The following is a 111,036-nucleotide window of genomic DNA, read 5'->3' on the forward strand; positions in this document are numbered from 1 at the left end:
CTGATCGAGTCCACCCGCGCCTCCGGCGACGTCCACAGCGAGCTGCGCGCCCTCCAGCACCTCGCGTTCGTGCACTTCAACGCCGGCAACCTGCCGGAGGCCGAGCAGTACTTCCGCGAGGGCATGGCCCGGGCCGAGGCCACGGGCCGCTCCTGGGCGCCGTACGGCTTCGACGGCCGGTTCTTCGCCGCCGTCACGTCGTACGTCCGGGGGCGGTGGGACGACGTCCTCGCCCTGCAGAAGGTCGACGACGGCGTGCCCAAGCTCGTCCGCAACACGCTCGACTCCGTGGCGCTGCTGGTGGCGGCCGGCCGCGGGCAGGAGCCGGCCAAGGGTGAGGTCGCCCGGCTGAGGGGCGAGTGGGCGCACGACCTCGCACTCGCCGTGCACAGCGGCACGGCCATGATCGAGCTGCAGGGCAACGCCGGCGACGCGGTCGCCGCCACCGAGGTCCACGACGCCCTCGCGGACCTGCTCGCCCGCACCTGGCACTCCACCCTGAGCCCGGCTCGCCTCCGCATGACGTCCCTCCTTCTCTCCGCCCACGCCGCCACGGCCGGCCAGCGCAGTGCCGCCGAGAACCAGGCCACGGTCGAGTGGGCCACGGCGCTGGTCGCCGAGGTCGACCACGTCCTCATCGAGTGGCCCACGCTCGGCCCGGAGGGCCACGCGTGGCACCAGCGGATGCACGCCGAGCTCGGCCGCCTGCGCTGGCTCACCGGCGTCGACCCGCTGCCGGTCGCGGAGCTGGAGCGCCTGTGGCGCACCGCGCTCGAGTCGTTCGACCAGCTCGGCGACCCGTACGAGCACGCCCGCTCGGCCACACGGCTCGCCGCGGTGCTGAGTGCGGCCGGGCGCGACGCCGAGGCCGAGGAGCTGCTCGCCGGGGCCCGTCAGGTCGCCCAGGAGATCGGCGCCAAGCCGCTGCTGGCCGAGATCTCGTCGGGCGCCGCACCGGAGCGCTCGGCCGACCTCACCCGCCGCGAGCGCGAGGTGCTCGAGCTGGTCAGCGTCGGCCGCACCAACGGCGAGATCGCCGCCCAGCTGTTCATCAGCACCAAGACGGCGTCGGTGCACGTGTCCAACATCCTGGCCAAGCTCGGGGCGTCCAGTCGCACCGAGGCCGCCGCCATCGCCAACCGTCGCGGACTGCTCTGACCGCCTCACTACGCTGAGCGGGTGAGCTTCTCCCGCTTCGTCGCCCTGGGCGACTCGTTCACCGAGGGCGTGGGCGACGTCGACCCCGACCGGCCCAACGGCGTCCGCGGCTGGGCCGACCGCGTGGCCGAGGTGCTCGCTGCCGGCTCCGACGACTTCCGGTACGCCAACCTCGCCATCCGCGGCCGCAAGCTCCGGCCGATCCTGGCCGAGCAGCTCGAGCCCGCCATCGCCCTCGAGCCCGACCTGGTCACCATCTACGCCGGTGCCAACGACATCATGCGTCCGTCGGTCGACATCGACGGCCTGCTGGTCGACTACGACGCCGCGGTCGGGCGCCTCGCGGCCACCGGCGCTCGGGTGGTGCTGTTCACCGCGTTCGACCCGGGTGGCTTCCCGATCTTCGGCACCATGCGCGGCCGGTTCGCCACCTACAACGAGCTCGTCCGCGAGATCGCCGAGAAGCACGGCACGACGCTCGTCGACTACTGGCGCATGCGCGAGTACCGCGACCCCGGCATGTGGGCCGAGGACCGGATGCACATGTCCAGCGCCGGCCACCAGCGCATGGCGATGGCCGTGCTCGACGCGATCGGCGTCGACCACGAGCTGGTCGAGCTCGACCTCCCGCCGGCGCCCCAGCTCAGCAAGGCCGAGCGACGGGCCGCCAACCTCGACTGGGCCAAGGCGCACGCGGCCCCCTGGGTGAAGCGCCGGCTCACCGGCAAGTCCTCCGGCGACGCGCTCGACCCGCGCTACCCGACGCTGGGCCCGGTCAGCCCTGCAGCCAGTCGCTCACCGGGACGCGCTCGGCGAACGAGCTGAACGACCCCTGGTCGCGGATGTCGGTGGCCGCCTTGGCGAGCGCGCCGACCGCCGCCCACGCGAGCTGACCGCCGACGCTCACCCGCTGCGCCCCGGCCGACACGATCTCCTCGAGCGTGAAGCCGGCGTGTGCGAGCACGCTCTGCGGGACCGACGTCGCCTCGGAGATCGCGCGGATCTGCGCTACGTCGGTGAGTCCGGGTGCGAACACGACGTCCGCGCCGGCCTGCTCGTAGGCCTGCAGCCGCGCGATGGTGTCGTCGAGGTCCGGGTTGCCGCGGATCAGGTTCTCGGCCCGCCCGGTGAGGGTGAACGGGAAGTCGAGTGCCCAGGCCGCCTCCGCGGCGGCCGCCATCCGCTCGGCGGCCAGCGAGGCGTCGTAGATCCCGGTCTCCGGGTCCCAGTCCTCGATGGAGCCGCCGACGGCGCCCGCCTCGGCCACGCGCTGGACCGCGAGGGCCGCGTCCTCGGGCGACGGCCCGAACCCGTTCTCCAGGTCCACCGCGACCGGGATGGTGGTGGCCTCGGCGAGGGACCGGGTGTGGTCGACGACCTCGTCGAGCGTGACGTGGCCGTCGGGACGCCCGAGGGTGAACGCGAAGCCGCTGCTCGTGGTGGCGAGCGCCTGGAAGCCGAGCGCCTGCAGGACCCGGGCGGAACCGGCGTCCCACGGGTTGGGGAACACGAACGGGTCGCCCGCGTGAAGCGCGCGGAACGCCTCGGCCTTCTCCAGCTGCGAGGTCATCGCGGGCTGAGGGCGTCGCGCACGGGGATCAGCTTCGCGTCGGCCTCGGCCAGCTCGTCGGCCGGCACCGAGTCCGCGACGATGCCGCAGCCGGCGAACAGGCGCACCCGGGTGCCCGACTCGTCCTCGACCTGAGCCGACCGCAGCCCGATGCCCCACTCGCCGTCGCCGGAGGCGCCGATCCAGCCGACCGGTCCGGCGTACCGGCCGCGGTCCAGCCGCTCGATCTCGTCGATCAGCTCGACGGCCAGCTTGGTGGGCGTGCCGCCCACGGCCGCCGACGGGTGCAGTGACTCCGCCAGGGCCAGCACGCTCGCGTCGTCGCGGATGACGCCGGTGACGTCCGTGGCGAGGTGCATGACGTTGGGCAGGTGCAGCACGAACGGCGACTCCGGCACGTTCATGCTGGTGCAGTGCGGCGCGAGCGCCTCGGCCACGGAGCGCACGGCGTACTCGTGCTCCTCGAGGTCCTTGCTGGAGCGGGCCAGCGACGCGGCGAGGGTGAGGTCGTGGGTGTCGTCGCCGGTGCGGCGGATGGTGCCGGCGAGCACGCGCGAGGTGATCAGTCCGCGCTCGAGGCGGACCAGCATCTCCGGCGTGGAGCCGAAGAAGCCGTCGACGTGGAACGTCCAGCACTCCGGGTAGTCGTCGGCGAGCCGGGTGAGCGGGGCCCGGACGTCGAGGGGCGCGTCGAGCTCCGCCACCAGGGTGCGGGCGAGCACGACCTTGTCCAGGCCGCCGTCAGCGATGCGCCCGACCGCGTCGGCGACGATCTCCTGCCACGTGGTGGGGCCGACCGGGCCGTCGGAGAACGTGACGCCCGTGGGCTCGAGCGGGGGCTCGGTGGCGGACAGCAGCGGGGGCATCGAGATGCCGGAACCGACGACGGTGACCCACGACCGGCCGTCGCGGCGGCCGACGACCACCTCGGGGACGACGAGGCCGCTGCCGGCCGAGCCGCCGGAGAACGTGAAGGTGCCGAAGGCCACCAGGCCCGTGCCCGGGACGTCGACCTCGTCGCGCACGACCGAGTGGCGGGTGATCTCGCGCCACCAGGACGAGGCGTCGTCGAAGCGCCGCACGCCGGACGTCTCGCAGGACGCTGCCCGGCCCCAGCCGACCAGTCCGTCGCCGTGGTGGATCCACGCGTAGGCCTCGTCGCGGGGAAGGAGCGAGAGGAGCGGACCGGGGTCGTCGATCTCGACCGTCCGGACCAGCAGAGGAACCGCGCCAGGTGCTGAGGCGGGGTCGAGAACGGGGTTGTTCACGCCCTCGACAGTACCCGTGCGAGAGTGATCCCCGTGACTCGAGCCGGTCTGGACAAGCAGCCTCGCGACGTGGCTCGCATGTTCGACGACGTCGCCCGCCGCTACGACCTGACGAACGACGTGCTGTCGATGGGACAGGACCGTCGGTGGCGTCGCCGCGTGGTCTCCGTGCTCGACCCGCGGCCGGGTGAGCGGGTGCTCGATCTCGCTGCCGGCACGGGCACGTCGAGCCAGCCGTTCGCCGACGCGGGGGCCGTCGTCGTCCCGTGCGACTTCTCCCTCGGCATGCTCCAGGTCGGCAAGCGGAACCTTCCGAAGCTCCCCTTCACCGCGGGCGACGGCATGGCGCTGCCGTTCGCGGACGGGTCCTTCGACGCGGTCACGATCTCCTTCGGCCTGCGCAACATCCACGACCCCGTCCAGGGCCTGCGCGAGCTGCGCCGGGTGACGCGCCCCGGCGGGCGCATCGTCGTCTGCGAGTTCAGCACCCCCACCTGGACCCCGTTCGAGACCGTCTACTCCAACTACTTGATGAAGGCTCTCCCGCGCATCGCCGAGAAGGTCTCGTCCAACCCGGAGTCGTACGTCTACCTCGCCGAGTCCATCCGGTCCTGGCCGGACCAGAAGGGCCTGGCGAAGCTGATGGTCGAGGCCGGCTGGGGCAAGGTCGACTGGGTCAACCTCACCGGGGGCGTCGTCGCCCTCCACTGCTCCGTCAATCCCGGCTAGGTAGCCGTGGGACCTCTGTTCCGTCCCGGCGGCGACGGGCGTAAGGTGTCGTGCGACACACGTTGTGAAGTCGTTCACAAGCGCACGAATAACGGCTGGAGGGAGGCGCCATGACGGTCTACACGCCGATCCTGGTGCTGGGAGGCCTGGCCGCCGCGTTCGCGATCTTCAGCGTCGGCATCGCGCCGCTCACCGGCCCCAAGCGCTACAACCGCGCCAAGCTGGACCGCTACGAGTCGGGCATCGAGCCGAGCCCGCTGCCGGAGGGCGGCGGCCGCATCTCGGTCCGCTACTTCATCATCGCGATGCTGTTCATCGTCTTCGACATCGAGATCATCTTCTTGTACCCGTTCGCCGTGGCGTTCGACGCGCTCGGCTGGTTCGGCCTGGTCGAGATGTTCATCTTCATGGCCACGGTGTTCATCGCCTACGCCTACGTCTGGCGCCGCGGAGGTCTGGAATGGGACTGAGCGAAGCGAAGTCCCCGATCAGCACAGCACGGTCGGGATCCCGCGTCGGGCCCTGCTCCGCGGGGATGAAGCGAGGCGCAAAGTTTCACGAAAGGGGCCGACGTGGGAATTGAGGAAAAGCTTCCTAGCGGGATCCTGCTCTCCACCGTCGAGGGTCTCGCCGGCTACATGCGCAAGGCGTCGTTCTGGCCCGCCACGTTCGGCCTCGCCTGCTGCGCGATCGAGATGATGACGTTCGGCGCCCCCCGGTTCGACTCGGCCCGCTTCGGCATGGAGGTCTTCCGGCCGTCGCCGCGCCAGGCCGACCTGATGATCGTCGCCGGCCGCGTCAGCAACAAGATGGCGCCGGTCGTCCGCCAGATCTACGACCAGATGGCGGCCCCCAAGTACGTCCTCGCGATGGGCGTCTGCGCCAGCTCCGGCGGCATGTTCAACAACTACGCGATCGTCCAGGGCGTCGACCACATCGTCCCCGTCGACATGTACCTCCCGGGCTGCCCGCCCCGCCCGGAGATGCTGATCGACGCGGTCCTCAAGCTCCACGACTCCATCCAGCACGAGAAGCTCGGCGCCCACCGCGCGGCGCAGATCGAGGAGCTCGAGCTCGAGGCACTGCAGGCCACGCCCACCTCGGCCATGAAGGGGCTCATGCGCTGATGGCAGAGAAGGACGGCGACGAGAACAAGGTCGCGAAGCAGGACCAGCTCCCGGCCGACAAGACGCAGACGGTCGACTCCACGTCGGGCACCACGCAGGACGCCTCGCACGAGGTCCAGCAGGAGCTCGTCCCGAGCGACGCCCGCGAGCTCGAGGTCGTCGACGTCCGCGAGGGCGCGTTCGGCGTCCGCGGCACCGGCGACACCAGCGGCTACGGCGGCCTCACCCGGCCGGTGATGATGCCGGGCGCGGCGCAGCCCCCGTTCGGCGGCTGGTTCGACGAGGTCCACGACCGCCTGCAGACCCTCACCGACTCGCACGACGACCGGGTGATCGAGAAGGTCGTCGTCGACCGCGGCGAGCTCACGTTCTTCATCCGCCGCCACGCCCTCCTCGAGGTCGTCACGCACCTGCGCAACGACGACGCCCTGCGCTTCGAGTTCTGCTCCAGCATCAGCGGCGTGCACTTCCCGCACGAGTCGGGCCGCGAGCTGCACGTCGTCTACCACCTGTTGTCGATGACGCACCGCCGCCGGATCCGCCTCGAGGTCACCTGCCCCGACGACGACCCGCACGTGCCGAGCGTCGTCAGCATCTACCCCACCGCCGACTGGCACGAGCGCGAGACCTGGGACTTCTTCGGCATCCAGTTCGACGGCCATCCCGCCCTCACCCGCATCCTCATGCCGGACGACTGGCAGGGCCATCCGCAGCGCAAGGACTACCCGCTGGGCGGCATCCCGGTCGAGTACAAGGGCGGCACCATCCCGTCCCCCGAGCACCGCCGGAGCTACTCGTGACCACAGTGAACGACCCGTACGCGGGCACCACCGAGTCCACCGAGGGGCCCGTCTTCACCGTCACCGGCCAGGACTGGGACTCCGTCGACGCCTCGGTCGTCGAGGGCGACCGCATCGTCGTCAACATGGGACCGCAGCACCCGTCCACGCACGGCGTGCTGCGCCTCGTGCTCGAGATCGACGGCGAGACGGTGCGCGACGCGCGGCCGGGCATCGGCTACCTGCACACCGGCATCGAGAAGAACATGGAGTTCCGCACCTGGACCCAGGGCGTGACCTTCTGCACCCGGATGGACTACGTCGCCCCGTTCTCCAACGAGGCCGCCTACGTCGCCGCCGTCGAGAAGCTGCTCGAGATCGAGGACCAGGTCCCCGAGAAGGCCAAGATCATCCGCGTCCTGATGCTCGAGCTCAACCGCATCAGCTCGCACCTCGTCTGCATCGCCACCGGCGGCATGGAGATCGGCGCGCTTACCGTCATGACGTGCGGGTTCCGCGACCGCGAGCTCATCCTCGACTGCTTCGAGATGATCTCGGGCCTGCGCATGAACCACGCGTACTTCCGCCCCGGCGGCGTCGCGCAGGACCTGCCGGCCGGCGCCATCGAGAAGCTGCACTCCACGGTCCGCCTGCTCAAGGAGCGGCTGCCGGAGTACGCGGCGCTCTGCAACGCCAACCCGATCTTCAAGGGCCGCCTCAAGGGCGTCGGTCACCTCGACCTCGCCGGCTGCCTGGCCCTCGGTCTCAGCGGCCCGGTGCTGCGCGCCACCGGCTACGACTGGGACCTGCGCCGCACGCAGCCGTACTGGGGCTACGAGACCTACGACTTCGACGTCGTCACCTGGGACGAGCCCGACGCCTACGGCCGCTTCCGCGTCCGGCTCGAGGAGATGTGGCAGTCGCTGCGCATCGTCGAGCAGGCCACCGAGCGCCTCGCCGTCATGGAGGGCGAGCCGGTGATGGTCGCCGACAAGAAGATCGCCTGGCCCGCGCAGCTCAGCGTCGGCGCCGACGGCCAGGGCAACTCCGCCGAGCACATCCGCCACATCATGGGTGAGTCCATGGAGGCCCTGATCCACCACTTCAAGATCGTCACCGAGGGCTTCCGCGTCCCAGCCGGCCAGGCGTACGCCGCCATCGAGGCGCCCCGTGGCGAGATCGGCTGCCACGCCGTGTCCGACGGCGGCACCCGCCCGTACCGCGTCCACTTCCGCGACCCGAGCTTCGTCAACCTGCAGGGCACCTCGGTGATGAGCGAGGGCGGCATGCTCTCCGACGTCATCGTCGCGATCGCCAGCATCGACCCGGTCATGGGAGGGGTGGACCGTTGAGCCTCCACGACACCACGCGGGACGAGCTCCGCGAGATCGCCGGACGCTACCCCGAGGCCCGCTCGGCGCTGCTGCCGATGCTGCACCTGGTCCAGTCCGTCGAGGGCTGCGTCACCGTCGAGGGCATCGAGACGTGCGCCGAGATCCTCGACCTCAGCGCGGCTGAGGTCTCCGGCGTCGCGACGTTCTACACGATGTACAAGCGCCGGCCGATGGGCGAGCACCACGTCGGCGTCTGCACCAACACGCTCTGCGCGGTGATGGGCGGCGACGCGATCTTCGAGCGCCTGAAGGACCACCTCGAGGTCGGCAACGACGAGACCACGGCCGACGGCAAGATCTCGCTCGAGCACATCGAGTGCAACGCGGCCTGCGACTTCGCTCCGGTCATGACGGTCAACTGGGAGTTCTTCGACCAGCAGACGCCGGAGTCCGCCGTCGAGCTCGTCGACAGCCTGCGCGCCGGCGAGAAGGTCCAGAGCACCCGCGGCGCCACCATCACCAGCTGGCGCGCCGCCGAGCGCGTGCTCGCCGGCTTCGAGGACGGCCTCGTCGACGAGGGCCCGGCCGCTGCCGGCCCGACGCTCGCCGGTCTCGAGATCGCCCGCGAGAAGGGCTGGGAGGCCCCGGCGCCCGGCGGGGGTGCCGGGCCGCGGGCGGCGAATGGTGCAGACGGGGCCGGCGGCACGAAGACCGCGGTCGCCACGGAGTCGCCGGAGCAGGCGGCCGAGGAGGCTGACACGTCGCGGGCCGAGAGCGAGACCAAGGCTGCGGAGTCCCCGGCCGACACGAAGGGCGGCGGTTCTGATGACTGACGTGCTGACCCCCGTCCTCAGCAAGAACTGGGGCGACGACCGCGCGTGGACGCTCCAGGCCTACGAGGACCAGGGCGGCTACCAGGCCCTCACGAAGGCGCTGTCGATGGCGCCCGACGACCTCGTCACCCTGGTCAAGGACTCCGGCCTTCGGGGCCGTGGCGGTGCAGGCTTCCCCACCGGCATGAAGTGGAGCTTCATCCCGCAGGACGACTCGGCCGCCGGCAACAAGCCCAAGTACCTCGTGGTCAACGCCGACGAGTCCGAGCCGGGCACCTGCAAGGACATCCCGCTGATGATGGCCAGCCCGCACACGCTGGTGGAGGGCGTCATCATCGCCGCCCACGCCATCCGGGCGAAGCGCGCGTTCATCTACGTCCGCGGCGAGGTGCTGCACGTGGTCCGTCGCCTCCAGGCCGCGGTCCGCGAGGCCTACGCGGCCGGCCACCTCGGCAGCAACATCCACGGCACGGGCGTCGACGTCGACCTGATGGTCCACGCGGGCGCCGGTGCGTACATCTGCGGCGAGGAGACGGCGCTGCTCGACTCGCTCGAGGGTCGCCGCGGCCAGCCCCGGCTGCGTCCGCCGTTCCCGGCGGTCGAGGGCCTGTACGCCTGTCCCACGGTCATCAACAACGTCGAGTCCATCGCGTCGGTGCCGTCCATCGTCACCGGCGGCATCGACTGGTTCGGCTCCATGGGCACCGAGAAGTCCAAGGGCTACACGCTCTACTCGCTGTCCGGCCACGTGAAGCGGCCCGGTCAGTACGAGGCGCCGCTCGGCATCACCCTGCGCGAGCTGCTCGAGCTCGGCGGCGGCATGCGTGAGGGCGCCGAGCTGAAGTTCTGGACGCCGGGCGGCTCGTCCACGCCGATCCTCACCGCCGAGCACCTCGACGTCCCGCTCGACTACGAGGGCGTCGGCGCGGCCGGCTCGATGCTGGGCACCAAGGCGCTGCAGTGCTTCGACCAGACCACGTCGGTCGTGCGGTGCGTGCTGCGCTGGACCGAGTTCTACAAGCACGAGTCGTGCGGCAAGTGCACGCCGTGCCGCGAGGGCACGTACTGGCTCGTCCAGGTGCTCCAGCGCCTCGACCAGGGCCAGGGTCAGCCGGGCGACATCGAGCTGCTGCTCGACCTGTGCGACAACATCCTGGGCCGCGCGTTCTGCGCGCTCGGCGACGGCGCCACCAGCCCGATCACCTCGGCCATCCAATACTTCCGCGACGAGTTCGAGGCCGGCATGCACACCCCGTCCAGCGAGCTGTTCCCGCCGGTGGCGTCCACCCTGTTCACGCCGGTCGGAGGTGCCGCATGACCATCGAGGCCACGCAGGGGACCGCGGAGGCGGTGGAGCTGATCACCCTGACCATCGACGGCGTCGAGGTCAGCGTCCCCAAGGGCACGCTCGTGATCCGCGCCGCCGAGCTCATCGGCGTCGAGATCCCGCGGTTCTGCGATCACCCGCTGCTCGAGCCGGTCGGCGCGTGCCGCCAGTGCCTCGTCGAGGTGCCCGACGCCGGCAACGGCCGTGGGATGCCCAAGCCGCAGGCGTCGTGCACGCTCGAGGTCGCACCGGGCATGGTCGTCCAGACCCAGGTCACGTCCGAGGTCGCCGACAAGGCGCAGCAGGGCACGATGGAGTTCCTGCTGGTCAACCACCCGCTCGACTGCCCGGTGTGCGACAAGGGCGGTGAGTGCCCGCTGCAGAACCAGGCCATGAGCCACGGCCGCGGCGAGTCCCGCTTCGTCGAGACCAAGCGGACGTTCCCCAAGCCGATCAACGTGTCCGAGCAGATCCTGCTCGACCGCGAGCGCTGCGTCCTCTGCGCGCGGTGCACCCGGTTCAGCGAGCAGATCGCCGGCGACCCGTTCATCGAGCTGCTCGAGCGTGGGCCGCAGCAGCAGGTCGGCATCGCGGACGACCAGCCGTTCCACTCGTACTTCTCCGGCAACACCATCCAGATCTGCCCGGTCGGCGCCCTCACCAGCGCTGACTACCGCTTCCGCTCACGGCCGTTCGACCTCGTGTCCACCCCGTCGGTGGCCGAGCACGACGCCTGCGGCTCGGCCATCCGCGTCGACCACCGTCGCGGCAAGGTCATGCGCCGCCTCGCCGGCGACGACCCCGAGGTCAACGAGGAGTGGATCACCGACAAGGACCGCTTCGGCTTCACCTGGACGGCGCAGGACGACCGACTGCGGACGCCGCTGGTCCGCAACGAGGACGGCGAGCTCGAGCCGGCGTCGTGGCCGGCGGCGCTCGCCGCAGCGGCGCGCGGCCTGGCCGCCGCCGACGGTGTGGGCGTCCTGACCGGTGGCCACCTCACCGCCGAGGACGCGTTCGCGTACAGCAAGCTCGCCCGCGTCGTCCTGGGCACCAACGACATCGACTTCCGCGCCCGTGCCCACTCTGAGGAGGAGGCGGCGTTCCTCGCCGCGCACGTCGCGGCCACGCGCCTGACGGTCACGTACCGCGACCTCGAGAAGGCCGGGTCGGTGCTGCTCGTGGGCCTGGAGCCCGAGGACGAGGCTGGTGCGATCTTCCTGCGGCTGCGCAAGGCGTCGCGGAACGGGCTGACGGTCCGGTCGATCGCCGCCCACGCCTCCCGCGGGCTGACCAAGATGAACGGCGAGCTCGTCGCCACGGTGCCCGGCCAGGAGGCCGCGGCGCTCGACGCGGTGCAGCTCGAGGCCGACTCCGTGATCCTGGTCGGCGAGCGGCTCGCCACCTCTCCCGGTGCCTACAGCGCCGCCCTGCGTCTCGCCGAGCGCTCTGGCGCGCGCCTGGCCTGGGTGCCGCGTCGCGCCGGCGACCGCGGTGCCGTCGAGACCGGCTGCCTCCCGTCGCTGCTGCCCGGTGGCCGTCCGGTCGCCGACGCCGAGGCCCGCGCCGACCTCGCGGCCGCCTGGGGCGTCGAGTCCCTGCCGTCTCGCGTCGGGCGCGACACCACGCAGATCGTCGAGGACGCCGCCAAGAACCGGCTCGGCGCACTGGTCGTCGGCGGCGTCGAGGTCGACGACCTGCCCGACCCGGCCCGGGCCCGCGAGGCGATCGAGGCGGCGTTCGTCGTCAGCCTCGAGGTCCGCGAGAACGAGGTCACCCGCGCGGCCGACGTCGTGCTGCCCGTCGCGCCGCCGGTCGAGAAGGCCGGCACGTTCGTCACCTGGGAGGGCCGCCTGCGGCCGTTCGACGCGGTGCTCAGCCTGCCCGCGTCGCTCCCCGACCTGCGCGTCCTGGCCGGCATCGCCGAGGAGATGGGCCACGACCTCGGGTTCCGCACGGTGGCGGAGGCGCGCGCGGCCATCACCGAGACGGGCCCGTGGGACGGACAGCGGACCGCTGCGCCCGACGCACCCGTCCCGGGCGCCGTGAAGCTCGGCAAGGGCGACGTCGTCCTCGAGACCTGGCGTCAGATGATCGACGACGGACGCGGCCAGGACGGTCAGGACAAGTACCGCGCCACCGCCCGTCCCGCCGTGCTGCGCGCGAACGCCGCGACCCTGCAGGCAGCCGGTATCGAGCCCGGCGGCTCGGCCACCATCAGCAACAAGACCGGCTCCGCCACGTTCCCGGCAGAGGTCGCCGACCTCCCGGACGGCGTCGTCTGGGTGCCCGCCAACTCCGGCACCAACCTGCGCTCGATCAACGCCGGACACGGCACCGTCGTCCAGCTGTCGGGAGGGAACGCATGAGCGACCTCTTCGGCCACGAGCCGTTCTGGGTGGTGGGGCTCAAGGCCCTGCTGATCTTCGTGATCCTGGTGCTCTACACGCTGTTCAACATCTGGTTCGAGCGCCGCGTCGTCGCCCGGATGCAGCACCGCATCGGTCCCAACGTGCACGGCCCGTTCGGCCTCCTGCAGAGCCTCGCCGACGGCGTGAAGCTCGCACTCAAGGAGGACATCGTCGTCAAGGCGGCCGACAAGCTGGTCTACGTCGCCGCGCCGATCCTCGCCACCATCCCCGCGTTCCTGGCCTGGGCGGTCATCCCGTTCGGCCCCGAGGCGAAGATCCCGTTCACCGACACCACGACGCCGCTGCAGCTCACCGACCTCCCTGTCGCGGTCCTGTACATCCTCGCCGTCACCTCGATCGGCGTGTACGGCATCGTGCTGGCCGGCTGGTCGTCCGGCTCCACGTACGCGCTGCTCGGCGGCATGCGCTCCAGCGCGCAGGTCATCTCCTACGAGGTGGCCATGGGCCTGTCGTTCGTCTCGGTCTTCATGTACGCCGGGTCGATGTCGACGTCGGAGATCGTCGCCGCACAGTCCGACACCTGGTACTTCCTGCCGCTGTTCCCGTCGTTCGTGATCTACGTGATCGCGATGGTCGGCGAGACCAACCGCGCACCGTTCGACCTCCCGGAGGCCGAGGGCGAGCTCGTCGGCGGCTTCCACACCGAGTACTCGTCGCTGAAGTTCGCGCTGTTCTTCCTGGCCGAGTACGTCAACATGGTCACCGTCTCCGCCCTCGCCACCACGCTGTTCCTCGGCGGCTGGCGCGCCCCGTTCGGCATCCCGCACGTCTGGGACGGCGCCAACTCCGGCTACTGGCCGGTGCTGTGGTTCCTCGGCAAGACGCTGTGCTTCATCTTCCTGTTCATCTGGCTGCGCGGCACGCTGCCCCGCCTCCGGTACGACCAGTTCATGGCGTTCGGCTGGAAGATCCTCATCCCGGTCTCGCTCGCCTGGATCGTCGCGGTCGCGTTCATCCGCAAGCTGCGCAGCGAGGACATGCTCGACCAGAAGACGCTGATCTGGGCCGCCGTCGTCGCCGGCGTGCTGCTCCTGGCGACGTTCCTCGTCCCGGAGAAGAAGCCGGCCCTTCGACAGGCTCAGGAACCGCAATCGGACTCACCCGAGTTCGACGCGTTCGCCGGCGGCTACCCGGTTCCCCCGATGCCCGAGAAGGTCGACATCCCGAAGGAGGCTCGACGATGACCAACACGGTCCGCGAGACGCTGTGGGACCCGATCGCCGGGTTCGGTGTCACCTTCCGCACGATGTTCAAGAAGGTCGTCACCGAGCAGTACCCGTTCGAGAAGGTGCCCACGGCTCCGCGCTTCCACGGTCGGCACCAGCTCAACCGCTGGCCCGACGGCCTGGAGAAGTGCATCGGCTGCGAGCTGTGCGCCTGGGCCTGCCCGGCCGACGCCATCTACGTCGAGGGTGCCTCCAACACCGAGGACGAGCGGTTCAGCCCCGGTGAGCGCTACGGCCGCGTCTACCAGATCAACTACCTGCGCTGCATCCTCTGCGGCCTGTGCATCGAGGCGTGCCCCACGCGCGCTCTGACGATGACCAACGAGTACGAGCTGGCCGACGACAACCGTGCCGACCTCATCTACGAGAAGTCCGACCTGCTGGCGCCGCTGCTGCCCGGCATGGTCGAGCCGCCGCACGAGATGCTGATCAGTGACGACCACCACGACTACTACAAGGGCAAGACCCTGCCGCTCCTCCCGGCCGACCCGGCCGCGGACGCGAAGGTCAACCCGCCCGGAGCGCCTGGGGAGGACTCATGATCCCAGGGTGTGACGCCGCTTCGACAAGCTCAACGGCCGTGGTCTCGGCTCTCGACGACACGGTCCTTGAGCTTGTCGAAAGGACGTTGACCATCGGAGCGATGACATGACCGCGTTCTGGATCCTGGCGCCGATCATGGTGCTCGCCGCGCTCGGGCTCGTGCTCGCGCGCAAGGCGGTGCACGCGGCGCTGTGCCTGGCGATCGTGATGATCAGCCTGGCCGTGCTGTACGCCGCGCAGGGCGCCCCGTTCCTGTTCGCCGTGCAGATCATCGTCTACACCGGCGCGATCATGATGCTGTTCCTGTTCGTGCTGATGCTGGTCGGCGTCGAGACGTCCGACTCGCTCGTGGAGACCATCAAGGGCCAGCGCCTGATGGCCACGGTCGTCGGCCTCCTGTTCGGCATCGTCGGCGTGCTGGTGATCGGTCAGGCCGTCACCGGCGCGGTCACCGGGCTGGACGAGGCCAACGCCAACGGCAACCCGTACGGCATCGCGAAGCTGCTGTTCGGCCCGTACGTCCTGGCGTTCGAGCTCACCAGCGCGCTCCTCATCACCGCCGCCGTCGGCGCAATGGTGCTGGCGCACCGCGAGCGGCTGGTGCCGCGTCGCAGCCAGGCCGACATCTCCCGCGACCGCATGCGCGAGTACGCCGAGACCGGACGTCACCCGGGCAACCCGCCGACGCCCGGTGTGTTCGCCCGCCACAACGCGGTCGACACCCCGGCCCTGCTGCCCGACGGCCGCCCGATGCCGGAGTCGGTGTCGGCGAGCCTCGTCGCGCGCGGCCAGGTGCGCGACGGCTTCGACGACGACGTCGACGACATCGCGAAGGCCATCGAGCCGCCGCCCCACGCCGGCTGGCCCTTCGACCAGGAGGGTGACGACCAGTGACCGAATACATCACCCTGTCGATGATCCTGTTCACGATCGGCGCGGTCGGCGTGCTCGTCCGCCGCAACGCGATCGTGGTCTTCATGTGCGTCGAGCTGATGCTCAACGCCACCAACTTGGCGCTCGTCGCCTTCTCGCGTCAGCACGGCAACCTCGACGGACAGGTCGCGGCCTTCTTCGTCATGGTCGTTGCCGCCGCCGAGGTCGTCGTCGGCCTCGCCATCATCGTGTCCATCTATCGCACGCGTCGTACGACCACGGTCGACGAGGCGAGCCTGCTGAAGCTCTAGGGGACTGATGCTCGAACTCGCCTGGCTGCTCGTCGCAGTCCCGCTCGTCTCCGGTCTCGGCCTCCTGGTCTGGGGCAAGGAGGGCGACCGCGTCGGCCACCTCATCGGCACGGCCGCGTCCAGCTTCTCGTTCATCGTCGGCCTGATCTGCTTCTTCCAGATCCTCGGCCGGGACGAGGGCGACCGCTCGTACTCCAAGTCGCTGTTCACCTGGATCGAGGCCGGCCCGTTCCACGTCGACATGGCCTACACGTTCGACCAGCTGTCCGGTCTGTTCGTGCTGCTCATCACCGGCGTCGGCACGCTGATCCACGTCTACTCGATCGGGTACATGGAGCACGACGCCCGGCGTCGTCGCTTCTTCGCGTACCTGAACATCTTCATCGCCTCGATGCTGACGCTGGTCCTCGCGTCCGACTACCTGGTGCTGTTCCTCGGCTGGGAGGGCGTCGGCCTCGCGTCGTACCTGCTCATCGGCTTCTGGCAGCACAAGGACTCGGCCGCTGCGGCCGCCACGAAGGCGTTCGTCGTCAACCGCGTCGGCGACGTCGGCATGGCGCTGGCGATCATGCTGATGTTCGCCCAGTTCGGCACCACGGCCATCAGCGAGGTCAACGTCTCGGTGAACGCCGCCTCGACGTCGACGGCCACCGCGCTCGGCCTGCTGCTCCTGCTCGGCGCGTGCGGCAAGTCCGCCCAGGTGCCGCTGCAGAGCTGGCTGCTCGACGCGATGGAGGGCCCGACGCCGGTGTCGGCCCTCATCCACGCGGCGACGATGGTCACCGCCGGCGTCTACCTGGTGGTGCGGTCCAACGGCGTCTTCGACGCGTCGGAGGCCGCCCGCAATGCCGTCATCGCCGTCGGCCTGGTCACGCTGCTCGCCGGTGCCTGGATCGGCTGCGCGAAGGACGACATCAAGAAGGCGCTGGCCGGCTCCACGATGAGCCAGATCGGCTACATGATGCTGGCCGCCGGCCTCGGCCCGGCCGGCTACGCGTTCGCGATCTTCCACCTGATCACACACGGCTTCTTCAAGGCCAACCTCTTCCTCGGAGCCGGATCGATCATGCACGGCATGGACGACGACGTCGAAATGCGCCACTACGGTGCGCTGCGGGCGGCCATGCCGGTCACGTTCATCACGTTCCTGTTCGGCTACCTGGCGATCATCGGCTTCCCCGGGTTCTCGGGCTTCTTCTCGAAGGACAAGATCATCGAGACGGCGTTCGGCCACTCGTTCTGGGTCGGCCTCGGCGCCCTGGTCGGCGCGGGCGTCACGGGCTTCTACATGACGCGCATGATGATGATGACGTTCTTCTCCGAGAAGCGGTGGAAGGAGGACGTCCACCCGCACGAGTCGCCCAAGGTGATGACGTACCCCCTGATCGCGCTCGGTGCGCTGTCGCTGCTCGGCGGCGCGATGATGCTGGGCGGCTGGATCACCGACTTCCTCGAGCCGGTCGTCGGGCACGCCGAGCACGAGGAGCTGGCGATCCCGGCCTGGCTGCTGAGCGTGCTCATCACGCTGGTGGTCGCCGTCGGCGTCGCCCTCTCCTACGTGCTCTACAGCCGCGAGCCGATCGCTGCGGAGACGCCGGCCGACGAGTCGGTCTCGTTCTTCTCCCGCGCCGGCCGGCACGAGCTGTACGGCAACGAGCTGAACGAGGCGGTCGTCGTGCGGCCCACGCGCCACCTGACGCGTTTCCTCGTCTTCCTCGACGGCAAGGGGGTCGACGGCTTCGTCACCGGCCTCGCCGACCGCCTGGGTGACGCGTCCCAGCTCCTGCGGAAGCCGCAGACCGGCTTCGTCCGCAGCTACGCGCTCAGCATCTTCGGCGGCTCGCTCGTCGTCGTCCTGGCACTCCTGGCAGCGAGGTTGGCCTGATGATCCTGACCGTCATGGCCGCGGTGCCCCTGCTGGGCGCCCTCGCCATCACCCTCATGCCGCGCGGGCAGTCGTCCGCGACGGCCGTGAAGGTCGTCGCCGTGGCCGCCAGCGTGCTCACGCTGGTGCTGTCGCTGGCGATGATGGCCGACTACGACGTCGGCCGCGGCGGCTACCAGCTCACCGAGAAGCACGTCTGGATCGAGCAGTTCGGGGTGCACTACGCGCTCGGCGTCAACGGCATCGGCGTCACGCTGATCCTGCTGACCACCGTGCTCACGCCCATCGTGCTGCTCGCCGCGTGGGACGACCGCCTGCCCACGTCGCGCAGCGTCAACTCGTACCTCGCCTGGATGCTCGTGCTCGAGGGTCTGGCCATCGGGGTCTTCTCGGCCACCGACGCCTTCCTGTTCTACGTGCTCTTCGAGGCCACGCTGGTGCCGATCTACTTCCTGATCGGCTCGTACGGCGGACCGCAGCGCACGTACGCCGCGGTGAAGTTCCTCATCTACAACCTCGTCGGCGGCCTGCTCATGCTGGCGTCGATCGTCGGCCTGTACGTCGTCACGTCCCGCCAGGGCGACGCCACGTACCTGATCGGCGACCTGTCGAACCTCGACGTCTCCACCACCACCGAGCGGCTGCTGTTCCTCGGCTTCATGGCGGCGTTCGCGATCAAGGCCCCGCTGTGGCCGTTCCACACCTGGCTGCCGGACGCCGCCGCGTCGTCGACGCCGTCCACGCAGGTGCTGATGGTCAGCGTCATCGACAAGATCGGCACGTTCGGCATGCTCCGCTGGTGCCTCGAGCTGTTCCCGGGCGCGTCCGACTGGGCCAGCCCGGTCGTGATCACGCTCGCGGTCATCAGCATCATCTACGGCGCGCTGCTCGCGATCGGCCAGGACGACCTCCGCCGACTGATCGCGTTCACCTCGGTGTCGCACTTCGGCTTCATCATCCTGGGCATCTTCGCGTTCACGTCGACGTCCACCGCCGGCTCGACGCTCTACATGTTCAACCACGGGCTCTCGACGGCGGCGCTGTTCCTCGTCACCGGCATCATGATCGCCCGGCGGGGCTCGGCGTCCATCCAGGACTTCGGCGGGGTGCAGAAGATCGCACCGATCCTGTCCGGCGTGCTGCTGGTGGCCGGCCTGTCGAGCCTGTCGCTGCCCGGCCTCGCGCCGTTCGTCTCGGAGTTCATGGTGCTCGCCGGAACGTTCAGCCGGTCGATCCCGGCCGCGGCCGTCGCCACCCTGGGCATCGTCCTCGCGGCGCTCTACATCCTGTTGATGTACCAGCGCACGATGACCGGACCGCTGAAGGAGGGCACGGAGGGCGTGCACGACCTCAAGCCGGTCGAGGTGGCGTCGCTCGCCCCCGCACTCGTGCTGATCGTCGGCCTCGGCTTCTACCCGCAGCCGCTGCTCAACGTCATCAACCCGGCGGTCGACGAGATCGTCAGCCACGTCGGCGTCGGTGACCCGGCACCCAAGACGCCCACCGGCCTCGCCCAGCAGACCGAGGGAGGGGAGCACTGATGTTCACGGCCGACCTGCCACCTATCACCGGGCCCGACGTCGAGTACTCGCTCATCGCGCCGATCCTGATCATCACGGCCGCTGCCGTTCTCGGGACGCTCGTCGAGGCGCTCGTGCCGCGCACGCGCCGCTTCGGTGTCCAGGCCGCCGTCGCGGTGGTCGGCGTGCTCGCCGCGATCGGCGACACCATCTGGGTCTACCAGTCCCTCGACGCGGTCAAGGGCGGCGGGCACAGCGGCCGCGGCCAGATCAGCACCGAGGGCGCGCTGTCCGTCGACGGCCCCGGCGTCGTCACCTGGCTGCTCCTGCTCGTGTTCGCGCTGCTCAGCTTCCTGCTGTTCGCCGAGCGCCGGCTCGAGGGCGGACTGAGCGCGTTCACCGGTCGCGCCGCCGACGCCCCGGGCTCGGCGGGAGAGGCTGAGGCCACGGCCGCGCGGATCGAGCACACCGAGGTCTTCCCGCTAGCGTCGTTCGCGCTGCTCGGGATGATGGTGTTCGCCACCGCGAACGACCTGCTGACGATGTTCGTCGCGCTCGAGGTCCTCTCGCTGCCGCTCTACCTGATGTGCGGGCTGGCGCGTCGCCGCCGACTGCTCAGCCAGGAGGCCGCGCTCAAGTACTTCCTGCTGGGCGCGTTCTCGTCGGTGTTCTTCCTCTACGGCGTCGCGCTGGCCTACGGCTACGCGGGCAGCTTCGAGCTGGGCCGCATCGCCGTCGCCGTCTCGAGCCGCACCGGCAGCGACACCCTCCTGCTGGCCTCCATCGCGCTGATGGCGGTGGGTCTGCTGTTCAAGATCAGCGCCGTGCCGTTCCACAGCTGGACCCCGGACGTCTACCAGGGCGCCCCGACGCCGGTCACCGCGTTCATGGCGGCCGGCACCAAGACCGCCGCGTTCGTGGCCCTCCTTCGCGTCTTCTTCGTCGCGTTCGGCGGTGCCACCTGGGACTGGCGGCCGACGATCTGGGTCATCGCCGTCGTGACGATGTTCCTCGGCGCTCTCGTCTCGATCGCGCAGACCGATGTGAAGCGCATGCTCGCGTACTCGTCGATCGCACACGCGGGCTTCCTGCTGGTCGGCTTCGCCGGCGCCTACGTCGGCACCACCGACCGCATCTCGTCGGTGTCGAGCGTGCTGTTCTACCTCACGGTCTACGGCATCGCCACGATCGGCGCGTTCGCCATCGTCACGCTGATCCGCGACGCCGGCGGCGAGGCCACGCACCTGTCGCGCTGGGCCGGGCTGGGCAAGGCGTCGCCGTTCCTGGCCGGGTCGTTCGCGCTGTTCATGCTCTCGTTCGCCGGCATCCCGCTCACGTCGGGCTTCATCGGCAAGTGGGCCGTGTTCAGCGCCGCCTGGTCCGGCGGCTACTGGCCGCTCGTGGTCATCGGCGTGCTGATGAGCGCGGTCGCCGCGTACTTCTACGTCCGGGTCATCGTGCTGATGTTCTTCACCGACCCGGTGGGTGACGGCCCGACGATCGCCGTGCCCAGCGTGCTGACCACGACGGTCATCGCCGCGACCGCGGCCGCCACCGTCTTCCTGGGTCTCGTGCCGGGGCCGATGCTGGACCTGGCGCAGCATGCCGGTACCTTCGTGCGCTAGCACTGTCGCTGAAGGAGTCCGAGTGTCCAGCCTGGGAGTCGCGTTCGAGAACGACGCGCTCGAGTCCCGCGTCGCCGCGGGGGTCGAGGCGGTCGAGGCGCACCTGGCGAGGGTCATCGACACCGACGAGCCGTTCATCACCGAGGCCGCGGCCCACCTGATGAACGCCGGCGGCAAGCGGTTCCGCCCCATGCTGGTGATGGTCTGCGCCGAGTTCGGCGACCCCACGCACCCGGACGTCGTCCCGGCCGGCACCGCGGTCGAGCTGACCCACCTGGCCACGCTGTACCACGACGACGTGATGGACGAGGCGTCCATGCGGCGCGGCGCCGAGAGCGCCAACTCCCGCTGGGACAACTCGCTCGCGATCCTGGTCGGCGACTTCCTGTTCGCCCACGCCTCCGAGGTCGTCTCCACGCTCGGCGCCGACGCGGTGGGGGTGCAGGCGCGCACGTTCGCCCGCCTCGTGAAGGGCCAGATCCGCGAGACCATCGGACCGCGCGACGGCGACGACCCGCTGGAGCACTACCTCGGCGTCGTGGCCGACAAGACCGGCTCGCTGATCGCCACGTCGGCCCGGTTCGGTGCGAGCATGTCGCGGGCCGACGGCGCCACGGTGGAGGCGCTCACCGAGTTCGGCGAACGCGTGGGGGTCGCGTTCCAGCTCAGCGACGACATCATCGACATCGCCAGCGAGTCCGACGACTCCGGCAAGACGCCCGGCACCGACCTCCGCGAGGGCGTGCCGACGCTGCCGGTCATTCTCGCCCGGCGGTCCACGGACCCCGCGGACGCCGAGCTGGTCCGGCTGCTCTCCGCGCCGATCACCGACGACGCCACCGTGACCGACGTCCTGGCCACGCTGCGCTCGCACGCGGCGATGGACGAGGCCCGTGCCGTCGTGCACGAGGAGGCCGAGAAGGCCCGCGCCCTCCTGGCCCCGCTGCCCGACGTGCCCGCCCGCGCCGCGCTCGAGACCATCTGCGACACCGTCGCCACCCGCCTCGGCTGACCAGGGGTGGAGGACCACCCCCTCGGTGATCGAGTGCCTGCGAGCTCTGCGAGCGGGCGTATCGAGATCACGTCTGGTGATCTCGATACACGCCCAGCTCGCTGGCGCTCGCGGGCGCACTCGATCACCGGGAGCGTCGCCTATGCCGGCGCGACCTCCTGGGCCACCTCGACGCACACCTTGCGACGTCCGGTGACGGCGTCGACGGTGAAGATCACCAGCGCGATCCAGACGAGCACGAAGCCCATCCAGCGGGCCGAGCTCATCTCCTCGTCGAACACGAGCAGGCCGAAGATGAACTGCAGGATCGGGCCGAGGTACTGCAGCAGGCCGAGCGTGGTGAGGGAGAGCCGGGTGGCGGCGCCGCCGAACATCAGCAGCGGGATCGCGGTGATCACGCCGGTGCCGGCGAGCAGCAGGCCGTTGGACCAGCCCTCGTGCCCGAAGGCCAGGTCGCCGGAGACCTGCAGCCCGATCAGGTAGGCGAGCGCGACGGGCGTGAGGATCAGCGTCTCCGCGCCGAGCGCCTCGACCGCCCCGAGCTGGGCCTTCTTCTTGAGGAAGCCGTAGGTGGCGAACGAGAACGCGACCGTCAACGAGATGTAGGGGAGCCGGCCGTAGTCGACAGTGAGGATGACGACGGCGAGAGCGCCGATGCCGACGGCCACCCACTGCGCTCGCCGGAGCGTCTCCTTGAGGACGAAGACCCCGAGCAGCACGGTGACGAGCGGGTTGATGAAGTAGCCGAGGGACGTCTCGATGACGTGGTCATGGGTGACGCCGTAGATGAACACTCCCCAGTTGATCGCGATGACCACCGACGCGACGCCGAGGGCGGCCACGCGGCGCTTGTCGGACCAGATCGCGCGGAACGCGCCCCAGCGGTGGGTGACGGTGAGCAGGACGGCGACGAACAGCACCGACCAGACGACGCGGTGCGCGAGCGCCTCCAGGGAGCCGGCGGGGTCGAGCAGCGGCCAGTAGAGCGGGAACAAGCCCCAGCAGAGGTACGCGCCGGCGCCGAGGGCCAGGCCACCGCGCGACTCGTTCACGACAAGAAGATACGCCTGAGCAACCGCCGGTATTCCCTGCCATGCTCCGGCGGCAGGAAGTCGCGCAAGAATGGCGGGATGGCCGAGTCGATCCTGCCGCGCTGGTTCACCGCGACGAAGGACGGCCACTCGCAGTGGTACGTCGAGCGGTTCCGCGCGATGGCGGCGGCGGGCGACGACCTCGGCGGCGAGGCCCGGCTGATCGACGCGATCGTCCCGCCCGGGTCGCGCGTGCTCGACGCCGGCTGCGGACCGGGCCGACTCGGGGCGGTGCTGCACGAGCGTGGCCACACCGTCGTGGGCGTCGACGTCGACCCGGTGCTCATCGAGGCCGCCGAGACCGACCACCCCGGCCCGCGCTGGGTGGTCCAGGACCTCGCCACCCTCGATCTCGACGAAGACCCCTTCGACGTCGCGGTCATGGCCGGCAACGTCATGGTGTTCCTGGGACCCGGCACGGAGGTCGACGTGCTGCGCCGTGTCGCGGCGCACGTCCGACCCGGCGGCCGCATCGTCACCGGCTTCCACCTCGACCGCGAGTACCGCCTGGAGGACTTCGACCGCGACCTCGTCGCCGCCGACCTCATGCTGGAGCAGCGCTTCGCCACCTGGGACCTCGTCCCGTTCGGCCCCGACGCGGACTTCGCGGTGTCGTTCCTCCGCGTGCCACCCGTGCCCGGTCCGTCAACACTTCCCTAGACTGCCGAGCATGGGCGGCTTCCTCGACGACTACGCGGTCGTCGGCGGGATCGTGGTGGCGGCGATCCTCCTCGCGTCAGCGATGCTCGGGGCCAACTCGCTCATGCGGCCCAAGGTCGCGGCGCGCGAGAAGGAGCTCACCTACGAGTCGGGCGTCGACCCGGTCGGTGAGGGCTGGGCCCAGTCGACGATCCGCTACTACGTCTACGCGTTCCTCTACGTGATCTTCGCGGTCGACGCGGTGTTCCTGTTCCCGTGGGCGGTCGTTCTGGAGAAGCTCGGATCGGCGGCTGCCGTCGAGATGGGCATCTTCATCGCGATCGTCGTGGTGGGCCTCGTGTACGCCTGGCGCAAGGGGGTGCTGACGTGGACTCGCTGATGCAACCCGTGCCTCTTCCCATGCCCACGGTCGGGCCGGGCACGCAGCTCGCGCCGAAGCCGGCGCGCTTCCTGCTGAACTGGGGCCGCCGCTACTCCCTGTGGGTGTTCAACTTCGGCCTGGCCTGTTGCGCGATCGAGTTCATCGCCAGCTCCATGTCCCGCCACGACTTCATCCGTCTGGGCGTCATCCCGTTCGCGCCAGGCCCGCGGCAGGCCGACCTGATGGTCGTCTCCGGCACGATCACGGACAAGATGGCGCCGGCCATCAAGCGCCTCTACGACCAGATGCCCGAGCCGAAGTACGTCATCAGCTTCGGATCGTGCGCCAACTCCGGCGGCCCGTACTGGGACTCGTACTGCGTGACCAAGGGCGTCGACCAGATCATCCCCGTCGACGTCTACGTGCCCGGCTGCCCGCCGCGGCCGGAGGCGCTGCTGCACGGCATCGTCACGCTCCAGGAGAAGATCGCGCAGGAGAACCTCGCCGAGCGGTACACGCGGTCGACGTCCTCGCTCCTCACACCGCGACTCGATCCGGCATGACCCTCGAGGAGAACGCCTTCGGCCCTCCGCACCGTGTCGTGGACGTCGGGGCGTGGCACGAGACGGTCGCGGGTCTCCTCGCCGACGGGTACACGTACTTCGACTGGCTGTCGGCCGTCGACGAGCAGCCCGACGGGTTCCGGCTCGTCGCGCACCTGCTGCGCCCGGAGCCCTGGGACCATCTCCTCGTCTCGACGATGCTCGACGCGCACGCGCCCGCCGTCGCGTCCATCACCGACCTCTATGCCGGCGCCTCCTGGCACGAGCGCGAGACGGCAGAGATGTTCGGCGTCGACTTCGGCGCCGAGCTCGAGCCGCTGCTCCTGCCCGACGGCTTCGAGGGGCACCCACTCCGCAAGGACTTCGTGCTCGCCAGCCGCGTTGCCAAGGCGTGGCCCGGTGCCAAGGAACCGGGGGAGTCCGACCACGACGTGAAGAACCCCGGCCGCCGCCGCGTGAAGCCGCCCGGCGTCCCCGACGACTGGCTCCAGGAGGACGAAGCGACACCCGAGGTGACCGATGAGTGAGCTCCTCGAGGTGATCCTGCGCTGCGTCCTGGTGATCGGGGCGTTCATGACGCTGCCGCTGCTGATCGGGCAGATGGAGCACAAGCAGATGGCGCACATGCAGAGCCGGGTCGGGCCGATGTACGCCGGGCGGTTCCACGGCTGGGCGCAGCTGATCGCCGACGGCGTGAAGTTCCTGCAGAAGGAGAGCGTCACGCCGGCCGCGGCCGACAAGCCGGTCTTCGCGCTCGCACCCGCCGTCGCCCTCGTGCCGTACGTCATCGCGATGGTCGCCATCCCGCTCGGCCCGCTGTTCGGCAGCGACGTCCTGATCGGCACCGATCTCGACGCCGGACTGTTCTTCGTGCTCGCGGCGATGAGCATCGGCGTGATCGGGTCCCTGATGGCCGGCGTCGCCAGCGGCAACAAGTACAGCTACGTCGGCGGCCTGCGCGTCGCCGCCCAGCTGATGAGCTACGAGCTGCCGATGGTGCTCGCGGCGGCGAGCGTCGCGATGATGGCCGGCACCCTGTCGCTCGTCGGCATCGCGGACGCGTGGGAGCCGTGGTGGCTGATCGTCCAGCTGCCCGGGCTCGTGGTGTTCTTCGTCGCCGGCCTCGCCGAGATCCAGCGGCCACCGTTCGACGCCCCGCTCGCCGACGCCGAGCTCGTCATGGGACCGTTCACCGAGTACGGCGGCATGCGGTTCGCGATGTTCCTGCTGTCGGAGTACGCGGGCATCGTCGTGCTGGCCGCCCTGACCGCGGTGCTCTACCTCGGCGGCTGGGCCGGGCCGTGGTCCGACCAGCTCGGTGCGGCCTGGATGCTGCTGAAGATCGCGGCGGTCGGCTTCGTGGTCATCTGGGCCCGCGTCGCGTACCCCCGCCTGCGCGAGGACCAGCTCAACGCACTCGCGTGGAAGGTGCTCGTGCCGCTCGCGCTCGTCCAGCTCACGATCTCGACCCTGGTGGTGGTGTCCTGATGTTCGGCAAGGGTCTGGCCCAGGGCCTCAAGGTCACCTGGCACAACCTCACGCACCGCAGCGTCACCGCGCACTACCCGGACGTCGAGCCGAGCCTCCCGCCGCGCAGCCGGGGCGTCATCGCGCTGCAGGAGGAGAACTGCACCTCGTGCATGCTCTGCGCGCGCGAGTGCCCGTCGTGGTGCATCTACATCGACTCGCACAAGGAGACGATCCCGCCGGCCGTCGAGGGCGGCCGCGAGCGCAGCCAGAACGTGCTCGACCGCTTCGACATCGACTACTCGATCTGCATGTACTGCTCCATCTGCATCGAGGTGTGCCCGTTCGACGCCCTGCACTGGTCGCCGGAGTTCGCGTACGCGGAGGGCGACATCGTCGACCTCACGCACGACATGAACCGCCTGCGCGAGTGGATGTGGACCGTCCCGCCGCCCGACGCCCTCGACCCCGGCGCGGAGACGCCCAAGGAGCTGCAGGCCTTTCGACAAGCTCAAGGACCGGTCGTTGAGCCTGTCGAAGCGACGACGCCGGCGGAGCGCGACGCATGAGTCTTCCTGAGGCCGTGTTCCTGATCCTCTCCGCCGTCGCCGTCGCGTCGGCGGTGCTCGCCGTGGGCAGCCACCAGCTCGTGCACGCGGCGCTGTGGCTCGTCGTCACGCTCGGCGCGGTCGCCGGCTGCTTCGTGCTGATGACCGCCGAGCTGCTCGCGTGGGTGCAGGTGCTCGTCTACGTCGGCGCGGTCGTGGTGCTCGTGGTGTTCGCGCTGATGCTCACCCGGTCGCCCACGGGCTCGCAGTCGGCCGAGGTCACCCGCAACCGACCGCTGGCCGCGGTGCTCGGGCTGCTCGCGACGGTCGGCCTCGCCGCCACGGTGATCGCCGGCTTCCGGCACGAGCGCATCACCGGCCGGCTGCCCGGCACGGCGGCGTCGATCGGCGACGCGCTGTTCCGTGAGTGGGTGCTCGCCTTCGAGGTGCTGAGCGTCGTGCTGCTCGCCGCCCTCGTCGCGGCCATCGTGATCTCGCGCTCGGGAAGCGAGAACCGCTGATGCCCTTGCTCTACCCACTGCTGCTGTCGTCGGCGCTGTTCGGCATCGGCCTGTACGGCGTGCTGGCGCGACGCAACGCGGTGATGGTGCTGGTGGGCGTCGAGCTGATGCTCAACGCGGTGAACCTCCAGCTCGTCGCGTATGACGCGTGGTTCGCCGAGACGCTGCACACCGGCCAGGTGCTGACGCTGTTCGTCATCGCCCTCGCGGCTGCCGAGATCGGGCTCGGCCTGGCGATCGTCATGGCGATGTTCCGGGCCACGGGCAGCATCGACGTCGACGAGGCGGACCGCGCATGATCCGTCGTTGGCCCTACGTCGCGCTGACCGCGGTCGTCGCCGTTGCTGTCGCGATCTGGGCGATCCCGGAGCTCGATCAGAGAGCCTTCTTCGGCTACGTGCCGACCAACGCCACGCCGACGATGCTGCCGTCGCTGTCCCTCGACACCCGGGTGCTTCCCGACTCGGCCAAGGTGATGCTGCTCGCCGCCGGCGTGACGCTGCTCGTGCAGGTCTACTCGACCGCCTACATGGGCAAGGACCGTCGCTACCGGTCCTACGCGCTGCTGATCGTGCTGTTCCTGGTGGCGATGATCGCCGTCGTCGCCACCGACAACCTGTTCGTCCTGCTCATCGGCTGGGAGGTCATGGGCGTCTGCTCGTACCTGCTGATCGGGCACTGGTGGGAGCAGCCGCAGTCGCGCGCCGGCGCGATGAAGGCGCTGGTCGTCACGCGGTTCGGCGACCTCGGCCTGCTCGTCGCGATCGTCGTCATCGGCCAGACGTACGGCACGTACAGCATCACCGGCGCCTGGGTCGGCGCCGCCGACCAGGGGCAGCAGCACGGCACCGCGATCGGCCTGCTCGTGCTGCTCGCCGTCGTCGGCAAGTCCGCGCAGGTGCCGCTGCAGACCTGGCTCCCGGACGCGATGCCCGGCCCGACGCCGATCACCGCGCTGATCCACGCCGCCACGATGGTCGCCGCCGGCGTCTACGTGTTCGCCCGGCTGCTGCCGCTCTACGGCAACGACACGACGGTGATGACGGCGCTCGCCGTCGTCTCGGGCGTCACGATGCTGCTCGCGGCGCTGTTCGCGCTCGTGCAGCACGACCTGAAGCGCGCGCTCGCGTGGTCGACGGTCAGCCAGCTCGCCTACATGTTCGCGGCGATCGCCGCCGGTGCTGCTGACGTGGGCATCTCGCACCTCGTCTCGCACGGGGCGTACAAGGCGTTGCTGTTCCTCGGCTGCGGCGTGGTCATGCACGCCGTCGGCACCAGCGCGCTGTCCGCGATGGGCGGGCTCCGCACGACGCTGCCGGCGACGTTCTGGACGATGACGATCGGCTTCGCCGCGCTGGCGGGAATCATCCCGACCGTCGGCTTCTTCACGAAGGACCGGGTGCTGGAGAGCATCCACGTCGCGACGCACGGTGAGACCCCACTGCCCGGCGGAGTGGCGTGGGCGCTGCTCGTGGTGGCGTACGTGACGGTCTTCGTGACGGCGGCGTACGCCATGCGTCTCTGGATGCTGACCTTCCTCGGGCTGCCGTCCAAGCAGCACGTCGAGCCGCCCTCGATGACCTGGCCGCTCGTCGCGCTCGGCGTGGCCTGTCTCGCTCTGTCGATCGGCGAGCCGCTCGACCTCGACACCGCCGCGCTGTCCACCCTCGTGGCCCTCGCCGGCATCGCCTTCGCCTGGTGGCGGCAGGACGCCGACCTGCCCGGCCCGGTGCAGCGGCCGCTCGCCGCCGAGCTGGGCCTCGACCACCCGATCACCCGCCTGATCCCCGCGGGCACCATCGGGGTCGCCCGGGTGGCTGACGCCGCCGACCGCGAGGGCATCGACGTCTACCCGCGTGGCGGCGCGGTGCTGGCCGGTCTCGTCTCGTCGGCCGTCCGCGCCCTGCAGACCGGTCGCGTGCAGGTCTACGCGTCCGTCATCGCGGTGGGCGCCTTCGTCGTCGTGCTCGTCGGGGTGATCGCTCGATGATCGTCGCCGCCCTGCTGGTGCTCCTCGCGGCCACGGTCGCCCTCATGGCCGCACCGGACCGGTTCCGTGGGCGCTCCGCCGCCGGTCTGGGTGCCGCGGCGTCCGCGCTCACGTTCGTGCTCCTCGCCCTGGCGTGGGACGGCAAGGCGAGCACGTCCGGCGAGGTCGACGTCGCGTGGATCGACGTCCTCAACGCCCGGTTCCACCTCGGTCTCGACGGCGTCTCGTGGCCGCTCGCGCTGCTGACCGCGTTCCTCACGGTGCTGTGCTGCTGGTGGCTGGCCCGCTCGGGTGCCGGCCCCGCGCCGTCGGCCCGGTTTGTCGCGCTCCTCCTCGTCGTCGAAGGGTCGTCGATCGGCGTGTTCGCGTCGCTCGACCTGCTGCTGTTCTTCGTCTTCTTCGAGCTCGCCCTGATCCCGATGTGGTTCGTCATCGCGTACTGGGGCGACCCGAAGGACCAGGCCGGTCGTCGGCGCGCGGCCACCCGCTTCCTGCTGTTCACGGTCACCGGCTCGGCGGTGCTGTTGGTCGGCATCGTCGTGGTGGCGATCGAGGCCGGCTCGCTGCAGATCGCCGACGTGCAGGGCACCCACTCGGTGCTCGCGGCGTCGCTGATCGCGATCGGCCTGGCCGTGAAGGTGCCGATCGTGCCGCTGCACACCTGGCTCCCCGACGCGCACGGCAAGGCGCCCACCGTCGGGTCGGTGCTGCTGGCCGGGGTGTTCCTCAAGCTCGGCACCTACGGGCTGATCCGGCTCGACGTGCAGATGCTGCCGAGCGCCACGGCGGAGATCGCGCCCTACCTCGCCGCCGCGGGCGTCGTCGGCATCATCTGGGCCGGTCTCGTGTGCCTGGTGCAGGACGACCTGAAGCGGCTCGTCGCGTACTCGAGCATCGGGCACATGGGCTTCGTCGTGCTGGCCCTGGCGACGATGACCGAGGCCGGGGTCACCGGCGCCGTGTTCGGGTCGGTCGCGCACGGACTGGTCACCGGTCTGCTGTTCTTCCTCGCCGGCGGGCTCAAGGACGTCCACGGCACGGCGTCGCTCACGGCACTGGGGCGCGGACTCTACGAGCGGACTCGCTGGTTCGCGGTCGCGCTCCTCGTCGCGGGCCTCGCGACGATGGGCCTGCCCGGCCTGGCCGGGTTCTGGGGCGAGTACCTGTCCCTGCGCGGCGCGTACGAGGAGGGGGCGCTCGACCGCTCGCTCGCCTGGACGCTCCTCGGCGTCGCCACGATCGGCATCGTCCTCGCCACGGCCTACGTCGCCCGGTTCGTGCGGATGCTCCTGCAGGGCGAGCCGACCCCGATCGACACGGACCGTGATCTCCGGGCGCGTGGGGTCGTCGTGGCTCTCGTCGTGCCGATCCTCGTGCTCGGGCTCTGGCCCACGCTGCTCACCGACCTGCTCGGCTCCGGCGTCATGGGGACCAGCCTGCTGGGGGTGGGTCGATGAGCATCCCCATCGACTGGGCCACCGCCGGGCCCGCGGTCATCGTCGCGACCAGCGCGCTCGTCGCGCTCATGGTCGACGCGTTCTGGCCGCGCCGCAGCTGGTTCGCCTCGTCCCTGCCGCTGCTGGCCGGACTCGTCGGTGGGTTCGTCGAGCTCGGCCGCACCGGCAGCGTCGACGACGTCTCGGCCGCGCTGACGTTCGTCATCCTGGCCGGCACCGTCCTCGTGCTCGTCGGCGCGACGGTGATGAGCGACGAGGACTCGATGCCGCCCGGCGAGCTGCACCTCCTGCTCGGCTCAGCCGCCTCCGGGGCGCTGGTCATGGTGGCCGCGCGCGACCTCGTCACGCTGATCGTCGCGATCGAGCTCTTGGCGCTGCCGTCGATCGCGCTCATCGGCCTGCGGCAGGGCGACCGTCGCGGCATCGCGTCGTCCTGGACGTTCTTCCTGACCTCGGTGGTCTCCACCGCGGTCACGCTGATGGGCGTCGCACTGCTGTACGGCAGCACCGGCACCCTCACGTACGCCGGTCTGAGCCGCGAGCTCGTCGACCCGGCCGTCCCGGACGCGGTCGTCGCCGTCGCGGTGGTGCTGACGCTCGTCGGCCTGCTGTTCAAGCTCGGCGCCGTGCCGTTCCACGCCTGGGTGCCCGACACGTACCGCGGCGCGAGCGTCGTCATCGCCGGGTTCCTCGCGTCGGTGTCCAAGGCCGGTGCGCTCGGCGCGCTGCTGGTGCTGCTCGCCATCGGTCTCTCGCCGGTCGACGACGTGTGGGTGCCCGTGATCGCGGTCGTGGCCACCGCGTCGATGACGCTCGGCAACCTGGCCGCGCTCCGCGAGCGCGACGGCGTCGGCATGCTCGCCTGGTCGTCCGTCGCGCAGGCCGGCTTCCTGGTGGCCCCGGCCACCGCCGTGCTCACCGCCGAGGGATTGTCGGCGCCTCTGCAGTACCTGGCGGTCTACGCGCTCGCCAATCTCGTCGGCTTCACCGCGCTCGCCGTGGTGCTGCGGACGCGGGGGAGCACCTCCTACGACACCCTCACCGGGCTCGCGCGGTCCGAGCCGTGGCTCGGCGTCCCGCTCGCGTTCGTCGCGCTGACCCTCGCCGGCTTCCCGCCCGCGGTCATCGGCCTGGTCACCAAGTACGTCGTGCTGCGTCCGGTCGTCGACGACGGCCTGACCTGGCTCGCCGTCGTGATGGCGGTCAACGTGATGCTCGGCCTGGCGTACTACCTGCGCCTGGTCGTCGTGCTGGTCTCACGCCCCGCGGACGAGCCGGACGGGATCACGTCGCGCCCGGCGGCCCCCACCGGCCTCGCCACGGCCGCCGTCGCCGTCGGCACCGCGGCCCTCGTCGTGCTCAGCGTCCTCCCTGGGCTTCTGATCGACCACCTGCCGTAGCCCCCGGGTCCTCAAGATGTGGCCGCTTGCGCACCATTCATGACGCGAACGCGGCCGATTTGGGTGCGCAACCGGCCAAAATTCGAGGACCGGAAGCTCAGCTCCACTCGCAGGCAATGCCGTCGCCGTCGCGGTCGAGACGGTGCGGGTCGCCCCCGGTGACGGTCACGGGGTGCCCGATGTCCGGGCAGTCGAGGTCCGGCGGGTACGGGGCGACGCAGGGCGTGTAGCCCGGAGCGCAGTTCTTCGGCTTCGTCGGCTTCGGCTTGTCCACGAGCGGTGCGGCCTTCGCCTTGCAGGTGTAGTTCGGGCTCGCCGCGTCGGCCTCGATGTAGCGCGGCTCGCGCGGGTGGAACCCGTAGCCGTCACGCGAGTCGTAGCGGGCGATCGCCAGGCCGGACTTGATCATCTCGAGCCCGGCGTCCTTGCCGTCGACGTCGATGTACCGGAGCAGCCGGCCGTACTTGTCGTGGTCCTCATCCGTTTCCGCGAGCGTCACGGTCTTGTCGAGCACGAGCTGCTGCATCTTCCGTGTGGCCTGGTCGTGTCCGCACTGGCCGACCTCGGGGGAGTCGATGCCGCCCAGCCGGACGGTGTCCCCGGAGTCGAGGTCGACGGTGTCACCGTCGACCACCTTGACGACGACGAAGGTCTCCGTGTCACCCGACGCCTCCGCGGAGTCGGCGTCGTCGGACGACGGGGGTGCGGTCTCGCCGCTGATGTCCGGGGTCGACCCGGTGACCTCGTCAGACCGCGGCGAGGTGTCGTCGGCCGACGACGTGGGCACGCACGCACTCATCGCGAGCATGGCCAGGGCAGCCACTGTCGCGTACCGGAGCGATGTCGTTGCGCGCGTCACCCGGCGAGCGTAGGAGCCGGAATCCCTCCCGGTGGGCGAACGCGGAAATCGGTCCTAGCGGTAGTTGACGAACTGGACGGCGAAGTCGAGGTCGGCGCCCTTGACGAGGGCGATGACGGCCTGGAGGTCGTCGCGCTTCTTGCTCGAGACGCGGAGCTCGTCGCCCTGGATCTGCACCTTGACGCCCTTGGGGCCCTCGTCGCGGATCAGCTTGGAGACCTTCTTGGCCTGCTCGGAGCTGATGCCCTCGCTGAAGGTGCCGTTGATCTTGACCTCCTTGCCGGACTGGCGGGGCTCGCCGGTCTCGAGCGTCTTCAGGGAGATGCCACGCTTGATCAGCTTCTCCTTGAAGACGTCGAGGACGGCGAGGGCCCGCTCGTCGGCGTTCGCCGTGATCTCGATGCCGTCCTCGCCCTTCCACTCGATGGAGGCGCCGGTGTTCTTGAAGTCGTACCGGTTCGCGATCTCCTTGGCCGCCTGGTTCAGCGCGTTGTCCGCTTCCTGGTGGTCGAGCTTGCTCACGATGTCGAAGGAGGAGTCAGCCATGACGTCCACCCTATCGACGGTCGGCACGTCGAGGGCAGGGTGGATTTCAGCACCCGCGCACCGCTCAGATAGGCTGACTCCTCGTTGCCCCCAGAGATGGCACGGCAACAGCCAGGCAGGTTGCCCGAGCGGCCAAAGGGAGCTGACTGTAAATCAGCCGGCATTGCCTTCAGAGGTTCGAATCCTCTACCTGCCACACCGGGAATCCGGAGCACCGGGCCCCGACCATGACTCTCGTCGCGGTCGGGGCCCGAGTCTCTCGCGGGGAGGAATCCGCGTCGGCGCGGTAGCGCCGGACATGAAGGTAGCCTCATGTTTCGCCGAGGCGAAGGGGCGGTCTTGAAGACTGGGCAGTAACGAGCTCAGCTGTCGGGTCGGGCCTCGTGACCGGGCAGGCCGTCGGTTCGGCGCTCCTCCTTCATGCGGGCCTCGTAGAGGTGGCGCGTGCCGCCGGCGAGCTGGTCCCGGGCGGCCGCCTCGAGCTCCTTGAAGAGGGCGAAGTAGCCGTCGTCGTACTCCTCGACGACCTGGAAGCTCCACCGGCCCTGGAGGATGTTGCGGCCGACGAGCTCGCGGTCGATGCGGTCGGCGATCTCGCCGTGACCGGCCTCCCGGAGCAGGTCGACCGCCTCGCCGAGGGTGAGGTCCGCCGTGCCGCACAGGCGGTGGAAGCCGTACAGCTTCCCGCGGGCCTCCTCGGCGGCCTCGAGGGCCTCGGACAGCTTGCCCAGGGCGGTGATGGTGGCGTCGTCGGCGTCGGTGGGCTTCTCGGCAGTGGTCACCCGACCATCCTGCGGAAGCTCATCGGGTCGCGCGAGCCGACGCAGGACGGCCGGTGTGGTCAGACGCGGGTGCCGCGCCGGGCGGCCAGCCGGTGGCCCACGGCCACCAGGCCGAACCCGATCGCGAAGATTCCCGACGCGACGATCCCGTAGGAGATCGGCAGGGTGTCCGGGTCCTTCGGGAAGGCGCTGTGGTCGCCGCCGACCCAGCTGCGGGTCAGGTAGAGCGTCTGGAAGGTAAAGGCCCACAGGTACGCGATCGCGTAGGCGACGCTGGCCACGAGCTGGTTGCGCACGAGGTACCCGAGCGGCAGGGCGAGCAGGACGGTGGTGATGGCGATCATGACGTCACCTCAGTCCGTGACGTGCGCCGGCCGCGCGGCCGGGGACAGCATCAGCACCAGCGACACGATCGTCACGACGACGAACACGGCCGCCAGGACCTTGATCGGCGCGTCGACGTCGACGAAGAAGGCGGGGAGCGCCGACAGCATCGACAGGACACGGGCGCCGGCGGCGATCCGGACGGCCCCGCGGTGCTCGCGGGTCCAGGCGATCACGACCGCCACCAGGGTGACGACGCCGCACACGGAGCCGAGGACGAGGATGCCGTAGGGCGGACCGGTCTCGCCGTCGGGCGTGGGCATCAGGAACTGCGGGACGTCGCTGAGGCCGAGGAGGCCTGCCAGGACGAGTCCGACCTTGTTCTTCGTGCTGAACATGTGGGTCTCCTTGCTCGAAGGTGGTTGATGCCTCCACCGTCGGCGCTCTCGAGCGTCCTGGGATCGGTCTCCGCTCCTGATTGTGCCGGGAGATCTCCCGGGTCGAACAGGTGCACGTTCCCGGGTCCGCCGGCCGTCAGCGGGGCCAGAATGCTGCTATGTCCGACGTCATCCGCGTCGTCCTCGCCGACGACCACCCGGTGGTGCGCGGCGGGCTGCGGGCCCTGCTGGAGTCGCTCGCCGGGTACGAGGTCGTCGCGGAGGCCGTGGACGGGGAGTCGGCCGTGCGCGAGGTGCAGCTGACCAAGCCGGACGTCGTGCTGATGGACGTCAAGATGCCCGGCGTCGACGGGCTGGAGGCGACCCGACGGATCCGCGCCGCCGTACCGGGCACGGCCGTGCTCGTCCTGACCATGTTCGACGACGACGACACCGTGTTCGCCGCGATGAAGGCCGGAGCGCAGGGCTACCTCCTGAAGGGCGCCGAGCAGGGCGAGATCGACCGCGCGATCCGCGCGGTCGTCGCCGGCGAGGCGATCTTCGGGCCGGGCGTCGCGGCCCGGGTGCTGCAGCACTTCGCCGACCCGCCGAAGGTCGAGATCGACGTGCCGTTCCCGGAGCTCACCGAGCGGGAGCGGGAGGTGCTGGACCTCGTGGCCGCCGGTCACCGGAACGCGGCGATCGCGGAGCAGCTGTTCCTCGCGCCGAAGACGGTGGCGAACCACATCTCGTCGATCTTCGCCAAGCTCGCGGTGGCCGACCGGTCCGCCGCGATCGTCAGGGCCCGCGACGAGGGGCTGGGCCGGGCGCGATGACGGTCGCCGTCGCCCTGGCGGTCGCCTCGATCCTCGCCGCGGTGGTCGGGGCGAGCGGACTCATCCTGGTGCTCGCCCGGCAGGCCCGGCTCAGTGGGGTCCTGATGATCGCCGCCGCCGTCGCCGGGGGGCTCGCCGTCGTCGTCCGGGCCGCCGAGGGACCCGTCGACCTCGTGACGGCGCTGGTCGTGGCCGCCACCTTCGTCGCCGTGCCGCTCGCAGTGCTCACCTACCCGACCTGGGAGTGGCGTCGCCCGGTGGACTTCCTGGCGTCGACCACGGTCGCCGGTGCCGGGGCGGTGAGCCTGGGGTGGTTCACGGAGCCGAACGTCCTCGGCACCCTCGGCACGGTCATCGGTCTCGTGCTCGCCGTCTACCTCTGGTGGCGCATCGAAACCGGCCCGCGCGACGTGCGAGCACCCTTGCTGTGGTTCGCCGCCACGGCGGGCGCCGTGGGCCTGATCGTCGGGTTGATCGCGTTCTCGTTCGACGGGTCGAACGAGACGGGCTCGTCCTCGGTGGTCGTCAGCCTGCTGCTGTTCCTGCCGGTCGCGCCCGCGATGGTGGTCGGCGTGATGCGGCCGGACGTGCTCGACGTCCGTGGGCTGGTCACCTGGGGTGTCGTGACGCTGGTGACGGTGATCGCCTATCTGGCGGCGTTCGCCGGCGTGATCTCCGGCATCGACGAGCTGGGCGGCGACCCGTCGCCGGGGGCGTTGGGACTGATCGGCGCCGTGCTGGCCTTCGGGTTCCACCCCACGAGCGTCGTCCTGCGCGGCGTGGTCGACCGGCTGCTGTTCGGCGACCGGCCCGACCCGCTGGAGGCCGCCACCCACGTCGTCGACCAGATCGGCGACGACCCGGTGCTCGCCCTCCGCGCCATCCGCGAGGCCCTGGTGCTGCCGTACGCGACGCTGCGCGCCGAGGGGCGCACGCTGGCCACGTCCGGCACGGAGGTCACCCACACCCGGTCCCTGCCGCTGCAGCTCGGCGCCGACACGGTGGGGGAGATCGTCGTCGGCCTGCGCGCCGGCGATCTGACGCTGGCGCCCGCCGACGCCGACGTGCTCCGCATCGTCGCGCCGCTGCTGGCCCAGACCCTGCGCGCCCAGGCCCTCGCGCGCGACGTCCAGGCGTCGCGGAACGCGGCGATCACGGCGATCGAGGAGGAGCGGCGCCGGCTACGTCGCGACCTGCACGACGGCCTCGGCCCGACGCTCAGCGGCATCGCCTTCGCCACCGACGCGGCCCGTAACCAGCTCGGCGACGACCCCGCGGCCGCGGACGCCCTGCTGGAGCGGCTGCGCGCCGACACGACCGCCGCGATCGGCGAGGTGCGCCGGATCGTCGAGGGGCTGCGCCCGCCCGCACTGGACGAGCTCGGCCTGCTCGGTGCGGTCCGGCAGCACGCCTCGACGCTGCACGCCGACGGGGGAGAACCGCTGCGGGTCACGATCTCCGCGCCGGAGGTTCTCCCGGACCTGCCGGCGATGGCCGAGGTGACGGCCTACCGGATCGTCGTCGAGGCGCTCACCAACGTCGCGCGGCACGCCGCCGCCACCCGGGCCGACGTCGAGATCGGCGTCGCCGGGTCCGACCTGCGCCTCTCGGTGCGCGACGACGGCCGCGGCGGCGACTGGCGACCCGGCGTCGGCATGTCGTCGATGCGGGAGCGCGCCGAGCAGGCGGGCGGGACGTTCGCTGCCGGCGCCGGTCGCGTGGACGCGGTCATTCCGTTGCGCTCGGCCTGAGCAGGAATGAAGAAGCGCCCGCCCGTCCGTTGCACCTAGCGTCGTCCTCATGAAGACGATGACCTGCAAGCAGCTCGGCGGCCCCTGCGACCTCGAGCTGACCGGAGACAACGCCAACGACGTCATCAAGCTGCAGGACCAGCACCTGCGCGACGCGGTGGCGGCCGGCGATCACACGCACCAGGCCGCCCTCGACGAAATGAAGGGCCGCTGGAAGCACCCGATCTCGGGCATGGGCTGGTACCGCCAGGCCAAGCGCGACTTCGCGGCCCTGCCGGTCAGGGACTGATCGACAGGTAGATGAACGTCGCCAGCAGGGCGAGGTGCAGGCCGCCGTGGAGCGGCTTCGCCCGTCCGGGGACGACGGTCAGGGTCCCGACGATCGACGACACCGCCAGCAGCACGATCTGCGTCGACTCCAGGCCGAGGTCGAGCGGACCGTCCAGCCAGATCGAGGCGACCGCGAGCGTCGGGATGGTCAGTCCGATCGAAGCCATCGCCGAGCCGTAGGCCAGGTTCAGGCTGATCTGCACCCGGTCCCGCAGGGCGTTGCGGACCGCGGCGATGCACTCGGGTGCCAGCACGAGCAGGGCGATCGCGACGCCGACGACGGCCTGGGGGAGCCCGGCCGAGTCGACGGCGTCCTCGATGGCCCCGGAGGTGACCTTGGCCAGGCCGACGACGACGACGAGGGACACCAGCATCAGGCCCAGGCTGACCAGAGCCTCCCGGTCGGTGGGCGGGTCCGCCTCGTGCGCCGTGTCGTCGTTGACCGGCAGGTAGAGGTCTCGGTGCCGGACCGTCTGGGTGAAGACGAACAGTCCGTAGAGCGCCAGCGAGGCGATCGCGGCGAACGCGAGCTGGTCCGAGGCGTACTCCGGCCCGTTGGCGCTCGTCGTGAACGTGGGCAGCACGAGGCAGAGGGTCGCGAGGGTGATGACGGTGGCGAGCGCCGCGCCGGCGCCCTCGGAGCTGAACACGGCCAGGTGGTGCTTGAGGGCACCCACGAGCAGCGCGAGCCCCGCGATCCCGTTGACCGTGATCATCGCCGCGGCGAAGACCGTGTCACGCGCCAGCGTGGAGGTCTCGTCGCCGCCGGAGACCATGAGCGTGACGATCAGCCCGACCTCGATCACGGTGACCGCCACCGCGAGGATCAGCGCACCGTACGGCTCACCGACGCGGTGGGCCACCACCTCGGCGTGGTGCACGGCGGCGATGATCGCCGCGACCAGGAAGACCCCCACCACGGCCAGCGCGACTCCGTGCGGATGGCGGCCCCATCCGAGCACCAGGACGACGAGAGAGAGCAGGGGGACGGAGATCGTCCACCGCGCGCGCCGGAGCAGCTCCGCGACGGTGGCCATGCCAGAACCCTACGGACACCCTGTGCGGGAAGTGCAATTCGCGGCGGGTCGCCCGAGCCCGGGTGTACGTTCCACGCGTGGACCTGCTCGAACGCGAGCACTTCGTCACCGCGCTGCACGGCTACGCCGACGAGGCGGTGAGCGGCACCGGACGTCTCGTGATGGTCACCGGCGAGGCCGGCATCGGCAAGACGTCGCTTCTCGAGGTGTTCCGTGACGGCCGTCCCGACCTGCGATGGCTCTGGGGCGCGTGTGACGGCTCGTTCACGCCCCAGCCCCTGGGGCCGCTGCGCGAGATCGCCTTGTCGCTCGGCGGCGACCTGCTCGACCTGTTCGACACCGACGGCGACCGGCGCCTCCTCTTCGAGGCGTTCCTCCGCGAGCTGGAGACGAGTGACCGTCCGACGGCGGTGGTCGTGGAGGACCTGCACTGGGCCGACGAGGCGACGCTGGACTGGTTGATGCACCTCGCGCGCCGGGTCGAGCGCGCGAGCACGCTCATCGTGGTCAGCTACCGCGACGACGAGCTCGGTGGCGACTCGGCCCTGCGCGGGGTGACAGGGGAGATCGCCCGGCACCGGTCCACGAGCCGCATGGCCCTCCCCGCGCTGACCGCCGCCGCCGTCGAGCAGCTCGCCGGTGCCGACGCCGAGCGCGTGCAGGAGCTGACGGGTGGCAACCCGTTCCTCATCCACGAGGCGCTGGACGTCGGTCTCGGCGAGGTCCCCGTGACCGTGAGCGATGTCGTGTCCGCACGCGCCGCTCGCCTGTCGTCCGACGCGCGGGCGCTGCTCGAGGCCGCCGCCGTCCTCGGCGGTCCTGCCGACGCGGAGCTTATCGGTCGGGTCGCCGGCACCGACCCGGTCGCCCTGGACGAGTGCGTGGTGACGGGCGTGCTCGTCGCCGAACCTGCGGGGCTCCGGTTCCGCCACGAGCTCACCCGGCTCGCCGTCGAGCGGCTGGTTCCGTGGCTCCGCCGATCGCAGCTGCACGCCGCGGCGCTCGCGGCGCTCGAGGCGCGCCCAGGGGCCGAGCCCGCGCGGCTCGCCCACCACGCCGAGGCCGCCGGCGACTCCGCCGCCACGTTGCGCCACGCCACGGCGGCGGCTCGCGACGCGGTCGCCCTCCGCTCGCACCGCGAGGCGGTCGTCCAGTATGAGCGTGCCCTCCGCGTGGCCCAGGACCTTCCGCTCGAGCAGCTGGCCGAGCTCGAGGAGGGTCTCGCCGAGGTGCTCGCCCTGCGCGACGAGTGGGAGCGGTCGCTCGTCCACCGCGAGCGGGCTGTCGCTCTGTCCCGCTCGTGCGCCGACGCCGAGTCGCTGGCCCGCAACCTGCGCCGGGAGGTCCAGGCCCTGTGGCGTCTCTGCCGCGGCGAGGCGGCGGAGCGGGCCGCAGACGAGCTCCTCGAGCTGGTTCGCGACGCCCCGGACAGCTACGAGCGCGCGATGGCGCTCTACTTCTGCGGCACCGGCTACGCGGGTGACGCCGAGCAGGCCGAGAAGATGACGGCGGAGGCGGCTCGTATCGCCGAGGACCTCCAGGACGACGTCCTGATCGCGCAGGTGCTGGTCGGCACAGGCTTCCTCCAGCTGAAGCAGGGCGACGGCACCGGCTGCCTGGACGCCCTGACCCGCAGTGCCGAGCTCGCGCGTCGATCGGGGGCCGACGCCCTGGCGGCGAACGCCTACACGAACCTGTACGCGATGGCGGCCGCCCAGATGCGGTTCGACGAGTACGAGCACGTCTACGGGGAGGGCATGGACTTCGCGCTCGACCGCGACATGCCCGTCTACGCGTTCTGCCTCAACGGTGCCCGCGCCCTCGTGCTCGCGCGGCGCGGTCGGCTCACCGAGGCGATCGAGCTTGCGGCGCCGCTGGCCGTCGAGACGAAGTCACCGGTCAACCGCCTGACCATGCTGATCCCGCTGGCGATCTCGCGGTTCCGCCGCGGCGATCCGACCGCGACCACCGACCTCGCCGACCTGCTCGAGCTGGGCCGCGGCAACGGCGAGCCTGACGTGCAGCTGGAGATCGCGGCCGTCGTCGCGCAGGGAGCCTGGCTCACAGGTGACGCATCGTTGCTCGACGACGAGTTCTGGACCTGGGCCGGCCGGGTCGGGCAGGGCGACCCGTGGGAGGACGGCGATCTGCTGTCCTGGCTGCGCCGTCTCGGGCACGCCGTCGACCTCCCGCGGCCCGTGCCCCCGCCGTACTCGCTGGAGCTCGAGGGCCGCCACGCCGAGGCGGCCGACTGGTGGGGCGAGCACGGGTGCCCGTTTGAGGAGGCGCTCTGCTGGCTCGACAGCGGCGACCCGGCCTCGATGCGCAAGGCGCTCGCACGGTTCGACGAGCTGGGTGCGGAGCCGGCTGCCGCCATCACGCGCAGGGCGCTGCGCGACGCCGGCGAGCACGTCGTCCCGCGCGGCCCTCGGCGGTCGACGCGGGAGAACCCGCACGGCCTCACGGCGCGCGAGGCCGAGGTGCTGGTGCTGCTGGAGCAGGGCCTCACCAACCAGGCCATCGCCCAGCGTCTCGTCATCTCGCCGCGGACGGTGGACCACCACGTGTCGTCGGTGCTGGCGAAGCTCGGCGTCGCCTCGCGCACCGAGCTGGTGGCGCAACCTAGGCAGGTCGCGGCCCAACCTGGGTGACGCTCACCGAATCGGCGCACCCTCCCGCGCTGGTGGTCTGAGGTGACGGTCCCGACCGGGACCCCGAACCTCAGGAGGAACCATGCCGCTCTTCATGGACGTCCACTCGCTGGACGGTGGAGTCGCCTTCGACGACGTCGTCAAGGCCCACATGGCGGATCTGCAGACCCAGGACAAGCACGGCGTCAAGTACCTGCGTTACTGGGTGAACGAGGACGACGGCAAGATCTTCTGCCTCGTCGACGCCCCGACCGAGGACGCCGCGCACGCGGTGCACCGAGAGGCGCACGGACTCGTCGCAGACGAGATCCACGCCGTCCGAGAGGGGGCGTGAGATGAGCACCGCGCCGTCTCGTCGCCGAGCCGTCCTGGCGACCGCCGCCCTGATCGTCTCCGCGGTCCTCTCGGCGTCCGCGGCGACCGCACGACCGGACGGGGGTCCGGCCAAGGTCCAGCCCCACGGCGCAGCCTCGGACACGTCCGGCTACCCCTGCTACAGCCACCGAGACGCGGTGGCCGACGGCGAGCTGCACTTCCCGGTGTCGCTCTGCCACCCGCTGCGGTCGACCTCGTCGTCGTAGCCCGGGTCAGCGGGTGCGGCGCTGCTCGAGGAGGCGGACGGCCTCCTCGACCTTCGCGCCGTAGTCGCCGGCGAGGGCCTTCTCGCGGATCTTCTCGAGCTGCGCCTTGCGGTCCTCCGGGTCGGCGTTCACCAACGCGCGGACGTCGTCCTGGAGGTCGTCGGGCAGGAGGGCGAACGCGGGGGTCCGCTCCAGGTCCTTCGTGTCGAACCCCTTGAACCCGAACCCGCGGTCGAAGCCGTGGCCGCGCAGCCCGGGCGGACCGGCACCGTCCGGGCCCCGGCCACGGAAGCCGCGGTCCTTCAATTCCTTCAGGTCCTTGCGCATCTCCTTGCGGAGCTCCTTGCGCACCTTCGTCCGGTCATGGTCGTGGTGACGCACGACCATCGCGACGTCCTTGGTGTGGTCGGACGACGGAGCCGAGGCGATGCCCGCGCCGGCGGCGACCGCCACGGCGAGCGCGAGGGCGCCGAGGGGGATCGCGGGGGCGAACGATCTGGGCACGGTCCCAGCGTACGTCGCGGCCGGGGCGTCGATAGCCTGATCACGTGATTCGCGGACCGGCGTACGACGCGTTCTTCCGCTCCGTGTTCGCCGGCATGGACCCCGAGTCCGCCCACCACAAGGCCTTCGCCGCCATCCGTGCCGCGGCACCCGTCACCCGGCGGGTGGTCCGCGTCCCCGCCTCGCCGCGCACTGTGATGGGCATCGAGTTCCCGCACGCGTTCGGCCTGGCCGCGGGCTTCGACAAGAACGCGCGCGCCGTCCCCGGCCTGCTCGGACTGGGCTTCGGCCACGTCGAGATCGGCACCGTCACGGCGCGACCGCAGCCGGGCAACCCCAAGCCGCGCCTCGTCCGGCTGGTCGACGACCGTGCGGTCGTCAACCGGATGGGCTTCAACAACGACGGCGCCGCGGAGGTCGCCAGCCGCCTGCACCGGCTGCGCCGCCGGGCCGTCGGACGCGACGCCGTCATTGGTGTGAACATCGGCAAGACGAAGATCACGCCGGTGGAGCACGCGGTCGACGACTACGTCGAGAGCGCCCGCCTCCTCGCGCCCTACGCCAGCTACCTCGTCGTGAACGTCTCCAGCCCCAACACCCCGGGCCTGCGCGACCTGCAGTCCGTCGACGCGCTCCGGCCGATCCTCGCCGCGGTGCGCGACGTCGTCGGCACGGTCCCCTTGGTGGTGAAGATCGCCCCGGACCTCGCCGACGAGGACGTCGACGCTGTCGCCGACCTGGCCCTCGAGCTCGAGCTCGCCGGCATCAGCGCCACCAACACCACCGTCGACCGCCCGGACTCGCTCACCACCCCGAGGGCCGAGATCGAGGCCGCTGGACCGGGCGGCCTCTCCGGTCCGGTCCTGGCGCCCCGGGCCACGGAGGTGCTGGTGCGCCTCCGCGACCGCGTGGGGGACCGGCTCGCGCTGATCGGCGTCGGCGGGGTCGCGACGCCCGAGGACGTCCGTGCCCGCCTCGACGCCGGCGCCGACCTCGTGCAGGCCTACACCGGGTTCATCTACGGGGGTCCGGCGTGGCCGGCGCGGATGGCCTGCGCCGCCCACCGCTGAACGCGATCACTGCGGCCACCGCCAGCAGCGCCGCCCCCGCCACTGCCGCGGCGTCGAGACCCTGGATGAACGCGTGCCGTGCCGCCTCGACGACCGGTCCCGCGAGCCGGTCCGGCAGCGAGGCGGCAAGGCCGACCGCCCCGGCCAGCGAGTCCCCGGCGGGTCCGTCCGACGTCCCGCCCGGCAGGTGGGCCGCCGCGTCGCTCCGGTAGGCGACGGCCGCGACGCTGCCCAGGACCGCGATGCCGAGCGCGCCGCCCAGCTCCTGGGCGGCCTCGCCCAGCGCGGCACCCGCGCCGGCCTCGGCGGGGTCGAGCACCGCCAGCACTGCGTCCGAGCAGATCGTCATCGTGACCACGCTGCCGGCGGCCAGCACGCCGGCCCCGACCAGGATCGTGGCGAGTGCGTCGTGCGAGGCGATGACCGCGAAGCCCACCACCCCCGCGGCCAGCCCGACCCCGGCCGCACGCGCCCGGCCCAGCCGCTCGGCGAGGACCGGAGCCAGGGGCGCCACCGCCCCGACGGCGAGCGCCGGCGCGAGGCTCCACAGCGCGGCGACGAACGGGCTGTACCCGAGCACGAGCTGCAGGTAGGCGGTCATGAAGACGGCGTTGCCGATCAGCGCGAACGAGCAGACGAGGTTGCCGCCGATCGCGGCGAGGTACGCGCGGGACCGGAGCAGTCGCGGGTCGATCATCGGGGCCGCGGCGGTGCGCTGCCGATGCACGAACAGCACCGCGAGCACGACGCCGACGACGATCGCACCGAGGCGTGAGGGAGCGAAGCCCTCGGCGGCCCACTGCTTCACGCCGTAGACGGTCGGCAGCACGGCACCGAGCGACAGCGCGGACCCGAGGAGGTCGAAGCGGGTGCCGGGACGGCCGGGAGTCCGCGGCAGGAGGATCGGCCCGGCGATCACGAGGAGCGCCATCGCCGGCAGGTTGACGAGGAACACCGAGCCCCAGGCGAAGTGCTCGAGCAGTACGCCGCTGAGCACCGGCCCGAGGGCGACGCCGGCGGTCATGATCCCGGTCCACGCCGCGACGGCCCGCGAGCGCTCCCGGTCGTCCGGGAACAGGGTGCGGACCATCGAGAGGGTCGACGGCATCAGCGTCGCGCCGCCCAGCCCGAGCACCGCCCGCGCGGCGATGAGCTGCTCCGGCGTCTGTGAGACGGCCGCCCCCACGGACGTCGCGGAGAAGGCGACGGCCCCGATGAGCAGGAGGCGACGCGCGCCGATCCGGTCGGCCACGGCGCCCATCGTCACGAGCAGCCCGGCGAGCACGAAGCCGTAGACGTCGAAGATCCAGAGCTGCTGGGTCGCGGACGCGTGCAGGTCCTCGCTGATCTGGGGGACGGCGAAGTAGAGGATCGACACGTCCATCGACACCAGGAGCAGCGGCAGTGCCAGCACGCCGAACGCGGTCCACGCCCGCCGGCGGTCGAGGTGCCGATCGGTCATTGTGTAGGTCATAAACAGAATGTAGACACAAAATGGTCTATGATACAAACAGTTTCTTCCGAGGAGTGCGCATGGCCGACGAGTCGACGTTGCCGCGGGGCGTCCGCGCGCTGTGGCACGGCCCCGAGACCGGCCGCCGAGGACCGAAGCCCACCACCTCGGTCCAGGAGATCGCCGAGCACGCGATCGCCCTGGCGGACGCCGAGGGCCTGGAGGCGGCGTCGCTCGCCGCGGTCGCCTCGCGGCTCGGCCTCACGACGATGTCCCTGTACCGGTACGTCGACTCCCGCGACGACCTGCGCGCGGTGATGGTCGACGTCGCCATGGGGCCGCTGACCCTCACCCGCCGGAGCTGGCGGCGACGGCTGGAGGAGTGGGCCCACGCCGACTTCGCTCAGCTGATGGCCCACCCGTGGATCCTCGACGTGCATGACCCCGAGCCGCCGGTCGGGCCGAACATGCTCGCCTGGACCGACGCCGGCATGGGCGTCCTGCTCGACGCCGGGCTCGACCCGCAGACCGCGTCGTCGAGCCTGTTGGCGGTCGACGGGCTCGCGCGCCACAGTGCCCAGATCGTGCGTCAGTACTCCGTGTCCGGCGCCGACGCCGCGTGGGCCAACCGCCTCCGCGAGGTCGTCGACGCCGACCGGCTGCCGGCGCTGCACGCCGTGCTCACGGCCGGCGCGCTCGAGGACGAGGACGGTCTGGAGACCGACCTCGACGTCGGCCTGGGGCTGCTGCTGGACGGGATCGCGGCCCGCCTGGAGCGGTGAACCGAGCCGGATTGGGAGTTCGCGCACCGACCCGGTATCTTTGACCGTCGGCGCGCCCCTTTAGCTCAGTCGGCAGAGCGTTTCCATGGTAAGGAAAAGGTCTACGGTTCGATTCCGTAAAGGGGCTCTGGGCTGCGAGTACATGTCGTGGCTCCCTGGCGGGGTAGCTCAGGTGGTTAGAGCACACGGCTCATAATCGTGGTGTCGCGGGTTCGAGTCCCGCCCCCGCTACCAAGTAGCACAGCTACCAGCATGACTTGACCCGAGAAGAAGAGGCTGACCCGTGGCGAGCAAGAGCTCCGACGTTCGACCCAAGATCACCTTGGCTTGCACCGTGTGCAAGGAGCGCAACTACATCACCAAGAAGAACCGTCGCAACGACCCCGATCGTCTCGACCTCAAGAAGTACTGCCCGCGCTGCAAGACGCACACGGAGCACCGCGAGACCCGCTGACGCGCCCTAGGCTGCGTCTCATGGACCTGGCCGAGCTGACGACGCTGCGGCTCGGCGGCCCGGCCCGCCAGGTGGTCGAGGCCACCACCGAGGCCGACCTGATCGACGCCGTCCGTGTCGTCGACGAAGCCGGCGATCCGCTGCTGCTCGTCGCCGGGGGCAGCAACCTCGTCGTGGCCGACGCCGGCTTCGACGGCACCGTCGTGCGCGTGCTGACGCGCGGCGTCGCGGTCGACGCCGACGCCTGCAGCGGCGCGATGGTCACCGTCCAGGCCGGCGAGCCGTGGGACCCGTTCGTCGAGCGCGCGGTCCGCGAGGGCTGGGTCGGGGTCGAGGCCCTGTCCGGCATCCCGGGCTCGGTCGGAGCGACGCCCATCCAGAACGTCGGCGCCTACGGCCAGGAGGTCGCGCAGACGATCGCCTCCGTCCGCGTCTACGACCGCTTCGACCGCGCCGTCCGCACCATCGCCGCCGCCGACTGCGGCTTCACGTACCGCAGCAGCCGCTTCAAGGCCGAGCCGCACCGCTTCGTCGTGCTCACCGTGTCCTTCCAGCTGCCGCTCGGCGACCTCGGTGCCCCGATCGCGTACGCCGAGCTGGCCCGCACCCTGGGCGTCGAGGTGGGGGAGCGCGTCCCGGCCGCCGACGTGCGGGAGGCCGTCCTGTCCCTGCGCCGCGGCAAGGGCATGGTGCTCGACCCCGACGATCACGACACCTGGAGCGCCGGCTCGTTCTTCACCAACCCGGTCCTCTCCGCGGTCGACGCGGAGGCGCTGCCCGAGGGTGCGCCGCGCTTCGCCCAGCCCGACGGCACGGTGAAGACCAGCGCCGCCTGGCTGATCGAGCGGGCCGGCTTCACCCGCGGCCACGGCACCGATCGTGTGGCCCTGTCGAGCAAGCACACGCTCGCCGTCACCAACCGCGGCGGCGCCACCACTGACGCCCTCCTCGCCCTCGCCCGGGAGGTGCGCGACGGCGTCCGCGACGCCTTCGGCGTCACGCTCGTGCCCGAGCCCGTGCTGGTGGGCGTCTCGCTCTAGTACCCGCTGCTGACGTGGGTCACGAGCACCAGGCCGAGGGCGCTGATCCCGAGCGTCAGGGTCAGGATCAGCAGCAGGGACGTGCTGATGATGCCGAGGGTGAGGCCGGCCGTGGCCTGCGACCGGCCGCCCCACCGGCCGGGGTCGGCATCGATCTCACGCCGAGCGGACGCCGCCAGGTAGACGGCCAGCGGACCGAGGGCCGTCGGCAGCACGATGATCACGCCGACCAGCGACACGATGCCTACGGCGAGTGCCGCGGTCGCTCGCGGGTGGTGCCTGAGCGCGACCGGGCGCTGCTCCGGCTGCACCGGATAGCGCGGCAACGGCTCCGTCACGCGTCCTCCTCCGGCCCGGCGAGCCAGTCGTCGACCCCGGCGAGGGCCTTCTGGCGCAGGTCGTCCGGCGCGCACGAGCGCCGCAGCGACATCCGCGCCAGCTCGGCGAGCTCGTCGTCGGTCAACCCCTGGGCGGCGCGCAGCACCGCGTACTGACCGGCCAGCCGGGAGCCGAACAGCAGCGGGTCGTCGGCCCCAAGCGCCACGTCGACGCCGGCGGTGACGAGCTGTCGCACCGGGACCTCCTCCAGGGTCGAGTACACCCCGAGGGCGACGTTCGACGTGGGACAGACCTCGAGCGCCACGCCCGCGTCGGCCACGCGGCGGAGCACGTCGGGGTCCTCCGCCGACCGTACGCCGTGGCCGAGGCGGTTCGGGTGGAGGTTGTCCAGGCACTGCACGACGTGCGCGGGCCCGCGCAGCTCGCCGCCGTGCGGGACGAGGAGCAGCCCGGCGCGCTCGGCGATCGCGAACGCGGGGCCGAACGCGGTGGTGTCGCCCCGCCGCTCGTCGTTCGACAGCCCGAACCCGATGACCCCGCGGCCGGCGTACTGCGCGGCGAGCCGGGCGAGCGTCCGGGCGTCCATCGGGTGGCGCGTGCGGTTGGCCGCCACCACGACCGCCATGCTCAGGCCGGTGCGGTCCGACGCGTCGCGGACGGCGTCGAGCACGAGGTCGGTGAAGGCCGTGATGCCGCCGAACCGGGCGGCGTAGCCGGACGGGTCGACCTGGATCTCGGTCCAGACGCAGCCGTCGGCCGCGTCGTCCTCGGCGGCCTCGAGCACCAGCCGCCGCACGTCCGCCTCCGTCCGCAGGACCGACCGCGCCACGTCGTAGAGCCGCTGGAACCGGAACCAGCCCTTCTCGTCGGTGGCCACGAGCTGCGGCGGCCAGTCCTCCACGAGCGCTGTCGGGAGCCGGATGCCGTCGCGCTCGGCCATCTCGAGCAGCGTCCCGTGCCGCATCGACCCGGTGAAGTGCAGGTGGAGGTGTGCCTTCGGCAGGCCGGCGACGGGCCTCACGGACGCGCAGCCGCCCCGGAGGCTGCACTGCGGACGGCGGCGGCCACGCGCGCGTGGACGTCGGGATGGAAGACGCTCGGCACGATGTAGTTGGCGCTGAGCTCGTCGGGGGCCACGGTGGCGGCGATCGCGTCGGCGGCCGCGAGCAGGACGCTGTCGTCGATCCCGCGGCTCTGCGCGTCGAGCAGCCCGCGGAAGATGCCGGGGAACGCGAGCACGTTGTTGATCTGGTTCGGGTGGTCGGACCGGCCGGTCGCGACGACGGTGGCGTGCCGACGCGCGACGATCGGGTCCACCTCGGGGTCCGGGTTCGCCAGGGCGAAGACGATCGAGCCCTCGGCCATCGCGGCGACGTCATCCGCGTCGAGCACGTTCGGGGCGCTCACGCCGATGAACACGTCGGCGCCGGGCAGCACCTCCCTGAGCGTGCCGGTCAGGCCGCTGCGGTTGGTGTTGGTGGCGATCCACTGCATGGACTCGTCGGTGTCGCCGCGCTCGGCGTGCACCACTCCGGAGACGTCGCACACGACGACGTCGCTGAGCCCGGCCTCGATCAGCAGCCGCAGGATCGCGGTGCCGGCCGCGCCGGCACCGGACATCACCAGCCGGACGTCCTCGATGCGCTTGCCGACGACGAGCAGGGCGTTGCGCAGGGCGGCGAGCACGACGATGGCGGTGCCGTGCTGGTCGTCGTGGAAGACCGGGATGTCCAGCCGCTCGCGGAGCCGGGCCTCCACCTCGAAGCAGCGGGGCGCCGAGATGTCCTCGAGGTTGATGCCCGCGAACCCCGGCGACACCGCCGCCACGGTCTCGACGATCTGGTCGACGTCCTGGGTGTCGAGGCACAGCGGCCAGGCGTCGATGTCGGCGAACCCCTTGAACAGGGCGGCCTTGCCCTCCATGACCGGCAGCGCCGCGTGCGGCCCGATGTTGCCCAGGCCGAGCACGGCCGACCCGTCGGTGACCACCGCGACGCTGTTGCGCTTGATCGTCAGCCGCCGGGCGTCCTCGCGGTCTGCGGCGATCGCCTGGCAGATGCGCGCGACGCCGGGCGTGTAGACCATCGACAGGTCGTCGCGGTTGCGCAACGGGTGCTTGGCGGCGGTCTCGATGACGCCGCCGAGGTGCATCAGGAACGTGCGGTCGGACACCTTCCGCACGTCGACGTCGGCGATCGCCTCCAGCGCGGCGACCACCCGGTCCGCGTGCTCGGTGCCCGACGTCGCGCAGGTGAGGTCGATGCGCAGACCCTCCCGGTCGCCGGAGCTCGGGGGCGAGACGTCGAGCGCCGTGACCACTCCGCCGGACTGCTCCACGGTGGTGGTGAGCTCGCTGACGGCCGAGCCTCCGGACGGCACCTCGAGTCGAACGGTGATCGAGTACGAGATGCTCGGAGCGGGGTCCATGCCTCGGTTTTACCCTGCCGTGTCCTTACCCGTACACTTGACTGACCGGTGAAAACTTCAGGCTAGTTCGTCATGCCCGCACTCGGGTCGGACACCGGAGGTCTTCCCCGTACGGCACTAGCTCAACTGGCAGAGCATCGGTCTCCAAAACCGAAGGTTGGGGGTTCAAGTCCCTCGTGCCGTGCGAAGCACGGTCGGACGACTCCCACCGTGCAAGCACTGACAAGAAGGATGTGAGAACCGTGAGCGAACGCCACGAGTTGTCCGGCACCACCGGGCGCACGTCGCCGATCACGTTCTACCGCCAGGTCGTCGCCGAGCTGCGCAAGGTCGTCTGGCCGACGCGACCCCAGGTGGTCAACTACTTCTTCGTCGTGCTCGTGTTCGTGCTGTTCATGATGGCGATCGTCGCCGGCCTCGACTACGGGTTCGGCAAGGCGATGTTCGCGGTCTTCGCGTGAGGGACTGAAGGATCACCGTGTCGCAAGGATTCAACGAGAAGGACACCACCGTCGAGGTCGACGAGGGTGTCTCCGACGCGCCCGCCGACGACGTGGCTGACGCGCCGGTCGTCGAGGACGACGCCGTCGCCGAGGACGTCGCGCCGGAGGAGGTCGCACCGGTCGAGGACGACGCTCCCGCCGAGCAGGACGCCGCCGAGTCCCAGGCCGAGGCCGACCAGTCCGTCGAGGACGCCCCCGCCGAGACCGACGAGCCGGTCGAGGCCGACGAGCCCGTCGAGGCGGACGACTCGGTCCGCGCCGCCGAGGACGCCCTGGCGGAGTTCCGCGAGCTCCTCCACAACCAGCCCGGCGACTGGTACGTCGTGCACACCTACTCCGGCATGGAGAAGCGGGTCAAGGCGAACCTCGAGAACCGCATGGTCTCCCTGAACGCCGAGGACTACATCTTCGAGGTCGTCGTGCCCACCGAGGAGGTCGCCGAGATCAAGAACGGTCAGCGCAAGCTCGTCAAGCGCACCGTCCTCCCCGGCTACGTCCTCGTCCGCATGGACCTCACCGACGAGTCGTGGGGCGTCGTCCGCCACACCCCGTCGGTCACCGGCTTCGTCGGCAACTCGCACCAGCCGGTGCCGCTGAGCCTCGACGAGGTGGAGCAGATGCTCGCCCCGGCTGTCGAGGCCGAGGTCGCCGCCACCGCCACCGAGGCGGCGGGCGACGCGGCCCAGCCGGCGAAGGCCCCCAAGGTCGAGTTCGCGGACTTCAGCGTCGGCGACTCCGTCATGGTCGTCGACGGGCCGTTCGCCACGCTGCACGCCACGATCACCGAGATCAACGTCGACGCCCAGAGGGTCAAGGCCCTCGTCGAGATCTTCGGCCGGGAGACGCCGGTCGAGCTCTCGTTCACCCAGATCCAGAAGGTCTGACCGCTCGCCGGTCGAGCCTGTCGAGACACCAACCCAACGAAACAAGGACTCAGAGAAATGCCTCCCAAGAAGAAGGTCGCAGCGATCGTCAAGGTGCAGCTGCAGGCCGGCATGGCCAACCCGGCGCCGCCCGTCGGCACCGCGCTCGGCCCGCACGGCGTCAACATCATGGACTTCTGCAAGGCGTACAACGCCGAGACGGAGTCCATGCGCGGCAACGTCGTCCCCGTCGAGATCACCATCTACGAGGACCGCACGTTCGACTTCATCACCAAGACGCCTCCGGCGGCCGAGCTGATCAAGAAGGCCGCGGGCCTGAAGAAGGGCTCCGGCGTCCCCCACAAGGAGAAGGTCGGCTCGATCACCAAGGACCAGATCCGCGAGATCGCCACCACCAAGATGCCCGACCTCAACGCCAACGACATCGATCAGGCGATGAAGATCGTCGAGGGCACCGCCCGCTCCATGGGCGTCACCACCGACTGAAGCACCACCCAAAAGGAACCGTGGGAGAGCCGGCTGGGCTCGCACCACAACTGGTGAAAGGAACCAGGCATGACACAGCACAGCAAGGCGTACCGCGCGGTCGCCGAGAAGATCGACAAGGACGCGCTCTACACGCCGCTCCAGGCCACGAGGCTGGCCAAGGAGAGCGGCAGCACCAAGTACGACTCCACCGTCGACGTCGCCATCCGGCTCGGGGTCGATCCCCGCAAGGCCGACCAGATGGTCCGCGGCACGGTCAACCTGCCGCACGGCACCGGCAAGACCTCCCGAGTCCTGGTCTTCGCCACCGGCGCCAACGCCGACGCCGCTCGTGAGGCCGGCGCCGACCACGTGGGCGCCGACGAGCTCGTCGACAAGGTCAACGAGGGCTGGCTCGACTTCGACGCCGTCGTCGCCACCCCGGACATGATGGGCAAGGTCGGCCGTCTCGGTCGCGTCCTCGGTCCGCGCAACCTGATGCCGAACCCGAAGACCGGCACGGTGACCACCGACGTCGCCAAGGCCGTCTCGGACATCAAGGGCGGCAAGATCGAGTTCCGCATCGACCGTCACGCCAACCTGCAGTTCGTCATCGGCAAGGCGTCCTTCACCGCCGAGCAGCTCGCCGAGAACTACGGCGCCGCGCTCGACGAGGTCCTGCGCCTCAAGCCGTCGAGCTCCAAGGGCCGCTACGTCAAGAAGATCACGATCTCCACGACGAACGGCCCGGGCATCCCCGTCGACCCGGCGCGCACGAAGAACTTCGCCGTCGACGACGAGGCCTGACAGCCAGCACGTCCTAGCCGGTCCCGGTACCCGTCAGGGTGCCGGGACCGCTGCGTTCGCGCGTGACCTGCGATGACCTATGCTCGGCCGCATGCGTTCTCGCCTGAAGCACTGGACCGCCGTCACCACCGTCGTCCTCGTCGCGAGCGTCTCGCTCGCCGCGTGCGGTGACAAGGACGACGACGGCACGAAGGGCAGCGGCGACTCCTCGAGCGTCGGCTCGTCCGCCGACACGACGCTCACCAAGGACAACGTCTTCGCCGAGCTCACCAAGGCGCAGACGAAGGCCGGCACCAGCCACATCGACATGAACGTCGAGGTCGCGGGCCAGGCCATCAAGGCCAAGGGTGACGTGAAGATCGGCCAGAGCGCGGACGACACCGCCATGGGCATGACGATGGACACCGGGCAGGCGGGGGCGGGCACGCTCGAGATGCGGCTCGTCGACAAGATCTTCTACCTCAACTTCGGCCCGATGACGCAGAACAAGTTCGTGAAGATCGACCTCACCGACAAGGACAACCCGATCGGCAAGCAGTACGGCGATCTCCTCGACAACATCGACCCGTCGAAGCAGCTCGACCAGATCAAGGGCGCGGTGAAGAGCTTCGAGAAGAAGGGCGCGGCCAAGGAGCTCGACGGCGTCAAGGCGCAGCCCTACGCGGTCGTGGTGGACACGTCGAAGGTGGAGGCCTTCAAGGCCGCCGGCGCCGACGCGGCGAAGCTGCCCAAGACGCTCACGTACACGATGTACGTCGGCCCCGACAACCTGCTGCGCCGCCTGATCTCCGAGATCCCCAACATCGCCGGCGCGGGCGCCACCACGCTGACGATCGACTACTCCAAGTGGGGCGAGGACGTCTCCATCGAGAAGCCGAAGGCCTCCGACATCTCCGACAAGGACCCCTTCGCCCAGCTCGGCCAGGGATAGGTACCCCTTTCTGGTCGTGTGCTCCCGCGAGTGTCAGGCGGCATCCCGGTGGTCGAGTGCGGCCGCGAGCGCCAGCGAGCTGGCCGTGTATCGAGACCACCCTGGACGACAGCAAGCCTGACTTCTCACCAGGTCTCGTCACCCTGACGCCTTCGGCGTGACGCGCTCGACCTCCTCCAGTGCTCCGCGGATCCTGAGCCTGTCGAAGGGCGCAGAGCTCGCGCCACCTCCGGATTTGGAACCGGGCGCAGCCGTCCCCTAGACTGGACGACGCCGAAGACCGCTGGTCGGGTCCGCACCCGCAGACCCCGAAGAGCCCGCCAGGGCGGCCCGCGCAGGACCCACGAACCGTTCATCACGTCGATGCGCGCCCCGTGCCCTGCGCCGGGGCGTTTCTCATGGGCGGCCATGGAATCCGGCACCACTACCCGTGCTGGAAGGAGACCCGTGGCGAACGCAGAGAAGACTGCCGCCGTTGCCGAGCTCGTGGAGAACTTCCGCGAGTCCAGCGGCGCCGTGCTCACGGACTACCGCGGTCTCACCGTCAAGCAGCTGCAGGACCTGCGGCGCTCGCTCGGTGGGAGCGCGAACTACGCCGTCACGAAGAACACGCTGACGAAGATCGCCGCCAAGGAGGCTGGTGTCGAGCTGGACGAGTCGCTGCTCGTCGGCCCGACCGCCATCGCCTTCATCACCGGCGACGTCGTCGAGGCCGCCAAGGGCCTGCGTGACTTCGCGAAGGACAACAGCCCGCTGATCATCAAGGGAGGCTTCCTCGACGGGAAGATCCTCGCCCCTGACGAGATCAAGAAGCTGGCCGACCTCGAGTCGCGCGAGGTCCTCCTCGCCAAGCTCGCGGGCGGCATGAAGGCGAGCCTCAGCAACGCCGCGTCGCTGTTCAACGCGCCGCTGTCGCAGGCCGCACGCACCATCGCGGCCCTGCAGGCCAAGCTCCCCGCCGAGGAAGCACCTGCTGCGGAGGCACCTGCTGCCGAGGCACCCGCCGACGAAGCACCCGTCGAGGAGGTGGCCGCCCCCGAGGCGACCGCCGACGAGGCACCCGTGGTCGAGGAAGCCGCCGCCGAGTCCGGCGCGGAGTCCACGACCGAGACCGAGGGCTGACGCCCGATCACATCGGGACCCCCTCGGGGTCTCATCCGAAGGAAGGACGCCACCATGGCGAAGCTCAGCACCGACGACCTGTTGGATGCATTCAAGGAAATGACGCTCATCGAGCTCAGCGAGTTCGTGAAGCAGTTCGAGGAGACCTTCGAGGTCACGGCCGCCGCTCCGGTCGCCGTCGCCGCCGCGGGTGCTCCCGCCGCTGCCGGCGGTGACGCCGGTGGCGCCGACAGCGACCAGGACGAGTTCGACGTCGTCCTCGACGCTGCCGGCGACAAGAAGATCCAGGTCATCAAGGAGGTCCGCACGCTCACGAGCCTCGGCCTCAAGGAGGCCAAGGACCTCGTCGAGGGTGCGCCCAAGCCGGTCCTGGAGAAGGTCAACAAGGAGACCGCCGACAAGGCGAAGGAGGCCCTCGAGGCCGCCGGCGCCACCGTCTCGGTCAAGTGACCTCTCGCTGATCGTCAGCGACGGCGCCCACCCCGCTTCCGGGGTGGGCGCCGTTCTGCTGTCCGGGACCCGTCTCACGCCCTGGTGGACGACCTTTGTCACTCCGAGTTACATGGGATACGGTCATCCGGATCCTCCGCGTCATCGGAGGGTCATCGACCCGTGGCGTTCACGTAACCTCCCTGCTCGGAGTTCGTTAGGATGAGTGTCCTGAGTCACAGGTGAACCAGGCGTCCGACCATGGGGTCGGTGCACCGCGGATCAGCAAGGAGGGGCCTCCGTGGGAACAGAGATTGCCATCGAAGGTCTGACCAAGAGCTTCGGCAACCAGCTCATCTGGAAGGACGTCACGCTGACGCTCCCGGCCGGTGAGATCTCGGTGATGCTCGGCCCGTCCGGCACCGGCAAGTCCGTCCTGCTGAAGACGCTCATCGGTCTGCTGAAGCCCGACGAGGGCCACATCTGGATCGAGGGCACGGACATCGCCAACTGCAAGGAGAAGGAGCTCTACGAGATCCGCAAGCTGTTCGGCGTGCTGTTCCAGGACGGCGCGATGTTCGGCTCCATGGACCTCTACGACAACGTCGCCTTCCCGCTGCGCGAGCACACCAAGAAGAGCGAGTCCGAGATCCGCAACATCGTCATGGACAAGATGGAGCTCGTCGGTCTGCTCGGCGCCGAGAACAAGCTCCCCGGCGAGATCTCCGGCGGCATGCGCAAGCGCGCCGGCCTCGCCCGCGCGCTGGTCCTCGAGCCGGAGATCCTGCTCGTCGACGAGCCCGACTCCGGCCTCGACCCCGTCCGCACGGCGTACCTGAACCAGCTCTTCATCGACCTGAACGCCCAGATCGACGCCACGTTCCTCATCGTGACCCACGACATCAACAGCTGCCGCACGGTGCCGGACAACATCGGCCTGCTGTACCACAAGCACCTGGCGATGTTCGGTCCCCGCGAGATGCTCCTCTCCAGCGAGGAGCCCGTCGTCGCGCAGTTCCTGAACGCCCAGCGGGTCGGCCCGATCGGCATGTCCGAGGAGAAGGACGCCGACGAGCTCGAGGCGGAGAAGAACATCAAGATGCCGCCGCTGCCCCCGATCCCGCTGCAGATCACCACGTCGAACGGACGTCCGCGTCGCGCCGCACGCGAGCCCGGAGCCTGGTGCCGCGAGAACGGCGTCACCCCGCCTCCCGGGTCCTTCGGTGAGAACGTGTCGACGGCACCCGGCGCCGGCGCCGAGGTCAGTGCGTGAGCGCAGCCCGTGTTGCCGCACCCGCGAGGGTCGCGGGTGATCTCTTCGCGTTCATGCTGGACGTGGGTGTCGCGCTGTTCAAGCGACCCTTCCAGCTGCGCGAGTTCCTCCAGCAGGCCTGGTTCATCGTCACCGTCACCATCGTCCCGACGGCCCTGGTGTCCATCCCGTTCGGCGCGGTCATCGCCCTGCAGATCGGCGGCCTCCTCAAGCAGTTCGGCGCGCAGTCGTTCAGCGGCTCCGCCTCCGTCCTCGCGGTCGTCCGCGAGGCCGGCCCCATCGCCACCGCGCTGCTGATCGCCGGCGCGGCAGGCTCCGCGATCGCCGCCGACTTCGGCGCCCGCAAGATCCGCGAAGAGCTCGACGCCATGATGGTGCTCGGCATCGACCCCATCCAGCGCCTGGTCGTCCCGCGCGTGCTCGCCTGCATGATGATCGCGGTCTTCCTCAACGGCCTGGTCACGATCGTCGGCGTCGCCGGCGGCTACGTCTTCAACGTCGTCCTCCAGGGCGGCACACCCGGCGCCTACATCGCGTCCTTCACCGCGTTGGCCCAATTGCCTGACATGTACCAAGGCATGATCAAGGCCCTCATCTTCGGCTTCATCGCCGCCATCGTCGCCGCCTACAAGGGCATGAACGCCAAGGGAGGCCCGAAGGGCGTCGGCGACGCCGTGAACGAGGCCGTCGTCATCACGTTCGTCCTGCTGTTCATCGTCAACTTCTTCATCTCCGCCCTCTATCTGCAGCTCGTGCCGCCGAAGGGGATGTGACGATGGCTGACAACCGATTCGCCGGTCTGGCGCAGCGTCCCGCGGAGGCCCTCGACGGCATGGGCCGTCAGATGCTCTTCTACATCCGCGTGCTCGCCGCGGTGCCGTTCACGATCAAGAACTACAGCAAGGAGATCGTGCGGCTGCTCGCCGAGGTCACCCTGGGCTCCGGCGCGCTCGCGGTCATCGGCGGCACCATCGGCGTGGTCGTCTCGCTCTGCTTCTTCACCGGCACCGAGGTCGGCATCCAGGGCTACGCGGCTCTCGACCAGCTCGGCACCGCGGCGCTCACCGGCTTCGTCTCGGCGTACTTCAACACCCGCGAGATCTCGCCGATCGTCGCCGGCATCGCCCTCGCGGCCACCGTCGGCTGCGGCTTCACCGCGCAGCTCGGCGCCATGCGCATCTCCGAGGAGGTCGACGCCCTCGAGGTGATGGCCATCCCGTCGATGCAGTTCCTGGTCACCACCCGCGTGCTGGCCGGCCTCATCGCCGTCATCCCGCTGTACATCGTGGGCCTGCTGTCCTCGTACTTCGCGACGCGCCTCACGATCACGCAGATCAACGGGCAGTCCAGCGGCACTTACGACCACTACTTCACGACGTTCCTACCACCGGGCGACGTCCTGTGGTCGTTCGGCAAGGTGCTGATCTTCGCCGTCGTCGTGATCCTCATCCACTGCTACTACGGCTACTACGCCAGCGGCGGCCCCGCCGGCGTGGGCGTGGCCGTGGGCCGTGCCGTCCGAACCTCGATCGTGGCCATCAACGTGGTCGACCTCCTCGCCTCCATGGCGATCTGGGGCACCACCGTCACCGTCAGACTGGCGGGCTGAGACATGGCCCGGACCGCATTCGCCGAACGCCCCACCTCCCTCAAGGTGCTGGGCGTCGCGTTCGTCGCGCTGATGGCGTTCTTCATCTGGCTGACGTTCGCGTTCTTCAACAAGACGTTCGTCAACTACGACAACGTGACCCTCACCGGTGACAAGGCCGGCCTGAACATCCCCGACAACGCCGACATCAAGCTGCGCGGCATGATCGTCGGCGAGGTGCGCAAGATCGAGTCCACGCCGGACGGTGCCAAGATCACGCTCGGCATGAACCCCGACATGATCGACCAGGTCCCGGCCAACGTCACGGCGGAGATCATCCCCAAGACGCTGTTCGGCGAGAAGTACGTCTCCCTGGTCGCCCCGGACGAGCCGAGCAAGCAGCACCTCAAGGCCGGCGACACCATCACGCGCGCCAAGGTGCCGATCGAGGTCGAGACCCTGCTCAACGACCTCTACCCGCTGCTCGAGTCCATCGACCCGGCCAAGCTGTCGTACACGCTGTCCGCCGTCTCGCAGGCGCTCGACGGTCGCGGCGAGAAGCTCGGCAAGACGCTGGTCAAGCTGAACGACTACCTCACGACGCTGAACCCGGACGTCCCGCAGCTCGTCACCGACCTCGTCCAGCTGGGCGACGTCTCCGACAGCTATGCCGACGCGATGCCGCAGATCGGCCGCACGCTGGAGAACACGGTCACCACCGGCAACACGATCGTCTCCAAGCGGGCCCAGCTCGCCGCGTTCTTCGACGAGGGCACGTCGCTGGCCGACACCCTCACCACGTTCTTCAAGGCCAACGGCGCCAACATGGAGGCGCTGGCCAAGCAGAGCCGCTCCATCCTCGACGTCGAGGCGCGCTACTCCTCCACGTTCCCGTGCTTCTTCAACGGCCTGCGCTACCTCACGCCGCGCGCCAGCAGCGTGCTGCGCAACCGCACGGTCCACATCGACCTCGAGGTCGTCCCGGACCAGCCCACCGCGTACAAGGCCGACGAGAACGCCAAGATCCCCACCAAGGCGCAGATCGCGGCCACGCCGGCGGCCGACGTCAACAACCACGCGCGCCTTCCCTCCGGTGGCCCCGCCGGCCTCGGCGCCGTGTGCGACGACCTGAAGAAGTACCAGGGCGACCTGAAGACGGACCCCTGGAGCCAGGCCAAGCCGTTCCCGACCTTCCCCGCGCAGGTGTACCAGCTGATCGGCATCAACAACGACCACAACGGCAAGTTCGGGAAGTTCAAGGGCAACCCGTACTACGACCGCGCCGCCGTGGCGAGCAACGGCCTCGTCGACCCGAGCCTCGACTCCGTCGACTCCGACGAGCAGCGCGCCATGCTCGCCGAGCTGGCCGGCGCCGTCGCCGGCAAGCCGGGCAGCGCGATGCCTGACGTCGCCTCCATCATGCTCAGCCCCGTGATCCGTGGGTCGGAGGTGAGCATCCGATGAAGCTGCTCGACCGCGACTCCTGGTCCGCCCTGATCAAGCTGGTCATCTTCTGCGTCTTCACCGGCCTGATGACGCTGATCCTCATGCTCACGCTGAGCAACGGCTCGTTCGGCGCCCACGACACGTACAAGGCCGTCTTCACCGACACCACCGGCATGGCCAAGGGCGACGACGTCCGCATCGCCGGCGTCTCGGTCGGCTCGGTCGACAAGATCGAGGTCTACCAGCGCGACAAGGCCCTCGTGACGTTCCGCGTCGACAAGGACACGCCGCTCACCAAGAACACCACCGTGACGGCGCGGTTCCGCAACCTCGTCGGCCAGCGGTACCTCGCCCTGGAGCAGGGGGCCGAGGGCTCCACCGCGCGCCTCAAGTCCGGCGACACCATCCCGCTGGACCGCACGCAGGAGGCGCTCGACCTCAACGTCCTGTTCAACGGCTTCAAGCCGGTGTTCCAGGCGCTCTCGCCGGACGACACCAACAAGTTCGCGTACGAGATCGTGCAGACCCTGCAGGGCGAGGCTGGCAACGTCCAGACGCTGCTCGCCCGCACCTCGTCGCTCACCAACACGCTGGCCGGCCGCGACCAGCTCATCGGCGACGTCATCACGAACCTCTCCGACGTCCTCGACACGGTGGGCAGCCGCGACCAGGAGCTCTCCGACACCATCGGCACGCTCCAGCAGTTCGTCACCGGGCTGAAGAAGGACCGCAACGCGATCCTCGACTCGATCGACTCGATCTCCGACCTCACCAACGAGACGTCGAACCTGCTCGTGCAGGGCCGGCCGGACATCGCCGAGGACGTCAAGCAGCTCAACCGCCTGACGAAGAACCTGAGCAAGAAGAAGAACCTGAACCAGTTCTCCAAGTCTCTGCAGATCCTGCCGATCAAGCTGACGAAGGTGAGCAACCTGGCGTCGAACGGCAGCCTCTTCAACTTCTACGTCTGCGAGCTCGAGGTGCACCTCGACGGCGTGCCGCCGAACCTGGCGAAGCTGCTGGTGCCGCTGCTCAACGTCCCCACGGGCGGCGAGCGGTGCAAGACCGAGCCTGAGGAGTACCCCGGACCGGGAGCGGGGAACAAGCCATGAAACCGTTCCGCGAGCGCAACCCCGTCGTCATCGGGCTGATCGGCTTCGCCGTCATCCTGCTCCTGATGCTGGGCGCCTTCCGTGCCGACAAGCTCCCGATCATCGGTGCTGGCGACGTCTACCACGCCGACTTCGCCGAGATCGGCGCCCTGAAGAAGGGCAACGAGGTCCGCATCGCCGGCGTGCCGGTCGGCAAGGTCCAGGGCGTCTCGCTCGACGGCGACAAGGTCGACGTGAAGTTCAAGCTCGACAAGGGCGTGAAGCTCGGCCGCGACACCGGTGCGTCGGTCGGCATCCGCACGCTGCTGGGCGCCACCTACCTGGCGGTCGAGCCGTCCGGCAGCGGCACCCTCAAGAAGGGCAGCACGATCCCCCTCTCGCGGACCACGCCGCCGTACGACGTCGTCGACGCGTTCTCCGACCTCAGCGTCACCACCGACGCCCTGGACGTCGACCAGATCTCCAAGGCGCTGAACACGCTGTCCGACGTCGCCGCCAAGACGCCGCGCGAGTTCAAGGGCGCCATCAAGGGCGTCTCCGACCTCTCCCGCAACCTGGCCGACCGCGACGAGCAGATCGACACGCTGCTGCAGAACCTCAAGAAGGTCACCGGCGTGCTGAACGCCCGCAACGACCAGCTCGAGGCGCTGTTCAAGGACTCGGCGGTGCTGTTCCAGGCCGTCAGCTCGCGGCGTGACGCCATCCACCAGCTGCTGGTCTCCACGCAGCAGATCTCCACGGAGCTGAGCGCCCTGGTCAAGGACACGCGCGCCGACCTCAAGCCGGCGCTCACCCAGCTCGACACGGTCACCACGATGCTGCGCAAGAACGAGGCCAGCCTCGACGAGTCGCTGCGCGTGCTTCCCGGCTTCTTCCGGGTGTTCTCCAACGCCCTCGGTGTCGGACCCTGGTTCGAGACCTACGTGAAGATCGGGGGTGGCGGATGACCACCGTGATGAACCGGTTCTCCGGCCTGACCAAGGTGATCGGGGCGTTCGTCGTCCTGGCGCTCCTGCTCGCGATGCTCGTCGTGTTCGCCGGCGGCAACGACACCCGCAAGCTCACCGTCGACTTCGAGTCCACCAACTCGCTGTACGTCGGCTCCGACGTCAAGATCCTCGGCGTCGCCGTGGGCAAGGTCGACAAGCTGAAGGCGCGCGGGGACTCGGTGCGCGCCACCCTGTCGTACAAGAGCGACGTCAAGCTGCCCGACGACGTGAAGGCGGTCATCGTCTCGCCCGCGATCGTCGGCGACCGATTCGTCCAGCTGACCCCGGCCTACTCCGGCGGGCCCGTGCTGGCCGACGGCGCCCGGCTCAGCATCGACCGCACGGCCGTGCCGGTCGAGCTCGACAAGATCTTCCAGTCCATCGACGACCTCTCCGTGGCCCTCGGCCCGAAGGGCGCCAACAAGGACGGCGCGCTGAGCAACATCATCGAGGACTCCGCCGACCAGCTGAACGGCCAGGGCGCCCAGCTCAACCAGACGCTGAAGAACTTCGGCCGGCTCAGCAAGACGCTGTCCGACAACAAGGACAACCTGTTCGGCAGCGTGCGCGAGGTGAACCAGTTCGTCGACCTGCTCCAGCGCAACGACCAGTCGGTGCGCGCGTTCTTCGACAGCACCGCGCAGGTCTCCCAGGTGCTCGAGGGCGAGCGCGAGGACCTCAAGGGCACGCTCGAGGCGCTCAGCAAGGCCCTGATCGACGTCCGCACGCTGGTCAAGGAGAACCGCAGCGAGCTGCGCGGCAACGTCGACAACCTGCAGCGAATCGCCCGCGTCCTGGCCAACCACCAGGACGACCTGGAGAAGATCGCGGTCGGCGGCCCCACGGCGCTGTCGAACGTCGCCGTCACCTACAACGGCAACCCCGGCGTCGGCACGCTCGACAACCGGTCGAACCTGATCAACCTGGTCGGCGGCCTGCTCGGCGACCCGGTCAGCGTCTTCTGCAACATCCTCGCCGAGCCGGTGCCCGCCTCCGGCCAGCTGTGCGACGGTCTCGCGGACATCGTGGACGGCCTGCTGCCCACGCTGCCGCGCTCGCCGGCCGCCTCCGCTCCCGTCGAACGCCCCGACCGCATGAACGACTCGGTCGCCGACATGCTGGCGGTGAACTGATGAGGATCCGACACAGCACTCGGCTGAGCGCGCTCATGGTGACGCTGGCCTCGGGTCTCGTGCTCTCCGGCTGTGGCTTCTCGCCGTACAACGTGCCGCTGCCCGGCGGTGCCGACGTCGGCGACCACCCCTACACGGTGAAGGTCGAGTTCCGCGACGTCCTCGACCTGGTCCCGCAGAGCGCGGTCCGCGTCGACGACATCGCGGTCGGCAAGATCACCGACGTCAAGCGCAAGGGCTGGAACGCCGAGGTCACCCTGGAGATCAACGGGAAGGTCGAGCTCCCGGACAACGCCCAGGCCACCATCCGCCAGACCAGCCTCCTCGGCGAGAAGTTCGTGTCGCTCGCCCCGCCGGCCAACGGCGGCACCGGCCGGCTGAGCAACGGCGACGTCATCCCGCTCGACCGCTCGGGCGCCAACCCGGACATCGAGCAGGTCTTCGGCGCGGCTTCCCTGCTGTTCAACGGCGGCGGCCTCGACAAGGTCAACACCATCGTCCGCGAGCTCAACGCCTCGCTCGACGGCAACGAGCCCGAGGTCAAGCAGCTGCTCCAGAGCACCTCGACGTTCCTCGGCCAGCTCGACGACAACAAGCAGGCCCTGCTCACGTCGCTGGAGAAGGTGAACCGCCTCGCGATCACTACGAACCAGCAGAAGGCCGCCATCACGCACGCGCTCGACGACCTCCCGGAGGCCCTCCGGGTCGTCAACGGCCAGCGCGACGACCTCGTCGGACTGCTGCAGTCGCTCGACAAGCTCGGCGACGTCGCCACCGGCGTCATCCGCCGCTCGAAGGCCGACACCCTGGCCGATCTCAAGAACCTGGCCCCGGTGCTGCGCGAGCTCGCCAACGCCGGCGACAACCTGGCCAAGGTCTCCGAGATCATCCTGTCGTTCCCGTTCAGCGACGCGATCGTCGGCGACTCCCTGTCGCGCGCGCTGGTCAGCTGTGGTGACGGCACCAAGAAGACGCCGGCCGACAAGATCGCCAGCACCGTGCACAACGGCGCCTGCTACGGCGACTACGCGAACCTCGACATCAACCTGAACCTCAACACCGACCAGGTGAAGTCGCTGATCGCCATGATCGTCTCGCTCGTGAAGGCCGGCGCCCCGACGCTCCCGGCGCCCAAGACCGCGCAGCCGAAGAGCCCCACCGACGCCACGAAGGGTCTCACCGGGCTGGTCGACGGGCTCGGCAAGGCGTCGTCACCGAAGTCCAGCAAGGACCCCAAGGCGGCTCCCGTGTTCTGCTCCCTGCTCGGCCTGTGCCGCACGCCGGCGACCAGCATCGCCAAGGCGGACCGGCTCGATGTCGGGCGCCTCCTCGTCGGACCGGCGGTGGCACGATGATCACTCGATTCACCAAGATCCAGCTGATCGCGTTCGCGATCATCACGCTGCTCGGCGGCGCCTTCGTCGGCGGCAAGTACGCGCAGGTCGACCGTCTCGTCGTCGACCGCACCTTCCCGGTCACGGCCACGTTCGCCGACTCCGGCGGCATCTTCGCCGGCGCCCAGGTCACGTACCGCGGCATCGCGGTGGGCAAGGTCGGCAAGCTGACGTTCGTCAAGGAAGGCGTCAAGATCCGGCTCGACATCGAGAAGTCGGCGCCGAAGATCCCCGACGACCTCCTCGTCGCCGTGGCCAACAAGTCGGCCGTCGGCGAGCAGTTCGTCGACCTGCAGCCGCGGCGCGACACCGGCCCGTACCTGAAGGCCGGCTCCACCGTCCCGACGAAGGACACCCGGGTCCCGATCGACGCCTCCACGCTGCTGATCGACGTCAACGACCTGGTGAAGTCCGTCGACACCGAGAGCCTGCAGACGCTGATCGACGAGCTCGGCCGCGCCTTCGAGGGCACCGGGCGCGACCTCGGCCGCATCATCGACACGAGCACCGAGTTCGTGACGGCCGCCGAGGAGAACATCGGCGTCACCCAGCAGCTGATCCGCAGCTCCTCGAGCGTGCTCCGCACGCAGATGGACAAGCAGAGCGAGCTGGCCACCTTCTCGTCGAACCTGGCGAAGTTCTCCGACACGCTCGTCGACGCCGACCCCGACCTCCGGCGCCTGCTCGACCAGGGCACCTCCGGCGCGAAGGAGATCCGTGAGGTCGTCGACGAGAACCAGAAGGACCTCACGTCGGTCTTCAACGACCTGCGCATCGCCACGGTGCCGCTCGACAAGTACCACAAGGGCCTCGAGGCGATCGCGATCCTGTACCCGTACCTCGTCGACGGCGGCTTCAGCGTCATCGCCCCGAGCAAGCGCACCGGCAGCAAGGGCGAGTTCGACGCGACCTTCGGCCTGATCGCCACCGGCGAGCCGCCGCAGCCCGGCGGCTCCGGCCCGGTCTGCCGCGAGAACCAGAACGACGGCGGCTACCGTCCGATCCGCACGCCCGACCAGCTGGGCGACATCCCGTTCGATGTTGATACCGACTGCAAGAATGGCAAGAAGGTCCCCCGCACCCCGTCGAAGTCGGACATCAACCTTGATCGCGCAGGGGTGGCCTCCACCTCTGGAAAGGACTCGTGGACGTGGCTTCTGCTCGGTCCGGCGACGAGCTGAGATCCGCCTCTTCCCTGGTACGTCTGCTGATCGTCCTCACGGTCGTCGGGGTGCTGGTGGGCGCGGCCGGCTTGATCATCCCTCGCCTCAGCGACGGTGACGACGGCGGCGGCGCCCGGGGCGCGGTGGAGCAGCGGGCGCGCGACTTCGCCGTCACCTACAACACGTACTCCGTCACGGAGAAGGCCGACTACCAGAAGCGGATGCGACCGCTGCTGACGCCGTCGTACTTCAAGGAGTTCACCACCGTCACGAACGCGGTCTTCGACGCCATCAAGGGCAAGGACCAGAAGAGCGGCAGCGCCAAGGTCCTGCAGGTGGCGGTCGACTCCATCGACGGCGACTCCGCCGTGGCGCTGGTCGCGGTCAACGCGAAGATCACCACCGACGCGGACGAGGCCGCCGTCGAGCGCCGCTTCCGCTGGAAGGTGACGTTCGCCCGCCAGAAGGGCCTGTGGCGGGTGAGCCAGTTCGAGTCGGTCGCGCCGCTGCAGGCCTCGGTCGGCACGCCGACCCCGACGCCCAGCCCGACGCCGACCGAGGGGGGAGACCAGTGAGCTCGTCACAGCCCCCGCAGCCGCCGCGCCGCCGCCGCATCGCCGGCGAGAGCAAGCCGGCCCCACCCGCGCCGGCCAAGCCGGCCGCCAAGCGCAAGCCGGCCAAGGCCGCCAAGCCCGCGCCCGCAGCGAAGGCCCCGAAGCCGGCACCGGTCGCGAAGCCGGCGAAGGTCGCCAAGCCCGTCGCCAAGCCGGCGCGTCCCAAGACCAAGCCGGCTCCGGCGGTTGAGCCCGAGACCGTCGACGCGAGCACGATCCCGGCCGAACCGGGGGAGTCGTCGCGCCGTCTCCCGTCCCTGCCGTTCCTCGGGCTGGTCGCCGTCGCCGTGGCCGCCGTCGTGTTCGGCGTGGTCTTCGGCATCCGCGGGTGGAACGACTGGCAGGACTCGCACGGCATCGTGGAGGCGCACGACAAGGCGGCCTCCACCGCGTCCAGCGCCGCGGAGACGATCTTCTCCTACGAGTACGACAAGCTCGACGACCACATGGACGACGCCAAGGCCACCATGACGTCGTCGTTCGCGAAGAAGTTCGAGTCGATCTCGCCGGCGCTCAACGACCTCGCCCCGCAGCGCAAGATCCAGGTGAAGGCCAGCACGCGCGACGCCGCCGCCGTCGACTGCGGCACCACCTGCGACCCCGACCGCGCCGAGGTGCTGGTGTTCATCGACCAGGCCCGCCTGGCCGACGGCTCGAAGGAGCCCACGGTCTTCGCGAACCGGATCACGATGTCGATGGTCAAGCACGACGGCACCTGGCTCGTGGACGACATCAAGGCGCTCTAGCAGCAGCAAGACCCTCTGGCAACAGGGAAAACCGAAAAGCGTTCCGCACGAATCGGGATTTGTCAAGGACCACCCTTGCATTCGTTCGGTACGGCGCGTTAGACTGAACTTTCGCGCCCACCTCGCCTGCTTGTCATGCCCTTGACTGGGGTGTCGTGGCGTGCGCCGAAGTCCATATCAGTGCGCCACTGACCGTGGCCACATTGCGAGCCCTCGGAAGGATCCCTCTTGGCCGCCTCGCGCTCCGCCGCCGCTACCGCTCAGAACGCCCAGAACAGCCCCCGCCGCATCTCCTTCGCCAAGATCTCCGAACCCCTCGAGGTTCCTGAGCTCCTGGCTCTCCAGACCGACAGCTTCGACTGGCTGATCGGCTCCGACGCCTGGAAGGCGGAGGTCGAGAAGGCCGTCGCCGCCGGGCGTACCGACGTCTCCACCAAGTCCGGTCTCGAGGAGATCTTCGAGGAGATCTCCCCGATCGAAGACTTCTCCGAGACGATGAGCCTGTCGTTCCGCGACCACCGCTTCGAGCCTCCGAAGTACTCGGTCGAGGACTGCAAGGACCGCGACGTCACGTACGCCGCGCCGCTGTTCGTCACCGCCGAGTTCATGAACAACGAGACCGGCGAGATCAAGTCCCAGACCGTCTTCATGGGCGAGTTCCCGCTGATGACGGACAAGGGCACGTTCATCATCAACGGCACCGAGCGTGTCGTCGTCTCGCAGCTCGTCCGTTCCCCGGGCGTCTACTTCGAGCGCACGCCGGACAAGACGTCCGACAAGGACATCTACACCGCCAAGGTCATCCCGTCGCGCGGTGCGTGGCTGGAGTTCGAGATCGACAAGCGCGACCTCGTCGGCGTCCGTCTCGACCGCAAGCGCAAGCAGAGCGTCACGATCCTGCTCAAGGCGCTCGGCTGGAGCGACGAGAAGATCCTCAAGGAGTTCGAGGGCTACGAGTCCATCGCGCTCACGCTGGAGAAGGACTCCATCAAGTCCGCCGCCGTCCGTGAGGACCTCGAGAAGCGCGCCAAGGGCGAGCCGGTCACCGAGGAGCAGGTGAACGCGGAGGTCCAGAAGCAGGCGCTGCTGGACATCTACCGCAAGCTGCGTCCGGGCGAGCCGCCGTCGCAGGAGGCCGCGCAGACGCTGCTGGACAACTACTACTTCAACGGCAAGCGCTACGACCTTGCCAAGGTCGGCCGGTACAAGATCAACAAGAAGCTCGGTGTCGAGGAGCCGTTCGACCAGCAGACGCTGCAGCTCGACGACATCGTGGCCGCGATCAAGTACATCGTGTCGCTGCACGCCGGCGAGACCGAGATCGACGCCCCGGCCGGACCCACCGTGGTCGAGGCCGACGACATCGACCACTTCGGCAACCGCCGCATGCGCACGGTCGGCGAGCTGATCCAGAACCAGCTCCGCACCGGCCTGGCCCGCATGGAGCGCGTCGTCCGCGAGCGCATGACCACGCAGGACGTCGAGGCCATCACGCCGCAGACGCTGATCAACATCCGGCCGGTCGTCGCCGCGCTGAAGGAGTTCTTCGGCACGTCGCAGCTCAGCCAGTTCATGGACCAGAACAACCCGCTGGCCGGCCTGACGCACAAGCGGCGCCTGAACGCCCTCGGCCCGGGTGGTCTGTCGCGTGAGCGCGCGGGCTACGAGGTCCGTGACGTCCACCCGTCGCACTACGGCCGCATGTGCCCGATCGAGACGCCGGAAGGCCCGAACATCGGCCTGATCGGCTCGCTGGCCTCGTACGGCCGGATCAACTCGTTCGGCTTCATCGAGACGCCGTACCGCCGGGTCGTCAAGGGCAAGGTCACCGACGACATCGACTACCTCACGGCCACCGACGAGGACCGCTACATCATCGCCCAGGCCAACTCGCCGCTGAAGGACAACGGCGCGTTCGTCGACGACTCCGTGCTGGTGCGCCAGCGCGGCGGCGAGGCCGAGCTCCGGCCGGCCGGCGAGATCGACTACATGGACGTCTCGCCCCGCCAGATGGTGTCGGTCGCCACGGCGCTGATCCCGTTCCTGGAGCACGACGACGCCAACCGCGCGCTCATGGGCTCCAACATGCAGCGCCAGGCCGTCCCGCTGATCCGCAACGACGCGCCGCTGGTCGGCACCGGCATGGAGTTCCGTGCCGCGGTCGACGCCGGTGACGTGACCGTCGCCAAGAAGCCGGGCGTCGTCAAGGAGGTCTCGGCCGACGCGATCGAGATCGCCGAGGACGAGGGCACCTACACCACGTACCGGCTGGCGAAGTTCCGCCGCTCGAACCAGGGCACCTGCACGAACCAGCGTCCGCTGGTCACCGAGGGTGACCGGGTCGAGGTCGGCACGCCGCTGGCCGACGGTCCCTGCACCGACCAGGGCGAGATGGCGCTGGGCACCAACCTGCTCGTCGCCTTCATGCCCTGGCAGGGCCACAACTACGAGGACGCGATCATCCTCAGCCAGCGCGTCGTGCAGGACGACCTCCTCACCTCGATCCACATCGAGGAGCACGAGGTCGACGCGCGCGACACCAAGCTGGGTCCGGAGGAGATCACCCGGGACATCCCGAACGTCTCCGAGGAGGTCCTGGCCAACCTCGACGAGCGCGGCATCATCCGCATCGGCGCCGAGGTCGGCAACGGCGACGTCCTGGTCGGCAAGGTCACGCCCAAGGGCGAGACCGAGCTCACCCCGGAGGAGCGCCTGCTCCGCGCGATCTTCGGTGAGAAGGCGCGCGAGGTGCGCGACACCTCGCTGAAGGTCCCGCACGGCGAGTCCGGCACCGTCATCGGCGTCCGCGTGTTCGACGCCGAGGAGGGCGACGAGCTCAGCCCCGGCGTGAACCAGCTCGTCCGCGTCTACGTCGCGCAGAAGCGCAAGATCAGCGACGGCGACAAGCTCGCGGGCCGCCACGGCAACAAGGGCGTCATCTCCAAGATCCTTCCGGTCGAGGACATGCCGTTCCTGGAGGACGGCACGCCCGTCGACATCGTGCTCAACCCGCTCGGTGTCCCCGGCCGCATGAACGTCGGCCAGGTCCTCGAGACCCACCTCGGGTGGGTCGCGAAGGCCGGCTGGAAGGTCGAGGGCGCCACCGAGGACTGGCAGAAGCGACTGAAGAAGATCGGTGCCTCCGAGGCGCCGGCCGACTCCAACATCGCCACCCCGGTCTTCGACGGTGCGCGCGAGGACGAGATCACCGGCCTGCTGGCCTCCACGCTCCCGAACCGCGACGGCGACCGTCTCGTCGGCCCGGAGGGCAAGGCGCGGCTGTTCGACGGCCGCTCCGGCGAGCCGTTCCCGGACCCGGTCTCGGTCGGCTACATGTACATGCTCAAGCTGCACCACCTGGTCGACGACAAGATCCACGCCCGTTCGACCGGCCCCTACTCGATGATCACCCAGCAGCCGCTCGGCGGTAAGGCCCAGTTCGGCGGCCAGCGCTTCGGTGAGATGGAGGTCTGGGCCCTCGAGGCCTACGGTGCCGCCTACGCCCTGCAGGAGCTCCTCACGATCAAGTCCGACGACATCCTCGGCCGCGTCAAGGTCTACGAGGCCATCGTCAAGGGCGAGAACGTGCCCGAGCCCGGCATCCCGGAGTCGTTCAAGGTGCTGGTCAAGGAGATGCAGTCCCTGTGCCTCAACGTCGAGGTGCTGAACTCCGACGGCGCCGCCGTCGAGATGCGCGACGCGGAGGAAGACCTCTTCCGTGCCGCCGAGGAGCTCGGCATCGACCTGTCCCGCCGTGAGCCCAGCTCCGTCGAAGAAGTCTGAGAAAGAAGGAACTGAACTAGATGCTTGACGTCAACTTCTTCGATCAGCTCAAGATCGGCCTCGCCACCGCCGACGACATCCGTCAGTGGTCGTTCGGCGAGGTCAAGAAGCCTGAGACGATCAACTACCGCACGCTCAAGCCCGAGCGTGACGGCCTCTTCTGCGAGAAGATCTTCGGTCCCACGCGCGACTGGGAGTGCTACTGCGGCAAGTACAAGCGGGTGCGCTTCAAGGGCATCATCTGCGAGCGCTGCGGTGTCGAGGTCACGCGGTCCAAGGTGCGCCGCGAGCGCATGGGCCACATCGAGCTCGCCGCCCCGGTCACGCACATCTGGTACTTCAAGGGTGTGCCGAGCCGGCTCGGCTACCTGCTCGACCTCGCTCCGAAGGACCTCGAGAAGGTCATCTACTTCGCCGCGTACATGATCACGCACGTCGACGAGGAGGCGCGTCACCGCGACCTCTCCTCGCTCGAGTCGAAGATCGAGCTGGAGATCAAGCAGCTCAAGGACCGTCGCGACGACGAGAAGAACAAGCGCTCGGTGAAGTACGAGGAGGACCTCGCGGTCCTCGAGGCCGAGGAGGCCAAGGCCGACGCGAAGCGCAAGATCCGCGACGCCGCCGAGCGTGAGCTCCGCCAGATCGAGGACCGCCACAACCGCGAGATCCACCGTCTGGAAGAGGTCTGGGACCGTTTCAAGAACCTCAAGGTCCAGGACCTCGAGGGCGACGAGCTCCTGTACCGCGAGATGACGTACCGCTTCGGCAAGTACTTCGAGGGCTACATGGGCGCCACGGCGATCCAGAAGCGCCTGCAGAGCTTCGACCTCGACGCCGAGGCCGAGTCGCTGCGCGAGATCATCGCCACCGGCAAGGGCCAGAAGAAGACCCGTGCGCTCAAGCGCCTCAAGGTCGTCTCCGCGTTCCTGGGCAGCAGCAACAAGCCCGAGGGCATGGTCCTCGACGCCGTCCCGGTGATCCCGCCGGAGCTGCGCCCGATGGTCCAGCTCGACGGTGGCCGCTTCGCCACGTCGGACCTGAACGACCTCTATCGCCGCGTGATCAACCGCAACAACCGGCTCAAGCGCCTGCTCGACCTCGGTGCGCCGGAGATCATCGTCAACAACGAGAAGCGGATGCTCCAGGAGGCCGTCGACTCGCTGTTCGACAACGGCCGCCGCGGCCGTCCGGTCACCGGACCGGGCAACCGTCCGCTGAAGTCGATCTCCGACATGCTCAAGGGCAAGCAGGGTCGCTTCCGCCAGAACCTGCTCGGCAAGCGCGTCGACTACTCCGGCCGTTCGGTCATCGTCGTCGGCCCGCAGCTCAAGCTGCACCAGTGCGGCCTGCCGAAGCAGATGGCGATCGAGCTGTTCAAGCCGTTCGTCATGAAGCGGCTCGTCGACCTCAACCACGCGCAGAACATCAAGAGTGCGAAGCGCATGGTCGAGCGCGGCGTGCGCGCCGAGGTGTGGGACGTCCTCGAAGAGGTCATCACCGAGCACCCGGTGCTGCTGAACCGTGCGCCCACGCTGCACCGTCTGGGCATCCAGGCGTTCGAGCCGCAGCTGATCGAGGGCAAGGCCATCCAGATCCACCCGCTCGTCTGCTCGGCGTTCAACGCCGACTTCGACGGCGACCAGATGGCCGTGCACCTGCCGCTCAGCGCGGAGGCGCAGGCCGAGGCCCGCATCCTCATGCTGTCGACGAACAACATCCTGAAGCCGGCCGACGGTCGCCCCGTCACCATGCCGACGCAGGACATGATCATCGGCCTGTACTTCTTGACGCTCGACCGTGACGGCGAGCCGGGGGAGGGCCGGGCGTTCAGCTCGGTGGCCGAGGCGATCATGGCGTTCGACCGCCGCGAGATCACGCTGCAGAGCAAGGTCACGATCCGCATCCCGTCGCACGACGGCACGGTGGAGTCGAAGAAGACCACGCTCGGTCGCGCGATCTTCAACCAGGCGCTGCCCGAGGACTACCCGTACGTCGACTGGCAGGTCGGCAAGAAGGAGCTCGGCGTCATCGTCAACGACCTCGCCGAGCGGTACTCCAAGGTCGACGTGGGCGTCGCCCTCGACAACCTGAAGGACACCGGCTTCCACTGGGCCACCCGTTCCGGCGTCACGATCTCCATCGACGACGTCGTCACGGCGCCGAGCAAGCCGGAGATCCTGGCCAAGTTCGAGGGTCAGGCGGCCAAGGTCCAGCAGCAGTTCGACCGCGGTCTGATCACCGAGGACGAGCGGCGTCAGGAGCTCATCGAGATCTGGACGCAGGCCACGGCCGAGGTGTCGGCGGAGATGGAGACCGTCTTCAAGAACGACGACAACAACCCGATCTGGATGATGGTCAACTCCGGCGCCCGCGGCAACATGATGCAGGTGCGTCAGATCGCCGCGATGCGAGGCCTGGTGGCCAACCCGAAGGGCGAGATCATCCCGCGTCCGATCAAGGCGAACTTCCGCGAGGGCCTGTCGGTGGTCGAGTACTTCATCGCCACCCACGGTGCTCGCAAGGGTCTCGCCGACACGGCGCTCCGCACGGCCGACTCCGGCTACCTGACGCGTCGACTCGTCGACGTGAGCCAGGACGTCATCATCCGTGAGGACGACTGCGGCACCGAGCGTGGTCTGCCCAAGACCATCGCGACGCGTCTGGACGACGGCACCCTGGTGGCGGCCGAGAACGTCGAGACCTCGGCGTACTCGCGCAGCGCGGCCACGGCGATCACCCACCCGACGTCGGGCGAGGTGCTCGTGGAGGCCGGCGGCGATCTCGGCGACGTCGAGATCGGCGAGCTCATCGCGGCCGGCGTCGAGGAGGTCAAGGTCCGCACGGTCCTGACCTGCGAGGCGAAGGCCGGTACGTGCGCCAAGTGCTACGGCCGCTCGCTGGCCACCGGCAAGCTCGTCGACATCGGCGAGGCCGTCGGCACCATCGCGGCCCAGTCCATCGGTGAGCCCGGCACGCAGCTGACGATGCGCACCTTCCACACCGGTGGTGTGGCCGGTGACGACATCACGCACGGTCTGCCGCGCGTGGTCGAGCTGTTCGAGGCCCGCCAGCCCAAGGGCAAGGCGCCGATCACCGAGGTCGCCGGTCGCGTCACGATCGACGACACGGACAAGGCCCGCAAGGTGGTCGTGACCCCGGACGACGGCGGCGAGCCGCTGGAGTTCCCGGTCACCAAGCGTGCGCGTCTGATGGTCCAGGACGGCGATCGCGTCGAGGTGGGCGACCAGCTCACGCACGGCACGCCCGACCCCCAGGAGGTCCTGCGCATCCTGGGTGTCCGCCGGGCGCAGGAGCACCTCGTGGACGAGGTCCAGGAGGTCTACCGGAGCCAGGGCGTGGCCATCCACGACAAGCACATCGAGATCATCGTGCGCCAGATGCTCCGTCGCGTGACGGTCATCGAGCAGGGCGACTCCGACCTCATCCCCGGTGACCTGGCCGATCGTGCCCGGTTCGAGGAGGAGAACCGTCGGGTCGTCGCCGAGGGTGGCACCCCCGCCTCCGGCCGTCCGGTCCTGATGGGCATCACGAAGGCCTCGCTGGCCGTCGAGTCGTGGCTGTCGGCCGCCTCCTTCCAGGAGACGACCCGCGTCCTCACCGACGCGGCGATCCACGGCAAGTCCGACTCGCTGCGTGGCCTGAAGGAGAACATCATCATCGGCAAGCTGATCCCGGCCGGCACCGGCCTGGAGCGGTACCGGAACATCCGGGTCGAGCCCACCGAGGAGGCCCGCCAGGCCGCGTACGCGGTCACCGGCTACGACTCCTACGACTACGGGTTCGGCAACGCCGACGGCACGCCGGTCCAGCTCGACGACTTCGACTTCACGTCGTACGAGTAACCAGCACGCACGCACCACACGAAGGCCCCCGCCCCGGCGGGGGCCTTCGCCTTCTGGTCTCGATACACCCGGCTCGCTGGCGCTCGCCGGGCACTCGACCAGCGAGTGGCAGCGCGCGCTCGCTCGGTGATCGAGTGCCTGCGAGCTCTGCGAGCAGGTGTATCGAGATCACATCGTCAGACGCCGGCTGTTGCCTGCTTCTTCTCAGCAGGCTTGTCGGGCTTCGGGATCTCCCGGAACAGCCAGGTCAGCCTGGGCTCGAACACCGGGCGGAAGACCTTCGCGACGATCGGCGTCATCAGCAGGTTGGCCAGGACGACGGCGCCGAGGATGACCAGCACGGCCGCGCCGGCGCCGTACTCGGTGAGGTCCTCGAACACGTCGTACTTCAGGTTGAGGATCAGGATCACGTAGCCGTGCAGCAGGTAGCAGTAGAACGTGCGGCCGCCGAGGGCCGTCGTCCACGACTTGCTCTTCGGCACGAGCGAGAGGGCCGCGAACGTCAGCACGAAGCCCACGACGAGCAGCTCGGCGCGCTGGGTGATCCCCTCTACCGGGGTGGCCCCGAGCGGGGACTCGTCGTAGCGCTGCTTCCAGAGCAGCCAGTCGGTGGTCCAGCCGGAGGAGTACACGTAGCAGATCACGAAGGCGGTCAGGAGCACGATCGCCGACACCACGCGCACCCGCACCTCGGTGAGCCGTTCGAAGACCTGCCGGTTCATGTGCAGCCCGACCACCCAGAACGGCAGGAAGCCGAGGATCTTCGGCAGCGCCAGCACGTTCGGGATCTCGAACAGGCCCACGGTCAGCGAGATGATGATCGACGTCGTGATCGGGTACTTCAGGGCCCGCCAGATCGGCGTCGTGAGGCGCCAGACGAACAGTGCGGCCATGAACCAGGCCAGCCACTGCGGCGACAGGATCATCATCGGGTCCGGGTCGCCGGTGTAGTGCCGCGTGATCAGCTGCATCGACGTCTCGACGATGAGGTAGGGCACCACGAGGGTGCTGACGATGCGCCGCACCTGCCGGGCGTCGCCCATGTAGCGGCGCGCCGTGTAGCCGGAGATCAGGACGAAGAACGGCATGTGGAACGCGTAGATCCACACGTACACGCCGCGGGCCGAGTCCATGTCGGTGAACTGGGTGAGCGAGTGGCCGATGACCACGAGCAGCATCACCCAGTAGCGAGCGTTGTCGAGGTACGCGACGCGCTCCTTCACCGGAGCGGTCGAGACGGGCAGCGGTTCGAGCGCGCTCATGATGGTTGACTCTAGTTGTGGAGCCTGAGAACCGCCCGTCGCAGACGCAGCGCCTGGGAGCGTATGCCGTCGTCGTGCGGGACGACGCGTTGCTGCTCACCCGCATCTCCGCGATCGGCTACCCGGCCGGGTGGTGGGCGCTGCCCGGTGGCGGCGTCGATCACGGTGAGTCGCCGCACGACGCGGTGGGACGCGAGCTGTACGAGGAGACCGGGCTCCGGGTCGCGAGCCAGCGGCTGGTCGACGTCCACCACGTGCACGTCGTGGAGGTCGGCCGTGGCGACATGTACGAGGACTACCACGGCGTGCACCTGCTCTACGCCGTCGAGATCGAGCCCGGGGGAGAGCCCCGCGTGACCGAGACGGACGGCACCACGGACCTCGCGCGCTGGGTGCCGCTCGACGAGCTGCCGCCGCGAGCACCGGACAAGGCGCCGGGCCGGCTGCTACCGGTGGTCGAGCACGTGCTCGAGAACCTGGATCACTTCTTCTTGGCCGGCGGGTCGTAGAAGAGCATCGCGTAGTTGCCTCGCGCCGACAGGACGTAGGTGGCGGTGGCCCGCTCGCCGTTCTTGCGCTCGGCCGTGTAGGTGGTGCTGACCTCGTTCAGGTCCTCGACGACGTCCTTCGTGGGGGTGCCGACGGTCGAGACGAAGTCCGACGCGATCTGGTCGGCCTGCACGGCGGTCTCCGTGGCGAGCGCGACGAACCGCGGCCGGTAGCCGCTGAGCAGGATCGACGCGCCGAGCGGGGCCTTCCAGCCGTTCAGCAGGCTCGTGGTGGGCGGGGAGTCGACGTCCATCTTCGGCCAGATGAAGTCGGAGGTGTCCTTGCCCGGGGCGTTCTGCGGCACGTCGACGTCGCCGTCCTTCTGGCGGTCGACCTGGCCGCGGCGCGGGTCGCCGATGTAGGCGACCTTCAGCACCATGATCGGGTTCTCGTGGGCCGACGGTGGCGACGTGCGCGTGACGACGTCACCCGGGTCGACCGAGAGGGTGATCCGCAGCTGGCGCTTGTTCTTGGTCTCGCCCTCGGCGCTGACGTCGCAGTGCTGGATGCGACGGTCCTTGGCCTTGCAGTACTCGTCGAGGTCGTCGAGCACCAGGTGCGCGTCCGGGAGCACGGTGGCGATCTGCGCGACCATCCGGCGCAGCACCTCGGTGGGCGACCCGTCGATCCGCATGAGGGAGACCGTGGTGTCCGGCTTGGGCGGGTTCTCGATCGGCTTGAACGTGTCGTCGCCCGGCCGGCTCCCGTTCGTGGGCGTGGGGGTGGGCGACGGCAGCGGGGTGCCCTGGGCCTCGGCCTCCGCACGCTTGCGCTGGTCCTCCGCCTCCTTCTGGGCGAGCGCGGCGTCGAGCTCCGGCTGGTAGGCGGCGATCAGGGCGGCGCTGCGGTAGCGGACGAGCGGCCCCAGCTGTGTGGCGCCGCGCGGGACCTGCAGGCCGTACGCAATGGGGCTGTCCGGTCCGGACTCGTGCTCGGAGACGTCGGCCGGCGTCGGGGTGGGACTGATCGACGACGAGCTGAGCGGCGGCTGGTCGCCGTCGGAGTCGCACGCGGTGAGTCCGACGAGCACCGTGAGCGCAGCCACGACCACGGCGGCTCGTTTCCTCATCTGTTCCCTTCCGCGTAGGTGGTGCCGGTCGACCCGCGTCGGGGTCGTATTCTCGGCATCACGTCGTCGTCATTCTTCCATCCTGAGGAGAACCCCGTGACAGGCCCGACCGGGTTCCGGCCCGACCGACCCGAGAGCGTCTTCACCTATGGTGCTCCCGGACTCAAGTTCGGGGTCGGCGCACGGCACGAGCTCGGGCACGACGTCCGGGAGCTGGGCGCCCGCCGCGTGCTCGTCGTCACCGATCCCGGCGTGGCCGCCACGGGCACGCCGCAGGAGATCGCGGACGCCATGCGGGCCGACGGCGTCGAGTCGGTCGTCTTCGACCGAGCCCGCGTCGAGCCCACGGACGGCAGCATGGTCGAGGCAATCGAGTTCGCCCGCTCGGAGGGACCGTTCGACGCGATCGTCGCGGTGGGCGGGGGCAGCAGCATCGACACCGCGAAGGCGGTCAACCTGCTGGTCACCAACGACGGCGACCTCATGGACTACGTCAACGCGCCGGTCGGCCGCGCTCAGGCGCCCACCAACCCGCTCCTGCCGCTGGTCGCTGTCCCCACCACCACCGGCACGGGCAGCGAGAGCACCACGATCTGCGTGCTCGACGTCGTCAGCCAGCAGGTGAAGACCGGCATCTCGCACCCCCGGCTGCGCCCGACGCTCGCCGTCGTCGATCCCGAGCTCACGGTCACGCAGCCGGCCGGCGTCACCGCGGCCGCCGGCCTCGACATCCTGTGCCACGCCCTGGAGAGCTACACGGCGCGGCCGTTCACGTCGTACGAGCACAAGGCGGCGGGCGAGCGCGTCCCGTACTGCGGCTCCAACCCGATCTCGGACCTGTGGTCCGAGCAGGCGCTGACCTTGATGGCCGGCGCCTTCCGCACGGCCGTCCAGCGCGGCTCGGACCTCGAGGCGCGCATCCAGGTGGCCATGGCAGCCACGTTCGCCGGCCTCGGCTTCGGCAACGCCGGTGTGCACATCCCGCACGCGAACGCCTACCCGATCGCCGGTCAGGTCCGCGACTTCCGGCCCGACGGCTACGACGCCGACCACGCGATGGTGCCGCACGGGATGGCCGTCTCGCTCACGGCGCCGGCGGCCTTCGGCTTCACGTTCGACGCCGCGCCCGACCGGCACGTCCGGGCGGCCCAGCTCCTCGCGCCCGACGCCGACCGCCCCGACGACGCGTCGCAGTTCCTGCCCGACGTCCTCACCGGGATCATGCGCGACGTCGGCATCCCGTCCGGGCTCGCCGAGATCGGCTACGGCTCCTCCGACGTCGACGCCCTGGTGGAGGGCACGATGAAGCAGCAACGCCTGCTCGCCACGGCGCCGCGGGAGGTCACCGAGGACGACGTCGCCGGGATCCTCACCGAGTCGATCGAGCTTTGGTGAGCCGCGAGGTCGTCAGCGCGCTGCGGAAGCGTGGCGTCGCAGACGTGGACGACTCGTCGCTGACGCGGGCCCTGTACAGCAGCGACGCGTCGCTCTACCGCGTCGTGCCGCAGGTCGTGGTCCGGCCGCGCGACGTCGACGAGGTGCTCGCGGTGGTCGACGCGGCCGCGGAGACCGGCGTGCCGCTCACCTCGCGCGGAGCCGGCACGTCCATCGCCGGCAACGCCGTGGGCACCGGGATCGTCCTCGACTTCTCCAAGCACCTGAATGGGGTGCACGACGTCGACGTGGACGCACGCACCGCGGTCGTGGATCCGGGCGTCGTCCACGCCGCCCTGCAGCGGGTCGTCACGCCGCTCGGCCTGCGGTTCGGCCCGGACCCGTCCACGCACACGCGCTGCACGATCGGCGGGATGATCGGCAACAACGCCTGCGGCTCGCGCGCGCTCGGCTACGGCCGCACCGCCGACAACGTGGCCGCGCTCGACGTCGTCACCATGGCGGGGGAGCGGCTGAGCCTGGGCACCGGGCCGGTGGAGTCCGCGACCCTCGACGACCTCCAGCGCGTCGTCGGCTCGGGCCTGGAGACCGTCCGCACCGAGCTCGGCCGGTTCGGGCGCCAGGTGTCCGGCTACTCGCTGGAGCACCTGCTGCCGGAGCACGGCTTCGACGTCTCGACGTTCATGGCCGGCACGGAGGGCACGCTCGTCACCATGACCCGGGCGACCGTCCGGCTCGTCCAGGACCCGCTGCACCGCCAGCTGCTCGTCCTCGGCTACCCGTCGATGTTCGAGGCCGCCGACGACGTCCCCGCGCTCCTGCCCCTGGGTCCCACCGCCTGCGAGGGGCTCGACTCGCGCATCGTCGACGTCGTCCGTGCCGCCGGCAAGGCCGTGCCGCCGCTGCCGTCCGGACAGGGCTGGTTGTTCCTGGAGATCGCCGGCGACGACGCCGACGACGTCGCCGAGCGGGTCATGAAGGCGCGCGCCGCCACCTCCGCCGTCGACGCGCGGCTCGTCGAGTCCGCCGCCGAGCAGGCTGTCCTGTGGCGCATCCGCGAGGAGGGCGCCGGCCTGGCCACGCGCACGTTGCCCGGCAAGGCGCTGTCCGGCTGGGAGGACGCCGCGGTGCCGCCGGAGCGGCTCGGCACGTACCTGCGGAAGTTCGACGGCCTGCTGCGCCAGTACGGGCTCGACGGCGTCCCCTACGGCCACTTCGGTGACGGCTGCGTGCACGTGCGCATCGACTTCCCGCTCGACGAGCCGGACGGGCACGGCGTCTTCCGGCGGTTCCTGTTCGACGCCGCCGACCTCGTCGCCGGCCACGGCGGCTCGCTCTCGGGGGAGCACGGCGACGGACGTGCCCGCTCCGAGCTGCTGCCGCGCATGTACTCGCCTGAGGCGATCGCGCTGTTCGCCCAGGTCAAGCGCGTCTTCGACCCGCGCAACCTGCTCAACCCCGGCGTCCTCGTCGACCCGGCACCGGTCGACGCCGACCTCCGCGGTCCGGAGTCGTCCGTCGGCCGTCTCGAGCGGCGCGGCGGGCTGCGGCTCCTGCACGACGGCGGCGACCTCGGCCGCGCGGTCCACCGCTGCACCGGTGTCGGCAAATGCCTGGCGGCCAACCAGACGTCCGGCGGCGTGATGTGCCCCTCGTACCAGGCCACCCGCAACGAGAAGGACTCCACCCGCGGCCGCGCCCGGGTGCTGCAGGAGATGGTCGCCGGCGGGGGTGCCGGGCCGTGGACGGCTGATGGGGACGGCCGCCTGGTCACGGGCGGGTTCGCGGCGCCGGAGGTTCACGAGGCGCTCGACCTGTGCCTGTCCTGCAAGGGCTGCCTCGGCGACTGCCCCACGGGCGTCGACATGGCCACGTACAAGTCCGAGGTGCTGCACCAGACGTACCAAGGCCGTCGTCGCCCGCGCAGCCACTACGTCCTCGGCCGTCTGCCGTTCTGGGCCCGCCTCGTCTCCCCGGTCGCCCGCCTGGTGAACCTCTCGCTGCGCGTCTGGGGCCTCCAGCACGTCGCCCGCTGGGTGGCCGGCGTCGACCAGCGCCGCAGCCTCCCCACCTTCGCCACCAGGCGCTTCTGGAGGCTTTCGACCACGGTCCTCGAGCCCGTCGACAGGACGGGGCCACGAGTCCTCCTCTGGGCCGACTCGTTCACCGAGTACTTCTCGACGGCGAGCGGCGTCGCGGCGGTGAAGGTCCTCGAGGACGCCGGCTACCAGGTCGAGACGCTCGAGCGGCCGCAGTGCTGCGGGCTCACCTGGATCACCACGGGTCAGCTCGACGCCGCCCGCGAGCTCGTCGCGAAGGCCGTCGCACAGCTCCACCCGTACGTCGCGGCGGGCGTGCCCGTCGTCGGGCTCGAGCCGTCCTGCCTCTCGGTGCTGCGCTCCGACGCGGTCGAGCTGGTCGACGACCCGCGTGCCGCGGAGGTCGCGACCGGCGTCTTCACGCTGGCCGAGCTGCTCGCGCGGACCGACGGCTGGACCCCGCCCGACCTGTCGGGCACCGAGGTCGTGGTGCAGCCGCACTGCCACCAGGCGTCGGTGATGGGCTTCGAGGCCGATCTCGCCGTCCTCGAGCGCGGCGGCGCGACCGTCACGCGGCTCGGCGGCTGCTGCGGCCTGGCCGGCAACTTCGGCGTCGAGAAGGGCCACTACGAGGTCTCCGTGGCCGTCGCGGAGACCCAGCTCCTCCCCGCCGTGCGCGCCGCCGGGCCCGACGCGGTGATCCTGGCCGACGGCTTCTCCTGCCGCACCCAGCTCGACGACCTCGCCCACGTGCAGGCCGTCCACCTCGCACAGCTCCTGGCCCACCCCCCGGTGGTCGAGTAGCCGCGAGGAACGAGCGGCATATCGAGACCACGGTCGGTGGTCTCGATACACCTGCTCGCTGGCGCTCGCAGGCACTCGACCACCGGAGGCACCTCGGTTTGGAATCTCCCGCCTCGATTCGGTAGTCTTGAGCGCTGTGCCTGATGTTTGTCAGGCCGACGGTCGTGCCCCCTGATTCCAGAGGCGGCGGTGATCGTCGCCCAGTACGTCAGCAACGCATCCCCGCCCGTCCAGGACAACGAAAGAAGTTGTGTAGTGCCCACGATCAACCAGCTGGTCCGCAAGGGCCGCCAGACCAAGGTGGTCAAGACCAGCACGCCCGCCCTCAAGGGTTCGCCTCAGCGCCGTGGCGTGTGCACCCGCGTGTACACGACGACGCCGAAGAAGCCGAACTCCGCGCTGCGCAAGGTTGCCCGTGTGAAGCTCTCCAGCGGTACCGAGGTCTCGGCCTACATCCCCGGTGAGGGGCACAACCTGCAGGAGCACTCCATCGTGCTCGTGCGCGGTGGCCGAGTGAAGGACCTCCCGGGTGTGCGTTACAAGATCGTTCGCGGCTCCCTCGACACGCAGGGCGTGAAGGGCCGCAAGCAGGGGCGCAGCAAGTACGGCGCGAAGAAGGAGAAGTAATGCCTCGCAAGGGTCCCGCCCCGAAGCGGTCCATCGAGACCGATCCGGTGTACTCCAGCCAGCTCGTGACGCAGCTGATCAACAAGATCCTCGTCGACGGCAAGAAGCAGACCGCTCAGCGCATCGTCTACAACGCGCTCGAAGGCACCCGCGAGAAGACCGGCACCGATCCCGTCGTCACCCTCAAGCGCGCGCTCGACAACGTCAAGCCCAGCCTCGAGGTCAAGAGCCGTCGCGTCGGTGGCGCCACGTACCAGGTGCCGATCGAGGTCCGTCCCACGCGACAGACCACGCTGGCCCTCCGCTGGCTCGTCAAGTACTCCGGCGAGCGCCGCGAGAAGACCATGTCCGAGCGCCTGATGAACGAGCTGCTCGACGCCTCCAACGGTCTCGGCGGCAGCGTCAAGAAGCGCGAGGACACCCACAAGATGGCCGAGGCCAACCGCGCCTTCGCCCACTACCGCTGGTAATCCAGCACCACTTTCGACGTAAGGAACTGGTAGCTCACCGTGGCAACCGACATCACCACTGACCTCACCCGTGTTCGCAACATCGGCATCATGGCGCACATCGATGCCGGCAAGACGACCACGACCGAGCGCATCCTCTTCTACACCGGCATCAACTACAAGATCGGTGAGGTCCACGAGGGCGGCGCCACGATGGACTGGATGGAGCAGGAGCAGGAGCGCGGCATCACCATCACGTCCGCCGCGACGACCTGCTGGTGGAAGAACCACCAGATCAACATCATCGACACCCCCGGTCACGTCGACTTCACCGTCGAGGTCGAGCGCTCGCTGCGCGTCCTCGACGGCGCCGTCGCCGTCTTCGACGGCGTGGCCGGCGTCGAGCCCCAGTCCGAGACCGTCTGGCGCCAGGCCGACAAGTACGGCGTCCCGCGCATGTGCTTCATCAACAAGCTCGATCGCACCGGCGCCTCGTTCGACTTCTGCGTGAAGACCATCCGTGAGCGTCTCGGCGCCACCCCGCTGGTCCTGCAGCTCCCGATCGGCGCCGAGGCCGACTTCATCGGCGTCGTCGACCTGGTCGGCATGCGCGCCCTCGTCTGGCGCGGCGAGACCGCGATCGGCGAGGACTACGAGGTCGAGGAGATCCCGGCCGAGCTCGCCGACGCCGCGGCCGAGGCCCGCGAGGCCCTGCTCGAGACGCTGGCCGACGCCGACGACGAGATCGCCGAGCTGTACCTCGAGGGCGGCGACATCTCCGTCGAGGACCTCAAGGCCGGCATCCGCCGCGCCACGCTGTCCGCGTCGCTCAACCCGGTGCTCTGCGGCACCGCGTTCAAGAACAAGGGCGTCCAGCCCCTGCTCGACGCCGTCATCGACTTCCTGCCCTCGCCGATCGACGTCGGCGCGGTCAAGGGCCACGACGCCAAGGACGAGAGCCAGGACGACTTCCGCGAGCCCTCCGAGGACGCGCCGTTCGCCGGCCTGGCGTTCAAGATCGCGGCCGACCCGCACCTGGGCAAGCTGACGTTCGTCCGCGTGTACTCCGGTCGTCTCGAGGCCGGCACGATGGTCCTCAACGTCACGAAGGGCCGCAAGGAGCGGATCGGCAAGATCTACCAGATGCACGCGAACAAGCGTGAGGAGATCGCGTCGGTCGGCGCCGGCCAGATCGTCGCCGTCATGGGCCTGAAGGACACCACCACCGGTGAGACCCTGGCCGACTCGAACAAGCCGATCGTCCTGGAGTCCATGACGTTCCCGGCTCCGGTCATCCAGGTCGCCATCGAGCCCAAGACCAAGAGCGACCAGGAGAAGCTGGGCACCGCGATCCAGCGCCTCGCCGAGGAGGACCCGACGTTCCAGGTCCACACCGACGAGGAGACCGGTCAGACGATCATCGCCGGCATGGGCGAGCTGCACCTCGACATCCTGGTCGACCGCATGAAGCGGGAGTTCAAGGTCGAGGCCAACGTCGGCAAGCCGCAGGTCGCGTACCGCGAGACCATCAAGCGCGAGGTCACGGGCCACAGCTACACGCACAAGAAGCAGACCGGTGGCTCCGGCCAGTTCGCGAAGGTCATCATCGGCATCGCCCCCACGGGCGTGCAGTTCGGTGGCGAGGGCGGCTACGAGTTTGTCAACGAGGTCACCGGTGGCCGCGTCCCGAAGGAGTACATCCCCTCGGTCGACGCCGGTGCGCAGGAGGCCATGGAGTTCGGCGTCCTCGCCGGCTACCCGATGGTCGACGTCAAGGTCACCCTCGAGGACGGCGCGTACCACGACGTCGACTCCTCCGAGCTCGCGTTCAAGCTCGCCGGATCGATGGCGTTCAAGGAGGCTGCGCGCAAGGCCGACCCGGCCCTGCTGGAGCCGATGTTCGCCGTCGAGGTCACCACGCCCGAGGACTACATGGGCGACGTGATCGGCGACCTCAACTCGCGCCGTGGCCAGGTCCAGTCGATGGACGAGGGCTACGGAGGCGCCAAGCTGATCAAGGCTCTGGTGCCGCTGTCCGAGATGTTCGGGTACGTCGGCGACCTGAGGTCGAAGACCTCGGGCCGTGCGTCATACTCGATGCAGTTCGACTCTTACGCCGAGGTTCCCAAGGCCGTCGCGGAGGAGATCATCAAGAAGGCCCGCGGCGAGTAGCAACGGGACCATCCCTATAAGGTGGCCTGAGGTTCTCCACGGACCCGACGGCGTTTTTTCACGACAATCACTAATCAGAAGGAGCCCCAGTGGCTAAGGCGAAGTTCGAGCGGACCAAGCCGCACATGAACATCGGCACCATCGGTCACATCGACCACGGCAAGACCACCTTGACCGCGGCGATCACCAAGGTGCTGCACGACAAGTACCCCGATCTGAACGAGGACTACGCCTTCGACCAGATCGACAAGGCGCCCGAGGAGAAGCAGCGCGGCATCACGATCTCGATCGCGCACGTGGAGTACCAGACGGAGAACCGTCACTACGCCCACGTCGACTGCCCCGGCCACGCCGACTACGTCAAGAACATGATCACCGGCGCGGCTCAGATGGACGGTGCGATCCTCGTGGTCGCCGCCACCGACGGCCCGATGCCGCAGACGCGTGAGCACGTGCTGCTCGCCCGCCAGGTCGGCGTGCCGGCCATGGTCGTGGCGCTCAACAAGTGCGACATGGTCGACGACGAGGAGATCCTGGAGCTCGTCGAGCTCGAGGTCCGCGAGCTGCTCAACGAGCAGGAGTTCGACGGCGACAACGTCCCCGTCGTGAAGGTCGCGGCGCACCCCGCCCTCCAGGGCGACGCCAAGTGGGGCGAGTCGATCCTCGAGCTCATGGCCGCGGTCGACGAGTACATCCCGCTGCCCCCGCGTGAGACGGACAAGCCGTTCCTCATGCCGGTCGAGGACGTCTTCACGATCACCGGTCGTGGCACCGTCATCACCGGCCGCATCGAGCGCGGTGTCGTCAAGGTCAACGAGACCGTCGACATCGTCGGCATCCGCGAGGAGAAGCAGACCACCACGGTCACGGGCATCGAGATGTTCCGCAAGCTCCTCGACGAGGGCCAGGCCGGCGAGAACGTGGGTCTGCTCCTCCGCGGCACCAAGCGCGAGGACGTGGAGCGCGGCATGGTCGTCATCGCCCCCGGCTCGACGACCCCGCACACCGAGTTCGAGGGCCAGGTCTACATCCTGTCCAAGGACGAGGGTGGCCGTCACACGCCGTTCTTCAACAACTACCGTCCGCAGTTCTACTTCCGCACCACGGACGTCACCGGCGTCGTCACGCTGCCCGAGGGCACCGAGATGGTCATGCCGGGCGACAACACCGAGATGAGCGTTCAGCTGATCCAGCCGATCGCCATGGAGGAGGGCCTGCGCTTCGCCATCCGCGAGGGCGGCCGCACCGTCGGCGCTGGTCGCGTGACGAAGATCAACAAGTGAGCTGACGCTCGCTGACAGCGAGGCCCCCGGACCATCGGTCCGGGGGCCTCGTGCATGCCAGTCGCCGTGGGGTGGATGGTTTACCAGGTTCAGTAGGCAAGCTGACACATCACACGGCAGATCTGCCCGGTGATGTGTGAGGTTGCCTTGTGACGTCGGGAGACGACGTCGAATTGCCTACTGAACCTGGTAAACCGACAACCGGGCGCCACGACGAACCGATCAGATGCGGACTAGCCTCGAGGTATGGGGCACGACCACGCGCACGGCAGCGGCGTCCGGCACCGCGGACGCCTGATCGTCGCGCTCGCGCTGTCGCTGACGGTGCTGGTGGTCGAGGCGATCGCGGCCTGGCTCACCGACAGCCTCGCCCTGCTGGCCGACGCTGGTCACGTGCTCGGCGACTCGGCCGGCATCGTCATGGCCCTGGCGGCCGTCACCGTCGCCCAGATGGGGCGGCCCGGTTCCCGCCGCACCTTCGGGTATCACCGCACCGAGGTGCTCGCGGCGGGCTTGAACGGTCTCGTGCTGGTCGGCCTGGCGGCGTGGGTCGTCGTGTCCGCCGTGCGCCGATTCGGCGACGGTCCGGAGATCGACGCCGTCCCGGTGCTGATCGCAGCCGGCGTGGGCCTCGTGGCCAACGTCGTCGCCCTGCTGGTGCTGCGTGACGGCGCGCAGGAGAGCCTCAACGTCCGCGGCGCGTACCTGGAGGTCCTCGGCGACGCGCTGGGGTCCGTCGCCGTCATCGCGTCCGCCGTGGTGGTCCTTACCACGGGATGGGACGCCGCCGACGCCGTGGCTTCGTTGCTGATCGCCGCGATGATCGTCCCGCGGGCGATCTCGCTGCTCCGGGAGGTCGCCGAGGTGCTCCTGGAGGGCACGCCCCGCGACGTCGACCTCGACGAGCTGCGCAGCCACCTCCTCGGCTGCACGGGCGTCGTGGACGTCCACGACCTGCACGTCTGGACCATCACGTCGGGGATGCCGGTGATGAGCGCCCACGTCGTGGTCGACGACTCGGTCACCCGGATGGGCCAGGCCCACGAGGTGCTCGACCAGCTGTCCGCCTGCCTGTCCGACCACTTCGACGTCGAGCACTCCACGTTCCAGATCGAGCCCGCCGGGCACGTCGACAGCGAGCCACACATCCACCACTGACGCGATCCGGGACGTTCCCGTAACGGCCGGACGGTGCCATGGCGTCATGACCGATGCCAGCACCGTCGTCCGGGTCCGTCTCCTCGCCGTCGTCCTCGCGGTCACCGCGATCGCCACGGTGCCCGGCGGAGTCCTGTGGCCGGACACGTCCACCGGCGAGGAGAGCTACGCGTTCTCCGACGTCGAGCCGATCCGCCAGACCTGGTTCGCCGTGCTCCTGGCCATCGCCGTGGTGGCGGCGGTCAACGTGCCTGCGCAGGCCCTGGTCACGGTGCTGCTGGTGCGGGCTCGGGGCGCCGCCTGGGCCACGTGGGGAGCGGCCCTGATGTGGGTCGGCATCGCGCTGCAGGCCGCGGGCGCCGCGTTCCTTGCCGGTGCGTACTACTTCCCGACCGACCCGTCCGTGCCGCGGTCGGCCGGCGAGGCGGTGTTCAGCGCCGCGGCGGACGACCAGGGGCACCTGTACGGCGTCCTGGTCGCGGGAGCACTGACGGTCGTGGTCGGCACGGTCTTGCAGGTCGTGGGGCTGTTCAGGGCCCGGGTCGTGCGGGTGTGGGTGCCGCTCGCGCTGCTGTTCTCCGTGCTCACGTTCCTGGTGCCCGGCAACGGTGTGGTGGGCCTCGTGACGAGCCTTCCCATGGCCGCCGGGTCCGTCGCGCTGGCGTGGTGCGCCTGGCGCATGGTGGACTGACCTGCCAGGCCGAAATCGAGGCCCACCCCGATTTGTCTTTCACCGCGGGCGTCTGTCAGACTAGTGCGGTTGCTCCGGCCTGGTCGCTGGGGCGTTCTCCCCGGTACTCACGACCGGATCAGAGAGAGCGTCACGTGCGTCGGGCCTGATCGGCGGAGCCCCCTGGGAGCCCCGGTCCAACCACCCAACTCGAGAAGTGTGACGTCGACGTGCGCGGTCATGTCCGCGACACGCCCGACCTCGGGGGTCGGCGGGGAGCATCCCCGTTGGGGCAACCGAATGCAGACCAAGAGAAGGACGAAAGAGCATGGCGGGACAGAAGATCCGTATCCGGCTCAAGGCCTATGACCACGAGGTCATCGACACCTCGGCGCGCAAGATCGTCGACACCGTCACCCGGACCGGCGCCAAGGTCGCCGGCCCCGTGCCGCTCCCGACCGAGAAGAACGTCTTCTGCGTCATCCGGTCGCCGCACAAGTACAAGGACAGCCGCGAGCACTTCGAGATGCGCACCCACAAGCGGCTCATCGACATCATCGACCCCACGCCGAAGACCGTCGACTCGCTCATGCGACTCGACCTGCCGGCCGGTGTCGACATCGAGATCAAGCTCTGAGAGGGGACCGAGCATGACTAGCACGCACGTCACGTCGCGCGGCCTCCTCGGTCGCAAGCTGGGCATGACCCAGGTGTGGGACGCCGACAACCAGATCGTCCCGGTCACGGTCGTCGCCGCCGACACCAACGTCGTCACGCAGATCCGCACGCGCGAGACCGACGGCTACAGCGCCGTCCAGCTCGGCTTCGGCGAGATCGACGGCCGCAAGGTCAACAAGCCGGCCGCCGGACACTTCGCGAAGGCCGGCGTCACGCCGCGCCGCCACGTCGTCGAGATCCGCACCGAGGCCGTCGCCGACTACACGCTGGGCCAGGAGATCTCCCCGGAGATCTTCGCCGCCGGCGACCTGGTCGACGTCACCGCCACCAGCAAGGGCAAGGGCTTCGCCGGCGTCATGAAGCGTCACGGCTTCGCCGGCGTCAGCGCCTCGCACGGCGCCCACCGCAACCACCGCAAGCCGGGCTCGATCGGTGGCTGCGCCACCCCGGGCCGCGTCTTCAAGGGTCTGCGCATGGCCGGTCACATGGGTACCGACACCGTGACCACCCAGAACCTCACCGTCCACGCCGTCGACACGGACAAGGGCGTCATCCTCGTGAAGGGTGCCGTTCCGGGTCCGAAGGGCGGCCTCGTGGTCATCCGTTCCGCTGCGAAGGGTGCATGAACATGGCGAAGACGCTTGACGTCGATCTGCCCGTCGACATCTTCGACGTGCAGGTCAACATCCCGCTGATCCACCAGGTCGTCACGGCCCAGCTCGCCGCGGCGCGCCAGGGCACGCACGACGTGAAGTCCCGCGGCGAGGTCCGCGGCGGCGGCAAGAAGCCGTACCGCCAGAAGGGCACCGGCCGCGCCCGCCAGGGCTCGATCCGTGCGCCGCAGTACGCCGGCGGCGGCATCGTCCACGGCCCCACGCCGCGCTCGTACGACCAGCGCACGCCCAAGAAGATGAAGGCCGCCGCCCTCCGCGGTGCCCTCTCCGACCGGGCGCGCAGCGGTCGCGTGCACGTCGTCGAGTCGCTCGTCAGCGGTGACACCCCGTCCACCAAGGCCGCCGTCGCCGCGGTGCGCGAGCTCACCAGCCGCCCGCGCGTCCTCGTCGTCGTCGACTCCAGCGACACGCTGACGGTCAAGAGCCTGCGGAACGTCCAGGACCTGGTCCTGCTGCCGTTCGACCAGCTCAACACGTACGACGTCCTGAAGAGCGACGATCTCGTCTTCACCAAGGCCGCCTACGACGCGTTCGTGGCCGCCCGGTCCGCCGAGGGCGTGGCCACGCTCAAGCTGAGCAAGGCCGCCGTCGACGCCGACCCGGCGCCTGCCAAGAAGGCACCGGCCAAGAAGGCTCCGGCCAAGAAGGCTGCCCCGGCCGCCGACGAGGCGAAGGCCGAGACCGAGGCCCCGGCCAAGAAGACGACCGCCAAGAAGGCCCCGGCCAAGAAGGCTGCGGACGAGGCTCCGGCCAAGAAGACCGCCGCCAAGAAGACGGCCGCCAAGAAGGCCCCGGCGAAGAAGACCGCAGCCAAGAAGGCGCCGGCCGCCAAGAAGGCCCCCGCCAAGAAGGCCACGAAGAAGGAAGGTGACGACGCGTGAGCACCCTCCACAAGGATCACCGCGACGTGCTGATCGCCCCGGTCGTGAGCGAGAAGAGCTACGGCCTGCTCGACGACAACAAGTACACGTTCGTGGTGCACCCCGACGCCAACAAGACCGAGATCAAGATCGCCGTGGAGAAGATCTTCGGCGTCAAGGTCACCGCGGTGAACACGATGAACCGCAAGGGCAAGGTGCGTCGCACCCGCAACGGCGTCGGCAAGCGCAAGGACGTCAAGCGCGCGATCGTCAGCGTCGCCGCCGGACAGAGCATCGACATCTTCTCGAGCCCGAGCTGAGGACTGAGCAGACATGGCAATCCGCAAGTACAAGCCGACCACCCCGGGCCGTCGTGGCTCGAGTGTCGCCGACTTCGCCGAGGTCACCCGGTCGACGCCGGAGAAGTCCCTGGTCGAGCCGCTGCCCAAGAAGGGCGGTCGCAACAACCAGGGCCGGATCACCACGCGTCACCAGGGTGGCGGTCACAAGCGCGCCTACCGCGTCATCGACTTCCGTCGCCACGACAAGGACGGCGTGCCCGCGAAGGTCGCGCACATCGAGTACGACCCCAACCGCACCGCGCGCATCGCGCTGCTGCACTACGCCGACGGTGAGAAGCGCTACATCATCTGCCCCGAGGGCCTGAAGCAGGGCATGACGGTCGAGGCCGGTGTCGGCGCCGACATCAAGCCCGGCAACAACCTGCCGCTGCGCAACATCCCCGTGGGCACCGTGATCCACTGCATCGAGCTCCGCCCCGGCGGCGGCGCGAAGATGGGCCGCTCCGCCGGCGCTCGCGTCCAGCTCGTCGCCAAGGAGGGCAGCCGCGCGCAGCTGCGTCTGCCGTCCGGCGAGATGCGCTACGTCGACGTCCGCTGCCGCGCCAGCATCGGCGAGGTCGGCAACGCCGAGCAGTCCAACATCAACTGGGGCAAGGCCGGCCGCAACCGCTGGAAGGGCAAGCGCCCGACCGTCCGCGGCGTCGCCATGAACCCGATCGACCACCCGCACGGCGGTGGCGAGGGCAAGACCTCCGGTGGTCGCCACCCGGTCTCGCCGTGGGGCAAGCCCGAGGGCCGCACCCGCAAGAGCAAGCCCAGTGACCAGATGATCGTCCGCCGTCGCAAGTCCGGACGCTGAGGAAGGCCTGACGAATGCCACGCAGTTTGAAGAAGGGTCCGTTCGTGGACGACCACCTCGCCAAGAAGGTGGACGCCCAGAACGAGGCCGGCACGCACACCGTGATCAAGACCTGGTCGCGTCGCTCGATGATCCTGCCGTCCTTCATCGGGCACACGATCGCCGTGCACGACGGCCGCAAGCACGTCCCGGTCTTCATCACCGACGCGATGGTGGGTCACAAGCTGGGCGAGTTCGCCCCGACCCGCACCTTCCGTGGTCACGAGAAGGACGACCGAAAGGCGAAGAGGCGATGAGCGCAGCAACCCGCGAGAACGTCAGCGCGCGGCGCGAGCGTCTGCTGGGCGATCAGCCTGGCGCGTTCGCCGTGGCCCGCTTCGTGCGCGTCACGCCGCAGAAGGCCCGCCGCATCGGCGACCTCATCCGCGGCATGGAGGTCGAGGAGGCCCTGGCGATGCTGAAGTTCGCGCCGCAGGCCGTGGCCGAGAACTTCTACAAGCTCGTCGAGTCCGCCGCCGCGAACGCCGAGAGCACCGAGAACCTCAACCGCGAGACCCTCGTCATCAGCACCGTGCACGTCGACGAGGGCCCGACCATGAAGCGCTGGCGCCCGCGCGCCAAGGGTGCGGCCAACCGCATCCTCAAGCGCAGCAGCCACCTGACCGTCGTCGTGACGCCGAACAACCAGAAGGGAGCCTGAGCCGTGGGCCAGAAGATCAACCCGCACGGGTTCCGACTCGGCATCTCCACCGACCACAAGAGCCGCTGGTACGCCGACAAGCTGTACTCCAGCTACGTCGGTGAGGACGTCAAGATCCGCAAGATGCTCACCAAGGGCATGGACCGCGCCGGCATCAGCCGCGTGGAGATCGAGCGCACACGCGACCGCGTCCGCGTCGACATCCACACCGCGCGCCCGGGCATCGTCATCGGCCGCCGTGGCGCCGAGGCCGACCGCATCCGCGGCGACCTGGAGAAGCTCACCGGCAAGCAGGTGCAGCTGAACATCCTCGAGGTCAAGGCTCCGGAGCTCGACGCCCAGCTCGTCGCGCAGGGCGTGGCCGAGCAGCTGTCCGGTCGTGTGCAGTTCCGCCGCGCCATGCGCAAGGCGATGCAGACCACGATGCGCAGCGGCGCCAAGGGCATCCGCATCCAGTGCTCGGGCCGCCTCGGTGGCGCCGAGATGAGCCGCTCGGAGTTCTACCGCGAGGGCCGCGTGCCCCTGCACACGCTCCGCGCGGACGTCGACTACGGGTTCTACGAGGCCCGCACGACCTTCGGCCGCATCGGCGTGAAGGTCTGGATCTACAAGGGCGAGGTCGCCGGCACCCGTGCCGAGCGCGAGGCCGAGGCCGCCAAGCGTGCCGCCGCCCCGGGCCGCCGTCCGCAGCGCGGACGTCGTCCGGGCCGCGAGGGCGGTCCGGCCCAGGCCGAGCAGGCCGCGCCGGCCGAGGCAGCGGCTGCTCCGGCAGCCGCCGCTCCGAGCAGCGAGGGAGGGCAGTCCTGATGTTGATGCCCCGACGGGTCAAGTACCGCAAGCAGCACCACCCCACGCGCCGTGGCATGGCCAAGGGCGGCACCGAGCTCGCCTTCGGCGACTTCGGCATCCAGGCGCTCGAGGGCTCGTACGTCACCAACCGGCAGATCGAGTCCGCTCGTATCGCCATGACGCGTCACATCAAGCGTGGCGGCAAGGTCTGGATCAACATCTACCCGGACCGTCCGCTCACCAAGAAGCCGGCCGAGACCCGCATGGGTTCCGGCAAGGGCTCGCCCGAGTGGTGGGTCGCCAACGTCAAGCCCGGCCGCGTCATGTTCGAGCTGTCCGGCGTCGACGAGACCACCGCTCGCGAGGCCATGCGCCGCGCGATCCACAAGCTGCCGCTGAAGGCACGCTTCATCACCCGAGAGACAGGTGAGCTCTGATGGCGAACGACACCACCGCCGCCGAGCTGCGGGCCCTCGACGCCGAGACGCTCGAGGAGAAGCTGAAGGAGGCCAAGGAGGAGCTGTTCAACCTGCGCTTCCAGAACGCCACCGGCCAGCTCGACAACACCGCGCGACTCAAGACCGTGCGTCGCGAGATCGCCCGCATCTACACCGTCATCCGCGAGCGCGAGCTCGGGATCATCGAGGCGGTCTGACCATGGCTGAGAACACGAAGGACAACGCAGTGACCGAAGGACGGACCGCACGCAAGGTGCGCGAGGGCCTCGTCGTGAGCGACAAGATGGACAAGACCGTCGTCGTGAACGTCGAGGACCACGTGAAGCACCACCTGTACGGCAAGGTGCTCCGCCGCAACATCAAGCTCAAGGCTCACGACGAGGCCAACGAGGCCGGCGTCGGCGACCGGGTGCTCCTGATGGAGACCCGGCCGCTGTCGGCGACCAAGCGCTGGCGCGTCGTCGAGATCCTCGAGAAGGCCAAGTAGGAGATCGGCGATGATTCAGCAGGAGTCGCGACTCAAGGTCGCCGACAACACCGGTGCGAAGGAGATCCTCTGCATCCGGGTGCTCGGTGGCTCCGGTCGTCGTTACGCGGGCATCGGCGACACCATCGTCGCCACCGTCAAGGACGCGATCCCGGGCGGCAACGTCAAGAAGGGCGAGGTCGTCAAGGCGGTCGTCGTGCGCACCGTCAAGGAGCGTCGTCGTCCGGACGGCTCGTACATCAAGTTCGACGAGAACGCCGCCGTCATCCTCAAGGCCGACGGCGACCCGCGCGGAACCCGCATCTTCGGCCCCGTAGGCCGCGAGCTGCGCGACAAGAAGTTCATGCGCATCATCTCGCTCGCCCCGGAGGTGCTCTGACATGGCGAAGGCGAAGTCCGTATCGATCAAGAAGGGTGATCACGTCAAGGTGATCGCCGGCAACGACAAGGGCGTCGAGGGCAAGGTCATCGAGGTCCTCACCGACGTCGACCGCGTCGTCGTCGAGGGCGTGAACCGCGTCAAGCGGCACACCCGCGCCGGCCAGACCGGTGGCTCGAGCACCGGCGGCATCATCACCAGCGAGGCCCCGATCCACATCTCGAACGTGATGCTGGTCGTCGACGGCGACGGTGGCAAGACCACCTCCCGCGTCGGCTACCGCCGTGACGAGGTCACCAAGAGCCGTCCCGACGGCTCCACGTACACGGCGCAGCGCAGCGTGCGCATCGCCAGCAAGACCGGAAAGGAGATCTGAGATGGCAGACACCATCGAGGCCCCGCGCCTCAAGACGCGCTACCGCGAGGAGATCCTCCCGGCGCTGCGCGAGGAGTTCAGCTACGCCAACGTCATGCAGGTGCCCGGCCTGACCAAGATCGTGGTCAACATGGGCGTCGGCGAGGCGGCCCGTGACGGCAAGCTGATCGAGGGCGCCCTGCGCGACCTCACCGCGATCACCGGCCAGAAGCCGCAGGTCACCAAGGCCCGCAAGTCCATCGCGCAGTTCAAGCTGCGTGAGGGCATGCCGATCGGCGCGCACGTCACGCTGCGCGGCGACCGCATGTGGGAGTTCCTGGACCGCCTGCTCACGCTGGCCCTGCCCCGCATCCGCGACTTCCGTGGGCTCAGCCCGCGCCAGTTCGACGGCCGCGGCAACTACACGTTCGGCCTGACCGAGCAGGTCATGTTCCACGAGATCAACCAGGACCAGGTCGATCGCTCGCGGGGCATGGACATCACGGTCGTCACCTCGGCCACGAACGACGACGAGGGACGCGCGCTGCTCAAGCAGCTCGGCTTCCCGTTCAAGGAGAACTGACATGGCGAAGACCGGACTCAGGAACAAGGCGGCCCGCAAGCCCAAGTTCGCGGTCCGCGGCTACACGCGCTGCCAGCGCTGCGGCCGTCCGCGCTCCGTGTACAAGAAGTTCGGCCTCTGCCGCATCTGCCTTCGCGAGATGGCGCACCGCGGCGAGCTCCCCGGCATCACCAAGAGCAGCTGGTAACCACCCCACCACCGCTGAAGGTCCCCCAGCACTGCGGGAAACCACAGCGAGAAGGAAACAACACACCATGACGATGACCGACCCGATCGCCGACATGCTGACGCGTGTCCGCAACGGCAACCAGGCGTACCACGACTCCGTGAGCATGCCCTACTCCAAGCTGAAGGCCGGCGTGGCCGAGATCCTGCAGCAGGAGGGCTACATCACCGGGTTCTCGGTGGCCGAGCCGGCCGAGGGCGAGGTGGGCAAGACGCTCACCATCACCCTCAAGTACGGCCCGCACCGCGAGCGCTCGATCGCCGGCATCCGGCGCATCAGCAAGCCCGGTCTGCGCGTGTACGCGAAGTCGACCCACCTGCCCAAGGTGCTCGGCGGCCTCGGCGTGGCGATCATCTCCACGAGCCAGGGCCTCCTCACCGATCGACAGGCCAACAACAAGGGCGTAGGCGGAGAAGTTCTCGCCTACGTCTGGTGAGAACGGAAAGGACGAGACACATGTCGCGAATCGGCAAGATGCCCGTCGCCGTTCCCATGGGCGTCGAGGTCACCATCGAAGGCCAGGACGTGCGCGTCAAGGGCCCCAAGGGCGAGCTCGCGCACCGCGTGGCCGAGCCCATCACCGTCGCCAAGGGCGATGACGGCACCCTCGAGGTCGCCCGTCCCGACGACGAGCGCAGGAGCAAGGCGCTGCACGGCCTCTCCCGCACGCTGATCAACAACATGGTGGTCGGCGTGACCGAGGGCTACGAGAAGAAGCTCGAGATCGTCGGCGTCGGCTACCGCGTGCTCTCCAAGGGCCCCGCGGCGCTGGAGCTGCAGCTCGGCTTCAGCCACCCCGTGCCGTTCGAGGCTCCCGAGGGCATCACCTTCCAGGTGGAGTCCCCGGTGAAGTTCTCGGTGCACGGCATCGACAAGCAGCTCGTCGGCGAGGTCGCCGCGAACATCCGCAAGATCCGCAAGCCCGAGCCGTACAAGGGCAAGGGCGTGCGCTACGCCGGCGAGCGCGTGCTGCGCAAGGCCGGAAAGGCTGGTAAGTGACCATGGCCATCTCGATCAAGCACCGCAAGCACACCGCCGACCGTGTGGCGTCGCGTCAGCGTCGTCAGGTCCGCGGCCGCAAGCACATCCAGGGCTCGGCCGAGCGGCCGCGCCTGGTGGTCACGCGCTCGAGCAAGCACATCGTCGCGCAGGTCGTCAACGACCTCGAGGGCCGCACGCTCGCGTCGGCCTCGACGATGGAGGCCGATCTGCGCGCGTCCAGCGACGACAAGACGGCCAAGGCACGCAAGGTCGGCGAGCTCGTCGCCGATCGCGCCAAGGCCGCCGGCATCGAGACCGTGGTCTTCGACCGCGCCGGCAACAAGTACGCAGGACGCGTCGCGGCACTCGCCGACGGCGCCCGTGAAGCAGGTCTGGAGTTCTGATGACTGTGCAGCAGCCCAACACCTCCCGCAGGGGAGGCGGCGACCGCCGCGGTGGCCGCGGCGACCGTGGCGGCGACAAGTCCAACTACATCGAGAAGGTCGTCACGATCAACCGTGTCGCCAAGGTGGTCAAGGGTGGACGTCGGTTCAGCTTCACCGCCCTGGTGATCGTCGGTGACGGCGACGGCCAGGTCGGTGTCGGCTACGGCAAGGCCAAGGAGGTGCCCACCGCGATCGCGAAGGGTGTCGAGGAGGCGAAGAAGAACTTCTTCCGCGTCCCCCGCATCCAGGGCACCATCCCGCACCCGGTCCAGGGTGAGAAGGCCGCCGGCGTCGTGTTCCTGCGCCCGGCCTCGCCCGGTACCGGTGTCATCGCCGGTGGTCCGGTGCGTGCCGTGCTGGAGGCCGCCGGCATCCACGACGTGCTCAGCAAGTCGCTCGGCTCCTCGAACGCCATCAACATCGTCCACGCGACGGTGGAGGCGCTCCGCAGCCTCGAGTCGCCCGAGGACGTGGCCCAGCGCCGCGGCCTGACGGTCGAGGAGGTCGCCCCGGCGGCCCTCCTGCGTGCCGGTGAGCAGGGTGTCGCCGAGGCCGCCAAGGCCGAGGCCGAGGTGGGTGCGTGATGACGAAGCTCCAGATCACCCAGGTTCGTTCGGCGATCGGTCGCCAGCAGAACCAGCGGCACACCTTGCGGTCGCTGGGTCTCAAGCGCATCGGCGACGTCGTCGTCAAGGAGGATCGTCCCGAGATCCGCGGCATGGCCGAGTCCATCCCGCACCTCGTGGACCTCAAGGAGGTTGACTGACATGGCGCTCAAGCTGCATCACCTGCGCCCGGCCCCCGGGGCCAAGACCGCCAAGACCCGCGTGGGTCGTGGTGAGGGCTCGAAGGGCAAGACCGCCGGTCGTGGCACCAAGGGCACCAAGGCTCGCTACCAGGTCTCTGAGGCGTTCGAGGGCGGCCAGACGCCGCTGCACATGCGCCTGCCGAAGCTGAAGGGGTTCACGAACCCGTTCCGCGTCGAGTACCAGGTCGTGAACGTGGGCCGCATCGCCTCGCTGTTCCCGGAGGGTGGCGCCGTCGACCTCGACGCGCTGGTCTCCAAGGGCGCGGTCCGCAAGGGCCAGCCCGTCAAGGTGCTCGGCAACGGCGACATCGACGTCGCCGTGCAGGTCTCGGCACACCAGTTCTCCGGCTCGGCCAAGACCAAGATCGAGGCCGCCGGGGGCAGCGTCACCGAGCTCTGACGTCTTGCAGCCGGCCCCCAGGGGCCGGCTGTTAGAGTCACCACGCCCGTCTCAGGAGGATCTCGCTCGTGCTCAGCGCCTTTGCCAACGCGTTCCGGACACCGGACCTGCGTCGCAAGCTTCTGTTCGTGCTGGGCATCGTGGTGCTGTTCCGCCTCGGCTCGACCCTGCCGGCGCCCGGCATCGACGTCGGCAACGTCCAGAAGTGCGTCGACCTCGCGTCCCAGGGTGAGAACAGCAGCCTGTTCGCCCTGATCAACGTGTTCTCCGGCGGCGCGCTCCTGCAGCTCACCGTGTTCGCGCTGGGCATCATGCCCTACATCACCGCGAGCATCATCCTGCAGCTGCTCGTCGTCGTGATCCCGCGGCTGGAGGCCCTCAAGAAGGAGGGCCAGGCCGGCCAGGCGAAGATCACGCAGTACACGCGCTACCTCACGCTGGGCCTGGCGATCCTGCAGGCCACCGGCATCGTGGCGCTCGCCCGCAGCGGCCAGCTCTTCGGCGGCGCCGACTGCGGCGACCTCCTCTACAAGCCCGACTCGATCCCGGCGTTCCTCCTCATCGTCCTGACGATGGTGGCGGGCACGGCCGTGATCATGTGGCTCGGCGAGCTCATCACCGACCGCGGTATCGGCAACGGCATGTCGATCCTGATCTTCACCCAGGTCGTCGCCACCTTCCCCGGCGCCCTGTGGCTCATCAAGACCCAGAAGGGCTGGACCACCTTCATCATGGTGATGCTGGTCGGCCTGGTCGTGGTCGCGGCCGTCATCTTCATGGAGCAGGCGCAGCGCCGCATCCCGGTGCAGTACGCCAAGCGCATGGTCGGCCGCCGCATGTTCGGCGGCTCGTCCACCTACATCCCGCTGAAGGTCAACCAGGCCGGCATCATCCCGGTCATCTTCTCCTCGAGCCTGCTGTACCTGCCGGCGCTGTACGCCCAGTTCCAGCCCGAGGGCACCGGCTCGGCATGGATCACCAGCCACCTCGTGCGGGGCGACCACCCGTACTACATGATCACGTACTTCGCGTTGACCGTGTTCTTCACGTACTTCTACGTGGCGATCACCTTCAACCCGGAGGAAGTCGCCGACAACATGAAGAAGTACGGCGGCTTCATCCCCGGCATCCGTGCCGGCCGTCCGACCCAGGACTACCTCGCCTACGTCCTCAGCCGCATCACGGCCCCGGGCGCTGCGTACCTCGGCCTCATCGCGTTGATCCCGATGATCGCCATCGCGTTGCTGAACGCGAGCCAGAACTTCCCCTTCGGCGGCACGACGATCCTGATCATCGTCGGCGTCGGGCTCGACACCGTGAAGCAGATCGAGAGCCAGCTCCAGCAGCGAAACTACGAAGGGTTCTTGCGCTGATGCGCCTGATCATCATGGGCCCGCCGGGCGCGGGCAAGGGGACGCAGGCGGAGGCCCTGGCCGACCGCATCGGGGGCGCCCACATCTCCACCGGCGACATCTTCCGTGCCAACGTCGCCGACCGCACCGAGCTCGGGCTCACCGCCCAGCGCTACATGGACGCCGGCGAGTACGTGCCCGACGAGGTCACGAACGCCATGGTGAAGGACCGGCTGTCGCAGGACGACGCCCGCGAGTCGTTCATCCTCGACGGCTACCCGCGGACGCTCGACCAGGTCTCCACGCTCGACGGCATCCTCGACGAGCTCGACCGACCGCTCGACGTCGTGCTGGCGCTGACGGTCGACTCCGAGGAGCTCATCGGCCGGCTGCTGAAGCGCGCGCAGACGAGCGGTCGCGCCGACGACACCGAAGAGGTCATCCGGCACCGCCAGGAGGTCTACACGGCCGAGACCTCGCCGCTGCTCGAGGTGTACCGCGACCGCGGCATCCTCCGGGAGGTCGACGGCATGGGCGACATCGACGAGGTCGCGCGGCGCATCGACGAGGCCCTCGAGGCCGACTCAGTCGACGCCTGACCGCCTCTTCCTCATGGGCTTGTTCGGCCGGCGGGGCGTCGAGATCAAGACGCCCGAGCAGATCGCGGTCATGCGCGAGGCCGGGCTGGTCGTCGCCCGCACGCTGCAGGCCGTGCGTGAGGCCGTGGCTCCAGGCGTGAGCACCGCAGAGCTCGACTCGCTCGCCCACGACACCATCCGCGCGCACGGCGCCACCTCCAACTTCCTCGGCTACGGCGCCGGCTCCGGGGTCCAGGGGTTCCCGGGCGTGATCTGCACGTCGGTGAACGACGAGGTCGTGCACGGCATCCCGGGTCCGCGCGTGCTGCGCGACGGCGACGTCGTGTCCATCGACTGCGGCGCGATCGTCGACGGCTGGCACGGCGATTCCGCCATCACCGTCGCGGTGGGCGAGGCGGCACCGGAGCTCACCGAGCTGATCCGCGTCACGGAGCAGGCGATGCTCCAGGGGATCGCGGCGGCCCGGCCCGGCGGTCGCGTCACGGACATCGGCCACGCCGTGCAGACGTACGTGGAGTCGCAGGGCTCCTACGGCATCGTCGAGGGCTACACCGGCCACGGCATCGGCACGGCCATGCACCAGGCGCCGGACGTCCCGAACGTCGGCCCCGCCGGCCGCGGGCCCAAGCTCGTACCGGGCATCGCGCTCGCCGTCGAGCCGATGATCACGCTGGGCGGCGCCGCCACCCGCACGTTGGACGACGACTGGACGGTCGTCACCACCGACGGCTCCTGGGCCGCGCACTTCGAGCACACCTTCGCCCTCACAGAAGACGGTCCGGTGGTGCTCACAGCGCTAGGCTGACCGCTCATGGACGTCGTGCGCGCGCCGGACGAGCGCTTCGCGAACCTGCCGGGCTATCCGTTCGAGCCGCACTGGGTCGACGTCCCGGCCCCCGACGGCCTGATGCTGCGCATGCACTACGTCGACGAGGGGCCGCGCGACGGCCAGGTCGTCGTGCTGCTGCACGGCGAGCCGACGTGGAGCTACCTGTACCGCACGATGATCCCGCCGCTCGTCGAGGCCGGGCACCGCGTGCTCGCGCCGGACCTCATCGGGTTCGGCCGCTCCGACCAGCCGGTCGAGCGCTCGGCGTACACCTACCAGCGCCACGTCACCTGGGTCGTCGCCTGGATGGACGCGCTCGAGCTGCAGGACGTCACTCCTTTCGTGCAGGACTGGGGCTCGCTCATCGGCCTGCGCATCGTGGGGGAGCAGCCGGAGCGCTTCGCCCGTGTCATGGTCGGCAACGGCTTCCTGCCCACCGCCGACCGCAAGGCGGGCCGGGCGTTCGGCATCTGGCGCGCGTTCGCGCGCTGGTCGCCGGTCTTCCCGGTCGGCCGCATCGTGAAGACCGGCACCGTCACCGACGTCCCCAAGGACGTCCTGGCCGGCTACGACGCCCCGTTCCCGTCGCGACGCCACCTCGCCGGCGCCCGGGCCTTCCCGAACCTGGTGCCCACCGAGCCCGACGACGTCGCCGTGCCCGCGAACCGCGCGGCCTGGGAGGCGCTGGGTCGGTTCGAGAAGCCGTTCCTGTGCGTCTTCGGGGAGAACGACCCGATCCTCGGCCGCGGAGACCGGCCGCTGATCGCCCACGTGCCCGGCGCCCAGGGACAGCCCCACGACCGCATCCGCGGCGGCCACTTCATCCAGGAGGACGCCGGACCCGAGCTGGCCCGCCGACTGGTCGACTGGATGGCCCGCACGCGCTGACAGTGACGTTTTCGCCCGGTTTTCGTCGAAAACCGGGCGAAAACGTCACTCCCAGCGGGGACGCATCCGTCAGGCGTGCAGCTCCATCGTGCAGCACTTCACGCTGCCGCCGGACTTGAGCAGCTCGCCCAGGTCCACGGGCACCGGGGCGTAGCCGCGGTCGCGCAGCGCGCCGGCCAGCTCGATCGCGGCGGACGGCAGGACGACGTGCAGGCCGTCGCTGACCGCGTTGAGGCCGAGCACGAGAGCATCGAGCTCGCTCACGATCAGCGCGTCCGGGAACAGGTCGCGCAGCGTGCGGCGGCTGTGCGGGCTGAAGGCGCCGGGGAAGTAGGCGATGTCGGCCGGAGCGTCGCCCGTGCCGTCGTCGAGCACCGCGAGCGCGGTGTCGAGGTGGTAGAAGCGCGGGTCGACGAGCTCGAGCGAGACGACGGGCCGGTCGAGCACCTCGGCGGCCTCGACATGGGCCTCCAGGGACGTGCGGAAGCCGGTGCCGGCCAGGATCATCGAGCCGAGCACGAGAAAGTCGCCCTCGCCCTCGTTGGTGTGCGCGGGGTCGACGACGTCATGGCCCGCGTCCCGGAGGAACGCGGTGAACGCGGCGGCCTCGGCCTGTCGCTCGGGGTGGCGGAACTTCGCCCCGTAGGTGCGGCCGCCGACGGTGAGGCCGCCGTTCGCGGCGAAGACCATGTCGGGCTGGCCGGGGGCGGGGCTCACGAGGTCGACCCGGTGGCCGAGGGCGAGGTAGGCGTGCCGCAGGACGTCCCACTGCACGGTCGCGCGCTCGGCGTCGACCGGGACGCTGGCGTCCATCCAGGGGTTGATCGCGTACTCGACGGCGAAGTGCGTGGGCGGGCACATGACGTAGTGACGGGTGCGGGCCTGGCGAGCCGGCCTGGGTGACAGGCGGGTGTCGAGCACGGTCATGGGCGTCCCTCCCTCGGACTGCGGATGCAACAGATCAATGCTAGAGGGCCGTCGTGGCACAGCACGAACCCGAAATCGACCGTATCAGTGGTGAATTCTTGCGTCGATTGAGGATCGGCGGCGATTTCTTGCAAGACTGACCTCATGGATGCCGTGGACCGCAAGATCATCGACTGCCTCGTCGCCGACGGGCGCTCCGGATACGCCGCGATCGGCGACCAGGTCGGCCTCTCCGCCCCGGCGGTGAAGCGCCGCGTGGACCGACTCGTCGACGACGGCGTGATCAGGGGCTTCACGGCCGTGCTCGACGCCGCTCACCTGGGCTGGACCACCGAGGCGTACGTCGAGGTGCACTGCAATGGCACCATCGCCCCCGACGAGCTGCGGGCGTCGTTCTCGCGGGTGCCCGAGGTGCACGCCGCGGCCACGGTCTCCGGGCCGGCCGACGCGATCCTGCACATCGTCGCCCGCGACGTCCGCGACCTCGAGCGCGCCCTGGAACGTGTGCGTGTGGAGACCGCCAACGTCGACCACACCAACACCTCGATCGTCCTGTCCCGCCTGATCGGGGGAGCGGGAAGCAACCCGGTGGTCGAGTGACCTGACGGGGTCTCGTCACCCTGACGCCTTCGGCGTGACGCGCTCGACCTCCTCCGGCGCTCGCTCGCAGAGCTCGCGCCGCCTGCGGATTTGAATACCGCCTGGTGACCGGCGTAGACTTACCTGTCGGCCTAGTCAGGCACGTCCTCCCTGCTCCGGGTCCGCGAAAGCGGATGGGGCAGACACGTGTCAGGCGCCGGCCGACCGACGAAGCGAACGAAGAAGGGTTGCATGGCGAAGAAGGAAGGCGTCATCGAGATGGAGGGCGCCGTGGTCGAGGCGCTGCCCAACGCGATGTTCCGCGTGGAGCTGGCCAACGGTCACAAGGTCCTCGCGCACATCAGCGGCAAGATGCGCCAGCACTACATCCGGATCCTCCCCGAGGACCGGGTCGTGGTGGAGCTCTCGCCGTACGACCTCTCCCGCGGTCGCATCGTCTACCGATACAAGTGAACGTCCGTACACGTTCAGAGACCCGAAAGCAGTTCTGACATGAAGGTCAACCCGAGCGTGAAGAGGATCTGTGACAAGTGCAAGGTGATTCGTCGCCACGGCCGCGTCATGGTGATCTGCGAGAACCCCCGGCACAAGCAGCGCCAGGGCTGACCGACTCTCTTCACCAGCACCACTGAACATCTGACGGCTCACGCAGCACCCGCTGCGTGTCACCCCCGACGCAGAGGTCGGGGCCCGGCCCCGCCATCGAGTGGGGAGACAGCCGGGGCGCCCCAGATGCCGACACCTCTGCTGAACAGAAGGAAACGCCACTCATGGCACGTCTCATCGGAGTCGATCTCCCGCGCGAGAAGCGCGTCGAGGTCGCCCTCACGTACATCTTCGGCATCGGCCGGACGCGCGCCCAGCAGACGCTGGCCGCCACCGGCGTCAGCCCGGACCTCCGCGTCCACGAGCTGACCGACGACCAGCTCGTCGCGCTGCGCGATCACATCGAGGCCGAGTACCAGGTCGAGGGCGACCTGCGTCGCGAGGTCCAGGCGGACATCCGCCGCAAGATGGAGATCGGCAGCTACCAGGGCCGCCGCCACCGTGCGCACCTGCCGGTCCGCGGCCAGCGCACCAAGACCAACGCGCGCACCCGCAAGGGTCCGAAGCGCACCGTCGCCGGAAAGAAGAAGTGATCTAGCGCATGCCTCCCAAGACCACTGGCGCCAAGAAGACGCGCCGCAAGGTGAAGAAGAACGTCGCTCAGGGCGAGGCCCACATCAAGAGCACGTTCAACAACACGCACGTCACGATCACGGACCCGTCGGGTGCCGTCATCGCGTGGGCCTCCGGCGGAACCGTCGGCTTCAAGGGCTCGCGCAAGTCCACGCCGTTCGCCGCCGGCATGGCCGCCGAGGCCGCCGGTCGCCAGGCGATGGACCACGGGATGAAGAAGGTCGACGTCTTCGTCAAGGGCCCGGGCTCGGGCCGTGAGACGGCGATCCGCTCGCTGAGCGCCGTCGGCCTCGAGGTCGGCACCATCTCCGACGTCACCCCCAGCCCGCACAACGGCTGCCGTCCCCCGAAGCACCGGAGGCTCTGACCCATGGCTCGCTACACCGGCCCCCTCACCAAGAAGTCGCGTCGTCTCGGCGTCGACCTCGTGGGCGACGACAAGGCGTTCGAGAAGCGCCCGTACCCGCCCGGCCAGCACGGACGGACCCGCATCAAGGAGTCCGAGTACCGCACCCAGCTGCAGGAGAAGCAGAAGGCGCGCTACACGTACGGCGTCCTCGAGAAGCAGTTCCGTCGCTACTACGAGACCGCGCACCGCAAGCCCGGCAAGACCGGCGACAACCTGCTCTCGCTGCTGGAGAGCCGTCTCGACAACGTGGTCTACCGCGCCGGCCTCGCCCGCACGCGCCGCCACGCCCGCCAGCTGGTGACGCACGGTCACTTCCTGGTCAACGGCGTCAAGACGAACATCCCGTCGTTCCAGGTCAGCAAGCACGACATCATCGACGTCAAGCCGAAGTCGCTGGAGACCACGCCGTTCATCGTGGCCCGCGAGACGCATGACGCCGACACCGTGCCCGGCTGGCTCGACGTGTCGCCCGACCGTGGCCGCATCCTCGTCCACCAAAACCCCGTTCGCGAGCAGATCACCGTTCCGATCCAGGAGCAGCTGATCGTGGAGTTCTACTCCAAGATCTGATCTGTCCATCTACCCGGCCCTCATATAGCGGTGGGTCGGAAAGGAAGTAAGACATGCTGATCGCCCAGCGCCCCATCCTGACCGAAGAGGTCATCGACGACTACCGCTCGCGGTTCGTCATCGAGCCCCTCGAGCCCGGCTTCGGCTACACCCTCGGCAACTCGCTGCGTCGCACGCTGCTGTCGTCGATCCCGGGTGCGGCCGTCACGTCGATCAAGATCGACGGCGTCCTGCACGAGTTCTCCACGATCCCCGGTGTCGTCGAGGACGTCACCGAGATCATCCTGAACCTCAAGGACCTCGTCGTCTCCTCCGAGCACGACGAGCCGGTCGTCATGTACCTGCGCAAGAGCGGCGCCGGTGCGGCCACCGCGGCTGACATCGAGACGTCCGCGGGCGTCGAGGTGCACAACCCGGACCTGCACATCGCCACCCTCAACGACAAGGGCAAGCTCGAGATCGAGCTCGTCGCCGAGCGCGGCCGCGGCTACGTCTCCGCCACGCAGAACAAGACCGGCGAGGAGGAGATCGGCCGCATGCCCGTCGACTCCATCTACTCGCCGGTGCTGAAGGTGACGTACAAGGTCGAGGCCACCCGCGTCGAGCAGCGCACCGACTTCGACAAGCTCGTCATCGACGTCGAGACCAAGAAGTCGATCCTTCCGCGCGACGCCATCGCGTCGGCCGGCTCCACGCTGGTCGAGCTGTTCGGCCTGGCCCGTGAGCTGAACGTCGAGGCCGAGGGCATCGACATCGGCCCGTCGCCGGTCGACGAGCAGCTCGCTGCCGACCTGGCCCTGCCGATCGAGGACCTGGACTTCACCGTCCGCTCGTACAACTGCCTCAAGCGCGAGGGCATCCACACCGTGGGTGAGCTCATCACGCGCTCGGAGCAGGACCTGCTCGACATCCGGAACTTCGGCTCGAAGTCCATCGATGAGGTCAAGCAGAAGCTCACCGAGATGGGCCTCGCGCTCAAGGACAGCCCCGCCGGCTTCGACCCGGCCGCCGTGATCGACGCCTTCGACGACGACTCCTCGTTCGCCGAGGACGAGCAGTACTGAGTCGTCGCGACTGAACTGGAGAGAGTGACATGCCTACGCCCACCAAGGGAGCCCGCCTCGGCGGCAGCCCCTCGCACCAGCGCCTGATCCTGTCGAACCTGGCTCAGGCCCTGTTCGAGCACGGCCGCATCACCACCACGGAGGCCAAGGCTCGTCGCCTGCGTCCGTACGCCGAGCAGCTGATCACGAAGGCCAAGACCGACACGGTGGCGAACCGCCGCCAGGTCGTGAAGGTCATCCGTGACAAGAGCGTGCTGCACACGCTGTTCACCGAGATCGGCCCGGCCATGGCCACCCGTCCGGGCGGCTACACGCGCATCACGAAGATCGGTCCGCGCAAGGGCGACAACGCCCCGATGGCCGTCATCGAGATCGTGGAGTCCAAGGAGTTCGCGGCGCAGAACCAGACGCCGAAGAAGCCGAAGGCCGAGAAGAAGCCGGCCCCGGCTCCGGTGGAGGACGTCGTCGAGGACGAGACCCCCGAGGTCAACGCCGCTGACGACGCCGCCGAGGTCGAGACCGACGTCGTCCCGGGCGCGCCCGCCGACGACGCCGAGAACGAGCCCGTCTCCGAGGACGAGGTCGAGGTCGCGGCGGAGAAGGTCGCCGACGCCACCGAGGCTGAGGCTGAGGCCGACGAGCCCACCGAGACGGACGAGTCCGCCGAGGGCGACGACTCCAAGTAGCACTGAGATCAGCGACCCCGGTCCCCGTGTGGGGCCGGGGTCGCTGTCTGTCGAAACGATGACGAGGCACTTCCGACGCTGATAGCGTCCCAGCGGGTGTGTGATCCCTCCACGCGCCCGTGACAAGGGGAAACTGCTATGCCCGCCCGTCGCCTCGCCATCGTCGTCACCGCGGTCGTCGCCGCCGTGCTGACCGGGGCGCTGGCCAGTCCCTCGTCGGCCGATCTTCCGACGTCGGAGCAGGGCACCAGTCACGTGGGGCCGGACGTCTCTCGGCATCCTTCACGGGCTGTCGGACTGATCGTCAAGACCAAGGCGAAACAGGCTACGGGCGACCTCGTGGCCCGCACCCAAGCGGCGATCGGCAGACGGGCGAAGGTGGCCTCGGCGCGGAATCTCACCGGGCGGATCTCTGCGGTGCGTTTCAGGGCGAGCCTCGACGGAAGCTCCGTGCTGGCCGCAGCCAAGGAGGTGGAGAAGCGTTCTGACGTGGAATGGGCCATCCCAGACATGGTGCGGCGCCCGTTCGTGACCCAACCTCCGAAGGACACGAACGATCAATATTTTTCGACGTTGAAGCACTTGTGGGACAACCGCAGTGCTTCGACATCACTGCCCTCCCCCTGGCCCAACGGAGGTTTCAGCACCAGGGCGCCCTACATCTGGAGAGCTCCACAGGGGATGGGTTCTGGCGACGTGGCTGTGGCCGTGATTGACACGGGTATCACCTCGCACCCGGATCTGGACGATCAGCGGCTGCCCGGATACGACTTCGCCTCAGCGTGGTCCGACCCGGACTACGGCAGTGAACCACCGGACTCTCAGGATCCCGACGGGAACCCGGGTTGGGACTCAGACCCATCCGATCCCGGTGATTGGATCCCAAGTAACAAGTGCGGTTTTGTGCACTCGTTGATCGAGAGTAGCTGGCACGGTACTCACGTAGCCGGCATCGTAGCCGCGGAGGGCGACAACGTCGTAGGCGTCGTGGGCGTAGCGCCGAAGGTCAAGATCATCCCGATTCGGGTCGTCGGACGCTGCGGGGCTATCGACTCAGACATTCTCACTGCGATCGAGTGGGCAACTGGGGGTCACATCACTGGCGTGCCGGACAACCCTCATCCCGCCAAGGTGGTCAATCTTTCGCTCGGAGCGGAGGACACGGCCTCGCGGGTCGACAAAGCCTGTATCGGGTATTCGGACGCTGCAACGGCTGCTCGAACCCGCGGGGCGGTGATTGTCGCCGCTGCGGGGAACGCCGGCGTTGACGTGAGGTACAGCGTCCCGGGTGCTTGCTCAGGGATCATCGCGGTCGGAGCTTCGAGCTCGCGTGGTCTACGAGCATCGTATTCCAACTGGGGGGAGAGGCTCTCCTTCTCTGCGATCGGCGGCGACTACCGAGTCGATGGCGACACGTACACCGTCATGTCGACCTACAACACCGGCACGATCGGACCGGTAGGACCGACCTATCTACGTCTTGAGGGGACGAGCATGGCGGCGCCGATGGCGTCGGCAGCAGCGGCGATCCTCTCCTCGCTTGGACTCGACACTGCAGCAAAGGTCGAGGCAGGACTGCGCGCGGCTTTGCGCACGTTTCCCGCGTACAACGCGAAGTACAGGGACTTCTTCAGCAACGGCAAGCCGTGGAGCGAGCTCAATTGCCGGTGGCCTAATCGCTCAGTGACCTACGCGTGCGGCGACGGGATCCTCGACCTCGCCCAGGTGCAGGCGAACATCTCGCCCCCGACCGTGTCGGGCTACTACCGGGTGGGGCAGACGCTGAAGGCGTCGACCGGCTCCTGGAACGCCTCAGGCCGCGGCCTGTCGTACCAGTGGCTGAGCGACAACCAGCCGATCGACGGCGCCACGTCGTCGACGTACAAGGCGCGTGGGTGGGATCTCAACCACCATCTCTCCGTCCGCATCACGCCCAAGGTGAGCGCGTTCAAGCCGCTTGCGAAGACGTCGGCGCAGACGCCGGCGCTCATCCAGGCGAAGTCGACGACGTCGATCTCGCTGCCGACGACGATCTCGCACACCAAGCGGGCCTACGTGTCCGTGACGGTGAAGGCGACGGGCTACTGGCCCACGGGCGAGCTGACTGTGTACGACCGCGACAAGAAGCTGCTCTCGGTCCACCTGACGTCGACGTCGCAGCACGGCACGCGCACGATCAAGCTGCCGGCGCTGGCGAAGGGTTATCACAAGATCACCGTTCAGTACGGCGGCACGAAGTACATCCTGCCGTCGACGTCACCCATGAAGCAGATCAAGTCGAAGTAGCGGTCAGCCGCGTCGCGTCCTGAGCACCCGGAAGCCCCGCTCGGACGCGACGCGGTCGGTAGGCCAGCCCTGGTCGGCGAGCCACCGCTGCAGCGAGTCCGCCCCGAGGTTCTTGCCGACGACCAGGCGCGCCTCGCCGTCGTCGGTGAGGCGGGGGAGCCAGGTCAACAGCAGCTCGTGCAGGGCGTCCTTGCCGACGCGGATCGGCGGGTTCGACCAGATGGCGTCGAACCGGACGTCGTCCGGGACCTCCTCCGGCCGGCCGGCGGTGACGGCGAGACCAGCGCGCTCGGCGTTCAGGCGGGTGAGCTCAAGGGCGCGCTCGTTGACGTCGACGGCCCAGACCGTGGCGCCGGTGGCGGCGACGGCGCAGGCGATCGCGCCCCAGCCGCTGCCGAGGTCGAGCACGGTGCCGGAGGGCGGCTCGTCGTGCCGCAGCAGCACGTCGGTGGCCCTGTCCAGGCCGTCGCGAGCGAAGACGCCCGTGGCCGTCGTCATGGTGAGCTCGTGACCCCACGCCGTCATGACGACGTCCTGGCGACGGTCCTCGACGCCGGGGTCGTCCTCGAAGTAGTGGCCGCTCACTCCGGGGCCGTCCGGACGTTGCGGGCCTCCGCGGCGCGGGCAGCGAGCTGGTCGTCCGGCGGGTAGACGACTTCCTCGAGCACCAGGCCGTGGGCCGGCATCACCGTGACCCGCGGGTCGCGCTCGGTGGCCGCCAGGATCTGCCCGGCCCACGCGGCCTCGTAGCGGCCCTCGCCGACCGCGACGAGCGCACCCATCAGGGACCGGACCATCGAGTGGCAGAACGCGTCGGCGCGGACCGTGGTGGCCACGAGGCCGTCGGGGAGCCGCTCGGGCCGCAGCTCGAGCAGCGTGCGGATCGTCGTGGCGCCCTCCCGCTGCTTGCAGAAGGAGGCGAAGTCGTGCTCACCGACCAGGTGCTCCGCCGCGGCCGCCATCGCCGCGACGTCGAGCGAGGATCGGTGGGCGACGACGAAACCCCTGGTCAGCGGGTCTCCGCCGGGGGTGTCACGGAGCCGGTAGACGTAGCGCCGCTCGGTCGCGGAGAACCGGGCGTCGAACCCGGGTGGCGCGGGCGAGCAGGCCACGAGCGTGACGTCGTCGGGGAGGAACCGCTGCAGCCGCCGGGCGAGTGTCTCCGGATCGACGCCGTCGAGGTCGACGTGTGCCACCTGACCGCGGGCGTGCACCCCGGCGTCGGTGCGGCCGGCGCAGGTCAGCGGCGCGGGGGAGTCGAGGCGCAGGACCGTCGCGATCGCGGCCTCCACCTCGCCCTGCACGGTGCGCAGGCCGGGCTGTGCGGCCCAGCCGTGGAACGCGCTGCCGTCGTAGGCGAGGTCGAGACGAATGCGCACGTCGGTCAGGCTATGGCACGCGCGTCCGGTCAGAGCGCGGTCGCCACCAGGACGGTGGTCACCACGACGACGACGGCGCCGAGCAGCTGACGCGGCCAGGTCCAGCGGGGCTCGCCACGGTCGCCGCCGACGATGCCGAGGACCTCCAGCGCCGCGCCGGGGATCGCCAGCAGGACGAACCCGGCCCGCAGGGCGTCGCGCTCCGAGCCGTCGAAGCGCGAGTCGATGAGGTTGGCCATCGCCAGGCCCACAAGGACCATCACGAGGACGGCCACCACCCCGCGCGGCAGCACGGAGGCCAGGCGCTTGACGTCGGGGACGGCGTCGCCGACGAGGGCGAGCAGCTGCGGGACGGCGAAGATCGCCACCCCCACCCAGAGCTGCCAGCAGGATCCGATGACCGCGCCGGCGAAGAACGCCACGAGCGCGGCGCGGATCACGATGCCGCGCAGCTGGTGCACCAGCGTCGGCTCGTGCATCGAGGTCGCCTCGACGGCGTCGAGGCGCAGCGGATAGCCGTGCGCGATCAGCTCCTCGACCAGGTAGCGACCCACGACCGCAGCCATGGCCACCCAGGCCAGCGCGCCGGCGTGATCGGTGATCGCGAGGTCCTGGCGGGTGAGGTCGCCCAGGCCGCCGACGATGCCGTAGACCGCCCACCCGCTGACCAGCGCGGCGATGACCACGTCGCCCAATCGATCCCAGCCGTAGACGTGACCGGGCTCGGACTTCCGCCGGAGCGGTCGAGCGGCCGCGGCCACGAGCGGGGTGACGAACCAGAGCGCCGCGAGGCCGAGCAGCCCGCGCA

122 protein-coding genes and 4 tRNA genes (2 of these 126 running past the window's edge) are annotated in these 111,036 nt (G+C 69.7%); 106 read left to right on the forward strand and 20 right to left on the reverse strand.

Annotated features, from left to right (window positions below):
* Together FHP06_RS16305 and FHP06_RS11615 are read left to right on the forward strand one after the other, a co-directional pair.
* Positions 1-1,158: the end of a helix-turn-helix transcriptional regulator gene (locus FHP06_RS16305; RefSeq protein WP_187271911.1), read on the forward strand. The gene continues 1,683 nt to the left of window position 1, outside the view; 1,158 of the gene's 2,841 nt are visible here — the last part of the coding sequence; the start codon falls outside the window, past its left edge; its stop codon occupies positions 1,156-1,158.
* A gap of 21 nt (positions 1,159-1,179) precedes the next feature.
* Entirely contained in the window at positions 1,180-1,983 is an 804-nt protein-coding gene (locus tag FHP06_RS11615; protein ID WP_147686914.1) for an SGNH/GDSL hydrolase family protein, read from the forward strand.
* On the opposite strand, the gene FHP06_RS11620 is transcribed toward FHP06_RS11615, so the two are convergent.
* Together FHP06_RS11620 and FHP06_RS11625 are read right to left on the reverse strand one after the other, a co-directional pair.
* Positions 1,934-2,728, reverse strand: a complete 795-nt coding sequence (locus FHP06_RS11620; protein ID WP_147686916.1) for an isocitrate lyase/PEP mutase family protein — start codon at positions 2,726-2,728, stop codon at positions 1,934-1,936. The genes FHP06_RS11615 and FHP06_RS11620 overlap by 50 nt on opposite strands.
* A complete protein-coding gene (locus FHP06_RS11625; protein WP_147686918.1) occupies positions 2,725-3,996 on the reverse strand; it encodes an isochorismate synthase in 1,272 nt (423 codons plus the stop codon). Before FHP06_RS11625 ends, FHP06_RS11620 begins: the two co-directional genes overlap by 4 nt.
* 27 nt (positions 3,997-4,023) lie before the next feature.
* Here FHP06_RS11625 and FHP06_RS11630 point away from each other — a divergent pair, with 27 nt between their 5' ends.
* From FHP06_RS11630 to FHP06_RS11705, 16 genes are all read left to right on the forward strand, one after another.
* Positions 4,024-4,725 (forward strand): demethylmenaquinone methyltransferase, encoded by a 702-nt coding sequence (locus FHP06_RS11630; RefSeq protein ID WP_269140143.1) that lies wholly within the window; start codon positions 4,024-4,026, stop codon positions 4,723-4,725.
* A gap of 110 nt (positions 4,726-4,835) precedes the next feature.
* Entirely contained in the window at positions 4,836-5,195 is a 360-nt protein-coding gene (locus FHP06_RS11635; protein WP_147686922.1) for an NADH-quinone oxidoreductase subunit A, read from the forward strand.
* A 102-nt stretch (positions 5,196-5,297) separates the two neighbouring features.
* Entirely contained in the window at positions 5,298-5,852 is a 555-nt protein-coding gene (locus FHP06_RS11640) for a NuoB/complex I 20 kDa subunit family protein (protein ID WP_147686923.1), read from the forward strand.
* A complete protein-coding gene (locus FHP06_RS11645; RefSeq protein ID WP_147686925.1) occupies positions 5,852-6,652 on the forward strand; it encodes an NADH-quinone oxidoreductase subunit C in 801 nt (266 codons plus the stop codon). The genes FHP06_RS11640 and FHP06_RS11645 overlap by 1 nt, the downstream gene beginning before the upstream one ends.
* Positions 6,653-6,657: 5 nt before the next feature.
* Positions 6,658-7,983 (forward strand): NADH-quinone oxidoreductase subunit D, encoded by a 1,326-nt coding sequence (locus FHP06_RS11650; RefSeq protein ID WP_222706470.1) that lies wholly within the window; start codon positions 6,658-6,660, stop codon positions 7,981-7,983.
* Positions 7,980-8,798: an NADH-quinone oxidoreductase subunit NuoE gene (gene nuoE, locus FHP06_RS11655; RefSeq protein WP_147686929.1), complete on the forward strand. Its 819-nt coding sequence runs from the start codon at positions 7,980-7,982 to the stop codon at positions 8,796-8,798. Before FHP06_RS11650 ends, nuoE begins: the two co-directional genes overlap by 4 nt.
* Entirely contained in the window at positions 8,791-10,116 is a 1,326-nt protein-coding gene (gene nuoF / locus FHP06_RS11660) for an NADH-quinone oxidoreductase subunit NuoF (RefSeq protein ID WP_147686931.1), read from the forward strand. The genes nuoE and nuoF overlap by 8 nt, the downstream gene beginning before the upstream one ends.
* A complete protein-coding gene (locus tag FHP06_RS11665) occupies positions 10,113-12,494 on the forward strand; it encodes an NADH-quinone oxidoreductase subunit G (protein WP_147686933.1) in 2,382 nt (793 codons plus the stop codon). Before nuoF ends, FHP06_RS11665 begins: the two co-directional genes overlap by 4 nt.
* Complete coding sequence (nuoH, locus tag FHP06_RS11670) at positions 12,491-13,741, forward strand: NADH-quinone oxidoreductase subunit NuoH (RefSeq protein WP_147686935.1); 1,251 nt, start codon at positions 12,491-12,493, stop codon at positions 13,739-13,741. The genes FHP06_RS11665 and nuoH overlap by 4 nt, the downstream gene beginning before the upstream one ends.
* Positions 13,738-14,325 (forward strand): NADH-quinone oxidoreductase subunit NuoI, encoded by a 588-nt coding sequence (gene nuoI, locus FHP06_RS11675; RefSeq protein ID WP_147686937.1) that lies wholly within the window; start codon positions 13,738-13,740, stop codon positions 14,323-14,325. Before nuoH ends, nuoI begins: the two co-directional genes overlap by 4 nt.
* A 106-nt stretch (positions 14,326-14,431) precedes the next feature.
* Positions 14,432-15,220, forward strand: a complete 789-nt coding sequence (locus FHP06_RS11680) for an NADH-quinone oxidoreductase subunit J (protein WP_147686939.1) — start codon at positions 14,432-14,434, stop codon at positions 15,218-15,220.
* The gene (nuoK, locus tag FHP06_RS11685) at positions 15,217-15,510 is read left to right on the forward strand and encodes an NADH-quinone oxidoreductase subunit NuoK (protein ID WP_147686940.1); all 294 of its coding nucleotides are present in this window, start codon (positions 15,217-15,219) and stop codon (positions 15,508-15,510) included. Before FHP06_RS11680 ends, nuoK (FHP06_RS11685) begins: the two co-directional genes overlap by 4 nt.
* Before the next feature lie 7 nt (positions 15,511-15,517).
* On the forward strand, positions 15,518-17,395 hold the full coding sequence (gene nuoL, locus FHP06_RS11690) for an NADH-quinone oxidoreductase subunit L (protein ID WP_147686942.1): 1,878 nt from the start codon (positions 15,518-15,520) through the stop codon (positions 17,393-17,395).
* Positions 17,395-18,936 (forward strand): NADH-quinone oxidoreductase subunit M, encoded by a 1,542-nt coding sequence (locus tag FHP06_RS11695; RefSeq protein WP_147686944.1) that lies wholly within the window; start codon positions 17,395-17,397, stop codon positions 18,934-18,936. Before nuoL ends, FHP06_RS11695 begins: the two co-directional genes overlap by 1 nt.
* A complete protein-coding gene (gene nuoN, locus FHP06_RS11700) occupies positions 18,936-20,540 on the forward strand; it encodes an NADH-quinone oxidoreductase subunit NuoN (protein WP_147686946.1) in 1,605 nt (534 codons plus the stop codon). Before FHP06_RS11695 ends, nuoN begins: the two co-directional genes overlap by 1 nt.
* 22 nt (positions 20,541-20,562) lie before the next feature.
* Complete coding sequence (locus FHP06_RS11705) at positions 20,563-21,552, forward strand: polyprenyl synthetase family protein (RefSeq protein WP_230973496.1); 990 nt, start codon at positions 20,563-20,565, stop codon at positions 21,550-21,552.
* Positions 21,553-21,692: 140 nt separating this feature from the next.
* Here FHP06_RS11705 and rarD read toward each other — a convergent pair whose 3' ends face one another.
* Complete coding sequence (gene rarD, locus FHP06_RS11710; protein ID WP_147686950.1) at positions 21,693-22,604, reverse strand: EamA family transporter RarD; 912 nt, start codon at positions 22,602-22,604, stop codon at positions 21,693-21,695.
* Positions 22,605-22,682: 78 nt separating this feature from the next.
* Here rarD and FHP06_RS11715 point away from each other — a divergent pair, with 78 nt between their 5' ends.
* Genes FHP06_RS11715 through FHP06_RS11765 form a run of 11 tightly spaced genes read left to right on the forward strand, consistent with a single transcriptional unit; the run spans position 22,683 to position 31,610 of the window.
* Positions 22,683-23,303 carry a class I SAM-dependent methyltransferase gene (locus tag FHP06_RS11715; RefSeq protein ID WP_147686952.1) on the forward strand — a complete coding sequence of 207 codons (621 nt, stop codon included), beginning with the start codon at positions 22,683-22,685 and terminating at the stop codon, positions 23,301-23,303.
* 10 nt (positions 23,304-23,313) lie between these two features.
* On the forward strand, positions 23,314-23,682 hold the full coding sequence (locus tag FHP06_RS11720) for an NADH-quinone oxidoreductase subunit A (protein ID WP_147686954.1): 369 nt from the start codon (positions 23,314-23,316) through the stop codon (positions 23,680-23,682).
* 20 nt (positions 23,683-23,702) lie between these two features.
* Positions 23,703-24,227 (forward strand): NADH-quinone oxidoreductase subunit B, encoded by a 525-nt coding sequence (locus FHP06_RS11725; protein WP_222706461.1) that lies wholly within the window; start codon positions 23,703-23,705, stop codon positions 24,225-24,227.
* Entirely contained in the window at positions 24,224-24,754 is a 531-nt protein-coding gene (locus tag FHP06_RS11730; RefSeq protein WP_147686957.1) for an NADH-quinone oxidoreductase subunit C, read from the forward strand. The genes FHP06_RS11725 and FHP06_RS11730 overlap by 4 nt, the downstream gene beginning before the upstream one ends.
* Entirely contained in the window at positions 24,747-25,715 is a 969-nt protein-coding gene (locus FHP06_RS11735; RefSeq protein WP_147686959.1) for a complex I subunit 1/NuoH family protein, read from the forward strand. The genes FHP06_RS11730 and FHP06_RS11735 overlap by 8 nt, the downstream gene beginning before the upstream one ends.
* Complete coding sequence (locus FHP06_RS11740; RefSeq protein ID WP_147686961.1) at positions 25,715-26,263, forward strand: NuoI/complex I 23 kDa subunit family protein; 549 nt, start codon at positions 25,715-25,717, stop codon at positions 26,261-26,263. Before FHP06_RS11735 ends, FHP06_RS11740 begins: the two co-directional genes overlap by 1 nt.
* Complete coding sequence (locus tag FHP06_RS11745) at positions 26,260-26,763, forward strand: NADH-quinone oxidoreductase subunit J family protein (protein ID WP_147686963.1); 504 nt, start codon at positions 26,260-26,262, stop codon at positions 26,761-26,763. Before FHP06_RS11740 ends, FHP06_RS11745 begins: the two co-directional genes overlap by 4 nt.
* Positions 26,763-27,062: an NADH-quinone oxidoreductase subunit NuoK gene (nuoK, locus tag FHP06_RS11750; RefSeq protein ID WP_147686965.1), complete on the forward strand. Its 300-nt coding sequence runs from the start codon at positions 26,763-26,765 to the stop codon at positions 27,060-27,062. The genes FHP06_RS11745 and nuoK (FHP06_RS11750) overlap by 1 nt, the downstream gene beginning before the upstream one ends.
* On the forward strand, positions 27,059-28,753 hold the full coding sequence (locus FHP06_RS11755) for an NADH-quinone oxidoreductase subunit 5 family protein (RefSeq protein ID WP_147686967.1): 1,695 nt from the start codon (positions 27,059-27,061) through the stop codon (positions 28,751-28,753). Before nuoK (FHP06_RS11750) ends, FHP06_RS11755 begins: the two co-directional genes overlap by 4 nt.
* Entirely contained in the window at positions 28,750-30,210 is a 1,461-nt protein-coding gene (locus tag FHP06_RS11760) for a complex I subunit 4 family protein (protein ID WP_147686969.1), read from the forward strand. Before FHP06_RS11755 ends, FHP06_RS11760 begins: the two co-directional genes overlap by 4 nt.
* On the forward strand, positions 30,207-31,610 hold the full coding sequence (locus tag FHP06_RS11765; protein ID WP_147686971.1) for an NADH-quinone oxidoreductase subunit N: 1,404 nt from the start codon (positions 30,207-30,209) through the stop codon (positions 31,608-31,610). The genes FHP06_RS11760 and FHP06_RS11765 overlap by 4 nt, the downstream gene beginning before the upstream one ends.
* 97 nt (positions 31,611-31,707) lie before the next feature.
* Here the strand turns inward: FHP06_RS11765 and FHP06_RS11770 are convergent, their stop codons facing one another.
* On the reverse strand, positions 31,708-32,469 hold the full coding sequence (locus FHP06_RS11770) for a thermonuclease family protein (protein WP_147686973.1): 762 nt from the start codon (positions 32,467-32,469) through the stop codon (positions 31,708-31,710).
* A gap of 54 nt (positions 32,470-32,523) precedes the next feature.
* On the reverse strand, positions 32,524-33,015 hold the full coding sequence (locus FHP06_RS11775; RefSeq protein ID WP_147686975.1) for a YajQ family cyclic di-GMP-binding protein: 492 nt from the start codon (positions 33,013-33,015) through the stop codon (positions 32,524-32,526).
* A gap of 114 nt (positions 33,016-33,129) precedes the next feature.
* Between FHP06_RS11775 and FHP06_RS11780 the strand changes: the two genes are divergently transcribed.
* Positions 33,130-33,211 (forward strand) — tRNA-Tyr (locus tag FHP06_RS11780).
* 166 nt (positions 33,212-33,377) lie between these two features.
* Here FHP06_RS11780 and FHP06_RS11785 read toward each other — a convergent pair.
* The 3 genes from FHP06_RS11785 to FHP06_RS11795 are packed head-to-tail and all read right to left on the reverse strand — an operon-like array spanning position 33,378 to position 34,519.
* Complete coding sequence (locus FHP06_RS11785) at positions 33,378-33,797, reverse strand: hypothetical protein (protein ID WP_147686977.1); 420 nt, start codon at positions 33,795-33,797, stop codon at positions 33,378-33,380.
* A gap of 59 nt (positions 33,798-33,856) precedes the next feature.
* Positions 33,857-34,141, reverse strand: coding sequence for a hypothetical protein (locus tag FHP06_RS11790; RefSeq protein WP_147686979.1), 285 nt, complete (start codon positions 34,139-34,141; stop codon positions 33,857-33,859).
* 9 nt (positions 34,142-34,150) lie between these two features.
* On the reverse strand, positions 34,151-34,519 hold the full coding sequence (locus FHP06_RS11795) for a hypothetical protein (RefSeq protein ID WP_147686981.1): 369 nt from the start codon (positions 34,517-34,519) through the stop codon (positions 34,151-34,153).
* Positions 34,520-34,677: 158 nt separating this feature from the next.
* Between FHP06_RS11795 and FHP06_RS11800 the strand changes: the two genes are divergently transcribed.
* Genes FHP06_RS11800 through FHP06_RS11810 form a run of 3 tightly spaced genes read left to right on the forward strand, consistent with a single transcriptional unit; the run spans position 34,678 to position 37,374 of the window.
* The gene (locus tag FHP06_RS11800; RefSeq protein WP_147686983.1) at positions 34,678-35,334 is read left to right on the forward strand and encodes a response regulator; all 657 of its coding nucleotides are present in this window, start codon (positions 34,678-34,680) and stop codon (positions 35,332-35,334) included.
* Positions 35,331-37,085, forward strand: coding sequence for a sensor histidine kinase (locus tag FHP06_RS11805; RefSeq protein WP_147686984.1), 1,755 nt, complete (start codon positions 35,331-35,333; stop codon positions 37,083-37,085). Before FHP06_RS11800 ends, FHP06_RS11805 begins: the two co-directional genes overlap by 4 nt.
* A gap of 49 nt (positions 37,086-37,134) precedes the next feature.
* Positions 37,135-37,374: a hypothetical protein gene (locus FHP06_RS11810; protein WP_147686985.1), complete on the forward strand. Its 240-nt coding sequence runs from the start codon at positions 37,135-37,137 to the stop codon at positions 37,372-37,374.
* Here the strand turns inward: FHP06_RS11810 and FHP06_RS11815 are convergent.
* Positions 37,364-38,452: a calcium:proton antiporter gene (locus FHP06_RS11815; RefSeq protein ID WP_147686986.1), complete on the reverse strand. Its 1,089-nt coding sequence runs from the start codon at positions 38,450-38,452 to the stop codon at positions 37,364-37,366. The genes FHP06_RS11810 and FHP06_RS11815 overlap by 11 nt on opposite strands.
* Before the next feature lie 77 nt (positions 38,453-38,529).
* On the opposite strand from FHP06_RS11815, the gene FHP06_RS11820 reads away from it, so the two are divergent.
* The 3 genes from FHP06_RS11820 (at position 38,530) to FHP06_RS11830 (ending at position 41,684) form a co-directional block, all read left to right on the forward strand.
* A complete protein-coding gene (locus FHP06_RS11820; RefSeq protein ID WP_147686987.1) occupies positions 38,530-41,103 on the forward strand; it encodes an ATP-binding protein in 2,574 nt (857 codons plus the stop codon).
* Positions 41,104-41,185: 82 nt separating this feature from the next.
* Entirely contained in the window at positions 41,186-41,437 is a 252-nt protein-coding gene (locus tag FHP06_RS11825) for a DUF4242 domain-containing protein (protein WP_147686988.1), read from the forward strand.
* Between the two features lies 1 nt (position 41,438).
* Complete coding sequence (locus FHP06_RS11830) at positions 41,439-41,684, forward strand: hypothetical protein (RefSeq protein WP_147686989.1); 246 nt, start codon at positions 41,439-41,441, stop codon at positions 41,682-41,684.
* A gap of 6 nt (positions 41,685-41,690) precedes the next feature.
* Here the strand turns inward: FHP06_RS11830 and FHP06_RS11835 are convergent, their stop codons facing one another.
* Complete coding sequence (locus FHP06_RS11835; protein ID WP_147686990.1) at positions 41,691-42,188, reverse strand: hypothetical protein; 498 nt, start codon at positions 42,186-42,188, stop codon at positions 41,691-41,693.
* 44 nt (positions 42,189-42,232) lie between these two features.
* Between FHP06_RS11835 and FHP06_RS11840 the strand changes: the two genes are divergently transcribed.
* Positions 42,233-43,258, forward strand: a complete 1,026-nt coding sequence (locus FHP06_RS11840; RefSeq protein WP_230973497.1) for a quinone-dependent dihydroorotate dehydrogenase — start codon at positions 42,233-42,235, stop codon at positions 43,256-43,258.
* Here the strand turns inward: FHP06_RS11840 and FHP06_RS11845 are convergent.
* Positions 43,203-44,732: an MFS transporter gene (locus FHP06_RS11845; protein ID WP_222706462.1), complete on the reverse strand. Its 1,530-nt coding sequence runs from the start codon at positions 44,730-44,732 to the stop codon at positions 43,203-43,205. The two genes, FHP06_RS11840 and FHP06_RS11845, sit on opposite strands and share 56 nt — an antisense overlap.
* Positions 44,733-44,791: 59 nt before the next feature.
* Between FHP06_RS11845 and FHP06_RS11850 the strand changes: the two genes are divergently transcribed.
* From FHP06_RS11850 to FHP06_RS11870, 5 genes are all read left to right on the forward strand, one after another.
* Positions 44,792-45,493 (forward strand): TetR/AcrR family transcriptional regulator, encoded by a 702-nt coding sequence (locus FHP06_RS11850; RefSeq protein ID WP_187271912.1) that lies wholly within the window; start codon positions 44,792-44,794, stop codon positions 45,491-45,493.
* 54 nt (positions 45,494-45,547) lie between these two features.
* Positions 45,548-45,620: transfer RNA gene (locus FHP06_RS11855), tRNA-Thr, on the forward strand.
* Between the two features lie 30 nt (positions 45,621-45,650).
* Positions 45,651-45,727 (forward strand) — tRNA-Met (locus FHP06_RS11860).
* A gap of 49 nt (positions 45,728-45,776) precedes the next feature.
* On the forward strand, positions 45,777-45,947 hold the full coding sequence (rpmG, locus tag FHP06_RS11865; protein WP_147686992.1) for a 50S ribosomal protein L33: 171 nt from the start codon (positions 45,777-45,779) through the stop codon (positions 45,945-45,947).
* Between the two features lie 20 nt (positions 45,948-45,967).
* Positions 45,968-46,987, forward strand: a complete 1,020-nt coding sequence (locus FHP06_RS11870; protein WP_147686993.1) for a UDP-N-acetylmuramate dehydrogenase — start codon at positions 45,968-45,970, stop codon at positions 46,985-46,987.
* On the opposite strand, the gene FHP06_RS11875 is transcribed toward FHP06_RS11870, so the two are convergent.
* From FHP06_RS11875 to FHP06_RS11885, 3 genes are read right to left on the reverse strand one after another with little or no spacing between them, the layout of a single operon-like run.
* Positions 46,984-47,325 carry a DUF4190 domain-containing protein gene (locus FHP06_RS11875; protein ID WP_147686994.1) on the reverse strand — a complete coding sequence of 114 codons (342 nt, stop codon included), beginning with the start codon at positions 47,323-47,325 and terminating at the stop codon, positions 46,984-46,986. The genes FHP06_RS11870 and FHP06_RS11875 overlap by 4 nt on opposite strands.
* Complete coding sequence (locus FHP06_RS11880) at positions 47,322-48,347, reverse strand: adenosine deaminase (RefSeq protein ID WP_147686995.1); 1,026 nt, start codon at positions 48,345-48,347, stop codon at positions 47,322-47,324. Before FHP06_RS11880 ends, FHP06_RS11875 begins: the two co-directional genes overlap by 4 nt.
* Entirely contained in the window at positions 48,344-49,753 is a 1,410-nt protein-coding gene (locus tag FHP06_RS11885) for an NAD-dependent malic enzyme (protein WP_147686996.1), read from the reverse strand. The genes FHP06_RS11880 and FHP06_RS11885 overlap by 4 nt, the downstream gene beginning before the upstream one ends.
* Positions 49,754-49,864: 111 nt before the next feature.
* On the opposite strand from FHP06_RS11885, the gene FHP06_RS11890 reads away from it, so the two are divergent.
* The 21 genes from FHP06_RS11890 to FHP06_RS11990 all read left to right on the forward strand — a co-directional run bounded on the left by FHP06_RS11890 (position 49,865) and on the right by FHP06_RS11990 (position 73,998).
* Positions 49,865-49,937, forward strand: a tRNA-Trp gene (locus FHP06_RS11890).
* A gap of 58 nt (positions 49,938-49,995) precedes the next feature.
* Positions 49,996-50,214, forward strand: coding sequence for a preprotein translocase subunit SecE (gene secE / locus FHP06_RS11895; RefSeq protein ID WP_192609231.1), 219 nt, complete (start codon positions 49,996-49,998; stop codon positions 50,212-50,214).
* A gap of 17 nt (positions 50,215-50,231) precedes the next feature.
* Complete coding sequence (gene nusG / locus FHP06_RS11900; RefSeq protein ID WP_407921293.1) at positions 50,232-51,140, forward strand: transcription termination/antitermination protein NusG; 909 nt, start codon at positions 50,232-50,234, stop codon at positions 51,138-51,140.
* 57 nt (positions 51,141-51,197) lie between these two features.
* Positions 51,198-51,626 carry a 50S ribosomal protein L11 gene (gene rplK / locus FHP06_RS11905; protein ID WP_147686998.1) on the forward strand — a complete coding sequence of 143 codons (429 nt, stop codon included), beginning with the start codon at positions 51,198-51,200 and terminating at the stop codon, positions 51,624-51,626.
* A 69-nt stretch (positions 51,627-51,695) separates the two neighbouring features.
* Positions 51,696-52,412, forward strand: coding sequence for a 50S ribosomal protein L1 (gene rplA, locus FHP06_RS11910; RefSeq protein ID WP_147686999.1), 717 nt, complete (start codon positions 51,696-51,698; stop codon positions 52,410-52,412).
* 91 nt (positions 52,413-52,503) lie between these two features.
* Entirely contained in the window at positions 52,504-53,343 is an 840-nt protein-coding gene (locus FHP06_RS11915) for a hypothetical protein (protein ID WP_147687000.1), read from the forward strand.
* Positions 53,344-53,790: 447 nt separating this feature from the next.
* On the forward strand, positions 53,791-54,465 hold the full coding sequence (rplJ, locus tag FHP06_RS11920) for a 50S ribosomal protein L10 (protein WP_147687001.1): 675 nt from the start codon (positions 53,791-53,793) through the stop codon (positions 54,463-54,465).
* Between the two features lie 54 nt (positions 54,466-54,519).
* Positions 54,520-54,915 carry a 50S ribosomal protein L7/L12 gene (rplL, locus tag FHP06_RS11925; protein WP_147687002.1) on the forward strand — a complete coding sequence of 132 codons (396 nt, stop codon included), beginning with the start codon at positions 54,520-54,522 and terminating at the stop codon, positions 54,913-54,915.
* 280 nt (positions 54,916-55,195) lie between these two features.
* Positions 55,196-56,167, forward strand: coding sequence for an ABC transporter ATP-binding protein (locus FHP06_RS11930; protein WP_147687003.1), 972 nt, complete (start codon positions 55,196-55,198; stop codon positions 56,165-56,167).
* Between the two features lie 53 nt (positions 56,168-56,220).
* Positions 56,221-56,940, forward strand: coding sequence for an MlaE family ABC transporter permease (locus FHP06_RS11935; RefSeq protein WP_147687090.1), 720 nt, complete (start codon positions 56,221-56,223; stop codon positions 56,938-56,940).
* A gap of 2 nt (positions 56,941-56,942) precedes the next feature.
* Positions 56,943-57,776: an MlaE family ABC transporter permease gene (locus FHP06_RS11940; protein ID WP_147687004.1), complete on the forward strand. Its 834-nt coding sequence runs from the start codon at positions 56,943-56,945 to the stop codon at positions 57,774-57,776.
* Between the two features lie 3 nt (positions 57,777-57,779).
* Positions 57,780-59,219 (forward strand): MCE family protein, encoded by a 1,440-nt coding sequence (locus FHP06_RS11945; protein ID WP_147687005.1) that lies wholly within the window; start codon positions 57,780-57,782, stop codon positions 59,217-59,219.
* Positions 59,216-60,313 carry an MCE family protein gene (locus FHP06_RS11950; RefSeq protein ID WP_147687006.1) on the forward strand — a complete coding sequence of 366 codons (1,098 nt, stop codon included), beginning with the start codon at positions 59,216-59,218 and terminating at the stop codon, positions 60,311-60,313. The genes FHP06_RS11945 and FHP06_RS11950 overlap by 4 nt, the downstream gene beginning before the upstream one ends.
* Positions 60,310-61,260: an MCE family protein gene (locus FHP06_RS11955; protein ID WP_147687007.1), complete on the forward strand. Its 951-nt coding sequence runs from the start codon at positions 60,310-60,312 to the stop codon at positions 61,258-61,260. Before FHP06_RS11950 ends, FHP06_RS11955 begins: the two co-directional genes overlap by 4 nt.
* Entirely contained in the window at positions 61,257-62,435 is a 1,179-nt protein-coding gene (locus tag FHP06_RS11960) for an MCE family protein (protein ID WP_147687008.1), read from the forward strand. The genes FHP06_RS11955 and FHP06_RS11960 overlap by 4 nt, the downstream gene beginning before the upstream one ends.
* Positions 62,435-63,790 carry an MCE family protein gene (locus FHP06_RS11965; RefSeq protein ID WP_147687009.1) on the forward strand — a complete coding sequence of 452 codons (1,356 nt, stop codon included), beginning with the start codon at positions 62,435-62,437 and terminating at the stop codon, positions 63,788-63,790. The genes FHP06_RS11960 and FHP06_RS11965 overlap by 1 nt, the downstream gene beginning before the upstream one ends.
* Complete coding sequence (locus FHP06_RS11970; protein WP_147687010.1) at positions 63,787-65,010, forward strand: MCE family protein; 1,224 nt, start codon at positions 63,787-63,789, stop codon at positions 65,008-65,010. Before FHP06_RS11965 ends, FHP06_RS11970 begins: the two co-directional genes overlap by 4 nt.
* Positions 64,980-65,567, forward strand: coding sequence for a hypothetical protein (locus FHP06_RS11975; protein WP_147687011.1), 588 nt, complete (start codon positions 64,980-64,982; stop codon positions 65,565-65,567). The genes FHP06_RS11970 and FHP06_RS11975 overlap by 31 nt, the downstream gene beginning before the upstream one ends.
* Positions 65,564-66,352: a hypothetical protein gene (locus FHP06_RS11980; RefSeq protein WP_147687012.1), complete on the forward strand. Its 789-nt coding sequence runs from the start codon at positions 65,564-65,566 to the stop codon at positions 66,350-66,352. Before FHP06_RS11975 ends, FHP06_RS11980 begins: the two co-directional genes overlap by 4 nt.
* 228 nt (positions 66,353-66,580) lie before the next feature.
* Entirely contained in the window at positions 66,581-70,135 is a 3,555-nt protein-coding gene (gene rpoB / locus FHP06_RS11985; RefSeq protein ID WP_147687013.1) for a DNA-directed RNA polymerase subunit beta, read from the forward strand.
* 20 nt (positions 70,136-70,155) lie between these two features.
* Complete coding sequence (locus FHP06_RS11990; protein ID WP_147687014.1) at positions 70,156-73,998, forward strand: DNA-directed RNA polymerase subunit beta'; 3,843 nt, start codon at positions 70,156-70,158, stop codon at positions 73,996-73,998.
* A gap of 176 nt (positions 73,999-74,174) precedes the next feature.
* Here the strand turns inward: FHP06_RS11990 and FHP06_RS11995 are convergent, their stop codons facing one another.
* A complete protein-coding gene (locus FHP06_RS11995) occupies positions 74,175-75,260 on the reverse strand; it encodes an acyltransferase family protein (protein WP_147687015.1) in 1,086 nt (361 codons plus the stop codon).
* 17 nt (positions 75,261-75,277) lie between these two features.
* On the opposite strand from FHP06_RS11995, the gene FHP06_RS12000 reads away from it, so the two are divergent.
* Positions 75,278-75,769 carry an NUDIX domain-containing protein gene (locus FHP06_RS12000; RefSeq protein WP_187271914.1) on the forward strand — a complete coding sequence of 164 codons (492 nt, stop codon included), beginning with the start codon at positions 75,278-75,280 and terminating at the stop codon, positions 75,767-75,769.
* Here FHP06_RS12000 and FHP06_RS12005 read toward each other — a convergent pair.
* Complete coding sequence (locus tag FHP06_RS12005) at positions 75,742-76,878, reverse strand: hypothetical protein (protein WP_147687017.1); 1,137 nt, start codon at positions 76,876-76,878, stop codon at positions 75,742-75,744. The two genes, FHP06_RS12000 and FHP06_RS12005, sit on opposite strands and share 28 nt — an antisense overlap.
* Before the next feature lie 96 nt (positions 76,879-76,974).
* On the opposite strand from FHP06_RS12005, the gene FHP06_RS12010 reads away from it, so the two are divergent.
* The 33 genes from FHP06_RS12010 to FHP06_RS12170 all read left to right on the forward strand — a co-directional run bounded on the left by FHP06_RS12010 (position 76,975) and on the right by FHP06_RS12170 (position 101,128).
* Positions 76,975-78,273 (forward strand): hydroxyacid-oxoacid transhydrogenase, encoded by a 1,299-nt coding sequence (locus tag FHP06_RS12010; RefSeq protein ID WP_147687018.1) that lies wholly within the window; start codon positions 76,975-76,977, stop codon positions 78,271-78,273.
* The gene (locus FHP06_RS12015) at positions 78,270-81,116 is read left to right on the forward strand and encodes an FAD-binding and (Fe-S)-binding domain-containing protein (protein ID WP_230973498.1); all 2,847 of its coding nucleotides are present in this window, start codon (positions 78,270-78,272) and stop codon (positions 81,114-81,116) included. Before FHP06_RS12010 ends, FHP06_RS12015 begins: the two co-directional genes overlap by 4 nt.
* Before the next feature lie 255 nt (positions 81,117-81,371).
* On the forward strand, positions 81,372-81,743 hold the full coding sequence (gene rpsL / locus FHP06_RS12020) for a 30S ribosomal protein S12 (RefSeq protein WP_147687091.1): 372 nt from the start codon (positions 81,372-81,374) through the stop codon (positions 81,741-81,743).
* Entirely contained in the window at positions 81,743-82,213 is a 471-nt protein-coding gene (gene rpsG, locus FHP06_RS12025; RefSeq protein WP_147687020.1) for a 30S ribosomal protein S7, read from the forward strand. Before rpsL ends, rpsG begins: the two co-directional genes overlap by 1 nt.
* Positions 82,214-82,252: 39 nt before the next feature.
* Complete coding sequence (gene fusA / locus FHP06_RS12030) at positions 82,253-84,364, forward strand: elongation factor G (protein WP_147687021.1); 2,112 nt, start codon at positions 82,253-82,255, stop codon at positions 84,362-84,364.
* Positions 84,365-84,453: 89 nt separating this feature from the next.
* Positions 84,454-85,647 carry an elongation factor Tu gene (gene tuf / locus FHP06_RS12035; RefSeq protein ID WP_147687022.1) on the forward strand — a complete coding sequence of 398 codons (1,194 nt, stop codon included), beginning with the start codon at positions 84,454-84,456 and terminating at the stop codon, positions 85,645-85,647.
* A gap of 246 nt (positions 85,648-85,893) precedes the next feature.
* Positions 85,894-86,805 carry a cation diffusion facilitator family transporter gene (locus FHP06_RS12040; protein WP_147687023.1) on the forward strand — a complete coding sequence of 304 codons (912 nt, stop codon included), beginning with the start codon at positions 85,894-85,896 and terminating at the stop codon, positions 86,803-86,805.
* A gap of 46 nt (positions 86,806-86,851) precedes the next feature.
* Positions 86,852-87,496: a hypothetical protein gene (locus tag FHP06_RS12045; RefSeq protein WP_147687024.1), complete on the forward strand. Its 645-nt coding sequence runs from the start codon at positions 86,852-86,854 to the stop codon at positions 87,494-87,496.
* A gap of 307 nt (positions 87,497-87,803) precedes the next feature.
* Positions 87,804-88,112 (forward strand): 30S ribosomal protein S10, encoded by a 309-nt coding sequence (rpsJ, locus tag FHP06_RS12050; protein WP_007078637.1) that lies wholly within the window; start codon positions 87,804-87,806, stop codon positions 88,110-88,112.
* Between the two features lie 13 nt (positions 88,113-88,125).
* Positions 88,126-88,779: a 50S ribosomal protein L3 gene (gene rplC / locus FHP06_RS12055; protein ID WP_147687025.1), complete on the forward strand. Its 654-nt coding sequence runs from the start codon at positions 88,126-88,128 to the stop codon at positions 88,777-88,779.
* Positions 88,780-88,781: 2 nt separating this feature from the next.
* Positions 88,782-89,708: a 50S ribosomal protein L4 gene (rplD, locus tag FHP06_RS16355; protein ID WP_147687026.1), complete on the forward strand. Its 927-nt coding sequence runs from the start codon at positions 88,782-88,784 to the stop codon at positions 89,706-89,708.
* Positions 89,705-90,007 carry a 50S ribosomal protein L23 gene (gene rplW, locus FHP06_RS12065; RefSeq protein WP_147687027.1) on the forward strand — a complete coding sequence of 101 codons (303 nt, stop codon included), beginning with the start codon at positions 89,705-89,707 and terminating at the stop codon, positions 90,005-90,007. Before rplD ends, rplW begins: the two co-directional genes overlap by 4 nt.
* Positions 90,008-90,020: 13 nt before the next feature.
* On the forward strand, positions 90,021-90,848 hold the full coding sequence (gene rplB / locus FHP06_RS12070) for a 50S ribosomal protein L2 (RefSeq protein ID WP_147687028.1): 828 nt from the start codon (positions 90,021-90,023) through the stop codon (positions 90,846-90,848).
* A 14-nt stretch (positions 90,849-90,862) separates the two neighbouring features.
* Entirely contained in the window at positions 90,863-91,144 is a 282-nt protein-coding gene (gene rpsS, locus FHP06_RS12075; protein WP_147687029.1) for a 30S ribosomal protein S19, read from the forward strand.
* Positions 91,141-91,548 (forward strand): 50S ribosomal protein L22, encoded by a 408-nt coding sequence (rplV, locus tag FHP06_RS12080; protein WP_147687030.1) that lies wholly within the window; start codon positions 91,141-91,143, stop codon positions 91,546-91,548. Before rpsS ends, rplV begins: the two co-directional genes overlap by 4 nt.
* A 3-nt stretch (positions 91,549-91,551) precedes the next feature.
* Positions 91,552-92,355, forward strand: a complete 804-nt coding sequence (gene rpsC, locus FHP06_RS12085) for a 30S ribosomal protein S3 (protein ID WP_147687031.1) — start codon at positions 91,552-91,554, stop codon at positions 92,353-92,355.
* Positions 92,355-92,774 (forward strand): 50S ribosomal protein L16, encoded by a 420-nt coding sequence (gene rplP, locus FHP06_RS12090; protein WP_147687032.1) that lies wholly within the window; start codon positions 92,355-92,357, stop codon positions 92,772-92,774. The genes rpsC and rplP overlap by 1 nt, the downstream gene beginning before the upstream one ends.
* Positions 92,774-92,992, forward strand: a complete 219-nt coding sequence (gene rpmC / locus FHP06_RS12095) for a 50S ribosomal protein L29 (RefSeq protein WP_147687033.1) — start codon at positions 92,774-92,776, stop codon at positions 92,990-92,992. Before rplP ends, rpmC begins: the two co-directional genes overlap by 1 nt.
* Before the next feature lie 2 nt (positions 92,993-92,994).
* Positions 92,995-93,282, forward strand: a complete 288-nt coding sequence (gene rpsQ, locus FHP06_RS12100) for a 30S ribosomal protein S17 (protein ID WP_147687034.1) — start codon at positions 92,995-92,997, stop codon at positions 93,280-93,282.
* A 10-nt stretch (positions 93,283-93,292) separates the two neighbouring features.
* Positions 93,293-93,661 (forward strand): 50S ribosomal protein L14, encoded by a 369-nt coding sequence (gene rplN, locus FHP06_RS12105; RefSeq protein ID WP_007078626.1) that lies wholly within the window; start codon positions 93,293-93,295, stop codon positions 93,659-93,661.
* A 1-nt stretch (position 93,662) separates the two neighbouring features.
* Positions 93,663-94,037, forward strand: a complete 375-nt coding sequence (rplX, locus tag FHP06_RS12110; RefSeq protein WP_147687035.1) for a 50S ribosomal protein L24 — start codon at positions 93,663-93,665, stop codon at positions 94,035-94,037.
* Between the two features lies 1 nt (position 94,038).
* Positions 94,039-94,599: a 50S ribosomal protein L5 gene (rplE, locus tag FHP06_RS12115; protein ID WP_147687036.1), complete on the forward strand. Its 561-nt coding sequence runs from the start codon at positions 94,039-94,041 to the stop codon at positions 94,597-94,599.
* A gap of 1 nt (position 94,600) precedes the next feature.
* Complete coding sequence (locus FHP06_RS12120) at positions 94,601-94,786, forward strand: type Z 30S ribosomal protein S14 (RefSeq protein ID WP_147687037.1); 186 nt, start codon at positions 94,601-94,603, stop codon at positions 94,784-94,786.
* Between the two features lie 67 nt (positions 94,787-94,853).
* The gene (rpsH, locus tag FHP06_RS12125) at positions 94,854-95,261 is read left to right on the forward strand and encodes a 30S ribosomal protein S8 (RefSeq protein ID WP_147687038.1); all 408 of its coding nucleotides are present in this window, start codon (positions 94,854-94,856) and stop codon (positions 95,259-95,261) included.
* 20 nt (positions 95,262-95,281) lie between these two features.
* The gene (gene rplF / locus FHP06_RS12130) at positions 95,282-95,824 is read left to right on the forward strand and encodes a 50S ribosomal protein L6 (protein WP_147687039.1); all 543 of its coding nucleotides are present in this window, start codon (positions 95,282-95,284) and stop codon (positions 95,822-95,824) included.
* 2 nt (positions 95,825-95,826) lie between these two features.
* Positions 95,827-96,210, forward strand: coding sequence for a 50S ribosomal protein L18 (gene rplR, locus FHP06_RS12135; RefSeq protein WP_147687092.1), 384 nt, complete (start codon positions 95,827-95,829; stop codon positions 96,208-96,210).
* On the forward strand, positions 96,210-96,836 hold the full coding sequence (gene rpsE / locus FHP06_RS12140; RefSeq protein WP_147687040.1) for a 30S ribosomal protein S5: 627 nt from the start codon (positions 96,210-96,212) through the stop codon (positions 96,834-96,836). The genes rplR and rpsE overlap by 1 nt, the downstream gene beginning before the upstream one ends.
* Positions 96,836-97,018, forward strand: a complete 183-nt coding sequence (gene rpmD, locus FHP06_RS12145; RefSeq protein WP_147687041.1) for a 50S ribosomal protein L30 — start codon at positions 96,836-96,838, stop codon at positions 97,016-97,018. Before rpsE ends, rpmD begins: the two co-directional genes overlap by 1 nt.
* Before the next feature lies 1 nt (position 97,019).
* Entirely contained in the window at positions 97,020-97,460 is a 441-nt protein-coding gene (gene rplO / locus FHP06_RS12150) for a 50S ribosomal protein L15 (RefSeq protein WP_147687042.1), read from the forward strand.
* Positions 97,461-97,528: 68 nt separating this feature from the next.
* Positions 97,529-98,833 (forward strand): preprotein translocase subunit SecY, encoded by a 1,305-nt coding sequence (gene secY / locus FHP06_RS12155; protein ID WP_147687043.1) that lies wholly within the window; start codon positions 97,529-97,531, stop codon positions 98,831-98,833.
* Entirely contained in the window at positions 98,833-99,411 is a 579-nt protein-coding gene (locus FHP06_RS12160; protein ID WP_147687044.1) for an adenylate kinase, read from the forward strand. Before secY ends, FHP06_RS12160 begins: the two co-directional genes overlap by 1 nt.
* Before the next feature lie 13 nt (positions 99,412-99,424).
* Positions 99,425-100,216, forward strand: a complete 792-nt coding sequence (gene map / locus FHP06_RS12165) for a type I methionyl aminopeptidase (protein ID WP_147687045.1) — start codon at positions 99,425-99,427, stop codon at positions 100,214-100,216.
* A gap of 6 nt (positions 100,217-100,222) precedes the next feature.
* Positions 100,223-101,128, forward strand: coding sequence for a haloalkane dehalogenase (locus FHP06_RS12170; RefSeq protein WP_147687046.1), 906 nt, complete (start codon positions 100,223-100,225; stop codon positions 101,126-101,128).
* Between the two features lie 69 nt (positions 101,129-101,197).
* On the opposite strand, the gene ddaH is transcribed toward FHP06_RS12170, so the two are convergent.
* The gene (gene ddaH / locus FHP06_RS12175) at positions 101,198-102,055 is read right to left on the reverse strand and encodes a dimethylargininase (RefSeq protein ID WP_147687047.1); all 858 of its coding nucleotides are present in this window, start codon (positions 102,053-102,055) and stop codon (positions 101,198-101,200) included.
* A gap of 144 nt (positions 102,056-102,199) precedes the next feature.
* Here ddaH and FHP06_RS12180 point away from each other — a divergent pair, with 144 nt between their 5' ends.
* The 9 genes from FHP06_RS12180 (at position 102,200) to FHP06_RS12220 (ending at position 108,849) form a co-directional block, all read left to right on the forward strand.
* Positions 102,200-102,655 carry an Lrp/AsnC family transcriptional regulator gene (locus tag FHP06_RS12180; protein WP_147687048.1) on the forward strand — a complete coding sequence of 152 codons (456 nt, stop codon included), beginning with the start codon at positions 102,200-102,202 and terminating at the stop codon, positions 102,653-102,655.
* Positions 102,656-102,886: 231 nt separating this feature from the next.
* Positions 102,887-103,108, forward strand: a complete 222-nt coding sequence (infA, locus tag FHP06_RS12185; RefSeq protein ID WP_007078610.1) for a translation initiation factor IF-1 — start codon at positions 102,887-102,889, stop codon at positions 103,106-103,108.
* A gap of 39 nt (positions 103,109-103,147) precedes the next feature.
* Entirely contained in the window at positions 103,148-103,261 is a 114-nt protein-coding gene (gene rpmJ / locus FHP06_RS12190; RefSeq protein ID WP_056734976.1) for a 50S ribosomal protein L36, read from the forward strand.
* A gap of 164 nt (positions 103,262-103,425) precedes the next feature.
* Positions 103,426-103,794 (forward strand): 30S ribosomal protein S13, encoded by a 369-nt coding sequence (rpsM, locus tag FHP06_RS12195; RefSeq protein WP_147687049.1) that lies wholly within the window; start codon positions 103,426-103,428, stop codon positions 103,792-103,794.
* An 8-nt stretch (positions 103,795-103,802) separates the two neighbouring features.
* A complete protein-coding gene (gene rpsK, locus FHP06_RS12200) occupies positions 103,803-104,201 on the forward strand; it encodes a 30S ribosomal protein S11 (RefSeq protein ID WP_147687050.1) in 399 nt (132 codons plus the stop codon).
* Positions 104,202-104,204: 3 nt separating this feature from the next.
* Entirely contained in the window at positions 104,205-104,813 is a 609-nt protein-coding gene (rpsD, locus tag FHP06_RS12205; RefSeq protein ID WP_147687051.1) for a 30S ribosomal protein S4, read from the forward strand.
* A 53-nt stretch (positions 104,814-104,866) separates the two neighbouring features.
* Positions 104,867-105,877, forward strand: a complete 1,011-nt coding sequence (locus FHP06_RS12210; protein ID WP_147687052.1) for a DNA-directed RNA polymerase subunit alpha — start codon at positions 104,867-104,869, stop codon at positions 105,875-105,877.
* Positions 105,878-105,906: 29 nt separating this feature from the next.
* Entirely contained in the window at positions 105,907-106,563 is a 657-nt protein-coding gene (rplQ, locus tag FHP06_RS12215; protein ID WP_147687053.1) for a 50S ribosomal protein L17, read from the forward strand.
* A gap of 138 nt (positions 106,564-106,701) precedes the next feature.
* Positions 106,702-108,849: a S8 family serine peptidase gene (locus tag FHP06_RS12220; RefSeq protein WP_147687054.1), complete on the forward strand. Its 2,148-nt coding sequence runs from the start codon at positions 106,702-106,704 to the stop codon at positions 108,847-108,849.
* A 3-nt stretch (positions 108,850-108,852) separates the two neighbouring features.
* Here FHP06_RS12220 and FHP06_RS12225 read toward each other — a convergent pair whose 3' ends face one another.
* The 3 genes in view from FHP06_RS12225 to FHP06_RS12235 are tightly spaced (at most 29 nt apart) and all read right to left on the reverse strand, a layout consistent with a single transcriptional unit that may run on beyond the window.
* Positions 108,853-109,434, reverse strand: a complete 582-nt coding sequence (locus FHP06_RS12225; RefSeq protein WP_407921294.1) for a class I SAM-dependent methyltransferase — start codon at positions 109,432-109,434, stop codon at positions 108,853-108,855.
* Entirely contained in the window at positions 109,431-110,228 is a 798-nt protein-coding gene (truA, locus tag FHP06_RS12230) for a tRNA pseudouridine(38-40) synthase TruA (protein ID WP_222706463.1), read from the reverse strand. Before truA ends, FHP06_RS12225 begins: the two co-directional genes overlap by 4 nt.
* A 29-nt stretch (positions 110,229-110,257) precedes the next feature.
* Positions 110,258-111,036 carry the final stretch of a hypothetical protein gene (locus tag FHP06_RS12235; RefSeq protein WP_147687055.1) on the reverse strand. The gene runs 1,576 nt beyond the window's last position, so only the last 779 of its 2,355 coding nucleotides appear in the window; its start codon lies off the right edge, out of view; its stop codon occupies positions 110,258-110,260.

The sequence above is a fragment of the Aeromicrobium terrae genome, assembly GCF_008039565.1.
GTDB classification, from domain to species: domain Bacteria; phylum Actinomycetota; class Actinomycetes; order Propionibacteriales; family Nocardioidaceae; genus Aeromicrobium; species Aeromicrobium terrae.

What these genes read in the sequence shown, in the direction of transcription:
- FHP06_RS11620 (WP_147686916.1), bottom strand. Translation starts at nt 2,728, where the DNA reads ATGACCTCGCAGCTGGAGAAGGCCGAGGCGTTCCGCGCGCTTCACGCG.
- FHP06_RS11635 (WP_147686922.1), top strand. Translation starts at nt 4,836, where the DNA reads ATGACGGTCTACACGCCGATCCTGGTGCTGGGAGGCCTGGCCGCCGCG.
- FHP06_RS11645 (WP_147686925.1), top strand. Translation starts at nt 5,852, where the DNA reads ATGGCAGAGAAGGACGGCGACGAGAACAAGGTCGCGAAGCAGGACCAG.
- nuoF (WP_147686931.1), top strand. Translation starts at nt 8,791, where the DNA reads ATGACTGACGTGCTGACCCCCGTCCTCAGCAAGAACTGGGGCGACGAC.
- FHP06_RS11665 (WP_147686933.1), top strand. Translation starts at nt 10,113, where the DNA reads ATGACCATCGAGGCCACGCAGGGGACCGCGGAGGCGGTGGAGCTGATC.
- nuoH (WP_147686935.1), top strand. Translation starts at nt 12,491, where the DNA reads ATGAGCGACCTCTTCGGCCACGAGCCGTTCTGGGTGGTGGGGCTCAAG.
- nuoI (WP_147686937.1), top strand. Translation starts at nt 13,738, where the DNA reads ATGACCAACACGGTCCGCGAGACGCTGTGGGACCCGATCGCCGGGTTC.
- FHP06_RS11680 (WP_147686939.1), top strand. Translation starts at nt 14,432, where the DNA reads ATGACCGCGTTCTGGATCCTGGCGCCGATCATGGTGCTCGCCGCGCTC.
- nuoL (WP_147686942.1), top strand. Translation starts at nt 15,518, where the DNA reads ATGCTCGAACTCGCCTGGCTGCTCGTCGCAGTCCCGCTCGTCTCCGGT.
- FHP06_RS11695 (WP_147686944.1), top strand. Translation starts at nt 17,395, where the DNA reads ATGATCCTGACCGTCATGGCCGCGGTGCCCCTGCTGGGCGCCCTCGCC.
- nuoN (WP_147686946.1), top strand. Translation starts at nt 18,936, where the DNA reads ATGTTCACGGCCGACCTGCCACCTATCACCGGGCCCGACGTCGAGTAC.
- FHP06_RS11715 (WP_147686952.1), top strand. Translation starts at nt 22,683, where the DNA reads ATGGCCGAGTCGATCCTGCCGCGCTGGTTCACCGCGACGAAGGACGGC.
- FHP06_RS11720 (WP_147686954.1), top strand. Translation starts at nt 23,314, where the DNA reads ATGGGCGGCTTCCTCGACGACTACGCGGTCGTCGGCGGGATCGTGGTG.
- FHP06_RS11725 (WP_222706461.1), top strand. Translation starts at nt 23,703, where the DNA reads ATGCCCACGGTCGGGCCGGGCACGCAGCTCGCGCCGAAGCCGGCGCGC.
- FHP06_RS11730 (WP_147686957.1), top strand. Translation starts at nt 24,224, where the DNA reads ATGACCCTCGAGGAGAACGCCTTCGGCCCTCCGCACCGTGTCGTGGAC.
- FHP06_RS11735 (WP_147686959.1), top strand. Translation starts at nt 24,747, where the DNA reads ATGAGTGAGCTCCTCGAGGTGATCCTGCGCTGCGTCCTGGTGATCGGG.
- FHP06_RS11740 (WP_147686961.1), top strand. Translation starts at nt 25,715, where the DNA reads ATGTTCGGCAAGGGTCTGGCCCAGGGCCTCAAGGTCACCTGGCACAAC.
- FHP06_RS11745 (WP_147686963.1), top strand. Translation starts at nt 26,260, where the DNA reads ATGAGTCTTCCTGAGGCCGTGTTCCTGATCCTCTCCGCCGTCGCCGTC.
- nuoK (WP_147686965.1), top strand. Translation starts at nt 26,763, where the DNA reads ATGCCCTTGCTCTACCCACTGCTGCTGTCGTCGGCGCTGTTCGGCATC.
- FHP06_RS11755 (WP_147686967.1), top strand. Translation starts at nt 27,059, where the DNA reads ATGATCCGTCGTTGGCCCTACGTCGCGCTGACCGCGGTCGTCGCCGTT.
- FHP06_RS11760 (WP_147686969.1), top strand. Translation starts at nt 28,750, where the DNA reads ATGATCGTCGCCGCCCTGCTGGTGCTCCTCGCGGCCACGGTCGCCCTC.
- FHP06_RS11765 (WP_147686971.1), top strand. Translation starts at nt 30,207, where the DNA reads ATGAGCATCCCCATCGACTGGGCCACCGCCGGGCCCGCGGTCATCGTC.
- FHP06_RS11775 (WP_147686975.1), bottom strand. Translation starts at nt 33,015, where the DNA reads ATGGCTGACTCCTCCTTCGACATCGTGAGCAAGCTCGACCACCAGGAA.
- FHP06_RS11790 (WP_147686979.1), bottom strand. Translation starts at nt 34,141, where the DNA reads ATGATCGCCATCACCACCGTCCTGCTCGCCCTGCCGCTCGGGTACCTC.
- FHP06_RS11795 (WP_147686981.1), bottom strand. Translation starts at nt 34,519, where the DNA reads ATGTTCAGCACGAAGAACAAGGTCGGACTCGTCCTGGCAGGCCTCCTC.
- FHP06_RS11800 (WP_147686983.1), top strand. Translation starts at nt 34,678, where the DNA reads ATGTCCGACGTCATCCGCGTCGTCCTCGCCGACGACCACCCGGTGGTG.
- FHP06_RS11805 (WP_147686984.1), top strand. Translation starts at nt 35,331, where the DNA reads ATGACGGTCGCCGTCGCCCTGGCGGTCGCCTCGATCCTCGCCGCGGTG.
- FHP06_RS11810 (WP_147686985.1), top strand. Translation starts at nt 37,135, where the DNA reads ATGAAGACGATGACCTGCAAGCAGCTCGGCGGCCCCTGCGACCTCGAG.
- FHP06_RS11815 (WP_147686986.1), bottom strand. Translation starts at nt 38,452, where the DNA reads ATGGCCACCGTCGCGGAGCTGCTCCGGCGCGCGCGGTGGACGATCTCC.
- FHP06_RS11825 (WP_147686988.1), top strand. Translation starts at nt 41,186, where the DNA reads ATGCCGCTCTTCATGGACGTCCACTCGCTGGACGGTGGAGTCGCCTTC.
- FHP06_RS11830 (WP_147686989.1), top strand. Translation starts at nt 41,439, where the DNA reads ATGAGCACCGCGCCGTCTCGTCGCCGAGCCGTCCTGGCGACCGCCGCC.
- FHP06_RS11845 (WP_222706462.1), bottom strand. Translation starts at nt 44,732, where the DNA reads ATGACCTACACAATGACCGATCGGCACCTCGACCGCCGGCGGGCGTGG.
- FHP06_RS11850 (WP_187271912.1), top strand. Translation starts at nt 44,792, where the DNA reads ATGGCCGACGAGTCGACGTTGCCGCGGGGCGTCCGCGCGCTGTGGCAC.
- FHP06_RS11870 (WP_147686993.1), top strand. Translation starts at nt 45,968, where the DNA reads ATGGACCTGGCCGAGCTGACGACGCTGCGGCTCGGCGGCCCGGCCCGC.
- FHP06_RS11885 (WP_147686996.1), bottom strand. Translation starts at nt 49,753, where the DNA reads ATGGACCCCGCTCCGAGCATCTCGTACTCGATCACCGTTCGACTCGAG.
- rplK (WP_147686998.1), top strand. Translation starts at nt 51,198, where the DNA reads ATGCCTCCCAAGAAGAAGGTCGCAGCGATCGTCAAGGTGCAGCTGCAG.
- rplA (WP_147686999.1), top strand. Translation starts at nt 51,696, where the DNA reads ATGACACAGCACAGCAAGGCGTACCGCGCGGTCGCCGAGAAGATCGAC.
- FHP06_RS11915 (WP_147687000.1), top strand. Translation starts at nt 52,504, where the DNA reads ATGCGTTCTCGCCTGAAGCACTGGACCGCCGTCACCACCGTCGTCCTC.
- rplL (WP_147687002.1), top strand. Translation starts at nt 54,520, where the DNA reads ATGGCGAAGCTCAGCACCGACGACCTGTTGGATGCATTCAAGGAAATG.
- FHP06_RS11935 (WP_147687090.1), top strand. Translation starts at nt 56,221, where the DNA reads ATGCTGGACGTGGGTGTCGCGCTGTTCAAGCGACCCTTCCAGCTGCGC.
- FHP06_RS11940 (WP_147687004.1), top strand. Translation starts at nt 56,943, where the DNA reads ATGGCTGACAACCGATTCGCCGGTCTGGCGCAGCGTCCCGCGGAGGCC.
- FHP06_RS11945 (WP_147687005.1), top strand. Translation starts at nt 57,780, where the DNA reads ATGGCCCGGACCGCATTCGCCGAACGCCCCACCTCCCTCAAGGTGCTG.
- FHP06_RS11950 (WP_147687006.1), top strand. Translation starts at nt 59,216, where the DNA reads ATGAAGCTGCTCGACCGCGACTCCTGGTCCGCCCTGATCAAGCTGGTC.
- FHP06_RS11955 (WP_147687007.1), top strand. Translation starts at nt 60,310, where the DNA reads ATGAAACCGTTCCGCGAGCGCAACCCCGTCGTCATCGGGCTGATCGGC.
- FHP06_RS11960 (WP_147687008.1), top strand. Translation starts at nt 61,257, where the DNA reads ATGACCACCGTGATGAACCGGTTCTCCGGCCTGACCAAGGTGATCGGG.
- FHP06_RS11965 (WP_147687009.1), top strand. Translation starts at nt 62,435, where the DNA reads ATGAGGATCCGACACAGCACTCGGCTGAGCGCGCTCATGGTGACGCTG.
- FHP06_RS11970 (WP_147687010.1), top strand. Translation starts at nt 63,787, where the DNA reads ATGATCACTCGATTCACCAAGATCCAGCTGATCGCGTTCGCGATCATC.
- FHP06_RS11990 (WP_147687014.1), top strand. Translation starts at nt 70,156, where the DNA reads ATGCTTGACGTCAACTTCTTCGATCAGCTCAAGATCGGCCTCGCCACC.
- FHP06_RS11995 (WP_147687015.1), bottom strand. Translation starts at nt 75,260, where the DNA reads ATGAGCGCGCTCGAACCGCTGCCCGTCTCGACCGCTCCGGTGAAGGAG.
- FHP06_RS12005 (WP_147687017.1), bottom strand. Translation starts at nt 76,878, where the DNA reads ATGAGGAAACGAGCCGCCGTGGTCGTGGCTGCGCTCACGGTGCTCGTC.
- rpsG (WP_147687020.1), top strand. Translation starts at nt 81,743, where the DNA reads ATGCCTCGCAAGGGTCCCGCCCCGAAGCGGTCCATCGAGACCGATCCG.
- FHP06_RS12040 (WP_147687023.1), top strand. Translation starts at nt 85,894, where the DNA reads ATGGGGCACGACCACGCGCACGGCAGCGGCGTCCGGCACCGCGGACGC.
- FHP06_RS12045 (WP_147687024.1), top strand. Translation starts at nt 86,852, where the DNA reads ATGACCGATGCCAGCACCGTCGTCCGGGTCCGTCTCCTCGCCGTCGTC.
- rpsJ (WP_007078637.1), top strand. Translation starts at nt 87,804, where the DNA reads ATGGCGGGACAGAAGATCCGTATCCGGCTCAAGGCCTATGACCACGAG.
- rplC (WP_147687025.1), top strand. Translation starts at nt 88,126, where the DNA reads ATGACTAGCACGCACGTCACGTCGCGCGGCCTCCTCGGTCGCAAGCTG.
- rplD (WP_147687026.1), top strand. Translation starts at nt 88,782, where the DNA reads ATGGCGAAGACGCTTGACGTCGATCTGCCCGTCGACATCTTCGACGTG.
- rplB (WP_147687028.1), top strand. Translation starts at nt 90,021, where the DNA reads ATGGCAATCCGCAAGTACAAGCCGACCACCCCGGGCCGTCGTGGCTCG.
- rpsS (WP_147687029.1), top strand. Translation starts at nt 90,863, where the DNA reads ATGCCACGCAGTTTGAAGAAGGGTCCGTTCGTGGACGACCACCTCGCC.
- rplV (WP_147687030.1), top strand. Translation starts at nt 91,141, where the DNA reads ATGAGCGCAGCAACCCGCGAGAACGTCAGCGCGCGGCGCGAGCGTCTG.
- rplP (WP_147687032.1), top strand. Translation starts at nt 92,355, where the DNA reads ATGTTGATGCCCCGACGGGTCAAGTACCGCAAGCAGCACCACCCCACG.
- rpmC (WP_147687033.1), top strand. Translation starts at nt 92,774, where the DNA reads ATGGCGAACGACACCACCGCCGCCGAGCTGCGGGCCCTCGACGCCGAG.
- rpsQ (WP_147687034.1), top strand. Translation starts at nt 92,995, where the DNA reads ATGGCTGAGAACACGAAGGACAACGCAGTGACCGAAGGACGGACCGCA.
- rplN (WP_007078626.1), top strand. Translation starts at nt 93,293, where the DNA reads ATGATTCAGCAGGAGTCGCGACTCAAGGTCGCCGACAACACCGGTGCG.
- rplX (WP_147687035.1), top strand. Translation starts at nt 93,663, where the DNA reads ATGGCGAAGGCGAAGTCCGTATCGATCAAGAAGGGTGATCACGTCAAG.
- rplE (WP_147687036.1), top strand. Translation starts at nt 94,039, where the DNA reads ATGGCAGACACCATCGAGGCCCCGCGCCTCAAGACGCGCTACCGCGAG.
- FHP06_RS12120 (WP_147687037.1), top strand. Translation starts at nt 94,601, where the DNA reads ATGGCGAAGACCGGACTCAGGAACAAGGCGGCCCGCAAGCCCAAGTTC.
- rpsH (WP_147687038.1), top strand. Translation starts at nt 94,854, where the DNA reads ATGACGATGACCGACCCGATCGCCGACATGCTGACGCGTGTCCGCAAC.
- rplF (WP_147687039.1), top strand. Translation starts at nt 95,282, where the DNA reads ATGTCGCGAATCGGCAAGATGCCCGTCGCCGTTCCCATGGGCGTCGAG.
- rplR (WP_147687092.1), top strand. Translation starts at nt 95,827, where the DNA reads ATGGCCATCTCGATCAAGCACCGCAAGCACACCGCCGACCGTGTGGCG.
- rpsE (WP_147687040.1), top strand. Translation starts at nt 96,210, where the DNA reads ATGACTGTGCAGCAGCCCAACACCTCCCGCAGGGGAGGCGGCGACCGC.
- rpmD (WP_147687041.1), top strand. Translation starts at nt 96,836, where the DNA reads ATGACGAAGCTCCAGATCACCCAGGTTCGTTCGGCGATCGGTCGCCAG.
- rplO (WP_147687042.1), top strand. Translation starts at nt 97,020, where the DNA reads ATGGCGCTCAAGCTGCATCACCTGCGCCCGGCCCCCGGGGCCAAGACC.
- FHP06_RS12160 (WP_147687044.1), top strand. Translation starts at nt 98,833, where the DNA reads ATGCGCCTGATCATCATGGGCCCGCCGGGCGCGGGCAAGGGGACGCAG.
- map (WP_147687045.1), top strand. Translation starts at nt 99,425, where the DNA reads ATGGGCTTGTTCGGCCGGCGGGGCGTCGAGATCAAGACGCCCGAGCAG.
- FHP06_RS12170 (WP_147687046.1), top strand. Translation starts at nt 100,223, where the DNA reads ATGGACGTCGTGCGCGCGCCGGACGAGCGCTTCGCGAACCTGCCGGGC.
- ddaH (WP_147687047.1), bottom strand. Translation starts at nt 102,055, where the DNA reads ATGACCGTGCTCGACACCCGCCTGTCACCCAGGCCGGCTCGCCAGGCC.
- FHP06_RS12180 (WP_147687048.1), top strand. Translation starts at nt 102,200, where the DNA reads ATGGATGCCGTGGACCGCAAGATCATCGACTGCCTCGTCGCCGACGGG.
- infA (WP_007078610.1), top strand. Translation starts at nt 102,887, where the DNA reads ATGGCGAAGAAGGAAGGCGTCATCGAGATGGAGGGCGCCGTGGTCGAG.
- rpmJ (WP_056734976.1), top strand. Translation starts at nt 103,148, where the DNA reads ATGAAGGTCAACCCGAGCGTGAAGAGGATCTGTGACAAGTGCAAGGTG.
- rpsM (WP_147687049.1), top strand. Translation starts at nt 103,426, where the DNA reads ATGGCACGTCTCATCGGAGTCGATCTCCCGCGCGAGAAGCGCGTCGAG.
- rpsK (WP_147687050.1), top strand. Translation starts at nt 103,803, where the DNA reads ATGCCTCCCAAGACCACTGGCGCCAAGAAGACGCGCCGCAAGGTGAAG.
- rpsD (WP_147687051.1), top strand. Translation starts at nt 104,205, where the DNA reads ATGGCTCGCTACACCGGCCCCCTCACCAAGAAGTCGCGTCGTCTCGGC.
- FHP06_RS12210 (WP_147687052.1), top strand. Translation starts at nt 104,867, where the DNA reads ATGCTGATCGCCCAGCGCCCCATCCTGACCGAAGAGGTCATCGACGAC.
- rplQ (WP_147687053.1), top strand. Translation starts at nt 105,907, where the DNA reads ATGCCTACGCCCACCAAGGGAGCCCGCCTCGGCGGCAGCCCCTCGCAC.
- FHP06_RS12220 (WP_147687054.1), top strand. Translation starts at nt 106,702, where the DNA reads ATGCCCGCCCGTCGCCTCGCCATCGTCGTCACCGCGGTCGTCGCCGCC.